Here is a 111,228-nt window from a genome sequence, read left to right on the forward strand (position 1 = left end):
GAAGCTGCACCGGGACCAGACGATGCGCGGTTATTCGCACGAAGCAGTCGTCGATACGATCCTGCGTCGCATGCCGGACTACGTGAACTACATCTGTCCGCAGTTCTCGCGCACGCATGTGAACTTCCAGCGCGTGCCGACCGTGGATACGTCGAACCCCTTCACCGCGCGCGAGATTCCGCAACCGGACGAGAGCTTCGTCGTGATCCGCTTTACGCGGCCGAAGGGCATCGACTTCCCGTATCTCCTCACCATGCTGCACGACTCGTTCATGTCGCGTCCAAACGTGATCGTCGTGCCGGGCGGAAAGATGGGACTCGCGATGCAGCTCATCTTCACGCCGATGATCCTGCAACTGCGCGACCGTTGCGCGCGGGCCTGAACCGATTTCTCAATCGTAGAAAGGAGGCATCCTATGAATGCCGTTGCTGAAACCCTGGAGAGACCGGAGACGCGCGCTGACACGCGCTCGATGGCGAACGCGCTGCGCATGCTCGCCGTCGATGCGGTACAGCAGGCGAACTCCGGCCATCCCGGCATGCCGATGGGCATGGCCGAGATCGCCGTCGCGCTGTGGCGTCGGCATCTGAAGCACAACCCGTGCAATCCCGATTGGGCTGACCGCGACCGCTTCGTGTTGTCGAACGGGCATGGGTCGATGTTGCTGTACGGCCTGCTGCATTTGACCGGCTATGACTTGCCAGTCGATGAACTAAAGCGCTTCCGCCAGTTGCATAGCAAGACACCGGGACATCCCGAAGTGGGCGTGACCCCTGGCGTCGAAACGACGACCGGGCCGCTCGGGCAAGGCTTCGCGAACGCGGTCGGGATGGCGCTTGCGGAAGCGCTGTTGGCGAGCGAGTTCAATCGGCCGGGGCACGATGTGGTCGATCATCGGACGTATGTGTTCGTCGGCGACGGATGTTTGATGGAGGGCATCTCGCACGAGGCGGCATCGCTCGCGGGCACGCTGCGCCTGAACAAACTGACCGTGCTCTACGACGACAACGGCATCTCGATCGACGGCCACGTCGCGAAGTGGTTCGCCGACGATACACCCGCGCGCTTCGCCGCGTACGGCTGGAACGTGCTGCGCGATGTGGACGGCCACGATGTCGATGCCGTCGATCGCGCGTTGCAGGACGCACGCGATTCGCAACGTCCGACGCTCATCTGCTGCAAGACAGTGATCGGCAAGGGCGCGCCGTCGATGGCGGGCACGCACGATGTGCACGGCGCACCGCTCGGCGCGAAGGAAGCGCAAGCGACGCGCGAAGCGCTGGACTGGCCGCACGCACCGTTCGAGATCCCTGCGTCAATCAGGCAGCTTTGGGACGCACGCGATGAAGGCGCATCCGCGGAAGCCGACTGGGCGCAGCGGTTTGCCGCCTATCGAGAAGAGTATACAGCGCAAGCCGCCGAGTTCGAACGCCGCGCGCGCGGCGCATTGCCCGCTCGCTGGCGCGAAGCCGCGCTCGCATTGGTGCGCGATGCCAACGGCGACGCGCAATCGATCGCGACGCGCAAGGCATCGCAGATCGCGATCGAAGGGCTTGCACGCGCGCTGCCTGAACTGCTTGGCGGATCGGCGGATTTGACGGGGTCGAACCTCACGCGCTGGAAGGATGCAAGCACCGTCTCGCCAGGCGAAAGTAGTTTGCATGGCAACTATATTCACTTCGGCGTACGCGAGTTCGGCATGAGCGCAGTGTTGAACGGCATCGCGCTACATCGTGGCTACCTGCCGTTCGGCGGCACGTTCCTCACGTTTTCCGACTATTCGCGCAACGCGCTGCGCATGGCCGCGCTGATGAAGACACGCACCGTGTTCGTCTTCACCCACGATTCGATCGGTCTCGGCGAAGACGGTCCGACACATCAATCCGTCGAACATGCGGCATCGTTGCGGCTGATTCCGGGCCTCGACGTATGGCGTCCGTGCGATACGGTCGAGACTGCGCAAGCATGGGTAAGCGCCATCGATCGCGATCGGCCTTCGTGCCTTTTATTGAGCCGCCAGAACCTGCCGTTCATCGCGCGCAGCGACAAACAGATCGATGCGATCGAGCGCGGCGGCTACGTGCTGCGTGACTGGCCGGATGCGTCAGCTCCGAACGACAAATGCGTCGTGCTGATCGCGACGGGATCGGAAGTCGCGCTCGCGCTGGGTGCTATCGACGCGCTGCGGGAAGAAGGCATCCTGGCGCGCGTCGTCTCGATGCCATCGACCACCGTGTTCGATCGCCAGTCGCATGCGTGGCGTGAAAGGGTACTGCCGCCGGGCGTGCCGCGCGTCGCGGTGGAGGCAGGCGTGACTGGGTTCTGGCGACAATACGTGGGGCTCGAAGGCGGCGTAGTCGGCATGGATACGTTTGGCGAATCGGCGCCCGCTGGCGCGCTCTTCGAGCATTTCGGGGTGACCGTCGGCGCGGTGGTCGATGAAGCCCGCCGCGTCGTTTCAACTTCAGGGAGCGTGTGATGGCCTTTATCGCCTTGCGTCAATTGCTGGACCACGCGGCCGAGCACAGCTACGGCGTGCCCGCGTTCAACGTCAACAACATGGAGCAGATCCAGGCGATCATGCAGGCCGCCGAGGCCACGAAAAGCCCGGTGATCCTGCAGGCGTCGGCGGGCGCGCGGAAGTACGCGGGCGAGCCGTATCTGCGGCATCTCGTACTCGCCGCGCTGGAGGCGCATCCCGACTTGCCTGTCGTGCTGCATCAAGATCACGGCGCGAGCCCGTCGGTATGCCAGCAGGCGATCCGTTCGGGCTTCACGTCGGTGATGATGGACGGCTCGCTCATGCCTGACCAGAAGACGCCCGCCGCCTACGACTACAACGTCGACGTCAGCCGGCGCGTGGTGGAGGCGGCGCATGCGGTCGGGGTATCGGTGGAGGGCGAACTCGGCTGTCTCGGCTCGCTCGAAACGGGTACGGCGGGCGAAGAGGACGGCGTCGGCGCGGAGGGCAAGCTCTCGCGCGAAGAGTTGCTGACTGATCCCGAGCAGGCGCACGCGTTCGTCGAAGCGACCGGCGTCGATGCGCTCGCGATTGCGATCGGCACGTCGCACGGCGCGTACAAGTTCAGCCGCCAGCCGACCGGCGACATTCTCGCGATCGATCGCATCGTCGCGATTCACGAACGCATACCGAATACGCATCTCGTGATGCACGGGTCGTCGTCGGTGCCGCAGGAATGGCTCGCGACGATCCGCGAGTATGGCGGCGAGTTGTCGGAGACGTATGGCGTGCCGGTCGAGGAAATCCGGCGCGGCATTGCGAACGGCGTGCGCAAGGTGAATATCGACACCGACATCCGGCTTGCGATGACGGGCGCGATAAGACGCGCGCTGGCATCGGCGCGCTCGGAGTTCGATCCGCGCCACGCGCTGAAGGCGGCGACGTCGGCGGCGCGCGAGTTGTGCGTGGCGCGCTTCGAGGCGTTCGGCTGCGCGGGTCAGGCCGATCGCATCAAGCCGATGCCACTCGATGCGATGGCGCGGAAGTATCACTGAGCGCGACGGCACAAGAAGGGCGTGAGCACGCTCACCCCTTCTTCTTCGTCGCCCCCGGCGCGTGCCACGCCATCAAATCCTCTTCCACGCGATCCACTTCGCAGCCCCAGTCGAGCGCCTGATCCTGATCGAAGCGCTTGCCCAACTGCCACGCGATTTCCGCGCGCGCGAGCTGCACACCCATATAAAACGCATGCCCGCCGTCGCTCTCCAGTTTAAGCGCAGGATATAACGCAAACGGATCGCCGGCAGTCTGATGACCATCGCGGTTATACACATGGATGCCATCGGCCGCGACCTGCACGCGAAAGTTCGGATCGCGCACGGCTTGTGCGAATTCGTCGATTTCCGCCGCGCTATAGGGAAACGGCCGCTTTGCATGCAACGCCGACAGATCACCCGAGATGCCCTTCGGCAGCACTTGCGCCTCGCGCGCCGCATGCATCACGCGCCGCGCGACGTCCGCCTCGCGCACTGCGCGCCGCGCATGCAAACTCACCGATGTCGTCAGCACCGCCGCGACGCGCAATTCCGCCGCCATGCCGAGCAGCACCGCGTTGATGCCGCTCGTGTCGGCTTCGGTCAGTTCGGTCACGTTGCCGATGCCCATCATGATCGCGGCTTCGGGATAGCGCTCGCGCAGCGACACATAACGCGCTATCGATGCCGCGAGCCCGAACGGTATGGGATCGAGGATCGGATCGGCGAGGAAGGGACGGCCGCGCGCGGTCATCGCGTCAATGGCGGCGTCGAGCGAGGCGTGATCGCCGGGTTCGCGCGCGACGAGAACCGGCGTCGATGCCACCTCGTCCGCGACCCACAACGTATCGACGTTCAGGCTCATCAGGTAATCCGCGCCCGCGTGGCCGCCGCGCACGAGTTCTTCGGTAAGCATCGAATCGACGCTTACGCGATAGCCTTCGCGCTTCAACCGCCGCACCGCGTCTTCGAGATGCGGAAACGGCGTCTCCGGCAGGCAGCCGATATCGATCACGTCCGCGCCTTGCCGCGCATATTCGCGAGCGCGCGCCGCGATGCCATCGAGATCGAGGCGCGGCGCATCGACGATCTCCGCGAAAATTGCCGTCTCATAGCGCGATAAGTCGAAATGCCGCGCCTCCCGTCCGAAGAACTGCGGCAGGTCCTTGACCTCCTCGGGCCCGCGTTCGACACGCACGCCGTAGTGCTCGCTTAACGCATCGAGATCGCCGCGGCATCGGCCGGGCACGATCACTCGGCTCGTTTCAGGCGGCAGCGATTGCGCGACGCGGCGTCGAATCATCTCGGCCGTCATCAATCCGGCGACCTGCAATCCAATCTCGCGCACTTCCCACGTAAAGGGCGTGGGCGCCATGCCTTCGAGCACCTGATGCAGGCTCTTCTCAGCGAGCCTGCCAGTCAGGAAGACGATGTGTTCCATGCGAGCCCGAGGTTCGACAGCCGTTGATCGAGCGCGGCCTTCAGATCGTCGAGCGAACGCGCGACCGTCGTGTGTTCGATGCGCGCGAGCCGCTCGACGTTCTCGAATTCGATCGCGCGCGGCCGCACTTCGACCCACTCGTGCGGACTCTGCGTGATGACGCTCGGTGCCGTATCGCATGCGAAAACGATGCCCGGCACGCACTGTTTGCCGGCTTGCGCGTAGAGATTGGTCGGCAGGGTATCGGAGATGCCGAGCGCGCACTTGGCGACGGTGTTGCTCGTCGCGGGTGCGATCACGACGGTGTGATAGTCGCCCTGATACAGCATGCCGACGGGCACGCTGCTCGCGCTGTTGTCGCGGAACACGCGAAAGTGCTCGCGCAGCTTCGGCACGGGCCAGCCGTAGAGCGGCAGCACTTCCTCCCCCGCCGACGACAGGAACAAGTCGACGCCCGGCAGCCGCAATGCGAGATCGATGGATTCCTCGATCATGTGACCGGAGCCCGTCACACACCACGCGAAACGCGCGTCGGGCTTGAACTCGTCGAGCCGGCGGGCGGGCGTGTGTTCCGTCATGCGTCGGAAGCGGCGGCGGGTCCGTCGTGCGACAGACGGATATGCAGTCTGTGCATCTTCCGGTACAGCGTGTTGCGGCTGATGCCGAGCACCTTCGCCACGTTGCTCACGTTCCAGCGATGCTCGTCGAGCAGCGACAGCACCGTTTCGCGCTCGCGCACCTGAATCGCGTTGAGGGCGGAGGTGTCGGCGTCGTCGGTCAGGTGTGCAACGGGCGCGGCGGGTGCGGCCGGCGGCGGCGCGAGGCGCGCGGCCGTCTGCGTGCTCGTACCGTTCACCACTTCGGCGGGAAGATGCATGCAGCGGATCTCGGGACCGTCGCAGAGCGCAATCGCCATCTGCAGCACGTGCCGCAACTGGCGGATATTGCCCGGCCACGCGTAGTTCAAAAGCGCATGGCGCGCTTCGGCGCTGAGCGTGGGCGGATCGTCGGTTTCGCTTTCGAGGATGTGCGTGATGAGCGCGAGCGCATCGGCGCGTTCGCGCAGCGGCGGCAGATTGATCTCGATGCCGTTCAGCCGGTAATAAAGGTCCTCGCGGAAGATGCCCGTCTGCACCAGTTCGATCAGGTTGCGGTGGCTCGCGCTGATCAACTGGAAATCGACCTTGACCGTAGTCTCCGCGCCGAGCGGCGTGACCTCGTGCTCCTCCAGCACGCGCAAGAGGCGCGCTTGCAGGGCCATCGGCATGTCACCGATTTCGTCGAGGAACAGCGTGCCGCCGTTCGCCTGCACGATCTTGCCGCGCCGTCCTTCGCGCTGCGCGCCGGTGAACGCGCCCGCTCGATAGCCGAACAATTCGCTTTCGATCAGATTCTCAGGCAGCGATGCGCAATTCACCGCGACGAACGTGCCGCCGCTATTCGGGCTGATGCTGTGCAGCGCATTGGCGAACACTTCTTTGCCGGTGCCGGTCTGGCCCCGCAGGATGATCGGGATCTTGCGCTGGATCACGCGCGCCGCGAGCTGGATCTGCGAGGCCATGCGCGGATCGCCGAATTCGAGGTGCGAGAGCTTGTCGAGGCGGCCGGCCGTTTCGCGCGGCGCGTCCTTGCGCGGTGCCCTCGCGCGTGCCGCGGACGACAGCGGATCGTTTAGCAGGATGCGGGTCGAGCCGGTGCCGGCCTCGCGCGGCGTCTGCGCGGTCAGGAAGAAGCGGCTGTTCGCTTTCGCGCTGTACACGGTCACCGGATGGAACGAGCCGCGAATGCTGCGCGCGATCATGTCTTCGAGCTGCGCATTGAACGCTTCGTCGATGCGCTTGCCGCACAGTTCGGCGGGCGAGCGGAAGTCGAGCTGGAAGAGCGCACTGCGGCTCGCGGCGAGCACGACGCCGTCGTCGCTGACGGCGAGCTTGCCCGCGTGCAGCGTGCCGACGAACTCCGGCCGGCTGTGGAAGTGGATCATGTTCGCGTGCCGGTAGCGCGCATCGATCAGGCGGTTCTCGATCATCTGCCGCGACATGCCGACGAGCACCAGCGAATGCTGTTGCAAAAGTTTCGAGCGGCTCGTGACGTCGAGCACGCCGACGATCGTGCCGCGATCGTCGAAGATCGGCGCGGCCGAGCACGTTAGAGACGTATAGCGCGGATAGAAATGCTCGTGCTGGCACACGGCGATGCAGTCGCGTTCGATAAGGCACGTGCCCATGCCGTTGGTGCCGGCTTCGCGTTCGCTCCAGAGGGCGCCGACGCGCAGTCCGTCTGCGGCGACGGCCTCGCCGAACGGCACCGACGACACCTGATGCACGATCACGCCGTCCGCATCGACCAGGACGACCGCGAGTTCCGGGTCCGCGAGCTGCTGGTAGAGCGTGGTCATTTCGAGCTTCGAGCACGCGATCAGGTCGCTCGCGGCCTCGCGGCGATCGGCGAGTTCCTGTTGTGTGAGGACGGGCGGCATGACAAAGCGCGCGGGATCGAGCCTGAATTCGTTCAGGCAGCGTATCCACGACTGGGCAACCGAATCGTTCGCGGCGCGCGCCGCGAGCGGGTTGTTGACGATCTTCAGGACTTCTCGGACATGGGTATCGATGTCAGCGAGCGACGACATGGGGGCTTGTCTCCCTGGCGTCCGTTTGCGCTCCGCGTGTGCGGATTCGCGTTCGGCGCCAACTGTTGTGATTCCCCTGTGCGCTGCGTTGTCTCCGTACGCATGCGCGGCGTTGCGGTGCGGGCTTTCTATGTCGTCAGCAAAGCCGCTCTCCCGCCTGATTACTGCAAAACTCTACATCCGTTGACGTTCTTGTTCAATAAGTAGTCGCAGACGGGAAGGTTTTCTTGCCCGGTTTTTGCTTGGTCGCGGAGCCGGGCCGCATTGAATGCTCGATTTATAGGAAAGTTAGTGAGTTTATGCAAAATCGATAAACTCGCTGACTTCGATCAGATTGACTGAATGACTTGCATGCGCCCGGTTTTTGCTTGATCCCTCGTCTCAGCGAATAAGTCACCTACTCAAAGGCAGGCCACCCCCATGGACCGTTTCGATGCCATTCGCCAGACCGGCTTCCCCAATACCGTCAATGCCGCAGCGCAACAACCCGCGCACGACATGACGCCGATGGACATCGTCTATATCGAAGGATTGACGGGCCGCACGGTGATCGGCATCGACAAGACCGAGTTGCACGAACCGCAGCCGGTGCGCATGAGTCTCGCGATCGGCGTGCCGGCGATTCGCGCGTGCACCACCGACCGCATCGAGGACACCATCAACTACGCCGCCGTGCGCGAGGCGCTGCATGCGCTCCTCGCGTCGCACGGCGTGCAGTTGCTGGAAGCGCTTGCGGAGAAAATCGCGCAGTTGCTGATCGCGGATTTCGGCGCGCACTGGGTGCGGGTATCGCTCGCGAAACCCGCGAAATTCGATGACGTCGAATCGGTTGGCGTGTTGATCGAGCGGCGCCGCGCGCGCAGCATGGCGACCTACGCGTCGCTTGGCGAAGGCCTGATTCCCAACTAGCGCAAACGCCTATTTCGCCACCGTGCCCGGGCGTCCGATGCCGCAGGCGCGGTACGCGTCGGCTTGCAGCGCGCGGAACTTCTTCGTCTGCGCCTTCGCGCGATCGACGCGAAACTCCGCGCCGCCTTCGCCGCCGAGCGTCGCGTATTTGGAAAACGTCGATTGCTCGACGAAATCGTCATAGGGAAGCGACGCCGCGATGCGATCGATCGCGCACGAGCACTTGTAGACGTTGACGAAGTCGTGGCCGTTGTCGTCCATGCAGCCGAGTACGTACTCCACGCGTCCCTGCGTGGGGTAATCGTGAACCTGCGCCGCGGCGCCGGCCGCGAGCGCGAGCGGGGCAGCCGGCAGGAGGCAGGCGAGAACCAGCAGCGCGCGACATCGTGAAGTCATGCAGAAAGCCTCGGATAGATTCAAGCGGAAGCGCGGCCAGGCAGGCCGCGCCGTGCATAAAGCATAATCCTTCAGTTCGGCGCAAACGGATGGGCCGCTGTCGCCTTCTTTGCGACGACCTCCTTCGCGCTCGGCTCGCCCGCCACCGCACGCTGCAGCGCCTCGCGCGTCGCCTTGTAGTTGAACTCCTGAATCTTTTTGTCGTCCTCGGCTTGCCAGTGGATGAAGACGCCCACGCAGATGAATAGATCGTCGGCTTCGTCGGCGGGGATCGTGCCGTCCTCGACGCTGTCCGCCACCGCGAGCGCCACCGCGTGCTGCGCCGGGCCGAACATCTGCACGGCCTGCTTGGCGCCCTTGATCGTCACCTTGTTGAAGAGGATCGTGTTTGGCTTCGTGAGCAGGTTCGGCGCGACGACGGCCAGTAGCGACGTGAAGCCGTCCTTGTTATTGGTGAGCGCGTTGCAGAACGCAGTTTCGGCTGCGGAACCCCGCGGTCCGATGATCAAGTCGATGTGAGCGACCTCGTTGCCGTCGCCGATGAGCGACTCTCCTACCAGGACGCGATTGATCTTGGCCATGCTGTTCCTCCAGTGATTGGGTCTCGGATATTTCGACTTGCGGACTACTCGCGACGCCCGGCTTCCGGTCGCGCAAGACTTAAGGGTGGGCAAACCACGAAGTACCTATCATGATCCGTGCCAATCGCGCGGATTTTGAACCACGCATCCAGCGACGAACAGCGTCGCGACCGTGAGATCGGCGCTCGTGCCCGGATTGATGCCCCGCGCCTTCAGGTCGGCGTCCCATGCGGCGAGGCGCGGCGTCGCGCCAGATGCAGCGGCGGCTTGCCACTCCCCGTGTCTTAGCCGCGCTTCGCGTGTGACACTTTGCGCCATCGTCACACCCTGCTTGCGCACAATGTGCGAATCGGGCCACGTCGCGAGGAAGGTGAGGAACACGTTGAGCGTGGCCGCTGTCGGCGATTTGAAGGACATGGCGGCGGCAAGCCCCGTCTCGAAGATGTCGCGGAAACCGTTCGCGTACTGGCGGGCGATGCTGTCGCGGCCGGCGGCGAGCGTCATCGCGGCGCGCAGGTCGACGCTCGGTTCGTCGCGCACCGATTGCTCGGGCGCATCGCCGAGACCGCCGGGGTTCGCGAGCGCGATCGCGCGATAAGCGGCGCGGGCGTCGTCGATGTCGAGGCGTTCGAGTACGCGCTCCGTCTCGGCCCGCCAGGCGGCGGCATCGACGGGATGTGCTTCCAGCGCCGTCGCGAGCGGCGCGCATAGCAGCACGATCCCGAGATTCGTATTGCAGCCGGCGACTTCGCGGGTGCGCTCCACGGCAGCGAGAATCCGCTCGCCGACGCCTGCGCCTCGCGTAAAAAGTGCCCCAGCCGCCGCCTCAGCGCTCGCGATGAACTGCGCGGCCGTCATGCCGTGGCCCGCGCTATCGACGCTCACGTTGCCTGGCTTCGGCGTTTCGACGTCGAGCCGGCACGCGCGCAGAAAAGCGTCGCGAGCGTCAGCGGCTTGCATCGCCGCTTGCCAGCGCGACCGGCGCACGCGGGAGCGCGAGCTTGCGGTCGAGCAGATCGTCGACAAGCGCGGCGGCGATGTCGAACCGCGTCACCGATTGCAGCCCGCGCCACGCCGCAACGCCGTTCACTTCGAGCACGAGCGGGCGGGCGGCGGCGTCCGCCTCGCCGCTCTCCGGAATCAAATCGACGCCCGCGTAATCGAGGCCGAGCGCCTGCGTCGCGCGAATGGCGGTGTCGGCGAGGGCGTCGGTGATGAGCGCCGGTTCGCACGCCGCGCCCTGCGCGAAGTTGTGAATCCAGCCGCGCCCGCCCACTCGCCGCATCGCCGCGACGGCTTTGCCGCCGATCACGAGCACGCGCCAGTCGAAGCCAGGTTGGCCGCCTTCGACGTAACGCTGTAGATACGCCACGTCGCCGAATGGGCGCAACGAAGGCAGCGACGCGAGTTGCCCGCCCGCGCCCGCGCCGAGCCGCCGCAAGCCCTTGCCCTGCGAGCCGAAGAGCGGTTTCATCACGACCTTGCGGCCCGCCGCAGCCTCCCGCATCAGCACGCGCTGCGCGAACGCCGCCGATTCCCCGGCCCACGTAGGGGGCGTCGGTACGCCGTGGCGGTTGAGGAGAAAGCTCGTCATCGACTTGTCGACGCTACGCTCGATCGCGCGCGCGTCGTTATAGACCGGCACGCCACATTCGCGCAGCGCGTGCAGGATGCCGAGCCGGAGCGTCACCTGCTCGAACGTCCCGCCCGCGATGCCGCGCACGAACACGGTATCCGGCAGCCCGTGGCCGAAGCCGGGGATCGCGAGGCCGTGCGGGGCCCAGGTCGTATCGATGCGGCAATCGGCGAGATCGACGCAGCGCGCGTCCGCCCCGCGCGCGCGGAACGCCTTTTTGAGACGCGACGTGTGCCAGCCGGTTTCGTCGGTCATGATCGCGATGCGCAGCGTTCCGGTCATGGTTTCCCCCACTGCGCGCGCAGCAGGGCGGCATCGATTGCTCCGCCGTGCCACGTCGCGCCGCTTTCGAGGCTGCTCACCCACACTTCGGCGGGCGCGAAGAGCGCGGCATCGATCTGATAGAAGTCGTAGTTGAACGCGGTGAAGATTTCCGCGAACGGCCGCCCATAGTCGCGCGCGTTGCGCGACGGCAACTCGGCGGCGAGACGCTCGGCCACCGCGTCGTGCTTCACCGTCAGATGGACGCGGCCGCCGTAGAGGATGGCGTCGTTGGTGCGGCCCATCGCCTGGATCGCATCGGGCGCGGGCGGCGGCAGCGGCGCCGTGCCGCTCCCCTCGACGACTTCCGCCAGATCGATGCCGAGCACGTGCGTCTTGTGCAGCGCAACCTCGACGACGCGCGCCACCACCTGCACCGTCCCCGCAACCGAGTGTGTCGGCGTGACGACGATCGTGAGCGCTTCGGGCGCGAGCGCGCAGTCGCGCAACACCTTGTCGATGACGACTTGCGGCGGCAGACGGTCCACTTCCATCACGAGCGCGCCGCGCACGTGGCGGTCGCGGTAGCCGAGTTCGTCGAAGAGCGGCTCCTTCACGGCGAGCGCGCGCGCCGGGCCGGAGCCGAGCGAGAAGAATTTCTTGCCGCCGGTTTCCTCCTTGGTCGCGGACAAGCTCCAGCCTGCGTACTGGCTGCCGAGGCAGGCCAGGACCGGCATCGACGTATGGACTTCGATCAGGCTCGGCAAGAACGGCTCCGCCTCAGCACTCATGCGCCGCGCGACGCGCCCGAGCCCGCCCATGCAGATGCGCGCGGTCAGCAGGCCCGCCTCGACGCCGCCCGGTGCAGCGACGCCCGCATCGACGAGCGTCGTGCCGGCGTCCGTGCGTGTGATCGCGACGGCGTAGCGCGCGGCATCGTCGACGAGACGCGCGACGAGCCGCTCGCTCAATGCGTTGACGCTGAGGCGCTGCGAAGGATCAGCGGAAGGTGTTGACGTCATGAAGAGGCTCGCGACAGGTTTCGATGCGTTGCAATAGACGCGCGTGGTGGCGTTCGAGTTCGTGTTGCACTGCGTCGAGCGACGGCGCGGTCACGGCGAGCGTACAGACCGGCTGACCCGCTTCGATGCGCGTGCCGGGCAGCGGGACGTCGTGGCAGGCGGGGTCGCCGTGAAGCGCGTCGCTGAAAGGCTTCGACGCCGTTATCGAGAAAGGCGCGAACGCGACGCGCTGTCCCGCCCGGCGCGTCGGCGCAGGCGGCGGCGAAGGCAGCCGCCCGTGCAGGCACGCGTCGACGTGACAGGCGAAGAGGCTCTGCGGCCAGACGGCTTCGTACAGTGCCATCGTGGAAGAGGGGCGCGCGTTGATTTCGAGCACGCTGAACGCGTCGCCGTCGAGCAGGAAATCCATGCTGTTGATGCCCGTCAGCCCCGTGCGCCAGACGATCGCGCGGATCGCCTCGTGAAGCTTCGCCGCGACCGGCAAAGGCAGATCGACGGGCCCGAGCGAACCTGAATGCACGAAGGGCAGCTTGCCCGCCGCGACGCTCGACTGGTCCGCGAAACCTGTCACGCACGCCTCGCGCCGCGCGCCCACGAAGAGCGCCGACATCGAACGCCCGGCGGCGACGCGCTGATAGTAAGCATGCGGCCCGATCTCGCTTTCCGAAGAAGCCGCTTCGATATGCACGCCACCGCAGCCATCCGCGTGCTTCACGAGCCATCTGCGCGGATCAGCGGGGCGCGTGAAGCTGATCTCCGGATGCGCGATGCCGCACTCGTCGAGCAGCGCGAAAAACCGCTTGGGATCGCGCACGGCGGCGGTCGCCGCAACGTCGTTGCCGATAAAGCGCGGCAGCCGCTCGCCGCTGTACAGCGCGCCCATCAGCGGTTCGACTCCGCTCGTCGCGACGTAACCGAGCATGCGCGGCAAACGCGCGGCGCGCTGCAGTGCATCAAGTAAAAGCTCGCGGTCGATCAAAAGCCCCTCGCCGCCGATGTCGAACCACGCGCTGGCTTCCTCGCGCGTATCGCGATCGCCGAAGATATCGAGCGCGACGGGCTCGAACCCCGCGCGCACCGCCGATTGCGCCAGCATCCGCGCCGACAGCCCCACGACCGCGACGCAAGGTTTCCGCGAAAACGGCGTCCCCGCGTGCATCAGCCGAGGCCGGCGGCGATCGCGCGCGCTTCGTCGAACGCCTCGGGAAAGCCGAGGTAGACGGGCTTGCCGCCCGTGCGCATCCTGACGAAGAGACGATGCTCGACCTGATACTTCACGTTGCCGATCGCAAGCGCGCCGATCCCGACCGCGTCCTGGCGCGCGGCACCCGCGAGCGGCTTGCCGTCGTCCATCACGTTCACGCCCGCGATGCCTTCGGGCGGCACCGCGTTCACGTCGGCGGCGATCAGCAGGTTTTTCGCGTGCGCGAGGTCGGCGGCGCTCATCACCTGCACGCCCGCGACCGCCGTCGCGAACACGACTTCCGCGCGCGCCAGTTCCTTCTGCAACTGCTCGGGCGTGGTCGTCGCGACGCCGGAAGTGGCAACATCGAAGCGCCGGTTGATCTCGTCGCTGACCTGCGTCGCGCGCGAGGCGCTCGAATGGCTCGCGATCGCGACGTCGGCGCCGAGCGACGCCGCCATCGCCGCCGCCACGCGGCCGACCGCGCCCGTGCCGCCCAGGATCAGCACGCGCTTGCCGCCGAAATCGACGCTGTGTTCCTTTTTAAGATGCCGCTCGACGAGCGCGACCAGCGCCGCTGCCGTCGTGTACGAGCCGCTCGGGTCGGCGAACACGGAGACTTCGAACGGCGGGACCATCGCCTGGCGCGCGCGATCGAGCATGTCGGCGGCGAGCATCACGTCGCGCCCGCCGATGAAGATGCCCGTGCGCGACACGCCCTTCGGCCCGCGCGAGAAGATCGCGTCCTGCGTCAACTGGACGACGCTCGCCTCATCGACGTTGCAGTACGGCACGACGATCTGGTAGCCCGCGTCGGCGGCCATGTTGACGTCGAACGGGCTCATCTGCGGCGTGGCCGTGAACATGTGCAGGATGTAGGGCCGTGGAATGCTCTCGGTGGCTTCGGGCATGGGGGACTCGCTGGGGGTTTCGGGACGTCCGGACTGCTTTCGTAACCTCACGCGGCGTCGATGCCGCACTTCTGGACTTCGGCCGCGTGCCAGGTCGCGCCGCGGTTGCGGCCGGTGGCGATCATGCAGGTGATCGACGGGTTCGCGCGGCTTGCCTCGCGCGCGGCCGCGAGCGCGCGCTCGGCGGCGGCGGGGCTGCGCAGGAACGCGAAGCCGGTCGGTCCCCACGAGGTCTGTCCGATGCCGGCCATTTCTTGCGACGCGACAGCCGCGAGCGCGCGCGCGACAGCGGTGCTCGAGAACACGCCGCCCTGCGCGGGCGCGAAATATTCACCGATCGTCTGCTGCACCTCGCCGATGCCTTTCGTGAACGAGTCGAAGTCGCTTTCCGCGACGCCGGGCAGCACGCGCATCAGCACGAGATGGCTCAAATGCGCGGCGAGTGAGCGCGGGAAGGGCGCGAGCGCGGCGAGGCTCCGGCGTTCCTCGTCACCGTGCAGTCCTTCGCGCGAGGTATCGTCGACGAGCAGCACGCGCCAGCCGTCCGGGAACGGCTGGCGGAACAACAACGGCGGCAGGCGCGCGATCCCGACAGCCGCGTTCGAACCATGTCCGCCGTCGACCATCAGCCCGCCGTGATCGAATCCGTGGATGCCGATGCCCGAGCGCGAGCCGCGTCCGAGCAGCCTTGCGACCTGCGCGGTGGTCGCGGTGCGGCCGGCGAGGCGCACGTACGCGGTGCCGAGCGCCAGCGCGAGCTGCGTGCCGGAGCCGAGGCCGGCGTGCGCACGCGGCGTCGCATTTACTTCGACCGCGACCGGCGGGCCGCCGTAGGCCGCCCGCAGCTGCTCCAGATACCGCTCGATGCGCGCGCGCTGCGCATCGCTCGCCGCGCCTTCGACGCGCGTCTCATCCGCTACCCGCGCCGTGATCCGCGTGCCGAGCCCGTCGATCGTGAGGCCGACGCTGCCGAAGCCGCGCCCGAGCGACGCGTTCGGATCGATAAAGCCGAGATGCAAGCGCGCGGGGGCATCGACCGTCACGGCCGGTGGCTGCGAGAGGCGACCGGAAGGCATCTGCATTGCGAATGTCCCTGGTTCGAAGTCGGGTTGAGCGGCGCCGTCCGCGCGGTTCTCCAAAAACCCGGGCGCAGCAAGCCGAGCATTCAAGGCAAGAGACGTACCAGCCGCGCGCGCCTTGACGGGCGGCCCGCAGCGCGAAGGGACGGCGCGCACTGTGTCAGGCGCGCGTCATTGTGTTCAGCGGGGGTTAAGCGAAGTGCTCACGCTTTCGGCGCGTCGTATTTGATATAGCGGAAGCGCTGGTCGTCGGCTGGGGTACCTTCGAGCGCGCCGCCTTCCTTGCCCGGTTGCCACTGGATCACGTCCTCGATCCTGGTCGCGAGGGCGAAGTCCTTGTCGGTGATGCCCTTCGCCGAATGGGTCTTCAGCTTCACGACGACGAACGCATACGACACCGTCAGGTCCGGATGATGCCACGCGGACTCGGCAAGATGCCCGACCGTATTCACGACCATCAGCGTGCCCTTCCAGCTCTCGGTCTTGAACTTGCGCCGGAGCCAGCCGTCTTCCATGTACCAGTGCTGCAACGGACCCGTCAGACGTTGCTGGACTTCTTCATCGGAGTAAACCTTCTCGGCTTGTGTCATGGCGTGGCCTCCGCGTGGGATGTGGATGTGCGAAAAGTCAGTATGCGCCTGAAGACGTGCTGCATCGCGTCATGTCCCGTTCGCGATGATTTGTGTAGCGCGCTAGAGAACCTATCGCGGATTTGACACAGTATGTGTCGCACCGATGACGCAGGCGCCGCCCGCAAAGCCACGCAGGCAAACGCAGCGCTTATGCAGGCCCCCGGCCGCACATTCCGGCATGGAATATGCAATTGCCCTCCGTACGCAACTCGCCCGGCAATGAACCGGGCTTGGGCGTTGCTCGTTACCTGCATTCGAGAAGGCGCGCGGGAATGCACCCGGTAGCGTGGTCATCCCTGGGTCGGACGGCATCACATTCTGGAGGAGACATGAACTTACGCACCCTGGTTCTTGGACTGGCGGTGGTCGCGACGGCGAGTCTGAATTCCTATGTTGCACAAGCAGACCCGCAGCTCGACACACTGATCAAGAACCCATCGAACTGGGCGGCACAGGCGGGCGATTATTCGAATCACCGCTACAGCCCGCTCAAGCAGATCAACGAACAGAACGTCGGCAAGCTACAGGTGGCCTGGACCATGTCGACCGGCGTGTTGCGCGGTCACGAAGGTTCGCCGCTCGTCATCGGCGAGACGATGTACATCCACTCTCCCTTCCCCAACAAGGTCATCGCGATCAACCTCAAGGATCAGACCTTCCTCTGGCAATACGAGCCGAAGCAGGACGCGCAGGTCATCTCGGTGATGTGCTGCGACACGGTGAACCGCGGTCTCGCCTATGGCGACGACAAGATCTTCCTCCAGCAAGCCGATACGAAACTCGTCGCGCTCAATGCAAAGACGGGCGAAGTCGTATGGACGGCGCAGAACGGCAATCCGAAGGCGGGTGAAACCAACACCAACGCGCCGCACGTGTTCGGCGACAAGGTGCTCACCGGCATCTCGGGCGGCGAGTTCGGCGTGCGCGGACGGCTGATCGCGTACGACATCAAGAGCGGCAAGGAAGTCTGGAAGGCGTTCAGCACGGGCCCGGACAACGAAATGCTGATGGACCCGCAGCAGACCATGACCTGGTCCGACGGCAAGATGATCCCGATCGGCGCGGACTCCTCGCTCAAGAGCTGGAAGGGCGATCAGTGGAAGTCCGGAGGCGGGACCACCTGGGGCTGGTACGCATGGGACCCGAAACTCAACCTTGTCTACTACGGCACCGGCAACCCGGGCACATGGAACCCGACGCAACGCCCCGGCGACAACAAATGGTCGATGTCGATCTTCGCGCGTGACCTGAATACCGGCAAGGCGAAGTGGGTCTACCAGATGACGCCGCACGACGAGTGGGACTATGACGGCGTGAACGAGATGATCCTCGCGGACCTGCCGATGGGCGGCAAGAAGGTCCCGGCGATCGTCCACTTCGACCGTAACGGCTTCGGCTACACGCTCAATCGCGAGTCGGGCGAGCTGCTCGTCGCGCAGAAGTACGACCCGGCGGTGAACTGGGCCGACAGCGTGGACGTGAAGAGCGGCCTGCCGGTGCGCAATGCGACCTACTCGACGCAAAAGGCCGGTCCGGACCACAACGTGAAGGGCATCTGCCCGGCGGCGCTCGGGTCGAAGGACCAGCAGCCCGCTTCGTTCGATCCGAACTCGGGGCTCTTCCTTGTGCCGACGAATCACGTCTGCATGGACTATGAGCCGTTCGAAGTCGAGTACGTGTCGGGTCAGCCGTTCGTCGGCGCGACGCTCTCGATGTATCCGGGTCCGAACCAGAACGGCGCGATGGGCAACTTCATCGCGTGGGATGCAAGCAAGGGCAAGATCGCATGGTCCAAGCCGGAGAAGTTCTCGGTGTGGTCCGGCGCACTCGCAACCGCTGGCGGCATCGCGTTCTACGGCACGCTCGAAGGGTATCTGAAGGCAGTGCGCATCAAGGACGGCAAGGAACTGTGGAAGTTCAAGACGCCGTCCGGGATCATCGGCAATGTCTTCACGTATCAGTACCAGGGCAAGCAGTTTGTCGGCGTTTATTCGGGCATCGGCGGCTGGGCCGGCATCGGCATGGCGGCGGGTCTCCAGAAGTCGACGGAAGGCCTCGGCGCGGTCGGCGGCTATCGCGAACTGGCGAAGTACACGGCACTCGGCGGCACGCTCTTCGTGTTCGCCATCCCCGGCGGCTGATTCATCCCTCGTAGTCACGCAACGCAACGCCCGCCAGCCCCGCCTCGAAATCTTGAGGCGGTGGTTGGCGGCGTCCCTGAAGAACGCGTATTGGCATTTGAGTTCAGCCACAGAGCGGCGGAACACCGAAAAAAGGAAAGGAGACAGACGCATGAAAGGCCGATCACTCTTGCCGCTGGCAATCGCATTGTTCGCAATACCGGCTTCCTACGCCCAGACCGACCCGGGACAGGTCAAGCCGGTGGCGTACAAGGTCCAGGACGGCAACAAGGTCGACAGCAACACGCTGCAAGGCTGGAAGACATGGCGCGCGCTCGCCTGCGAGCGCTGTCACGGCGCGAAGCAGGAAGGCATGGTGGGACCGTCGCTGATCGAGGCGTTCAAGACGCTCGACACGAAGGAATTCCATCGTACGGTTTTCGGCGGACGTATCGACAAGGGCATGCCCGACTTCAGTTCGAGCCAGATGATGCAGAAAAACTGGGAAAACCTGTACGCGTACTTGAAAGGCCGCTCCGACGGCAAAATCAACCCCGGCGACTTGCAGGCAATCGATGCAAAATGAGCATGCCCGCAGTCACTACCGGAGGTGTCGATGTCTGAATGCAAGGTAACCCGCATCACTGCCGTGCGGCTTGCCGCCGCGCTGCTCGTCGCTTGCGCGTCCCACGCCGCGCTCGCCGACGATCCCGCGCTGCCCAACAACGATGGCGCCGACGGCGTGCTGCGCGTCTGCGCCGATCCGAACAACATGCCGCTCTCGAACAACAAGGGCGAAGGCTACGAGAACAAGATCGCGAGCCAGATGGCGAGCGACTTCGGCTACAAGCTCGAATACACTTACTTTCCGCAGCGCATGGGCTTCGTTCGGCGCACGCTGCGCGACAAGGTGCCCGACACCGAGCGCTTCAAGTGTGATCTGATCATCGGCGTGCCGAAGGGCTACGACCTGACGGCGACCACGCGCCCGTACCTGCATTCCACCTACGCGATGGTGTTCCCGAACCGCCCTGAGTTTGCGAGCATCCAGACGCCGTCCGACCTGACGAAACTGCCGCCCGAGACGCTCAAGAAATTGCGGCTCGGCATTTTCTCGCGCACACCCGCCGTCGACTGGCTGCTCGGCAACAACCTGATCGAGCAGGCCGTGTCGTACCAGGCGCAAAGCGGCGATCCGGATGCGTTCCCCGGCGAGATGATCGAGAGCGACATGAAGAAGGGCACCGTCGACGTCGTGTTCCTGTGGGGACCGATCGCGGGCTACTTCGTCAAACGCTCGAACGACACCGTCAAGCTCGTGCCCTTCCAGCCGACGCCGGGCATCCGCTTCGACTACGAGATTTCGATGGGCGTGCGCTACGGCGAGAAGGCGTGGAAAGACAAGGTCGATAACTGGATCGGGGCGAATCAGCCGAAGATCGACCAGATACTCACGAGCTATCAGGTGCCGCTGCTGCCCCTGCAGCCGGCGGCGGCGCAATGAGGGGCGTCAAGCTGTTATCGCGCGTCGTGGCGGCGGCGCTCTTCAGCGCAGCGTGTCAGGCCTACGCCGCCGATGCGCCCGCACCTGACATCGCACCCGCCGAGAAGCTGCTCTTCATGGCGCCGCATCTGGACGGCGTCGATCCGCTGACCGAACTCGACTACGCGCTCGACAGCTCCGGCCCGCCCGAAAAGCTGAAGGACACCGTGCGCGTGCTCGTCACGAGCCGCGGCAACACGAACGGCGACGCGCGCGTCTCCGATCACACGGGGCCCGTGTCCTTGCCCGGCGGCTTGCCGTGCAACCCGGTGATCCTCTATTTCCTCGAGCACGACATCACGGAGATGGAGCAGTTGACCGGCGGCAAGCGGCGCTATTTCCAGCAGCGCGTGCGGCTCGCGCTCGCGGCGAATCCTCCGATCGTGCAGGTGACGAGCGAAGCGGGCGGCAAGAAGATCAAGGCGCAGCAGATCGTGATCCAGCCGTATCTCGACGATCCGAACGCCGCGCGCTTTCCACAATACACCGCGAAGCGCTACACGTTCCTCGTCGCCGACGACGTGCCCGGCCACGTAATGTCGATCCGCACCGAAACACCGGGCGCGAACAACGATTTCGCGCACCCGGTGCAAACCGAAACGCTGAGCTTCCAGAGCGCGCAGCGCACGCTCGCGCCCGTGAAGCCCGGCGAGACGGCGCCTGTCAAGCCGGCGAACGCTCCGCGCGCGAGCCGTTGATTGTGGTCGGGGCCGGGCACCTGTCCGGCTTCTCTTCGACGCGTGGCCGCCCATCGTGAACTTCATCCGCTCGCTGACGTTGCGCCAGTTGCAGATCTTCGTGATCGCGTGCCGCTGCCCGAGCTTCGCGCGCGCGGCCGAGGAACTGCATCTGACGCAGCCCGCCGTATCGATGCAGATACGGCAGCTCGAAGAAGCGATCGGGCTGCCGCTCTTCGAGCGCGTCGCGCGCAGGCTCGCGCTGACCGAGGCGGGCGAGCGCCTTTCGCATCACGCGAGCCGAATTCTGGGCGAGATCAAGGACGCCGAGGACGCAATGATGTCGCTGACACAGGCCGATAGCGGCTCGATCGCGGTGAGCATCGTGAGTTCCGCGACGTACTTTGCGCCGAAGCTGCTTGCGCTCTATTCGCAGCAGTTTCCGAAGGTCGACGTGCGTTTTTCGGTGGGCAATCGCGAGACGCTTCTGCGCTGGCTGCAGGACAACGCGACCGATCTCGCGATCATGGGCCGGCCGCCGCCCGAACTCGGCACGACCGCCGAGCCGCTTGCCTATCACCCGCATGTAATCGTCGCGCCGCTTTCGCATCCGCTGCGGCATGCGAGGCGCTTCGACTTGCAGGAGCTCGCCGGCGATACGTTTCTGCTGCGCGAGCCCGGCTCCGGCACGCGCGCGGTGGCCGAACATGTATTCCGGCAGCATCTGTTCGTGCCCGCGCGAAGCGTGACGCTCGGCAGCAATGAGACGATCAAGCAGGCCGTGATGGCCGGCATGGGCGTCAGCCTCATTTCGCTGCATACGCTCGCGCTCGAATTGCGCACCGGCGAGATTGCGCTGCTCGACGTGAACGGGACGCCGATCGAACGGACGTGGCAACTTGTCCATTCGCGTTCGAAACAGTTGTCGCCGACGTGTCTGGCGTTTCGGCGTTTTCTGCTCGAACACGCCGAGCCGTTTCTCGAAAGCGAGTACGCGCAATTCGCGCTGCGGCCGCCGAAACGAGCGCAGGGCGAGCGGATCGGCGGCGTGGTGTGATGCGGCGTTTGATCGTCGTGGCCGGACTGCTGCTCTGCTTTTGCGCGGCCCACGCCGCCGCGCCGCTCGCCGTGACGCAGTTCGCGCCGGGCATCTACGTGCATCGTGGCCACGACGATGTCGCGACACGCGAAAACAAGGGCGATATCGCGAACGTGGGGTTTATCATCGGAAGAAAGTGTGTCGCGGTGATCGATACGGGTGGCACCTTGGAGGAAGGGCGCGAGCTGCGCGCCGCGATCCGCGCCGTGACGCCGCTGCCCGTCTGCTATGTGATCAACACGCACATGCACCCCGATCACATTTTCGGCAACGCCGCGTTCACGGGCGATCGTCCGCAATTCGTCGGCAGCGCGGCGCTCGGCGAGGCGGAGGCGTCACGCGCGGACAACTATCTGCGCGTGCTGCGGCGCGAACTCGGCGCGCTTGCCGACGGCAGCGAAATCGTCCCGCCGACGCTCGCCGTCGATGGCACGAAAAAGCTCGACCTCGGCCGTCGCAAGCTGATTCTGCGCACCTGGAAAACAGCGCATACGAACAACGACCTGACGGTATACGATGAAGAGACGGGCACGCTGTGGCTCGCGGATCTGCTGTTCGTCAAGTGCATTCCTGTGATCGATGGCAGCATCACCGGCTGGCTCGACGATATCGCCACGATTCGCCAGATGAATCCGCGCCGCGTCGTGCCGGGACACGGTCCGATCGATACGCCGTGGCGTACGGCGCTGAATGCTGAAGAAGCGTATTTGAGCCATCTGGCGCAGGATGTGCGTGCATCGATCAGGCGCGGCGAGACGATTCAGCAGGCGGTCGATACGATCGGCGGGAACGAGCGCGGCAAGTGGCTGCTGTTCGATCTCTACCATCGCCGTAACGTGACCGCAGCGTATGCGGAACTCGAGTGGGAACAGTAGAACAGCAGGACGGAGGGACATCATGATCATTGGAAAACGCGACGCGCTGATCGCCGTCATCGCGACGCTCGCGTTCAACGGCGCCTACGCCACCCAGCCCGACGACGACCCGAACAAGAACGCTCGCTGGCTCGATTTCAAGGAAGGCGCGTTCAAGGACCGCCCCGTCGATACACACGGCGACGCCGTCATCAAGTTGCAGGCGCCCGCGCGTGCCGCCGATGCCGCCGTCGTGCCGATCGCGATCACCGCGCAGTTCCCGCAGACGCCCGCGCATTACATCAAGCGCGTCTATCTCTTCATCGACGAGAACCCCGAGCCGTACGCCGGATCGTTCGATTTCACGCCGGACTCGGGGCTCGCGAGCATCGAGACACGCGTGCGCGTGGAGGACTACACGTTCATGCGTGTGATCGCCGAGACGAACGACGGGCATTTGTATAGCGCGGTGCGTTTCGTGAAGGCATCGGGCGGCTGCTCGGCGCCCGCCGGCAAGGACGACGCCACCGCCGAAGTCACGGCCGGCCAGGTGCGCCTGCAAGCGGAAGGGCCAAGCGTCGCGGGGCGTCCGCAGCTCGCGCAACTGATGGTGCGCCATCCGAACCGCACCGGCATGGCGATGAACCAGGTCACGCGCAACTATGCGAGCGCGTATTTCATCCGCAAGGTCGCGGTGACGTACGCCGACAAGCCGGTGATGACCGCGAACGTGAATTTTTCGATCAGCGAGAACCCGAACTTCCGCTTCTATTTCGTGCCGCGCGCGAACGGTGAACTGAAGGCGCATGTCGAGGATACGAAGAACAAGCAGTTCGAAGGGGCAGTCGCGGTCAGCCCGCAACCGGGCGTGCAGCAGACTTCGTCGAACGGCCTTTGATGCGCGCGCGGTTTTTCAGCGCGTTAGTGTTGCTCGCGTGCGCGGCGTTTGCCCATGCCGCAGCGGGCGACATGCCCGCGCCCGTCGCCATCGCGGAGGGTGTCTACGTGATGCTCGGCGATGGCGACGCGGTGGCGCCGGCCAATCGCGGGATCGTCGCGAACAATGGGTTCATAGTCGGAAAGAGCGGCGTGACGGTGGTCGATACCGGTTCGTCATACCGATACGGCCGCGCGATGATCGAAGCGATCCGCAAGGTCACGCCGTTGCCGGTGGAACTCGTCATCATCACGCATCAGGCGCCGGAATTCGTGTTCGGCGCTTCGGCGTTTCGCGATAAGGGCGTGCCGGTTCTCGCGCAACGCCGTGCCGCCGAGCTGATTCGCGAACGATGCGCGATCTGTCTGAAGAACCTGCAGCGCACGCTCGGCGACGAAGAGATGAGCGGCTCGCGCGTGACCGTGCCGGACCGTACCGTCGAAGGCACGACGCAGATCGACAGCGGCGGCCGCGACCTGCAACTGCTGCACTTCGGCCCGGCGAGCACGCCGGGCGATCTTGCCGTTCTCGACACGGCGACGGGCGTCCTTTTCGCAGGCGGGCTGGTCAGCAATGGACGGATTCCCGAGCTTCGCAACGAGCAGATTCCCGGCTGGCTCGCCGCGCTCGACAAGCTGCGTGCGATGGACCCGCGCGTGGTCGTGCCAGGCTTCGGGCTGCTCGTGAAGGGCGACGGCATCATGCAGACCGGCGCGTATTTACGTGAACTCGATGCCGCCGTGCGCCGCGCGTATGCGAGCGGCACGGGTCTGACGGACGCGATGCGCACGGTGCAAGTCCCCGCCTTCAGCCACTACAAGCTCTATACGATCGCGCAGCCGCAGAACGTGCAGCGGCTGTACTTGCAGTTCGAAAAGCAATAACCCAACCGCACCACTAAAAGGAGACAACCTATGGCCAAGCTCGTCGCGCTTTACAAGCATCCGTCGGACCCGTCCGCGTTCGATGCGCATTACGCCTCGACTCACGCGCCGCTCGCGAAAACCTTGCCGGGACTCAAGAGCTACGAGATCAGCAAGGGGCCGGTGGCCGTGGGGCAGGGCGAGTCGCCGTATTACCTCGTCGCGGTGCTGGAGTTCGAATCGCTCGATGCGATCAAGACGGCCCTGGGTTCGCCCGAAGGCGCGGCGACGGCAGGCGATCTGGCGAATTTCGCGCAGGCGGGCGTCGAGTTGCTGATGTTCGATTCGAAGGACGCTTGAGCTTCAGCGCTACGGCCCGCCGCGCAAGTCGTCGGCGGGCTGTTCGCTTTGCTCTTCCTCATCCGGCACGGCGAGGTCCGGCCTGCGATGATTGATCGCGATGAAGACGCCCATCAGCGTGAGGAACGCGATCACGAGCAGCGTCGCGTTGAGCAGCACATGCGGATAGCCGAGTTCGCTTACATTGATGAACGGATACGGATAGAAATCCGACACGCTGCCGCGCCACAGCGTCACGCTCAGATAACCGAGGGGAAAGACGAGCCATAGCAGGCAATGACGCAGGCTCAAATGAAAGCGCGGCACGTAAAGCACCCAGTAAAGCGCCGCCATCACCGGCACGAAGGTATGCAGACACTCGTTGACGAGCGCGCGATAACCAGAAGGCGTCCACAGATAGCGCAGCAGCACGTTGTATGCGATACCGACGAATACCATGTACACCACGACTGCCGTCACGACGGTCGGCTGCCGGAAGAAGCGCGCGACAGGCGCCCGAGCACGCGCCGCCACACAAGTGAAGCAGATGGCGCTCGCGAACACGGTCAGGTTCGTCAGATAGCTGCTCATGCGCTCGACACCGTAGAACACGCTATAGCCGCGCGAGGTCCAGCGGTCGATCGTGATGTCAGTCTGGGCGGCTATGGCGATCCAGGCGATGAGCGCGATCGCCGCCGCCATCGAAAGCGATGCGACGCTCGGCGCGTGCAACGGAAGCTCCGGCTCGTGGCCGCCGGCGGGAAGGGATGAACGGTTCATCCCTTCGATTTTATAGGCGGCGCGGATTCCGCGTTCATCGCACGCTCAGCTTGTAAGTCGTTTTCTGGCGATACCGTTCGCCGGGGCGCAGCACGACATCGGCGGCATCGTCCATGTTGATCTGGTTCGGGAACGCGCCCGTTTCGAGGCACAGCGCCGCGTGCTTGCAATACCGCGCGCCATTGCGGCCGATCACGCCTTCCAGAAAGTTGCCGGTATAGAACTGCATGCCGTGCGCGTTCGTCGCGACGGTCAGTTCGCGGCCGCTCGCGGGATCGTAGAGGACGGCGGCCGTGGCGAGCGCCTGGCCGTCACCGCGCAGCACGTAGCAGTGATCGAAGCCGCCCGCGCGCGCGAGCTGCTCGTCCGGCCAGTCGAGCCGCGCACCGATCGGTGCGCCCGCGCGCAAGTCGAACGCGTTGCCTGCGACACCGGCGCGGGCGATTGGGATCATCGAATCATCGACCGCGAAGTACGCGTCCGCATTGATTGCGATCACATGGTCGCGAATGTCGGGCGCGTCGCCTGAAAGATTGAAGTACGCGTGATTCGTCAGGCTCACGGGCGTCGGGGCATCGGCGAGAGCGTCGTAATCGAGCGTGAGCGTGCCTTCGTCGTCGAGCGAGAAGCGCACGGTCGCCGTGAGCGCGCCGGGAAAGCCGCCTTCGCCTGCGGGCGATTCGTGCGTCATCACGAGCGCGCCGTCCACTTCGCGCGCTTGCCACAACGCGCGATGAAATCCCGCCGCGCCGCCATGCAGATGATTCGGGCCGTCGTTGCGATCGAGTGAATACGTCACGCCATCGAGCGTGAACCGCGCGTCGGCGATGCGGTTCGCCCAGCGCCCGATCGTACCGCCCATGAACGCGCGCGCCGCGAGATAGTCGGCGGGCGTATCGTGGCCGAGCAGCACGTCGGCGATGCGGCCCGCGCGATCGGGCGCGTGCCACGAGACGAGCGTCGCGCCGAGATCGCTGATCGCGACGCGCATGCCGTGCGCGTTGCGCAGTGTGAAGAGCCGCACGGCATCGCCGCCGGGCAGCAGGCCCCAGTGCTCGACGCCGATGCGTGCGTGAGGGGTGCGGTTGCCTTCGGTATCGGGGAGAGTCATGTTTGGCGTCAGGGCGTCGTATCGATAAAAGGCAGTGATGCAACGAACATGTCGATCGCGCTGAACAGCACCGCGCGCGGCACACAATCGTGCGCCTGCATCGACAGGCCGCTCAGCATCGTCATGCACAGCGCCGTCAGCACGCTGATATCGGCCGATGATGGCAACTCGCCTTCTTCCGCCGCTTTCGAGAGCCGCTTCCTGACGAGCGTCGCGATCGCCTGGCGGCGCTTCTTCAACATCACATGCAGTTCCTCGTGCTCGGCGCCGATGTTGAGCGCGCCGAGTATCAGCATGCAGCCCCGCGGCTTGCCCGAGCACGTGAACAACTCCACGTTTCGCCGCAGCATCGTCTTGATGGCCTCGCGTCCGCACACTGGTTCCTGCAACGCGTCCTGCGCGGTCGCGCCCTCGGACTTGCCGTAAAGCGCGAGCGCTTCACGAAAGAGACTTTCCTTGCTGCCGAACGCGGCATAGATGCTCGGCGAGTTGATGCCCATTGCATCGACGAGATCGTTCATCGAGCAATGGTCGTAGCCCTTCGCCCAGAACAATTCCATCGCGCGCCGCAACGCGGCTTCGCGGTCGAACGCGCGCGGCCGGCCGCGCGGCCGACGGACGGTTTCTTCATCGACGGATGACATGCATCGGCTCCTGTTTCATGAACGCCATGTGTGGCGTTTCCCGTATTTATGTATCGATCATAACAAAAATACTGGACAGCGACCAGCCGTATCGCCTAATATCTGTGCCAGTCGTTACATATATCGGAAGCGCGGCTGATGCGGCTTTCGGTCCACGAGCAAATTTGAAGGAGTTTTCGTCATGAAAGCACTGATCCACGCAGCCGTTGCCGCTTCGCTTCTCGCCGGTTCCGCGATGTCGTTCGCGCAGTCGCCGTCGGTTTCCAATGACACGGCCAAGACGTTTGACGTGTTTGTCGACCAGCCCACGGGCTACACGTTCGTCAAGATGCCCACGGGGTGGAAGTTCGTCGGCGCGGTGAGCAAGCAGGAAGCGCAACATTTACCGGCTGCCGTGTTGACGTCGGTTTCGGCCGCGCGCGCTTCGCAGCAGGCCAGCACGAACGCCACCGTCAGCCAGTAAAACGCCGATTTGAGCCGATCGAGCATGTTCGTGAGACTGGCCGGCATTCACGCAGCGATGGGCTGCATCTAAAGTATCTCCATCGACGGGTCGCTTGTAACAGCCGGCTCGCCCGCAGTCCTCAACGGAGATACGAAGATGAACATCGATCGCGGACCGATGCCGGTCGCTTTCTTTGGTATTGCGGTGGGATCGCTCGCGCTGGCGAATGCATGGCGCGTGGCGGCGAGAATCTGGCACGTGAGCGCCGCTGCCGCCGACCTGATCACGCTTGCCGCGCTCGCCATCTGGCTTGTCATCCTGCTCGGCTACGCGCACAAGTGGCTCGTGCATCGTGAAGAGGCGCGCATCGAAATGCAGCATCCGGTGCAATCGTCGTTCGCGGCGCTGGGGCCGGTGTCCAGCCTTCTCGCGGCGCAAGCGCTGCTCCCGTATTCGCAGGCTGTCGCACTCGTGCTGTTCGCCGTGTCGGCGTTCAGTGCGCTCGCGCTCGGCGTGTTCCTGCATGGGCGCTTCTGGCAGGGCGGACGCAAGCCCGAACTCGTCACCGCCGCCATCTATCTCCCTTCCGTCGGCACGAGTTTCGTAGCGGGGACGACCGCCGCCGCCTTCGGCTGGACGCAGCTTGGCGCGCTTTTTTTCGGCGCGGGCCTGCTGTCGTGGATCGCGCTCGAATCGATGATCATGCAGCGCGCGACCGTCCATGAGCCGCTGCCCGATGCGCTGCGTCCGACGCTCGGTATCCAGCTTGCTCCGCCGGTCGTCGGCGGCGTGACGTACTTGAGTCTGACGAGCGGCACACCCGATCTCTTCGCGATGATCCTGCTCGGCTATGGGCTCTATCAGGCGCTCGTGCTTCTGCGCCTGCTGCCGTGGATTCGCAAGCAGGCGTTCGCGCCGTCGTACTGGGCCTTCAGCTTCGGCGTCGCCGCGCTGCCAACGATGGTGATGCGCATGGTCGAGCGTGGCAGTACCGGACCGGTCGAATGGCTCGCGCCGGGGCTTTTCGTGGCGTCGAATGTGATCATCGGCTTGCTCGTGTTGAAGACGATCGCGCTCATGCTGCGTGGCGAACTGCTGCCGGCGAAAGCCGTCGCGATGAACGCGCGCGCCGGCTGATCGGATTCCCTTAGCCCTTCACCCGGCTCTCCGGCATCCAGCCTTCCGCGACACCCACTTCCGCGATCTGCTTGGCGATCGAATCGCCGAGCCGCTTCGCATCCGCCGATACCCCCGCGCGCTTCGTTTCCGTCACGCCGTGCAGCCCGCCGCCCACTGCCGCTGATGCCGCCACGTGACCAGCCGCCGCGCCGATTCCCGCCGTTTCCGCGACGCCCGGCATCTTGCCGCTGTCGGCGTTGGCGTCGAAGCTCTGCACGAGCTGCGCCGCGCCGCCCGCCGGCTTGTAAAGCACCTGCACCGACGTACCGACGTCGCTTTTGCCCGCACCGAGGCCGATCAGCGTGCGGCGGCGGCGATTGCCGGCATCGATCGTATCGAAGTGGCCGGTCACCATCAGCACGTTTTCGTCGGCCGGTGCGGGCGCGTTTGCACGGGTGGCGCGCAGGCCCATCGACTGCAATTTCGCGACGATCTCGTTCGCGACTTCCTCGCGTACTTCCGTGGCATCGGCGGATTGCTCTTCAGCTGCCGACGTGCCTTCGATGCGCGCCTTCATCTTCTGCATCCTGCCGCTGTCGAGCTTGACCTGATCGGCGGAGCTGTCGAACGCGTAGACGTAGATGGTGTCGGGACGCGCGACCTGCGTCGCAGGATATTGCGCAGTGGTTGCGCCGACATCCGCGCTGGCGCATCCCGTGAGGAACATCGAACCGAGAGCCGCCACTGCCACCACGCGCCGCACGCTGAATTTAAACGAAGCAAACATGTTCACCCTTTATCGGCACATCGGTGCCTGAAGCCTGATTAAACGTATCGTCTGATGATCTCGACATCGCGATACACCTGGGCTGGGGCGCGTTCTGCTTGGCGTTTCGTTCGTGCTCCAGCGACAGAGGCAAGTATGGGCAAAGGGCGCTTCGAACTCCATTCAGCAATTATTTCGCCGTATGTCACGCGGCGGCCGGGGCCGCAGCCGGCGCTGTGGCGGCCGCCGGTACCTCGGCATTCGGGTCCTTAAGCGGCCCGATTTTCGACAGCATCTTCGCGTACTCCTCGCCGGCGATCTGGCGGAACTTCGTCTGCACGAGTTCGAGCGGGATGTCCTTGTCGCCGTCGGCCATCAGGCGGGCGCGCGCGGCCTGCGTCGCCACGTCGAACGCCTGGCCGCCGTCCGCGCGCCGCACGAGCTCGACGATAGGGCCGGCATCGGCGAGTCCGAGCGGGATCAGTTCGCGTGCGCGGTCGCCGAGATGCCGGCGCACGATCGCCTGCCCGCCGAGCCGGATCACGAAGCGAAACGGCAGGCCCGTGCGGATCGCGAGCAGCACCGGGTCCGATGCCGCGATCTGTTCTACCGAATACACGCCCTCGGACAGAAAGAGGCCGACGACGGGCGTCGTCACGCCGGTGAGCATGAGCAACTGGTCACCCTGTTCCTCGGGATTGGCCTGCGCGACCGCCGGCGGATAGGCGAGGCGGCGGATCTGCTTGAGCAGGACATCGACGGGCAGCATCGCGACGGCGAACGCGAACACCGGCTTCATCCCTTCGCTGCCGGGTGCCTGCGCGAAGAGCGTGGCGATCGGCAGGGCGAGGAACGCGCGCAGCGCATACCAGTACACGTCCGACACGTTGAGCGACCGGCGCCGGATGCTGATCACGGCATCGCTGACGGCGAACATGTAGGCGCCCGCGATCGCGCTGATCACGAGTTGCGGCCCCGCGCCGAAGAAGACCTGCGTACACTCTGCCGCGCCGCTGCCGCATGCGCGCAGCGGCGCGAGCACGGCGCTTTCCGCATACGTGATGACGACGAGCAGCAGGAACGGCGGCAGGAACGAGCTGAGTCCGAACTGCTCGTGATAGATGGTCTCGAACACCTTGCCGCTCACGCCCGCGTGGCGCGTTTCGAGATCCTTCCACGTCTGTTCGGCGCCGAGCGCCTGTTCGCTGACTGGCCGGCCGCCTCCCGGGCTTTCATCGATCGCGGCGAGCAGGCGCGCCGACCAGAAGCGCCGCAGATACGCGAAGAGCGCGCCGTCCTGCAGGCTGTTGCGGAATTCGTCGAGACGCGCGAACCAGCCGCGCGTCAGGAAACCGATGAACGGCGCGGCGACGAGCGTCGTGGCGATCGCCCCGAGCACGACCGCGACGACGAAGTCATCGGGCGACACGAGCGAGCGCGTCGTGACACCCGGCAACGGCGCGCGGCCGACGAATTCCCACAGCCACACGCGCATGTGAGCGAGCATGCTGCACGGCGTCGCGGCGTTGCAGGAGCCGGGCGGCATCAGGAGCCAGAGGAAGACGCCGCCCGCCACGTTGACGAGCAGCACGAACGCCCACAGGAGCCACGAGCGGCCCGTCGGACCGCTGCGCATGACGGGCGTGCGCTCCGCCTTCCTGAGTTGCGCGGATCGCTGATCCGAGCGTCCGTCGGCAAAGCCGCCCGATGTCGACACCCGTTGCATGACATTGTCCGAAGGCATGGTTTCCTCCCGCCACCGAGGTTGCTGCCTTGCCCGGTGCAAGACAGGTGGCGGTGTTATCCCACGACGACGGCGCGCGCACATCCCCGCTCAAGGATGCCTGCCTATTCACGCTGACAATTGCAGGGAGCGGATTGTGCAGCGCATCAGGCCTCGACGACCACCTCGAAGCCGCCGAAGATCACGCGTTTGCCGTCGAACGGCATCGGGTTGGTTTCGGGGTTCAGGCGTGGATCGGCCATCACGGCTTTCATGCCTTCGTCGCGTACCGCACGCGACGGCCACACAATCCACGAGAACACGACTTGCTCGTCGGCTTCGCGCTTGACCGCCATCGGAAAGGACGTGAGCTTGCCTTCGGGGACATCGTCACCCCAGCATTCGACCACCTGCAACGCACCGAACTCCTTGAAGACGACCGCTGCGGCCTGCGCATGCTTGATAAACGCCTCGCGCTTCGCGACCGGTACCGCCACGACGAATCCATCGACGTAATTCATGAACCACCTCCTGTGTGCTGGACGGGCGCGCAATATGCGCCTCCCATCATGACGACGATCGGCGCGCCGGTAAATCGACATGGCCGCGTTGAAAGAAGCCCATGCACAACCGGGCTAGAATCCGACAAGAACGAGGAGCTGCCGATGGAGCATGCCTACTTCAAATTGCTGCACTTGCTCGCGGGCCATCCCGTGTGGGCGCTCGTGGTCGTCGCGCTCGCTGCGCTGCTCGAATCGGTGGCGTTCATCGGGACTTTCATTCCGGGCAGCACGGCGATGTTCGTCGCGGGCGCGCTGATCGGCACCGGGACGCTCAATCTCGGCTGGGTATTCGTCTGCGCGATACTGGGCGCCGTCGCGGGCGATGCCGCGAGCTACTGGATCGGCGCGCGCTACAAGGACCGGATTCGCCAGGTCTGGCCGTTCCGCACGCATCCGGGCATGTTGGTCGCGGGTGAGAAATACTTCGCGAAGCACGGCGCGAAAAGCGTCGTCTCCGCGCGCTTCGCGCCGCCGCTCCGGGCGATCGTGCCGGTCGTCGCGGGCATGCTCGGCATGACGCCCGGCCGCTTTCTCGTGATCAACATCCTCTCCGCGCTCGTCTGGGCGCCCGTGCATATCCTGCCGGGCGTCGTGTTCGGCGCATCGATCGAACTGGCGGGGGCCGTGTCGTTCCGTCTCGTCGTGATCGCGGCAATCGTCGCGGTGGCCGCCTGGCTGATCTACAACGTGGTGCGCATCGCGGTGTCGCACGCGCGCTCGTGGACCAGCAGTTCGCGCGAGCGGCTGCTGGAGTGGGGCGAGCGGCATCCGGGCCGCGCGGGGCGCATCGTCCTGCGCACGCTGAATCCGGACAGCCCGGCGGCGGGGCTCATCATTACGATTTCGGTGTTTTTGCTGGTATCGGCGGCGGTGTTCTTCTCGACGCTCGAGGACATCGCCCACGGCGATCCGCTCGTGCAGGTCGATATGTCGGCGTACCGCTTTTTGCAATCGTTCCGCTCGACCTGGGCCGACGACGCGCTCTCCGTCCTCTCGACGCTCGGCAGCCTGCCGACGCTCACCGCGCTCGTCGTGCTCGTGATCGCGTGGATGGCGATCGAGCGGCGCTGGCGCACGATTGCCTGGTGGCTCGGCGCGGTCGCGTTCTCGCAACTGCTGATCCTCGCGATCCAGCTCGCGACGCGGCATCTGCCGCTCGGCGCGCTGGCATCGAGTGCGCGCGCCTTTCCGAGCAACCACGTCGCCGCGACGGTGATCATCTACGGCTTCCTCGCGTTTCTCGTGGAGCGGCGGGTCGGCTCGGTGTCGCGCGTGCTGGTCGCGGTGGCGACGGTCGCGGTCGTTACGGCGGTCACGCTCTCCGGCCTCTATTTCGATCGCTTCACCCTCTCCGATGCCCTTGGCGGCGCGGCGCTCGCGGCGATCTGGGTGTTCCTCGTCGCGCTGATGGCCGTCTGGCGGCATCCCGAGAAGCCGCGCGCGCGGCCGCTGATGCCGGTCGCGGTGCTGGCGGTGATCGGCGTTTCGGTCGCGGCGCAGGTCGCGACCGGGCGCGAATTGCCGTCGGCGGAGGTCGCGCAACGGCCCGAAGTGGTCGTCGTGACGCCCGCGCAGTGGACCGACACCATCTGGCGCACGTTTTCGTGCTACCGCGCGAACATGGAAGGCGACCGGCGCGAGCCGATCACCGTGCAATGGACGGCGACCGCCGAGCAGGTGAAGGCGCAACTCGAAAGCCGCGGATGGAGCGTCGGCACGCGGCTGACGGCGAAGAGCGTGCTGTCGCTGGTCGAGCCAAACGTCACCGCGACCGCGCTGCCCGTGTTGCCGCGGCTGAACAACGGCGAGCCGTCGCAACTGGAATTCGTACGATCGCACAAGGGCGCTGACGAGCGTGATGTCCTGCGCTTCTGGCCGACGCACTACGCGGTCGAGCAGCAGAACGGCGCGCCGCCGACGCCGATCTGGCTCGGCTCGCTCGTGCACGAGCGACTGCGGCGGCCGTCGTGGCCGTTCAACGTGCTGCGCCCGACGCGGGTAGTTGAACCGATGATCGCGGAATATGGCGCGGGGTCTCCCTGGCACGATCTCGAAGTAGCGCGCAGCGCGGGTTGCGAGGGCGTGCGGGTGACGCTGATCGCGTCGCGGGCGGAAGCAGCGAGGTGAGCGTGCTGCGCGTGCTGCGGTGCAATGGAGAAACAGCGGGCGCGAGCCTTGCGCTATTCAGGTGCAGACGCTCCGGCCAACCTCCGGGCGCATTCCCACCCCGCGTGCAACAATGAAAACGCGCATCCGACCAACGAGGAGTGCGGCAAGTGATACACGTTTCACCAGCGGCGATCACGGCGTGGGGCGGCGAGGCCGTCTTCGCGAACGTCCTTCTGACGCGGCTCGGCGTGCCGGTCCCGGCCGTGCCGGTGCTCGTGCTGGCGGGCTCGGCGATCGCGCACGGCACGCTCTCGTTCACGCACGTCCTCATCGCGGCGGTGCTCGCGGCCATGATCGGCGACGGCGTGTGGTTCACGGCGGGCCGCGTGTACGGGCGTCCGCTGATCAACCGCCTCGCGCGTTTCTCGCTATCCATCGATACCAGCGTCCAGACGACGCGCGCCCTCTTCGAGCGCTTCGGCGCGCCGATCATGGCGATCTGCAAGTTCGTGCCGGGTCTGGCGCTGATCACGCCGCCGCTGATGGGCACGACGCGCATCCCGACGAAGGTCTTCGTAACCTGGGACTCGATCGGAGTGGTGGCGTGGGCGTCGTTCTGGCTCCTCGGCGGCGCGCTCTTCAGCCGTCAATTGGCGCAGCTCGTGCAGACTGTCGAGGCCCACGGCGCGACCGTCTTCGACGTGCTGGCGGCGCTCGCGCTGCTGTACCTCGCGTATCGATATGTGCGGCGCTGGCGCTTGCGAAAATGGCTGGATGACCGCTGCGTGTCGGTAGATCAACTCGACCGGATGATGCACGCGAAGTCGCCGCCCGTCGTGCTGGATGCGCGGCTCGCGACCGAGGTCGGGCAGGAGCCGTATCGAATCCCGGGTGCGTCGATGTTCGATCCGCACGCGCCCGATGTCGGCACGATCGAACGCGTGGTCGTCGTGTATTGCGCGTGTCCGAACGACGCGGCAGCGAAGATGGTGTGCGCACGGCTCCATCGCGAGGGGTTTCTGCACTCGCATGCGCTCAAAGGCGGGCTCGATGCGTGGATTGCGCGGGGTTATCCGGTCGAGCCCGTGCCGATGCGTGGCGGCGGTGCACTGGAACCATCGCTCGCGCGGCAATGACCGGCTTCGCCCCTTGCTAGAAGGACGAAGCCGGCAAGTCAGGCCGAAAGCCCGAATGCCATCAACACGAACCGCAGCCCGAGCAGGCAGGCGGACGAGCAGAGCGGCAAGCCGATGGTCACAGCGGCACAGCGCAGGCCGACGAGGCGGATCGCAGACCACAGCCAGACCACTGCAAGAAGCGACCCGGCCACCGATTGCCTGATCGTATTCATTTTCGTTCCACCACGACTTCGAGATACTCGCTCGGCAACACGAGCGTCCCGTCGCCGGAACGGTTCCGGCTGTCCATCAGCGCCGTCAGATCCTGGGCGAACGCCGCCTGCCGTTCGCCTTCGAGCGCTGCGAACGCCTTGTTCATTGGCCCGTAGTACGCGCGGAACACTTCGATGAAGTGCGCCGGCGACCGGTAGCGGAACATGAACTCGCGGCTCGTCGCGCGGATATCACGGGCGCTGTCACCGAAGAGTTCCGCGAGCCGTTCCTTCGTGCCCCATAGCGCCGGCGATTTCACGCCCGTCGGCGGCGCAATGTACTTGCCGATCGTCTTGAACACCTGTCCGATGAAGCTGTCGGGCGTCCAGTTGGCAAGTCCGATTTTTCCGCCCGGCCTGCACACGCGCGCCAGTTCACGCGCCGCCTGCTCCTGGTTCGGCGTGAACATGACGCCGAAGGTGGACAGCACGGCGTCGAACGAGGCATCGGGAAAGGGCAGCGCTTCAGCATCGGCTTCCTGGAACTGCACGGGCAGTCCTTCGGCCTCGGCCCGCGCGCGGCCCGCATCGAGCAGCGACGAGACGTAGTCGGTCGAGGTCACCTCGCAATAGCGGCGCGCGGCGGCGAGCGTCGCGTTGCCGTTGCCCGCGGCGACGTCGAGCACGCGGCTGCCCGAGCGCAGGTCGAGCGCTTCGCAGAGGTCCTCGCCGACGATCTGCAGCGTGGTGCCGACGACGGCATAGTTGCCGGTCGACCACGCGACTTGCTGACGGGCCTTGACGGCGGCGAGATCGGCGGCGGGCGAGAAGGAAGATTGGACTGCGGACATGTTTGCTCCTGAGAGAGGCGAAATGGCGGCGATGCGAGCGCGCATCGGGATGCCGCCTGTTATGGTGTCGCCGCGGACTTCGCTTGCCTTTTATGCCCGCGCGGCGGGCGGGCCGGATCACATCAGACCGACTACTCGGCGACCCTGTATCCCGAGCCGCCCATTTCCTTCGGCAGGTCCTTCATTTTCGGCAGGCCGTCACGCATCGGCAGCGTCGTTTCCGAATAGTGGACGTGCACGCATGCTTCATACGGGAAGTCTTCGATGACGGCCGCGTAGACATCGGTGAGGCCGAGCCCGGGATGCTCGGTGAAGAGATGCCCGCCGCAGTTCCTGCACCACTTGCGATAGCTGTGCGGCGTCTTGTTGTAAGTGCCGACATGATCCGCGCCGCGCGTGATCGTCACCGCCTCGGGCTTCCACAACGTAAAGGCGTTGACCGGTCCCGCCGACCAGCTCCGGCACGACTCGCAATGGCAATAGCCCATGCCGGCGGGCGTGCCCGTGACCGTGAACTGCACTTCGCCGCAGAAGCATTGGCCCCGATAACCGTTCTCTGAATTCATGGTGTGCCTCCTCGATGGTTCGCATGGGTCGTTCGCGAGTCCAGCGTATTTGCCTGCGTTGTTGAGGATTCGCGTGAGTGCTAGTATCAGCGCGGCGGTTGTATCGATGAATGACCAGGCGTCCAGATCTCTTGCCACGGACGCCGGAACTGGCGAGCCTTCGTCATGGATGCCTTATCCGACGTTCTTCGCGTCGTGCGCCTCGGCGGCGCGGTCTATCTCAACGGCGACTTCACTGCGCCCTGGTGCCTCTTCGGCCAGGCGGACGCGGCGCTGTGCGCGGCGTTCCTGCCGCGCGCGGAACGGGTCGTCTCCTATCATCTGATCACCGAAGGAAGCTGCTGGGCGAGCCTCGCGGACGATTCGGCCTCGGCGATTCGCGTCGATGCCGGCGAGCTTTTGGTCGTGCCGCAAGGCGAGGCGCATCTGATGGGCAGCGCGCTCGATCTCGCGCCCGCGCCGACGGGCCATCTGCTGTCGAGCCAGCTCGAATCGGCGCCGGGGCAGGTGATGAAGCTGACGTATGGCGGCGGCGGGGCGCGCACGCGGCTCGTCTGCGGCTTTCTCGCCTGCGACGATACGCTCAGCAATCCGGTGCTTTCCGCGCTGCCGCGCCTCTTCAAGATCGACATGCGCAACGATCCGCGCTCGGCGTGGCTCGAATCGTCGCTGCAATTCGCGGCGGCGGAGGCGGCGGACTGGCGCGTCGGCAGCGCGATCGTGCTCGCGCGGCTGTCGGAGCTGCTGTTCGTGGAGGCGGTGCGGCGGTGCATCGATGCGCTGCCCGCCGATCGCAAAGGCTGGCTCGCGGGCGTCGGCGATCGTTTCGTCGGACGCGCGCTCGCGATGCTGCACGCGCAGCCCGCGCACTGCTGGACCGTCGATGAACTCGCGAAGAAGGCGGGGCTCTCGCGCTCGGCGCTCGCGCAGCGCTTCACGCAACTGCTCGGCCAGCCGCCGATGCAATATCTCGCGCGCTGGCGGCTCCAGATCGCGGCGCAAGAACTGCTCGGCGGGCGCAAGTCGCTCGCGGCGGTGGCGGAGCAGGTGGGTTACGAGTCGGAGGCGGCGTTCAATCGCGCGTTCAAGCGAGAGTTCGGCATGCCGCCTGCGGGGTGGCGCAAGAGTCATGGGGCGGCGGATCATGCCGATGCGGGTTCCGAGGTGACTCCAGAGGTAGCGATCGTGCCGGCCGCGGAGTCGGCTGCGGGAGAGACGCGCGTCTAGTGGTGCGCCTCGTGACGCGGCGCAGCGGATCACTGCGATGCGCTTTCCAATGTGCCCCGGGCAGGGGTATCCGTGCCAGTCTCGTGTCGCCGCGCTGCGAATTGCGCTGATGCGCCCTCAACGGTGGCGCTGGTGCCGCTAGCGGCGTCCTTGGTGTTACGGGCAGCGCCTAAGCCGACGTGCGCTCCAAGGCGCCCCAACAGCCTCCGCAGGCGAGCCGCCAGCCTCGTGACATCGCATGAAATAAGTTAGCTAGAGACCCGCCGGGCGCGTTCTTCTATAGTCCATTCCGTCGCCACGCAACGAAGCGAAGTGGCCCGAACCGCGAAGGACATACCGTGAAGCTCTCCTCGTCTGTCATCCCGAACGTCGTTTCCTCCGTCACGCTGCGGCGCTTCGTTCTCGCCGCCACGGCCGCCGTGGTCGCGCTGGCGAGTGCGCCGGCATCGGCGGGATGGGCGCAGCACGGCACGATGTCCACCTCGCGCGGCGTCTACAACGGCGCACACTACGGCGCGTGCGGCGGCGGCAGCTGCTCGCATGCGGGCGGCGTCGAGGGTCCGTGGGGCGGCGTCGCGACCAACACCGGCACCGTGACGCGCAATGCGCCCGGCCAGTTCTCTAACTCGGGCACCGCGACCGGCCGCTACGGCAACTCGGTGCAGCACAACGGCGACACGAGCTGCGCGGGCGGCACCTGTTCGCACAACGGCAACCTGACTGGCCCCGACGGCAAGACCGCCACGACCGACGGCTCCGTCACGCGCAACGCACCCGGCCAGTATTCATCGTCGGGGACGATCTACGGCGCGAACGGCAATACCGTCAGCCATTCGGCATCGACGAATTGTGCGGGCGCTTCATGCTCGCGCTCGGGTTCGGCGACCGGCAACGATGGCGGCACCGTCTACCACTCCGGCACCGCGACGCAAGTCGCGCCGGGCGTCGTGACGACCTCCGGCAGCGTGACCGGCGTGCACGGCAGCACCGTCACCAGCAGCGGCGTGGTGACGACCTCCAGCGTCACCACCGTGGGTGTAAGCACCGCGCCGGTCGTCGTCGTGCCGCCGCCTGCGGTGTATGTCCCGCCGCCGCCGTCGACGGTCGTGGTCGTTCCGCCGCCTGCGGTGTATGTCCCGCCACCCCCGCCGCCGGCCGTCGTGGTCGTGCCGCCGCCGCCCGCGCCGCATGTGGTCTACGTTGCGCCCGCGCCGCGTCCGGTTGTCTGGGTGCCGGCGCACTGGGTCGGCCGGGTGTACATCCCCGCGCACTGGGCGTGAATTTCACGCGCACCTCCTGGCCGGGCGCCACGTTGCGTACCTTCCAGTCCACTGGGTGTGAAGACGTGCCGCGATTATTCGGTTGATTCGACATCTCTGTTCTCTTCGATCGCGTTTTTCTTCAAGCGTGTATGAAGTAGCATCGGGCGATGCCTCACCACTCTTCAGGAGCCGAACGAATGCAGACGCAAAGCAGGGTCGTAAAGATTCCGGGGCCCGACCACCCGATCGATATCGCTCCGACGCAATCGCGTGTCGTGGTCAAGGCGGGTGGCCGCGTGATCGCCGATACGCGCGACGCCCTCACATTGCGCGAAGCAGCGTATCCCGCGGTGCAATACATTCCGCGCAAGGACATCGACATGTCTGCGTTCGAGCGCACGACTCATCAGACGTATTGCCCGTACAAGGGCGAGGCCGCTTACTACAGCGTCGCGGCGGCAGGCGAGCGGGGCGCCAACGCGGCGTGGTCGTACGAATCGCCGTATGGAGCGGTCGCTGAAATCGTCGGGCATCTGGCTTTCTATCCGGACCGCGTCGATTCGATCGAGGTCATCGAGGGCTGAGTTCTCCAAGCGATGCCCCGCTGCGATCAACCGTAAAATAGCGCGACCGCACAGGCTTTCGAAGGCATCCGCTTGACTCAGGCACAACAGGGTTTCCTACTGACCCGACATTGGCGCGACACCCCCGCTGGCACGGAGGTCGAGTTCTGGCTCGCCACTGACAGCGGTCCGCGCCGCATCCGTCTCGCGCCGCAGCCATCGGTCGCGTTTATTCCGGCTGAACAGCGGACGCGCGCGGAATCGATCATCGGCCAGGCGCGTGGCGTCGAACTGCGGCCGCTGCCGCTTTGCGACTTTCAGCATCGGCCGGTGCTCGGGCTTTATTGCCAGCAGTATCGGCAACTGTCGAACCTCGAAAAGTCGCTGAAGGAAGGCGGCGTGCAGGTATACGAAGCCGACGTCCGGCCGCCCGAGCGCTATCTGATGGAGCGCTTCATCACGGCGCCCGTGCGCTTCAGCGGTACGCCGAACGGCGACGGCCCGCTGCTCGACGCTGAACTGCGGCCCGCGCCGGAGTACCGTCCACGGCTCGCGATCGTGTCACTCGATATCGAAACGAGCGAACACGGCGACCTCTATTCGATCGCGCTCGAAGGATGCGGCGAGCGGCAGGTCTACATGCTGGGCGAGCCGAACGGCGATGACCCCGGCCGCGACTTCGACCTCGACTATCTCGCCACGCCCGCGCAACTTATCGAGCGCCTCAACGACTGGGTGAAACGCCACGATCCCGATGCGATCATCGGCTGGAACCTCGTGCAGTTCGACTTGCGCGTGCTGCAGAAGGAAGCGGACCGTTATGGCGTCGCGCTGCGGCTGGGACGCGACGGCAGCCTTGTCGACTGGCGCGAGCACGGGATGAAGCAGAACCACTTCTTCGTGTCTGTGGCGGGGAGGCTCATCATCGACGGCATCGAGGCGTTGAAGTCAGCGACCTGGAGCTTTCCGTCGTTCAGTCTCGAATATGTGGCGCAGGCGCTGCTCGGCGTGGGCAAGTCGATCGAAAGTCCGTATGCGCGTATGGACGAGATCAACCGGCGCTTCGCCGAAGACAAACCGGCGCTTGCGCGCTACAACCTGAACGACTGCGAACTCGTCACGAAGATCTTCGCGAAGACCGAGTTGCTGACCTTCCTGCTCGAACGCGCGACCGTCACGGGGCTCGCGGCGGATCGCAGCGGCGGGTCGGTCGCTGCGTTCACGCATCTGTACATGCCGCGCATGCATCGCGCGGGGTTCGTCGCGCCGAATCTCGGTGACGTGCAACTCGAATCGAGCCCCGGCGGATTCGTGATGGATTCGAAGCCCGGTCTCTACGATTCGGTGCTCGTGCTCGATTACAAGAGTCTCTACCCTTCGATCATCCGCACGTTCCTGATCGACCCCGTCGGACTGGTCGAAGGCCTGCGCCATCCCGGCGATGACGAGTCCGTGCCGGGCTTTCTCGGCGCACGTTTCTCGCGCACGATTCACAGCCTGCCCGCGATCGTCGGCCAGGTGTGGGAAGGGCGCGAGGCCGCGAAGCGCCAGCACAACAAGCCGCTTTCGCAGGCGCTCAAGATCATCATGAATTCGTTCTACGGCGTGCTGGGATCGAGCGGATGCCGCTTCTTCGATCCGCGTCTCGCGTCGTCGATCACGATGCGCGGCCACGAGATCATGCATCGCACGCGCGAGCTGATCGAAGATGCGGGCTACGAAGTCATCTACGGCGACACCGATTCCACCTTCGTGTGGCTCAAGCACGCGCATACGGAGGAAGATGCGCAGCGCATCGGCGGCGCGCTGGTCGAACGCGTGAACGGATGGTGGCGCGAGCACCTTGGTGAAGCGTTCGGCCTTGAAAGCGCGCTCGAACTCGAAGTCGATACGCACTATCAACGCTTCCTGATGCCGACGATCCGCGGCGCCGAGCAGGGCAGCAAGAAGCGCTACGCCGGGCTGACCGTCGATGCGAACGGCAACGACGAGATGGTCTACAAGGGCCTCGAATCGGTGCGCACCGACTGGACGCCGCTCGCGCAGCAGTTCCAGCAGCAGCTTTATCTTCGCGTCTTCAAAGGGCAGCCGTATCAGGACTTCGTGCGCGATTATGCGGACCGCACGCTCGCCGGCGACTTCGATGAACTGCTCGTATATCGCAAGCAGCTTCGCCGGCGCCTCGACGATTATCAGCGCAACGTGCCGCCGCACGTGCGCGCGGCGCGCCTGGCCGATGAGCACAACCGGCGCCAGAACCGTCCGCTGCAGTATCAGAACGGCGGCTGGATCAGCTACGTGATGACGGTCGCGGGACCCGAGCCGGTGGAAGTGCAACGCGCGGCGATCGACTACGATCATTACCTTACGCGTCAACTCCAGCCGGTGGCCGACGCGATTCTCCCGTTCCTGCGCGACGACTTCACGAGCCTCATGTCGGGACAGAAGGAACTCTTCTAATGGCACGCGCAACTCGCGCGACGGAGCGTCCGATGATCGTACTGTATTCATACCCTGATCTCTTTGGCGTCGAAGACAACAATCCGTATGGCCTGAAGATATTCGCGTTCCTGACGCTCTGCGGTCTGCCATTCGAACACCGCCATATCCTCGATACGAAGCTCGCGCCGCGCGGACAGCTTCCCTATATCGACGACGACGGCGCGATTATCGGCGACAGCGATGCAATCATCGCGCACCTCAAGCGCAAGTACGATCCGCCGATCGATAAAGCGCTCACGTCCGCACAAAAGGACCTCGATCTGCTCGTGCGCCGCACGCTCGACGATCTCTACTGGGTCATGTCGTACTCGCGCTGGCGCGATCCGCGCTACTGGCCGACCTTCCGCGATACGTTGCTCACGACGCATCCCGACATCAGCGCCGACGCACTCGAAGGCGCACGCAAATACAACTTCGAGCGCTATCACTATCAGGGCATCGGCCGCTTCGAACCGGACGACGTGTACGCACGCGGCATCGCCGACTTGCAGGCGGCGGCGAACCTGATCGGCGACGCGGGTTATATGTTCGGCGCGCAACCGTCGGGCATCGATGCGACGCTTTACGGCTTCCTTGCCAACATCTATTTCTACGATATCGATACGCCGCTCAAGCAATTCGTGCTTTCACAGCCGAAGCTCGTCGGGCATGTTCAGGCGATGCGTGCGGCTTTAAAGCAGACGCCCTGAGTCGAACGCACGTTCGGCATTTTCGTGCACCGTTGGCATACGCTATATTCTGTCGTATATTACGCGGGTACATGCGAGGCCTTCATGCGCCTCGCTCATCAACGCCCGGACCCGAGATCATGATGGAAGCGCCGCCGTTTCGCCTCGCACGCTCGCTGAACATCGGTCCCGCCGACTCACGCATCGCGCGCGACGCGTGCTGCCAGCCTGCGCCAACGCCAGCGCGCGCGCTGCATCGACGCGTGCGTCTTGCCGAACTGGATTCGCATCTGCATTGCTCGATCATCGGCACGTGTCTCAGCACGAGCGAGTTGAGAAAGCTCGTACCGAAGTACGCCGACATCGACCGCAGGCAAGCCAGCGATCTTGAGATTCATCACACGGCCGTCGAACTCGCGATGGCCGATGGTCCCGCCAGCAAGGCGCTGCATAAGGCGCTTGACGAGCGCTATGCCGGTGCGATTCGCCGGTTCGAACAGGCGCGCGATCCGGAGGCCGTGCTGGCGCTATGGAACGAAGCGCGCGCGAACGGCGACATCTCGCCGGCCTACTGGGCGCTGATGACGCATTCTCAATCGACGATCGAAGTGCGGCAGGCGGCGTTCGGCGAACTGCACATGCTGTCGCATCTGGTCGGTGCGGCGAATCGCGCGGATATCCGGCGGCTCGTCGCACTCGAAAAAGACAACGCGGTGCTCAAGGACAAAGTCGAGCGCCAGCAAAATCGATTGCAGGAAATGGCCGCGGAACGCGACAACGCATTGCGCGACTTGGTGGCCCAAGCGACGCAGAGTGCTCCGCGCGAGCCGCAGTCCGAACTCGAAGCGCAGGTGCTGAGCCTGAGAGAAAAACTGGAAGATTGCGAGCGGCGCCTGGCGCTGCATACGAGCCGCCGTGAAGCGGCCGAGCAACGGACGATCCAGGAGCAGGAGGCCGCGCGCATGCTGCGCGAACGTCTCGACGAAGCACACGCGCTGCACAGGATCATGCAGGCCGAATCGCAGGCGCTGGAAGGCGCGATGTCGATGCAGCCTGACGAAGCCGACACGCGTCGCAGCGCCTACGCGTGGATCGCGGATAGAAGGATTGTCTATGTCGGCGGAAGGCCGGGATCGAACGCTGCGCTCAAAGCGCTGGTGGCATCGGCGGGCGGGGAGTTGGTCGTTCACGATGGCGGCGTCGAGGACCGCAAGGGTCTGCTCGCCGCGACATTGCCAGGCGCCGATCTCGTCGTGTTCCCGGTCGATTGCATCGATCACGATTCGATGTCGATGCTCAAGCGCGTGTGCGAGCGTCATCAGGTGCGCTACTACCCGCTGCGGACCGCGAGCGTGGCGAGCTTCGTCGAATTGATGACACGTCTCGCACCGGATCGCGAGGCCCGCGCGAGCACGCCGCCAGCGTCAGCCTTCTGCCTCCGACACGGCTAAAAGCGTCGCTATCGGATCAACTTCGTCAACGCGGCGATCTGTGCGGCGCACGCCGCCTGCGCTTCCGATTCGACCTCGCGATAAAGCCGGACGATGTTCTCGCCGACCGGCGTGAGCGCGCAGCCGCCGCCGCTTTGTCCGCCTTGCTCGGAGATGGTCGCGGGAGACTTCAGCGAGCGGTTGAGTTCGTCGATGAGCAACCACGCGCGCCGGTACGACATGCCGAGACTGCGAGCGGCAGCCGAGATCGAGCCGTGTTCCTGCACGGCTTCCAGAAGATCCACCTTGCCTGGCCCGAGCGCGACGGTGTCGCCGCTCTTGATGCGCATTCTGAAACGCACTTCGGCGCGGGCTCGGGAGGCGGCCTGTTTGGTCTTGACGGAAGTGATCATGCCCCAAAGGATACACGATGGCGCTCACGCCTCGATTGCGCGCCGACTGTATCGGCGGCGCCACGCATTGGAAGGATCGAGTTTACCGGTCGATTACAAAACGTTATATTCCCGAAAATATAACGACCACTTGCCCCAAGCCTAACTCCAAGCTTCACACAACGAAGAGAACACCAATGAAGAAACAGGTAATGATGGCCGCTGTGCTCGGCAGCGTCGGCGTGAGCGCGCATGCGCAAAGCAGCGTGACGCTGTACGGCATCATCGACGCGGGCCTCACCTACGTGACGAACGCCGCGACACCGACGGGACACGACCATCTGTTCAAATACGGCGACGGCGTCGCGCAAGGCAGCCGCTGGGGCCTGCGTGGCACGGAAGACCTGGGTGGCGGACTGAAGGCGCTCTTTGTGCTCGAAAACGGCTTCAGCTCCGGCGACGGCACGTTGCAGCAAGGCGGCGCGCTGTTCGGACGCCAGGCGTACGTCGGCGTTGCGAAGAACGACGTGGGCTCGATCACACTCGGCCGCCAGTACTCGTTCTCGACCGACTTCCTCGGCGGCAACTACACGATGGGCAGCCAGACGCCGGCCGGCAACTACGCGTACCACATCAACGACCTCGACCAACTGACGGCGAGCCGCATCAACAACTCGATCAAGTTCAGCAGCGCCAACTTCGCGGGCCTGACCTTTGGCGGCATGTACGGCTTCTCGAATCAGGCGGGCTCGTTCGCCGGATCGCCGACAACGACCGTTGCCGGCACGACCACACAAGGCTCGTCGAGCGCGTACAGCTTCGGGCTGAACTACGCGGCCGGAGCGTTCGGCATCGGCGGTGCGTACACGAACATCCGCTTCCCGAACGGCGCGACGCCGCCGTTCAGCGTGAGCATCGCGAACGTGAACACGGGCGGCCTGCGCGATCTCGAAACGTACGGCGTCGGCGCACGCTACTCGATCGGCGCGGGCGTGGTCTGGGGCAACTGGACGCACACCAGGTTCGAGCCGATCACCGCCGCGACGTCGACGCTGAACAACTACGAAATCGGCGGTAAATACTCGTTCACGCCTGCGTTGAGCGCGGGTCTCGGCTACACGTTCTCGAAGCTCGACGACAACTTCTCAGGCAAGTGGCATCAGATCAACAGCGTGGTGGACTACGCGCTGTCCAAGCGCACCGATGTCTACGCGCTCGCGATCTATCAGAAAGCTTCGGGTAGCAACACGGTCGCCGGCCGCGAGGTTCCGGTGCAAGCGGAAATCGGGTCGAGTTCGAGCTTCATCGGCAACTCGGGTGCGGGTGCGAACAACCAGTTCGCGGCGCGCGTCGGATTGCGCCACAAGTTCTGAGCGGCAGCTTCCGAACGCCGGCGTCCGAATGACTAACTGATCTCCTTGGCAACGACGTCCGATTGCCATTTTTAGCGCTGCGGCAGCCATGTCCGCAGCGCTTTTTTTTAAGGCCGCGTGCTATCGGATGGATAGCAATGCGCGAAGTCCTCGCAACCGGGGCAGCCGGGCGCGTGCGTGACGGGCCGTCCATGTGCGAGCGCGACCTCCTGTGCCAGGAATTTCTTCCAGCGCAAATTCTTCACGTTGCGCACGATCAAGTCGGGATAGTGGCGTTGCAGGATAGCCGTCACGTCGTCGCGGCCGCTCAGTCCAAGGTCGCGCCACAGATGATCGGGACGCAGGCACGCGGTCGCGATGATCGTCGCGAGGCAGTGTGCATCGGCGGCGTGTTTTATGGCGGTGACGTCGTATTTCAACAGCAGCGCGCGCAGCTCGCTCACGAACGGCCAATGCGGCGACCACAGCATGGCACTCGGGGTATCGACTCTCGTTTGCCCGTGCGGGAAATGTCGCGAGATCAGGGCGTCGACTTTGGCGCGGTTCAGGCCGAGCAACAAAAGCTCGCCCGCGTCGAGCCGCGCACCGATCAGTCGCGCGAACGCGATGGTATCGGCGGCTGGGGGACAGTTCGCGCCTTCTAACAGTGCGCTCGCGGTGCTCATGGCACCACCGACGCTCCGAGCACGATCGCGTTGACGCCTGCGAGACGCTTGATATGCCGCGGCGCCCGCACGCTATCGGCGCCTGACACGAGCACGGGGAGGTCTTGCGCGTCGATCGGCTGGTCCGCGCAGGAATACGCGATCAGCACGCGATCGCCGATCGGCGAGTTGAACAGCTCGTGCCAGGAGAAAGTGACGGCATAGCCGTCGTGGCCGTACGCGAGGAACACGGTGCGCTTGAAGTCCGCGTTTCCCGGACGACGCACGCCCGCCGCATCGAGCAGCACTCGCAGCTGCACGCCGCGATAACTGCCGACCGTGCGAATGAAGCGGCCGCTCGTGAAGCAGACCAGATCGAACGGTTCGAGCGATACGCTTTCGTACTCGCGCAAGGCGGCGATATCGAAGGAAAGCGGCCGTTCGACGGTCCCGCCGATCGTCAGAACCGGTTCTGCGGAAATAATCGAGACTGAATCGTTCATGGGCAAACTCGCTGGCAACGCCGATCAGGTGAATACGGATTTCGCGATATATGCGAGGATATTACGGACAATACGTCGATACCATGATTTTGCGGGCATGTCCTTCATGTCGCGCCCCGCATAAAGCGGAACAACGAAAAATGGAGACGTGCGATGAAAGGATCGATGCTCGCGTGCGTGGTGTCGCTTTGGCTCGCCGGGTGCGGCGCGCTGGAGCCGCACGGCGCGGCGCAATCGATCACGCTCGATGGCTCGCCCAACGGCTTGGCGGTGCGGTCGGCCGACGGCGCGATTTTCGTCACCGACGACGTGGCCAACGCGATCGTCGTGTCGCGTGATGCGGCACGATTTGCGCCTTATGTCACGATTCCCGATGGTGGTGCGGCGCGCAATAGTTTGAGCCAGATCGCGACTGGGGCGGACGGCAATCTGTTTGTGATGCGCTTCGGCTTCGGGACAGCGAGTGCGATTTTCCGCGTCGATGCGTCTGGCGGCGTTTCGCTTGCCAGTGGAATTCATCCTGAGCGCAGGCGTTTAGGCCTCGTCGTGCTGAATGATGGCAAGGAATTGCTATCGAGCTGGTTCGTAAAGCAGGGCGAAGGCGGTGTGAGTCTCGTCACAGGCGATACCGAGCGCGACCTGGTCACTGGCCTCGGCAAGCCCGTCGGCATAGCGGTATCGGATGACACGCTCTACATCACAGATCAGACGAATAACCGTATCGTGAAAGTCGATTTGCAAGCTGCCCTTAGCGCTTCCGCGCCGGTTGCGGCGACCGACGTCTTCGCAACCGTGCCGGCACCGGACCTCCTGGCCGCATCGCCCGATGGCGCGCTCTACACGAAATGCGGCGAACACGGCCTGTGCCGCATCTCGAAGACAGGCGAAAACAAGACGCTCGCCACGGATTTCGACGAACCGCGCGGCGTCGCCATCGATGCCGCGCGCAAGCGCCTTTTAGCCGTCGATCGCGCGCGAGGCGCGGGCCGGCCGAGCCGTCTGCGGATCATTCCGCTCGACTAAACCGGCCTTAAGCGGCTCAATCGACCGCAACAATCACGCTCGATGCCTTGAACACGGCGCTCGCCGGCGTGCCGACGGCGAGGCCGAGCCGCGTGGCGCTGTCGTTGGTGATGATCGCCGCGATCTGCAGGTTGCCCGCCGAAATCGTCACTTCGGAGTTGACGGCGCCCGTTTTCACGCTCGCGACGGAGCCGCTCAGCACGTTGCGCGCGGAGATCTTGGCGGGATCGCTGTCGACCATGACGAGCACCGACGATGCCTTGATCAGCGCCGACGCCTTCGAGCCGACGGCGAGCCCAAGCGACTTCGTGCTTTCCTGCGTGACGACGGCAACGAGCGTGGAGCCGTCGACGCTCAGAGTGATCTCATCGTTGACGGCGCCGGATTTGATTTCCTTGATTTCGCCGGAAAAATGGTTGCGGGCGCTGGTTTTCATGACGTTGTTCTCCTGGGTAGTGGTTTTGATTGTCCGGCAATTGTTCAACACGCATCTTGCGACACCGGTGCGATACTTTAGCAAAGCGGCAGTTAATGCAATCAAACCCACAGGAACGCCCGATGGATGGTCCCGAAGCCAGGCTGACGAATTCGCTGCAATACCGGCTTTCGCTGTGGCTCGCCGCGGCGATCCTGATCAGCGCGCTCGCCGCTGGCGCGTTCTCGTTCGGCGCGGCTTTTTGGGAGGCCAACCAGATTCAGGACGGTCAGTTGCATGAGGTCGCCGCACTCGTAACGAGCGATAACATCGACGTAATGGCGCGCGGCTCGGCACACTACGTGCCGTCTATAGAGCCCGAAGCCAAGGTGATCGTGCAACGCTTTCCCGACCACGAGCAGATGCATGGCGCGCTCTTCGGCCTTCCGCCCGGGCTTGCGGACGGCATCCACACCGTGCCGATCGGCGGCCTCGAATGGCGCGTCATCCTGAAGACGATCGATGCGCACACGCGCGTTGCGGTCGGCCAGCAGACGGCCGACCGCAATGAGATCGCGCGCAATAGTGCCGTCGCGACGCTGATTCCGTTCGTCGTGCTCGTGCCTGTGCTGCTCGCGATCGTCGCGGTGCTCGTCAGGCGCATGTTCAAGCCGCTCGCGCGGCTCGCAGCCGAGCTGGACAACCGCTCCGAGCACGACCTGGCGCCCGTCGCCAGCCCGCTCGATGCGCGTCTTCCCACCGAGATCACGCCGTTCGTCGTGGCGAACAATCGGCTGCTCGCGCGCGTGGCGCGGGCGGTGGAACTGCAACGGCGCTTCGTCGCCGATGCCGCGCACGAACTGCGCTCGCCGCTCACGGCGCTTTCGCTGTACGCTGAGCGGCTGGAGGCGACCGACATGTCGCCGCAAGCCCGCGAGCGCCTCACGACGATGCGCCAGGGCATCGCCCGCACGCGCGCGCTGCTCGAACAGTTGCTGACGCTCGCGCGCGTGCAGGAAGCCGCGCAGACGAAGCTCGCGCGGGTATCGGTCGAGGGCGTCGTTCGGCGCATCCTCGAAGACCTGATACCGATCGCCCAGGCCCGAAATCTCGACATCGGCGTGGTGGGCAACATGAACGCCGTCGTCGAGACGAGCGAGAGCGATCTCGCGACGATGCTCAAGAACCTCGTCGACAACGCGATTCGCTACACACCGCCCGGCGGCCGCATCGACTTGTCGGTGCAGACCGGGCACGGCGGCACGTCGATCCTGATCGACGATACCGGCCCCGGTATTCCCGTAGCAGAGCGCGAACGCGTTTTCGACCGCTTCTATCGCGTGCTCGGCAGTGGTCAGTCGGGCTCGGGGCTCGGCTTGTCGATCGTCCAGACGATCGCCGCGCGCCTCGGCGTGCGCGTCACGCTCGGCGATGCGCCGTGGGTGCCAGGCAGGACTGGCTTGCGCGTGGTCGTCGTGTTTCCGGAGGCCATAACGCAGCGCGAGTCGAAGGCGGAGTCCGCGACGATCGACTGACACGCGTTTACGTCGAAAGAATCGTCACGAGCGCGACGGCCGAGTCGCCCGCGAGTTGCCCGCCGTTGTTTTCGGCGAGCGCGACCTTCGCGCCCGGACGCTGCCGCGCGCCCGCCGTGCCGCGCAACTGCCGCGTGAGTTCGACGATCTGCGCAACGCCCGTCGCTCCGACCGGATGCCCGCGCGACAAGAGGCCGCCGCTCGGATTCACTGAGATTCGACCGCCGAGGTCGGTGTCGCCCGAGCGAATCAGCTTCGGCGCGTCGCCGGGCGCGCAGAGACCGAGATTCTCGTAATGGATCAACTCGGCAGGCGCGGACGCATCGTGCAACTCTACGACATGCACGTCCGACGGCCCGATCCCTGCTTCTTCATAAGCCGCGTTCGCGGCCCGCACCGCGACGAGTTCGCCCGAGCCATCGGCCTTTGCCGAAACGATCGAACTCGCGCGGATGAACACTGGCCGGATGTCGTGCTTCATCGCGTAGTCCTCGGAGCAGATGAAGACCGCCGCGCCTCCATCGCCGATCGACGAGCACATGAAGAGCGTGAGCGGGTCGCTCACCATGCGGCTTTCGAGCACTTCCTCGACGGTCGTTTCCTTGCGGAACTGCGCATGCGGATTCAGCGATCCCGCACGCCGGCTCTTCACGACTACGCGCGCGAAGTCGCTGGCCTCGGCGCCGGTCTTCTCCATCCACTTGCGGGCCTTCGCCGCGTAGAGGTCCATGAAGAGCGAGCCGGTGCCGGTTTTCACACCTTCGGGCAGCGGCTCTTCCAGATCGACGGCCTTCGCAAATGCGCCGAACGACACCGCCTTGTCCTCGTGCGAGAGCTTCTCGACGCCGACCACGAGCGCCGTTTCCGCCTGTCCCGACGCCACCGAGAGCCACGCAAGGTTGAGCGCCGAACTGCCCGACGCGCACGCGTTCTCGATGTTGAACATGGGCTTGCCGTCGAGCCCGGTATTGCGCAACGACGACTGCGCGCGAATCATTTCCTGGCCCGTGACGACGCCCGCCGCCGCGTTGCCGAAGAAGACGTGTTCGACGTCGTTCACCGTGACGTGCGCGTCCCTCAGTGCGAGCGCGACCGCTTCTTCAGCGAGCGACTTGAGGTTGCGGTCGAGGAACTTGCCAAAGGGCGTCATGCCGACGCCGCCGATAACTACATTGCGCATACTGTCTCCAATCGAGAGTGTAAAAAACGAACTGCTGCGGTGACGCTTCAGCTTTCAGAGTCGTCGCTCCTAGTCGAGAATCTTCCCGCGTGTCTCGGGCATCCGTGCATACACGACGAAACCCACCGAGCACACTACCGCCACGTAGACCCACACGTATTGCGACAGGCCCGAGCTGGTCATCGCGGTCATGATGTAAGGGAGCGTGCCACCGAACACCGCCGCCGATACCGCATACGGCAGCGCCACGCCTGTTGCGCGCACTTCGGCAGGGAACTGCTCGGCCATCACGGTGGCGCACGTCGCGGCGAAGCCCGAAGAGAGCAGCATGCCGATCGTGACAATGGTGGTGGCCGTCCAGAAGTCGTTGGTTAGGAAGTGCAGAGCGGGCCATGCGAAGAGGGCCGAGCCGCCGGCGAACACAAGCAATACGGGCTTGCGCCCGACGCGGTCGGAGAGCATGCCGATCAGCGGAATAGCGACGAGCGAAGCGATGATCGAAATAACACTCGCGCTGAACGCTTCGCGCAGCGGCAAGCCAGTGCGCATGTGTGCGAAGGTGGGAAACAGCACGAGCCAGAGGTAGATGCACAGGTTGCCCGCCATTGCGATACCGATCACCCGCAGCGCCGCGCGCCGATGTTCGCGCACGATCACGAGAAACGGATGTCGCGTGCGCCGATGCGATGCCGCGGTCCGCTTGAACGCATCGGTTTCGGCGACGGTCAGCCGCATCCACAGCGCGACGAAACCCATCAGTCCCGCGATCGTGAACGCGATGCGCCAGCCCCAGGCCGCCATGTCCGGCGGCGCGATGACCGACGTGAGGATGTAGCCGATCAACGCCGCGACGAGCACGCCCGCGTTCACCGCGAAGTGCTGCCACGATCCCGCGAAGCCGCGCCGCGAAGGCGCCGACGATTCGATCAGGAACGTCGATGCAGAGCCGAACTCACCGCCTGCGGCAAACCCCTGGATCAGCCGAGCGAGCACGAGGACGATCGGCGCCGCGATGCCGATCGTCGCGTAACCGGGACACGCCGCGATCACGAGCGAGCTGCCCGCCATCAGCGCGACCGACAGCGCGAGGCCGTTCTTGCGGCCGTGACGATCGGCGTAGGCGCCCAGCAGCGCGCCGCCGATAGGCCGCATCACGAAGCCGACCGCGAACACGGCGAACGCCGAGAGCAGCGCGACGCGATCGTTGTTCGCGGGGAAGAAGTGCCGCGAGAAGAGTGAGGCGAAGGTCGCGTAAATGATCCAGTCGGTGAATTCGACGATGGTGCCGAGTGTCGCCGCGATGATGGCTTTTCTCTGCGCTCGCGTGAGCGGCGTCGCGTCTGCTGCGACAACCTTTGGAAGGGTGGTATCCATCTTTGTCTCCGTGTTTCTTTGTCGTGATTGCGTGCCGTCCGGATGACGCACGCGCCGATTGCCGGACTCCTTGCGCCGTTGCAGCCAGAAGGCACCTCGGCACATGGACGCATCGTAGGTTTGAAGAACGTAGCCGTACAAACGATTTTTTCTCAGAACTGGCATGAGTTTTTTTCGTACCCCCTGATCGCTTGACGCATGGCAGACTTCGATTGATCGCAAGTCAATTGAAGTCGCAGGAAATGTCGTTTGAGCGGGGACGTGGCGAGCCCTAGCATCGAAGCATGCAAGGACTTTCATTCAACGGAGACACGCCATGAACGCAACCACGAACCATCGATCAGATGAAGTCGCCATCGTTACGGGCGGTGCGAAAGGCATCGGCCTCGGCATCGCGACGGCACTCGCGAAGAGCGGCCGTCGCATCGCGCTCTTCGATCGCGACGGCGCGAGCCTCGACGAAGCAGCCAGCGCGCTCGCAGCCGAGGGTGCCGACGCGATCGGCCTCGCGGTCGATGTGACGAAAAGCGAATCGGTGAACGCGGCGGTGGAGACGGTGGCGGAACGCTTCGGCCGCGTGGATGTGCTCGTGAACAACGCGGGCATCGTGCGCGACAAGCGCATCACGAAGATGAGCGACGACGACTGGGACGCCGTCATCGACGTCAATCTGAAATCGCAGTTCCTGTGCTGCCGTGCGGTGCTGGAGTACATGGTCCCCGCGCAGTACGGTCGCATCGTGAATATATCGTCGCGCGCGTGGCTCGGGGGTATCGGGCAATCGAACTATTCCGCTGCGAAGGGCGGCGTTGTGAGCCTCACGCGCAGTCTTGCGCTCGAATGGGCGAGCGCGGGCGTGACCGTCAACGCGATAGCGCCGGGCATCGTCGATACGCCGCTCTTTCGCAAGTTCGACGCCGATCTTCAGGAGCGGCTGAAGAAATCAGTGCCGGTGCAGAGGATCGGCACGCCGGAGGACATCGCGCAGGCCGTGCTGTTTTTCGCGCAGAAAGAGGCGTCGTACATCACCGGGCAGACGCTTTATGTGTGTGGTGGCCGGTCGCTGTCGTCGCCGAGCGTTTGAGGGAACGAACGTGACCATCCACTACACAGTTTCGAATTACGTCGCGACGATCGGCCTCGATCGCCCCGAAGCGCTTAATGCACTCGATCTGGCGAGCCTCAAAGAACTGCGCGCCGCGCTTTCGCGAGCGCGCGACGATGACGACGTGCGCGTGATCGTGCTGACCGGTGCGGGACGCAAGTCGTTTTGCGTCGGCGCGGATCTGAAGAACACGCTGCCGCCGTCGACCAGCTTCAGTTCCTCATTCGTCAAATCGATCGATCGCGCGGGGGCCGAAGGCATCTATGTGCGCCTGATGGACCTGACTTCGTTGCGAATCTTCAAGCCGATCATCGGCGCGATCAACGGATATTGCCTCGGCGGCGGGCTCGAACTGGCGCTGCAATGCGATCTGCGCATCGCGTCGAGCAACGCGGTGTTCGGCTTGCCGGAAGCGGTCGTCGCGAGCATCCCGGCCGTGTGCGGGATTCAGGCGTTGCAGAAGGCGGTGCCATCGGCGATCGCGATGAAGATGCTGCTCACCGGCGCGAAAATCGACGCCGCTTACGCGGAGCGCGTGGGTCTCGTTTCTGACGTGACGGAGCCCGAGGCACTGATGGACAAGGCACACGAACTCGCGGGCGCGATCGCGGCCAATGGTCCGCTTGCCGTGCAGATGATCAAGAAAGTGGCGGAGACGAGCAGCAACGTGCCGCTTACGCAGGCGATCGAATTTACTGAACTGGCGTGGGGCGCGATGCGCGAATCGGAGGATCGGGTGGAAGGGCGCAAGGCGTTCGCGGAGAAGCGCAAGCCTCGTTTCAAAGGGCGCTGAAAAGACGTGTCACACCTGCTCGTCGCATGTAGACAGCAGCCAGGTGCGGAACGCGGCGAACTCGGGGCTCGCGAGATGCTTTGGCGGATAGACGAGATAGTACGTGTACGCGCCGAGATCGAGCACGAACGAAAACGGCATGACGAGCGTGCCGGCGCGAAGCTGGTCGGCAACCAGCACGCGCTGCGCAATCGCGATGCCGTGCCCTTGCGTCGCGGCGAAGTACGCGAGGATCGAGCTCTCGTAGCTGAGGCCGCTTAAGGGATTGACGCCGCGTACGCCGGCCGCGTCGAGCCATTTGGCCCAGTCTTCGCGGCGCGCGAGTGAATGAAGCAACGGAACGTTGCGAAGGCTCGACGCGGTCGCGTCCGTCAGCTCGGGATGCGCGTGCAGGAACTCGGGGCTGCATACCGGGACGAGTTCGTTTGGCACGAGCCGGTCCGAACCTACGTCCGACGACGGCGTGTGCGAAAGCCGGATCGCGGCATCGACGTCTTCGGCGTTGAAGTCCACCGCCTGCAGCGAAGTAGTCAGGCTCACCTCGATGTCGGGATACTCGCGATGAAACGTCGAGAGACGCGGCAGCAGCCAGTTCATCGAGAACGTCGTATAGGCGCGGATCTTCAACGTGCGACGGCGGCGCGCTTCAGTGAGGTTGATGGTCGCGGTGCGCAACGTTTCGAAGCCGCGCACGATGTCCGTCAGATAGCGCTCGCCCATCGGCGTCAGCGTGATCGCGCGATGTCCGCGATCGAAGAGCAGCACGCCGAGCTGGTCTTCCAGCAGCTTGATCTGCCGGCTGACGGCCGCGGGCGTGACGTTCAGTTCGTCGGCGGCGAGCTGAATGCTCAAGAGGCGCCCGCAGACTTCGAAGGCGCGCAGCGCGTTGAGGGACGGAAGGGTTCGCATCAGAAAATGGTAGCACGGGCGTTGTGTGTGGCGGAGCGGGTTATTACCGGCAAAAGCCCTTAGAAAAACTCAACTGAGGTTCGAATAAAAGTCGTTTGTCTGCGAATGCGGGGCAACGTATCGTTTTATCCAAGGTTTAAGCGCAGGTGACGGAAATGGAGACGGCAATGCTGGACGGAGTACGAATTCTTGCGTGGGGCGAACGCAGCGCGGTGAAGCTGAGCGCGACGCTTCTCGAACGCGCAGGTGCCAGGGTCGAAGTCACCGACGCCGACCCTATCGACGCTTTCAGCTACGACGCGATCGTGGTCTCATCGGACGTGAGTTCAGCGGCGCGGCGCGGCGTGATCGCGGAACTGAAGTCGGCGGGCAAGTACATCGTCTGCGATATCACCGCGACCGGTCCGCAAGGCTCGCGAGCGGGCATCCCATGGACCGATGCGCAGATCCAGGCGATGACCGGCCTCATGGATACGACCGGCTTCTCCAACGGCCAGCCCGTTCGCATCGGCGTGCCGTTCACGGAGATCTCGGCGGCGATGTACGCGGCTGCCGCAGTGGCTTCGGCGCTTCGTGTCGCGACGCTGCGCGGCATCAGGCAGAACATCGACGTCACGCTGTTCGGGTGCGCGGCGAGCGCGCTGACCACGTTTCTTCCAGCCGCGTTCGCGAGCGAGACGGTCGGGCGCGTCGGCAACCGGCATCCGGCGTGCGCGCCCTGGAATGCATTCAGAACACGCGATGGCTGGATCCTCATTTGCACGAGCACCGAGGAACAATGGCGCAAGATCAAGCACGCAGCCGGTGTGCCGGAACTCGAGGACGCGCGGTTCGCGACGCTCGCGGATCGCGTGCGCCACGTCGGTGCCCTCGACGCGCTGATCGAAACGTGGACGCGCACGTTGACGACCGATTCCTGTTCGCGCCTCTGCGAACGCATCGGTGTGGCGGCCGGGCCGATCGTATCGGTCGCGGACTTGCCGGGCGAGCCCAACTTTCGGATGCGTCACGCGCATGCAGCAGAACAGGTGGATGCGCAAGGCGTCGATCAGGAGACGTATCGCGACGTATCGGTGTTTCGCACGTCGCCGCTGATCAGGACCAAGGGTGAAGAAACGATACAGATGACCGAGGGTGCCACTGCCGAAAACGATGCCGGCCCGCTCGCCGGCGTGAAGGTGATCGAAATCGGCCAGTACACGACCGCGCCGCTCGTCGGCAAGCATCTCGCGGCACTCGGCGCGGAAGTCGTGAAGATCGAGCCGCCCGAAGGTGAAGTCGCGCGCGCATGGATGCCGGGGCAGAACGGCACGAGCTACTTCTTCGCGCTCAACAACACGGACAAGCAGACGATTTCGCTCGATCTGAAACAGGAAGCGGACCGCGCGCATCTGCGCAAGCTGCTCGCTACCGCCGACGTCCTCGTCGAAAACCTGCGGCCCGGCGCGCTCGCGAAACTCGGTTTCGATCGCGCGGCACTCGGTGGTATCAACCCGAAGCTGATTTATTGCTCAATATCCGGCTTCGGCATCGAGTCCGCGTATCCAACGCGGCCAGCGTTCGACACCGTGATCCAGGCGATGGGCGGACTGATGGATCTCACGCGCAGTGAAGGGATGCCCGTGAAGCTCGGCGCATCGGGCGCGGACATTCTCGGCGGGCAGGCTGCGCTCTTTGCGATCGTCGCGACGCTGGCCGGTCGCGCACGCAACGCGGGCACCTTCGTCGAAGTATCGATGCAGGACGTCGCCGCGTGGTGCGCGTTGTTCGCGACGGGCAATCCGCAGCCAACGGGTGCGGCCGTTCCGTGCAGCGACGGTTACGTGTGGGTCGAAGGCGATTACGCCGGAACGCACGCGAAGTGCGGCGCGATGACGAGACAGCGCGCAGTCGCGAGGCTCGCGGCGTCGGGGTTACGCGCGGTGCCGGTCGCACGCGTGCACGAGTTGATGGAAGACGGCGACTTCCTCGCTGACATGCTGAGCGTCGCGCGCGACACGCGCGGTGCGTTCTGGCCGGTGCTGAAGGTCCCGTACCGGCTTTCGCGCACACCCGCGCGCGTTCGCGCGGTGCCGGGCGCGCCCGAATGCGTGACATTCGCGGACGAAGTTCATACCGATTGAAAGATCCGGCGCTTTGAAAGCCGCCGGCGATGCGCAGTCGTCACGACTGCACGAAACGCCAACTACTTTTGCAAAGGAACTGCAATCATGGCTCAAACCGATACTGGCAAGGTCTGGTTCATCACAGGCGCATCGCGTGGCTTCGGCGCACTCATTGCCCGCGGGGCGCTCGAACGGGGCGACCGCGTGGTCGCGACGGCGCGCAATCCTCAGACGGTCATCGAGCGCTTGGGCGATCATCCGAACCTGCTCGCCGTGAAGCTCGACGTCACGAACGAAGCCGATGCCGTGGAGGCCGCGCGGCAAGCGGTGGCGCGCTTCTCGCGCATCGACGTGCTCGTCAACAACGCGGGCTATGGGCTGCTGGGCGCGGTTGAAGAATCGAGCGACAGCGAAGTCAAGGCCGTATTCAACACGAACGTTTTCGGCCTGCTCGCCGTGACGCGCGCCGTCTTGCCCCAAATGCGCGCGCAACGCAGCGGCCATCTGATCAACATTTCGTCGATCGGTGGCTACTCGGCTTATCAGGGCTGGGGCGTGTACGGCGCGACGAAGTTCGCGGTCGAGGGCTTGAGCGAGGCGCTCTCGCGCGAACTGGCGCCGCTCGGTGTCTATTCGACGGTCGTCGAGCCGGGATTCTTCCGCACGGACTTCCTCAACGACGATTCGCTCGTCTCGACCAAGCTGCATATTGCTGACTACGCCGAGACTGTGGGCGCGATGCGTGACTTCGCGGCTGGCGCGAACCATCAGCAGCCGGGCGATCCGGCGAAGCTCGCGCAGGCGATCCTGACCCTCGCCGACAGCCCCACGCCACCCGTGCGCCTGCCGCTCGGCACGGATACGATCGCGCGGATCGAGGAGAAGAATCGCCATGTCGAGGCCGAACTGAAGGCGTGGCGCGAGCTGGCGATTTCGACAGATCTCGCATAGGGAAAAAGGGCACGCGAACGTCAACCGGTTGCTGCGCGGGTGCGCCATTCGCGCGATGATGGCGAACCGCCCGATCCACGCATCACGCACCGACGGAGTTCGCGATGACCCTGCATCCGACGAATGGACCGAAGCTCATTTGTCTTGCCATTGCGGCGTTCGGCGCCATTTCGCTCGCGGCTTGCGGATCGAGCACGCCGGGCGGCACGCAGCCGATTCCCGCCGAAATAACGAACGTGATGCAGAAGCCTGTCTACAAGAACGCGGTTTGGTCGCTGCATGTGATCGATCTCGAGAGCGGGCGCGTGGTTCATGCGCAGAACGCCACGGCTCCCACGCTGATTGCGTCCGTGCGCAAGCTCTTCTCGGTTGGCATGGCGCTGAACCAGCTCGGGCCGGATCATCGCTTCGTTACGCCCGTCTACCGCCAGGGCGTGGTCGATGCGGGCGGCACGCTCAACGGCAACCTCGTGCTGGTCGCGAGCGGCGACTTGACGATGGGCGGCCGCACGAACCCGGACGGGTCGCTCGCGATCAGCAACTTCGATCACAACGAGGCGAACGCGCTCGGCAACGCGCAGCTCACCACGCCCGATCCGCTCGCGGGGTACGACGTACTCGCGGCGCAGGTGGCGGCGTCGGGCATCCGGCGCGTGGCGGGCGAAGTCGTGATCGACGACCGGTTATTCGAGCCGTTCAACTTTCGCGGCGAGTTTGATGTGCGGCCGATCTTCGTCAACGACGATACCGTCGATGTGATCATTGGCGCCGATGCGTCGGTCGACTGGCGGCCGAAGTCGGCGGCCTTCAGCGTGCTGTCCGGCCTGCAGGCAGGCGGGCAAGGCTCGGCGCTCGATATCGAGCTGGCGCCTGAGCCACCGACCTGCATCGGTACGCCGAATTGCACGGGCAGGGTGATGGGCAACTTGCCGGCCGGCTTCGTGCCGCCGCTGACAAACGCGTACCCGCTGATCCGAACGTTTCGCATCACCGAGCCTTCAAACTATGCGCGCACGGTTTTCATCGAGGCGCTCGCGCGCGCAGGCGTCACGGTGACGGCTGCGAACGTCGAGCCGAATCCCGTGCAGTTGCTTCCGGCACAGAATTCGTACGTGCCGTCGACGCAGGTTGCGCAACTCTTGTCGCAGCCCTACGGCGATTACGCGAAGCTGATCGACAAAGTAAGCTACAACATCGGCGCCGACATGAGCCTGATGCTGTTCGGCCTTGCCGCCGACGGCTCGACGACCGTCGCGGACGCGCTCGCCGCCGAACAGAACGCGCTCTCGACGCAGTTCCAGATTCCTGCGAGCGACCTACATTTCATCGACGGAAGCGGCGGCGGCGAAACCACCGCAACCGGCCAGGCGGTCACGACATTGCTCACCGGCATGACGAAGCGCGCGGCGTTCCCGTCGTACTTCGATTCGCTGCCGGTTCTGGGCGTCGACGGATCGTTATCTTTTGTAACGGACTTCGAAGCCGACCCGACGCTCGCGCCGGCCAAAGGACAGGTACATGCGAAAACGGGAACGTACGTGGGCGGGCCGCCGCTCACGTTGAAAGGGCAGGCGCTCGCTGGCTACCTCGACGCGAAGAGCGGGCGCCGGCTCGTTTTTTTCCTGGCGGTGAATGGCGTGCCGATTACGTCGATCAACGATGTGCTTGCCGTTTTTCAAGACCAGGGGACGATCGCCGCGATGTTGTGGAAGCTGCAATGAAGGGCACGAGAGATGCTACAGGTTGAACGTCGCTTTCTAAACGGCCTCCAATGCGTTCCTTCCTTTCCATGTTGTCGCGCTCCCGTGACGCGCTGATGCTCGGCGCGCTGCTATCCGCGTGCGGCAGCGGCACGCCTGCGCAAAGCCAAAGTCAAAGCCCAAGCGCAAGCCCAAGCCCAAGCCAAAGCCAAAGCCAAAGCGCCGACGCGATCCTGCAAGACACGCGGCCGCCGCTGCATCACGCGCGTCACACGTCTTCTGGCTACGTCAACAACTACGGTGACCTGCCGCACGAGTCGTTTCTCAAATGGCGTTGGGAACGCTGGACGCAGGGTCTGCCGAAGCCGCCCGCGAACGGCTACAAATTCCCGCTGGATAGTCCGGACGTCGCGTGGCTGAAAGCGAACCGCACCGTCGATACGCTCACGTGGATTGGTCACGCGAGCGCGCTCGTGCAGATCGATGGTGTCAACATCCTGACCGATCCGCAGTTCTCGCAGCGCGCATCACCGGTGTCGTTTGCCGGGCCGGAGCGCAAGGTGCCCGCTGCGCTATCGGTCGCGGAGTTGCCGCACATCGACGTCGTGCTCATCTCGCATAATCACTACGATCATCTCGATACCGCGAGCGTGCAGGCGCTCAACGCGCAGCCAGGCGGTCCGCCGCTCTTTCTCGTGCCGCTCGGCATCAAGGCGTGGATGGCGAGCGAGGGCATCGCGAACGTGCGGGAAATGGACTGGGGCGACGAGACGCGCGCCGCTGGCCTCGATGTCTGGTTCGTGCCGAGCCAGCACTGGTCCGCGCGCTCGCTGACCGATCGCGCGGAGACGCTGTGGGGCGGCTGGGTCGTGAAGACGCCCGACGGCGCGGCGCATCCGTATTCGTTCTGTTTCGTCGGCGATACGGGTTATTCGAAGGATTTCGCGGATATCGGCCAGGCCTTCGGCGGTTTCGATCTCGCGCTGATTCCGATCGGCGCGTATGCCCCGCGCTGGTTCATGCACGCGCAGCATGTCGATCCGAAGGAGGCGGTGCAAGTCTTCGGCGACTTGCGCGCGAAGAAGGCGATCGGCGTTCACTGGGGCACGTTCGAACTTGCCGATGATCCGCTCGACGAGGCGCCGCGCTTGCTCTCAGACGCCGTCAAGGAAGCGGGTCTGGCGCCCGGTTCGTTCACCGTGCTGCGTCACGGACAGACGATCAGGCTCGGCGATACGCGTTGATGTCCGTCAACCTCACCGCACCCGGCTCCGATCGATCGCCGCAATACAATCGCGCCCGTTGTCCTTGGCGTTATAGAGCTGCGCATCAACGAGATTGACGAAGCCGGTCGAGTCGAGATCCTCCGACGGCACGATCGTCCCCACACCGAAACTCGCCGTCACCACCTGTCGATACGGCGAGCGCTCATGCGCGATCTGCGCGGCGCCGATCAGGTTGCGGCAACGTTCCGCGACGCGCATCGCGGCATCGGCGCCGGTATCGGGCAGCACGAGCACGAACTCTTCTCCGCCGAAGCGCCCCAGGAAATCGCCGCTCCGCAAGCCTTCACCGAGAATCTCCGCGACGCGCTTAAGACAGGCATCGCCCTGAACGTGCCCGTAATAATCGTTGTACGACTTGAAGAAATCGATGTCGATCATCACGAGCGACAGCGCCGAGCGCGTCTTCAACGCCGCGTCCCACTCGCGCGCAAGTGCAATGTCGAACATTCGACGGTTCCCCACGCTCGTAAGCCCATCCTTGAACGACAGCTCTTCGAGTTCCCGCTGGAGCCGCGCCACCTGCTCTTCGGTCTTCTTGCGCTCGCTGATGTCAAACATGAAGCCGACGAGCGCCTGCACTTCGCCCGCTTCGTCGCGCACGACGTGCACCACGTCGCGCAGCCACACGTAGCCGCCGTCGCTCGTCAGCGCGCGATAGTCAGCCTCATGGTCCGCGCCCGCCTTCGATTGCGCGACGCAGAAGTCCACCACCTGCGCGCGGTCGTCGGGATGCATGCGTTCGGCCCAGTCCTGCACCGTCTTCCAGCTCGAAGGCGGCCAGCCGAGCAGCGCCTCGATCTGCGGGCCGATGTACGCGAACTCCATCGTGTGCCAGTCGATCTTCCAGGGAATCGCGCGCGTCGATTCGAGCAGCGTCCGGTAGACGGCGCCGTCGTGTTGGAGGTCGGAAGAAATCGCGTCGAGCGGCGCGTCGTGGCGGAGAAATTGTGCGGCGAGCGCGGTGTTGTCTTCGTTGATCATTGAACAGCCTTTGCTGTGAGTTCTCCCCCGAGGTTTACGGCGGCGGGGGAAGAATCTTAAGCGAAGGCTGGCAAGTGCGCTTTTCAGTTCGACGTCGCGGCGACCAACACCGCCTTGTCGCGGTATAGATCGGGGAACATCTGTTTCAGGTAATCGATCTTCGGCAGGTCGTTGATCGCGATATAGCCGCTGTCGGGATGCAGCGTCAGGTAGTTCTGGTGATAGGCCTCGGCGGGATAGAAGCCCTTGAAGTCCTCGACTTTCGTGACGATGCGCTCATGAAACGCATGCGTTGCGTCGAGTTGCGCGATATACGCTGTCGCGATTGTGCGCTGCTCTGCGTTCTGCGGAAATATCGCCGATCGATACTGTGTGCCGTGGTCCGGCCCCTGGTAATTCAGTTGCGTCGGATTGTGCGCGACCGAGAAGAACACTTGCAGCAGGCGCCCGTAAGTGATCTGCGCTGGATCGAAGGTGACCTGCACTGATTCGGCGTGACCGCTCTTGCCTTCGCTGACGACGTCGTAGTGGGCGGTGCCCGCCGCGCCGCCCGCGTAGCCCGAGACGACCTGCTTTACGCCGCGCACGTGCTGGAACACGCCCTGCACGCCCCAGAAGCAGCCGCCGGCGAAAACAGCCGTTTCCGCGTGTGTCGCGCCGGGTTGCTCGTCGCGCGTGGGCGGCGGGATTTTCGTCGGGGTTTCGGTGGATTGCGCGGTGCGCAGCAGGCCGAACGCGCCGACGATCAAAAGCGCCGCGCCCGCCGCTCGTATTGACCGAGAGTAGTTGAACATGTCCGCTCCTTCAAACGCGACGACCGGTACGGTGCGAGTCGTTTCATTCTCGCACCGTCCGGCTGCTCGCGCTTCGAGAGCACGATTTCGCACTTAACCGGCCGTCTTTCCGCCATCGACCGTGAGGATCTGGCCGGTCACGAACGAAGCCGCTTCCGATGCGAGAAACACGATCGCGCGCGCCACTTCCTCCGTCTTGCCGATGCGCCCGAGCGGCACTCTCGCAGCCAGCGCCGCCTTGTTTTCCGAGGTGCCGGTGAAGCGGTCGAGCATGCCGGTATCGGTCGGACCGGGCGCGACGGCGTTCACGCGCACGCCGGCAGCCGCGCCTTCGAGCGCGGCGGACTTCGTCATGCCCTCGACCGCGTGCTTGCTGCCCGCATACACCGACGCGAACGCGGCGCCTTCGTGCCCATACGTCGACGATACGTTCACGATGCTTCCGCTTTTTTGCGGCTGCATCACGCGCAGTTCGTGCTTCATGCTGAGCAACGTGCCGAGGACGTTGGTGTCGAAGGTGGCGGCGTAGGTTTCCTCGCTTTGATCGACGATTGCGCCCGGCTGGCCTTCCGTGCCCGCGTTGTTCACGGCGGCGTCGATCCGGCCGAAGCGCGCGACGGTTTCGTCGACGAGGCGGCGGACGTCGTCGTCGCGGCGCACGTCGGCCTGGATGAAGACGGCGTCGGCGCCGAGTTCGCGCAGTTCGGCGGCGAGCGCGTTGCCTTCGGCTTCGCGGCGCCCGGAGACGGCGAGCCGCGCACCGCTTTCGGCGAACGCGAGGGCGGTGGCGCGGCCGATGCCGGTGAGTGCGCCCGTGACGAGAATGACTGGCTTGGACATGATCGATTCCTATAAGGTATGGGTTGCAGCGCTCCGACAAACTTCGCGAAAGCATTTTGCCGTTGCTGTGAAGCCAATTTAGGCGTTTATTGGATCGCGGAAAAATACTTAATAAGCGGGTGGTCATGCCTGGGAGGCATGGGAATGGAACTTCGGCATCTGAGGTATTTCGTTGCTGTCGCGGAGACGGGCAGCCTGACGGTCGCCGCCGAGAAGCGGCTGCACACGTCGCAGCCGTCGCTGAGCCGGCAGATTCGCGATCTCGAAGACGAAGTCGGCGCCGAGTTGCTGAGCCGCAGCGCGCGCGGCGTCGAACTGACGGCGGCGGGGCGCGCGTTTCTGGACCACGCACGGCTCGCGCTCGCCCAGGTCGATGCCGCGACCGAGGCGGCGCGCCGCGCGTCGAAGCCGGCGAAGGAAGTTTTCGCGCTGGGCTTTCTGACTGGCGAAGAGATGACCTGGCTGCCGCGCGCGATGCGCCTCCTGCGCGACGAACTGCCGAACATCGACGTCACGGTGTCGAGCCACTATTCGCCCGATCTCGCCGATGCCCTCGCGCGCGGCAAGCTCGATCTCGCATTCCTGCGCGCGGAGCCAGGCTACGACCTCGACTATCGCGTGGTCGATCGCGAGCCGCTCGTCGTGCTGATGCCGAGCGATCATCCGCTTGCGTCAAGAGAAAGCATTCGTCCGGACGATTTCGCGGGCGAGCCGTTCGTCGCCGCATCGAACAAGGCGAAGGTGCTGCGCGGCGTGATCGACCGCTACGTCGAGGAGAGCGGGATTGGCGTCACGCCGAAGCACGGCGTCGACAACCTCGCGATGGCGATGTCGCTCGTGGCATCGACGCGCGGCCTGTCGCTGATGCCCGCGTATGCGCAGAACCTGCTGCCGTCGTCGGTGGTCAGCAGGCCGCTCGCGGGCGTGACGCCTTCGATCGAACTCGTGATCGGCTACAGCCGGTCGAATGCGTCGGCGGCGCTGAAGCTGTTTTTGTCGCGCGCGGATGAGCTCGTCGTGACGGACGCCGGCCTCAGCGCAGCGTAATCGTCAGCGGCGCGAATGGCGCGTCGCGTTCCGAGCGCCATGTCTGGCCCGGCTCGATCGGCCAGGCGTCGGTCCACGTGCCGGTCGTCACGACGTCGCCTGCCTTGAGAGCCGGCGCTCCCGAACAGCGCTGCATCTCGCGCACGAAATGCAGCAGCGCGTGCAGCGGGCCGTCGAGCACGTTTGCGCCGACGCCTTCGTCGATCAGCGCGTCGCCGTGATAGAGGCGCACATGCGCGGCGGCGAGCGCGGCATCGAGCGCGCTGCCGCTCGTCGCAATCTGCCGCACCGGCATGCGCGGCCCGACGAGCAGCCGCGCATGCAGCGCGCCATCGACGACGGTCTCGGCCGCCGTGAACTTCCAGTCCGCGCAATGCGTCTGCACGACCTCGAAACCGGGCGCGAGCCAGTCGACACCCGCGAACACATCTTCGAGCGACGGGTCCGCTGGCGGCGTCGCGGCGATGCCGAACACGATCTCGGGTTCGAGGCGCGGCTGCGAGGTGCCCGCGAGATCCACGACGCCGCTGCCGTGACACAGCGTGAGCGTCGAGTCCCAGACCGGGCCCCAGATCGGCGCGAACACGCCGTATCGCTCCCAGATCGTGCGATTCGTGAAGCCGATCTTGTAGCCGACCGCGCGCTCGCCGCGCGCTTCGCGCAGCGCGCGCACGGCCAGCGCGTCCTGATAGGCCGATGCGACGTCCGTCGTGCTGCTGCCCTGACGGTCGGCGGCGGGCCAGAGTGCGGCGGTGTCGTGGTGGGCGAGTACGGTTTCAGGTGTCATTCATGCTCCGGTTGTGGACGTCGTGGCGGGCGAGTCACTCCGCTCGGCCGCCCGCGCCGAGCGCGACAGCCGCTCGCGCACGACGCCCACGTGTTCGCGCAGCACGTAGAACGCGTCGGCGTAGGCGAGCGGCATGCGCAGCGTATCGAGCGACTCTTCGATGTGATCGAGTTCCGCGATCAGCGTGCGGCGTTCCTCGTCGGTGGAATGGTCGAGCGCGCCGCGTTCGATCGCGATCAGTGACCCGTAGTAGCGATAGATCCGCGAGCGCACGCGCCATCGATACAGCGCGGGAATCACCTGCACTGCGGGCAGGAGCAGCACGGCGATGGGCACGAGCAGAAACAGCAGCCGGTCGACGATACTCGCGACCCAGAACGGCAGCGTGCGGAACAAGAGGCTCTTGCCGGAACGGTAATAGCGCTTGGCGTCGTCGCTGATCGGGAATTCGTGCGCGGCCTGGCTCGGGAACTGGCCGGCGCTCTGCATGATGCCCGGCTTGCCGTGCGTCTCCTGCGCGGCCTCGATGATGAGGTCCGAGATCGCGGGATGCAGGCTCGGACGCGCGACGATCTCGACCGTCGGACTGATCAGGTGGATGGTGTCCGGTGGAACCTTGCGGCCGAGATCGAGCACGCCGGGCGGCAGGTCGATCTCGTCGAGATAGGGGAAGAGGCGCGTGTAGGCCTGCGCTTCCGTAAAGTCCATTACCGAAACGCCGGGCACTTTCAGGAGCCGCAGCATCAGCGCGCGGGTCGCGGAGTCGCCATTGAGGATCGCAGCGTCCGCTTCGCCCGCGACGAGCTGCGTCGCGGCTTGCAGGCCGTCGGAGGGCAGGAGCGTGGTGGCGTCGCCGGGGACGATGCCGTTGGCTGCGAGCAGCTTGAGCGAAAGCAGGCGCGTGCCGCTGCCTTCGCGGCCGATGGCGATGCGCCGGCCTTCGAGTTGCGACAGTCGCGTCACGCCCTTACCGCGATAGAACACGACGACCGGCACGTAGAACACGCTGCCGAGCGAGATCAGCGACGACGTGGCGATGCCGTCCGACGAGCCGCCCTGCACGAGCGCGAGGTCGACGTGCTGCTTCGGGTCGAGGAGACGTTGCAGGTTCTGCACCGAGCCATCGGATTCGAGCACGTCGAGCCTGATGCCGTTGCGCGCGAGGATCGTGCGGTACTGCTCGGCGATGACGAAGAACGAACTGTCGCGCGGGCCCGCGCTCATCGTGATGCTGCGCGGCGGCGCGGGATCGACGAGCCAGATGACGAGCGCCATCGCGATCACGAAGAGCACCGCGACCGGCGCGAACGTGATCGCCAGATCGCGCCAGGCGATCTTCGCGTGATCGTTCGGAAGATGCGGCCATGGCGGGCGACGATGCTTCATGAGAGCCTCATCGGAGAACCGGCGGATGGTCGGAAGCGGCGTGTCCGTTCTTGGTGGCGCCGCGCGTGAATGATCTTAACCCGCTCGCCGCCGTTCCTGTTCTAAGATGTCGGGCCTCCCTGTCAAATCCCTCAAGTCATGATCGACAACGACGCCTTGTCCATGCAGCCGGTTCTCATCGGCAGGACCATCGAACTCCGTCCGCTTCAACGCGAACACGCGTCCGACCTGCTGCACGCGGCCGCCGACGGCGAGCTATGGAACATGAAGCTGACGGTCGTGCCCGGACCCGACACGATCGAGCAGTACATCGGCAAAGCACTCGACGGCCGTGACGCAGGAACGGTGATGCCGTTCGTGATCGTGATGCGGGATTCGGGATGCGCAGTCGGCAGCACGCGTTTCTAGAAGATCGATCGCGTCAACCGGAAGCTCGAGATCGGGCATACGTGGCTCGGCGAATCGGTGCAGCGCTCGGGGGTCAACACCGAAGCGAAGTTTTTACTGCTCGCGCATGCGTTCGAGGCGATGCGCTCAGTTCGCGTGCAATTCACGACCGATGAACTCAACGAGAAGTCGCGCGCCGCGATTCTGCGCATCGGCGCGAAGCAGGAAGGCATCGTGCGCAACGAACGCATCATGCCCGATGGCCGCGTGCGCAACTCCGTGCGCTTTTCCATCATCGATTCGGAATGGCCTGACGTGAAGGCGATGCTGCTCGCGAAAATGGCGCGTTAGGCGCCGCTCGACGGCTTTTGCGCGAGTCGCGTGCGGGCTTCGGTAGTGGTGAGGAAGGCGCCGTCGGCTTCATCGAAGACCGAGACGCTGCCGTGCCCGATGTCGTACACCCAGCCCTGAATCTGCAGCGTGCCGAGCGCGAGTCGCCCGGCCACGGCGGGATGCGTGCGCAGATGATTCAGTTGCAGGCGGATGTTTTCCTCGACCATCGCCTGCACGACGCACTCGGGCTCGAGTTTGCGCGCCGTCACGACGCTGCGCGCGGCTTCCGCGTTGCGCAGCCACGCGTGGACGGTCGGCATGTCGTCCGCAAGCGTTGCGCCTAACGCCAGGCCCTTCATTGCGCCGCAGTCCGAGTGGCCGCAAATGACGATCTGCTTCACGTTCAGCATGAGCACCGCATACTCGACGACTGCCGACACGCCGCCAAGCATCTCGCCGTAACCCGGCACGATATTGCCGATGTTGCGGCACACGAAGAGCTCGCCGGGACGCGTCTGCGTGATCAGCTCCGGCGACACGCGCGAGTCGGCGCAGGCGATGAAGAGCGTATGCGGCGACTGGTGCGCGGCGAGGCTTTTGAACAGTTCGGCGCTGTCGGGGAAGACGTCGCGGCTGAACTCGTCGGCGCCCTGCAGGAGGTAGAGCAGGTCGTGGTTTTCGCTGCGCGGCTGGGTGTCGGACATGGGTGGGGCCTTGTCGTGGGGTTCGGCTCAGAAACGGCCGTGGCGATCAAGTGTATTTCAACACGACGATAAGGAACGTGCTTGCAACTTGCAAGTTTTGGCCTGACAAAGGCCGGGGTGCCCGGCCTTCGTGATGATCACCCTACACGAATCAGCCTAAGCTGCTGCAGTGCGGTAACGCCGTCGTCCAGACCGATCTCCTCGACGATCCTGCCTTCCTTCAGCCGCAGCACCGTCGTGCCGGTGAAGTGCATCTTGCGCCCGGTCGCCGCTGGCAGCGACCCGGCTTTGAAGTCGCCGAACGCCGGCCCTGTGTGCGTTCCGCCGCCTTCCCACCGGCCGACGACGTAATCCCCCTCCGCGATGAGTTCGGCCGCGCCCTGGAATTCCAGATCGGGAAAGGCTTGGCGAAACCCGCGCATGAACGCCTTGATGTCATCGTGACCGCGGCGCGGTTCGTGCAGCGAGTATTGGAGGAGCATGTCGGGCACGGCGAGTTCGTCGACGATGTCGAGATTGCAGGTCTTGCCCCAAAAATCAGTGAACCAGCGGCCTACGATTGCCTTGTTGTCGTCTTCCTTGGACATGGTGATTTCCTCGAATGGCTGTGTCGAAAGAGAAGCCGGTTGCTTCTCTCAGCGTCGAATGTATCGACGCGACGTGCTGCCGACGCCCCGATTCTTGCGGGGAAATACATATTGATCAGGCAGCAAGAAACGGAGTGTTCGAGGCGCTGTGGAACGGTAAGCTGTTTCTTTGCCTTCGCCATAGGGTTGATAGCCATGCGTGTAGTGCTCTGCGCTGTGTTGGTCGCCATGACGGGATCATCGATGGCGCTTGCGACGCAGCAGGAAAGCGCCGCATCGGATGCCGAATCGCAGGCGCCGAAGACGCTCAAGGAGCGCCTGGGCGACAAGGCAAGTGACGACCAGCGCGTCGACAATTGCAAGGTGCCGGCGGAGCGTCGCGGTTCCAAATCGCGTCCGGAAGGGTGCACGCGTTAGCTAGTGGCCCGTCCTCGCGCGCCTGAACCGTACATGGTTCGGCCAAAGCGTTTCATCGACAATCGATCACTGCGCACGCGAGCCGCGTTTCAAGGCTCGTCATCGAACCGATTGGACACTTCCATGACCGCGTTCTTCACCGCGAACCTTCTGTTCGCCTGGTCGGCTTATTTCGTCGGTACAGCCAGCCCTGGTCCGAGCAATCTCGCGATCATGTCGATCGCGGCGACCTCCGGCCGCAAGGCTGCGCTGACGTTCGCCGCCGGCGTCGTCTCGGGATCGTTTTTCTGGGCGACGCTCGCGACGTTAGGGTTATCGGCGACGCTGCTCGCGTGGTCCGGGTTTCTCGTCGTGGTGAAGGTTTTCGGGGGCGTCTATTTGTTGTGGCTCGCGTTCAGGTCCGGAAAGTCGGCGCTGATGGCGAGGCCTGTCGCCGGTGCATCACCCGCGAACAAGCAGTCTTTGCGACGGCTCTACACCCGTGGGGCCCTTTTGCATCTGACGAATCCGAAAGCTATCCTCGTGTGGATATCGGTCGTGGCGCTGGCGTCGCCGGCTCAGGCGAGTCATTCACATATGGCGGCCGTCGTCGGCGGGTGCTTGTGTATCGGCGTGACGGTGTTTGGGAGTTACGCGGCGCTCTTTTCGACAGCGGCGGCGCGGCGCGGGTATGTGGCGGCTCGCAGGTGGCTGGATGGGTGTCTGGCGATCGTGTTCGGGGTGGCGGGGATTCGGTTGTTGGGGTCGCAGGTTCAGGATGTAACGTAATAAATAAATTACATTAAAACGAAGATTAAAGTTTGTGTATCGAATACCCGACGTAAAAATCCGCCCCTCAATGTTGTATATATGTTACTTTAAGTAGATCAAACGACTTAAAGCTGCATATACGTAACATGACCCTTTCCCAACTTGGCGAGTCTTTTCGCCAGCGCCGTCTGATTGCGAACCTGACTCAAGGCGAAGTCGCCGAGCGTAGCGGCGTGCCGCGCGTGCGCATCAGCCAGTTCGAAACCGGTGCATTGCCGGAACTGGGCGCGGTGAAACTGTTGAGCCTTTTCGAGGCAATCGGACTCGAACTCATCGTGCGTCCAGCTGGGCACCAGCGCACGCTCGACGATGTCATCGACGAAACCGAAACGGATGCCGGCATGAATGCCGAGCCAGCGAGCACGCGCTTACGCGTGCGCCATCCTCGCAAGCAAGCGTCCGAGGTGCTCAAGAGCGTCGCGAAGCCGCGCAACGCCGAGGCATGAAATGAGTAAGTCGCCGCTACTCGATGTCTACGCCGACTCGACGCTCGTCGGAACCTTGACGCAGGAAGCGCACGCGGGCGTTTTCACGTACCTTCCCGACGTCGCCGCGCGCCATCTCGTCTCGTTGCTCATGCCGGTGCGCGCGCAGTCGTACACGTGGCCGAAGGGCCTGCATCCGTTCTTCCAGATGAATCTTCCGGAAGGATATAAAAAGGACCTGATTCGGCGCTGGCTCGGCGCGCACGCCGACGTAAGCGACATGGGACTGCTGGCGCTTACAGGTGCCAACGCCATCGGTCGCGTCCAGGTGGTTCCGCACGATACTCGTCTAGAAACGGCGCAATCGCCCGCTGATATGGCGACGCTGCTCGCTTCAACCGATTCGCGCGACAATCTTCTGCGGCTTCTTGAAGGCGACATGACGCAGGGTGTCTCCGGCGTGATGCCGAAGGCGCTCGTCAAGCCGGACGAAAAGGCGACCGTCTGGACCGACGAATTTATCTTGAAGACGGGCTTCGACGACATCCCCTGGCTATCGGTAAATGAATACCTGTGCCTGGAAGTTGCGCGCCATGCTGGCCTGCGGGCTCCGGAAACCCTGCTGTCGAACGACGGACAGGTGCTGGCCGTTCGCCGGTTCGATCGCGACCGCGACGGGCGTCGGCTCGCATTCGAGGACTTCTGCTCGCTAAAGGGCATCGATCCGCTGGACAAATATCGCAAGGGAAGTCTCGAAGATCTGGCGAAGCTGACGAGGACGTATGTCAGCGCGGATTTCCTCCAGGACGCCGTGCGGGATTTGTTCACGCTGCATCTGGTCAACTACGCGCTGCGCAACGCGGACGCGCACATGAAGAACTTCGCGCTCGTCTACGCGAGCCCTGACGACGTTCGCTTCGCGCCGGCATTCGACATCGTGACCGTCACGATCTATCCGCGATTCCGGCACGACATTCCCGCCCTGCCGTTGAAGGGAAAACGCGTGTGGGCGTCCGGCAAACTGCTTTATCAGCACGGTGGCGCGTGGCTCGGACTGTCGAGATCGGTCATGTCGGAGTGTGCGGCGCGCGTCGAGGCCGCCGTCCAGAAGGTGCTGCCGCAAGTGGCCGAATACGCCGAGCGCTTCCCCGGCTTTCGCGACATCGCCAAGCTCATGCTCGATGCATGGGCGCAGGGCCTCGAAGACATCAAGCCCGATGCGAAGCCAGGGACGGGCGTGCCGGCGCCGTTGCGCGAGCAGGCAGGGCTTTCCGGCTCCGACGGTGTACGGCGCAAGAAGGAGCTGAATCCGTACGCGAACCCGGACGGGCCGTTCGGACATAAAGCGAGATAAAGGACAACAGAGCGCGGCGGCCCCCAATTTACCTTCCACCACCCCCTCCCCGCCGCCCATCCCCAAATTCAGGCAAAATTCAGGGTTTAGCGCCGGACTTCGGTCCTGCCGCCGCCCGCGGCCCCATCCCGCCTTCAACCCTGAGACCTGCGATGAGTACCCAGCAACCGACCATCATCTACACCCTCACCGACGAAGCCCCGCTGCTCGCGACCAGCGCCTTCCTGCCGATCATCCGCACGTTCACCGCGCCGGCCGGGATCAACGTCGAGACGAGCGACATCTCGGTGGCAGGCCGCATTCTCGGCGAATTCCCTGAGTTCCTGACCGAAGCGCAGCGCGTGCCCGACAACCTCAAGGAACTCGGCCGCCTGACGCTCCTGCCCGACACCAACATCATCAAGCTGCCCAACATCAGCGCTTCCGTGCACCAGTTGATCGGCGCGATCAAGGAATTGCAGAACAAAGGCTACAAAATCCCGGATTTCCCTGAAGAGCCGAAAACCGACGCCGAAAAGGCCATCCGTCAGCGCTATTCGAAGTGCCTCGGCAGCGCGGTGAACCCGGTGCTGCGCGAAGGCAATTCGGACCGCCGCGCGCCCGGCGCAGTCAAGAACTACGCGCGCAAGAACCCGCACAGCATGGGCGAGTGGAGCATGGCGTCGCGCACGCACGTCGCGCACATGAAGCATGGCGACTTCTATCACGGCGAAAAGTCGATGACGCTCGACCGCGCCCGCGACGTCAAAATGGAACTCGTCACGAAGAGCGGCAAGACGATCGTGCTGAAGCCGAAGGTCGCGCTGCAGGAAGGCGAGATCATCGACAGCATGTTCATGAGCAAGCAAGCCCTCTGCGACTTCTACGAAGAGCAGATGGAAGACGCGCGCAAGACCGACGTGATGCTCTCGCTGCACGTCAAGGCGACGATGATGAAGGTTTCGCACCCGATCGTCTTCGGCCACGCCGTCAAGATCTTCTACAAGGACGCGTTCGACAAGCACGGCAAGCTCTTCGAAGAACTCGGCGTGAACGTGAACAACGGTCTCGTCAATCTGTACGACAAGCTCGAAACGCTGCCGAGTTCGAAGCGCGAGGAAATCATCCGCGACCTGCACGCGTGCCATGAGCATCGTCCGGAACTCGCGATGGTCGATTCGGCGAAGGGCATCTCGAACCTGCACGCGCCGAACGACGTGATCGTCGATGCATCGATGCCGGCGATGATCCGCATCGGCGGCAAGATGTGGGGCGCCGACGGCCGGCCGAAGGACACGAAGGCCGTGATTCCGGAGAGCACGTTCGCGCGCATCTATCAGGAAGTGATCAACTTCTGCAAGACCAACGGCAACTTTGATCCCGCCACGATGGGCACGGTGCCGAACGTCGGCCTGATGGCGCAGCAAGCCGAGGAATACGGCTCGCACGACAAGACCTTTGAAGTGGCGGAAACGGGCGAGGCGCGCATCGTCGATCTCGCCACCGGTGAAGTGCTGCTCGTGCAGAACGTCGAAGAAGGCGACATCTGGCGCATGTGTCAGGTGAAGGACGCGCCGATCCGCGACTGGGTGAAGCTCGCCGTCGCGCGCGCGCGCAACTCGGGCATGCCGGCGCTGTTCTGGCTCGACCCGTATCGTCCGCACGAAGCCGAACTGATCAAGAAGGTCGAAACGTACCTCAAGGATCACGACACTAACGGCCTCGACATCCAGATCATGTCGCAGGTGCGCGCGATGCGTTACACGCTCGAACGCGTGATTCGCGGCCTCGACACGATTTCGGTGACCGGCAATATCCTGCGCGACTACCTCACAGACCTTTTCCCGATCATGGAACTCGGCACGAGCGCGAAGATGCTCTCCATCGTTCCGCTGATGGCGGGCGGCGGCATGTACGAAACCGGTGCGGGCGGCTCGGCGCCGAAGCATGTGAAGCAACTGGTCGAGGAAAACCATCTGCGCTGGGATTCGCTCGGCGAGTTCCTGGCGCTGGCGGTGTCGCTGGAAGACCTCGGCATCAAGACCGGCAACGCGAAGGCCAAGGTTCTCGCGAAAACACTGGATGCCGCGACTGGCAAGCTGCTTGAGAACAACAAGAATCCGTCGCCGAAGACCGGCCAGCTCGATAACCGCGGCAGCCAGTTCTACCTCGCGATGTACTGGGCGCAGGAACTCGCCGCGCAAACCGACGACGCCGAACTCGCCAGGCAATTCGCGCCGCTCGCGAAGCAGTTGACTGCGAACGAGCAGGCAATCGTCGCGGAACTGGCGGAAGTGCAGGGCAAGGAAGCCGATATCGGCGGCTATTACAAGCCGGACTTCGACAAGCTCGCCACTGTAATGCGTCCGAGCAAGACGCTGAACGAGGCGCTCGCTTCGGTCCAGCATTAAGCTTTCTTCAAGCTAAAGACGCGCTGTGCAACGCAGCGCGTCCGTTATTTTTTATAACGCAGCCACACCGCGTCATGCCCGGCCTTCTCGACCGATTCGAGCTTGAGATAGGCCGGCGCTTTCCACTTCTCCATCGGAACCTCGAACGACGACGGATGTTCGTCGCGTGAATCGACGAGCGGCAGAATCAGCACGCTCACTTCATCGACGAGTCCCGCGTTGACGAACGCGCCGCTCACGTGCGAGCCGCCTTCGACGATCAGCTTCTTCACGCCCAACTCACGCGCAAGCGTATCGACGACCACCGCCAGATCGATATCCTTCTTGCCGCCGAACACATACGACACGCCGATCGATTGCAGATACGCGAGGAAATCGTCGGGGACTTCTTCGGCCAGCACTTCGATCACATGCGATTTCAGCGCCGTGTTGCTCTTCCACGCGACACGTCCTTGCGGATCGATCGAGATCGCATACTGCGAGGCGTCGCGTTCGACGAAGTAATCCGTGCGCGGGACCGGCGATTTCGCGAGACCCTTCGGATAATCCTTGCCGTGCGAGATTTCCTGCATCGTCACCCGGCCGCAAATCCAGCCATCGGCTTCGAAGGTGGCGGCGGTGCTTTCGTAGAGATCGCTGGCGTAGTCGAGATTCCAGCCGTCGGTGAGACTGCGGCCGTCGATCGACGACATCATGTGCGCGACGATGTAAGGCTTCATCATGGTGTGCTCCCTGCTGAAAAAACCAATCCAGCAGCAAGACGCGTACCCCGCGTCAGCACCAGACGACGCGGTCATACCCCACGGTGCGTCGAAAAACGTGACGCTCGCCCCACGTCGTGTACTCCATGTACGCACACTCCAGCACTACGATCCAATTACGCAGCATCATCGACGTTCTCCTCGTGCGTGCCGGATTTCGACACAAACCCAGTCTACGAAACCAGCAAGGCAGACCATCGGGCGAACAAGCGCCTCAGTCGGGCTCAGTTCGACGCACGAGAGGGGACGGGCGGCACGTTGACCGCCTCAAGAGGAGCAATTACGGGAGTTCCGACCGAAGCCGGAGGACCGTCACACGGACGGTCCCTTGAAGTCGCTGCTTTCGAGTTCGACGGACTGTCCGCCGTTGTGTTCCAGCACGCGCTTGGCCGCTTCCTCGATGCGCATGCGGCTGCCTTCGAATGTGCTCAGGAGCGAGTGAGAGGACGTGCCTTCGTTGCCGAAGTGATCGTTGAGCGCATCGAGCGACACGCTGCACCAGACCTCGCGACCTTCAACGTTGGCCTCGAAAGCAACGCGCGAAGCGGCTACGACGTGGCGTCGGCCGCTGAATTCAATGGTCATGTTTGCTCTCCTTGGTTGAGTCGCAAGGGGTCCGACAGCATGGGACGTGCCAGCGTCGGCACGCTTGCGGCTCTCAGGTACAGGCACGGACGCGAAGGGCGTCTTTACCGATTATAGGAGTCGGAGAGGATTTGCACCGAAAGGGACGTATCGCGGGCGCTTCTACGCAATGACTGCGCGGCGGGCGCTGGCAATAGTGAAACGATGGCGGAGGCGTGTGAGCCTCCGCCGCGGGACCTCAGGAAAGGCTGGTCGCAAACGCATGCGGCAACGACGCCCGCCTCGTCAGCGTCGATACCCCCGCATCGTGACTCTCGCCACGCACGTACGTCTGCAACTGATCGATCGCGAATTGCTGTTCGTCGATGAGGTTCTTCACCAGATCCCCGATCGATACCATCCCGGCCAGTTGCCCGCCGTCGATCACCGGCAGATGCCGGATGCGATGCGCGTTCATCAGCGCCATGCAATCATCGGTGCTCTGACCGGGGCGCACATAACGCAGCGCGCGCGACATGATGTCGGCCACCGCCGTGTTCCGCGACGACCTTTCCAGCAGCACCACTTTCCTCGCATAGTCACGCTCGGTCACGATGCCGCGAACCGCCGCGCCCTCGGTCACCACCAGCGCGCCGATACCGTGCCGCGACATGACTTCGATCGCCTCGTAGACGCTCGCCGCCACGTCGATCGTATGAACCGATACATCGGTCTTCGCATTCAACAGTTGCCTGACAGTTGCCATCTTCTGAGCTCCGTATTAAAGATCAACTTCAAAATTTCGCTTCGCTGTTTACCCTTAGCCGAAGTCGAACAGTTCATTGAGCAGCGATTTTTTCTTCCTGTACGGCTGATGCCGCTGGTCGCGATGGCCCTTGTAGCCGTCATCGCGCGAGCCCCAGTCGGCGCGGCGTTCGCGCTCGCCGTATTGCGTATGTTCGAAGCGTTCGCGTGGCACTTGCTTGTTGCTTTGTGCAACAGCGTTTTCCTCGATGCGCGCGAGCAGCTTGTCGAGTTCCCCGCGATCAAGCCAGATTCCGCGGCACGTCCCGCAGTAGTCGATTTCGATGCCTTCCCGCTCGCTCATCAGGAGATCCGGGGTCTTGCAGACAGGACATTTCATCTCGGTCATTTCCTTCAATTGGCTTACGACAGTCACCAATGTATCGAAATCGCCTGTGATATAAAACTCGTATTTACGCTCTATTTCATTCGAGAAAACCGATGAATGGTGCGGACGCACGGAGGCTGCCTTGAACTTCAAGCATCTGTATTACTTCTGGGTTTCGGCGCGGGCGGGGAGCCTGGCGCGCGCCGGATCGCAACTGCACATCACGCCGCAGACGCTGAGCGGGCAGATCAAGCTGCTGGAAGACGCGCTCGATAAAAAGCTGTTCCGCAAGAGCGGCCGCAATCTCGAAGTAACGGACGCGGGCCGGCTCGTGCTCGACTACGCCGATGAAATCTTCGCGCTCGGCGCGGAACTGGAAAGCGCCGTGAAGCGCGATCAGGCGCTCACGCAGACGCAATTGCGCGTAGGCCTCGCCGATTCCGTGCCGAAAGCCGTCGCGTATCGGCTGCTCGAACCGGCGCTGAACCGCTCGGAATCGCTACGGCTGATCTGTCACGAAGGCAATTTGCACGCGCTCCTTGCGCAACTGGCGGTGCATCGGCTGGACATGATCATCGCAGACGCGCCGATTCCATCCGGTGTCAACGTGAAGGCGTTCAATCATCTGCTCGGCCGTTCGACGCTCAGTTGTTACGCGCCCAAGTCGCTCGTGAAGCGTGCCGAGCGCGACTTTCCTGCATCGCTCGAAGACATGCCGGTTCTGTTGCCCGGCACCGAATCGGCCGTGCGGCGCAAGCTCGATTACTGGCTGAAGTCGCAGGGGGTGGCGCCGCGCATCGTCGGCGAATTTGACGATGCGGCGCTCGCGATCGCGTTCGGCCGCGAAGGCCGTGGCGTGCTGTTTGCGCCGACGGTGCTCGCGGCGCAGTTGAAAAACGAACATGCGTTGAGCGCGGTCGGCCATATCGACACGATTGTCGAGGAGTTCTTCTCCATTTCGATCGAGCGGCGCGTCAGCCATCCGGCGATCGCGTCGATACTGAGCGCGGCGCGCAGCGAACTCTTCGGCGCCTGACTACGCCTTCGGCACGCGGCCCATCAGGAAGAACTCGTCGTTGGGCCGCATCGAAATGACGTTCGCCATGCGGTTCGACAATCCGAAGAACGCGGTGATCGCGGCGATGTCCCACGCGTCTTCATCGGAGAAACCGTGCTCGCGCAAGGCCGCGAAATCGGTGTCGTCGACGCTGCCCGAAGCGCGGCACACCTTCAGCGCGAAATCGAGCATGGCTTTCTGGCGCGGCGTGATGTCGGCCTTGCGATGATTGACGGCGACCTGATCGGCGACGAGCGGATTCTTTTCGTAAATGCGCAGGATCGCCCCATGAGCGACGACGCAATACAGGCAATCGTTCACCGCGCTCGTCGTAACGACGATCATCTCTCGCTCGCCTTTTGTCAGGCCGCCTTCCTTCAACATCAGCGCGTCGTGATACGCGAAGAACGCGCGGAATTCGTCGGGGCGATGCGCGAGCGTGAGAAACACGTTAGGCACGAAACCGGCCTTTTCCTGCACTTCGACGATGCGTGCACGAATGTCGTCCGGCCATGCATCGGGATCGGGCACGGGGTAGCGGCTGATCTTCATCGGGTATGTCCCTCTTCAAAGGCATGCATGAGTCGCGAGACGATTGTAGCGGCTGGCTGTGCAGCTATCGTCCAGTGTTCTCGCGCCTCACGTTTTCCCTTAGAGGGGCCGTCGCGGTACGACGGTTGCTGTACTGCAGCATTCCTACTTCACGAACGACGATCAAAACGCGCATGGAACCGAACGAACGCACTCCTCGGGAAACAATCTGGCGCATTCCGCCGATGCCGGCACCAGTGGAAGAACGGCGCGTTCTCATCGCCGATGACGATATCGACGCCACGCGCGCGACCGTGCTTTTACTGGAGGATGCGGGGTTTGTCGTACGGACTGCGCATACCGGGCTGGATGCGGTCGGCGTGGCGCGCAAGTGGCGGCCGTTCACGCTGCTGCTCGACCTGACGATGCCGCTCGGCGACGGCTGGGAGGCTGCCGAGGTGATTCGCGCGGCGCATCCGTCGATGATGCTGATGGCGCACACGAGTTCGACCGATTACGCCGACTGGAAGCGCTCGCAGGTCACCGGTTTTGACGCGTACTTTGTAAAACCGGCTGAGCCTGCGCGCATCATCGAGGTGCTGGATCAATACTTCCTGCAACAGTCGCAGGAATGATCAGCGTCCCAGTTCTTTCAGGTACGCCTGACGCGCCGCCGTGCCCGTGTTCGCGAAATCCGTGAACACGCCGTCGACGCCGAGGCGGAAGAACTTGAGGTATTCCGCGTTCGGATCGCCGTTGTAGTCCGCCGCCAGATACTTTTTCTCGTTGCGGAACGTGAAGACGTGCACGAAGAGACCCGCCTTGTGCGCATCGGCGATGACGCTCGTCGCGGGCTGCGTCGTCGCGGCCGAGGTCGAGACGCCAGCGCTCGATGCGGGATACGGCGTGATCGTCAGCGGCACGATCTGCGGCTTCCACGGACCGATGCCGTCCGCGTACGTCTTGATCTCGGCGAGGCCGGTGGGCGTCAGCATCGCGTCGAACCAGCGCGGATCGCCGGCGACGGTCCAGTCGAACGGACGGCTGTCGGTGATCTCGTTGTAGATCACGCTGCCCGTGTGGTAATCGACGTCGTAGCCATCGATCAGTTGCACCACCTTCGTCTTGAGGCCGTGGCTGCGCAGGTACTTGAGGCTGCCCGGCTCGAAGCTCTGCACGTAGACGGCGGAATCGTGCGTGTTCAGGCCGTTGCTGTCGAGGATGCGGATCAGCGCATCTTCCAGCGGATGACCGCCCGCCGCGCCGCAGCCGTTCGCGATCGCCTGCGCGTTGTTCCAGGTCGGATTCTTCGTCTCCGGATACACGGCGACCGCGCGTCCGCTCGACTGGCTCTTCGATTTCGCGATATCGATGATCTGCTGGAACGTCATTACCGGCGATTTGCCGTTGAACTCGGTCGGACGTTCGTTCGCGGCATCGTAGGTCGTGCCGCCGATCAGCGTCGTGAGTTCCTGCGCGGTGAAATCGGTGATCGACCAGTCGTTCGTGTGATCCTCGCCATCGACGATCAACGACTTCAGCACGGACTTCGGATTCGACGGATCGGTCAGGTCGGTGAGGTATTGCGACGGACCGCTCGTCGGCGTCGTCGGCCAGGTCACGTTGACCATCACGCCGGGGACGGTGCGCTTTCTCGCGGCCACCGATGAGTTCGTCTTCGCGACATCCGCGATATTCGTGTTGTCCGACAGCCACGGATTGTGGCGCGCGACGAGCACGCAATCCTTCGAGAGATGCAGGTCTTCTTCGAGCGCGTCGGCGCCGTTGTCCGCGGCGAGTTCATAGGATGGCTGGGTTTCCTCGGGACGCAGCCCCGGCAAACCGCGATGGCCGATCACGAGCGGCGCGTTGCCGTCGAGCGTGGAAAAAGCGGTGGGTGCCGGCGCGGCCGCCGGCGTGCTGTTGTCGTTGTTGCCGTTGCAGGCAGTGAGTGCCGCGAACGCGGCAAGTGCGACGGCGGTTCTGGCAGGGATCATCGCGTTTCCATTGGCTCGTTTTTAGCGTCGCCGATTATGGCGCGCCGACGATGACCGCCGTATGACTCGCCGCTTCAACGCTTGGACGACGACCTTGCCTTCGACGTCGCAGTCTCGGCGATATCGGTCATCTGTTCGCCTGTTTCGGCTGCCTTGTTCGCCAGTTCGCCGCTTGCATCGAGGATCACGCCTGCGCTGCTGGCAGTCGATTCGGCCATCTGGTTCGTCACGGTCCTTGTCGCGTCGGAGAGAATCGCACCTTGTTCCTCCGTCGCCGATTGCACGTCTTCAGCCGCTTGCTGGACCGCGCCCTCGACCTCAATGCCGTTGCGTTCGTACTGGCTGCGCGCTTCCTTGATGATGTCGGCTTCCGTCGATGTGATGATCGAAATAAAGTGCTTGCTGTACGACGCCGCCTTCTCGGGGAGCTGCGCGAGCATGATCGATTGCCAGCCGAGCACGTCACCGGCGCTCGCCTGTTCGCCCGCACGCAGCAGCGAATTGCTTTCCTCGATGACGGTTTTCACCGTCTGGATATTCAGCTCCGTCAGTTGCTGGATGCCGCTGGCGAAGCGGCCGGAGACATTTAGAAACGCCGCGAAGTTGGCCCGGGCAATCGATGAGAAAGGTTGAGTGGAGTAAGGAAACATTGACCGCTCCTGTGGATGTCGAGCTTGACGCTCGGTAATGACGGAATCAAAAACTCTTCGATGCCGCCGCCCGTTCAGACGGCGGCATCGCGTCCGAGTTCCGGACGATCGCTTGTTATGGGGCGAACCCGATCAAGCCTGTCCCGACCCCAGATCAGCGCCGGTCTTCGGGTCCGAAGTGGCGTCGGATGCCGTGCGCGCGGCCATCGCCTTCAGCACGTCGATGTCTTCCGCCGATACGCCGACCGTCGCGAGGCCATCGCCGCCATCGACCGCCGGCTGCGGGTCCTCGATGAACTTCCAGTCGGAGCCGTCATTCCACGGCCCTCGCGCATCGTTGCCCGACGACATGTTGTAGTACACGTTCGTGAACTCGGGCACGCCCGGCAGCTTGCCTTGCGGAAAGTTCGGCTGTATCGAATGCAGCGCCTTCTCGAACGACTTCTGGTGCGCGATTTCACGCGTCATCAGGAACCCCAGCGCTTCCTTGATGCCGGGATCGTCGGTCACGTTGATGAGCCGCTCGTAAACGATCTTCGCGCGCGCTTCGGCTGCGATGTTCGAACGCAGGTCGGCGGTCGGCTCACCGATGGTGTCGATGTAGGCGGCCGTCCACGGCACACCGGCCGAGTTCGTGAGCGCCGGGCCACCGCCGTAAAGCAGCGCGGTGGTGTGCGAATCGTTGCCGCCGCCGGTCAGTGAGCGATACAACTCGGCTTCGCTCTCGACCGCTTCCGCGAGTTGCCCCTTTGCGCCCTTGTTCAGCATCGCGACGATCGAGCCGATGATTTCCAGGTGGCTCAATTCTTCGGTGGCGATATCGAACAGCAGGTCCTTGCGGCCCGGATCGTCTTCACCGACAGCCTGTGTGAAGTACCGGCACGCCGCGGCCAGTTCGCCTTGCGGGCCGCCGAATTGTTCGAGCAAAAGATTCGCGAGGCCGGGGTTCGGCGCGGCGACGCGGACGGTGTATTGCAAACGCTTATTATGGACAAACATGTTGTGGCTCCAGAGTCATGCGGCGCGTCCTGCCGAATTGCCGGGGACGGTCGCGGATTTCGTCACGATAGTGGGGACGTAATCCCGAATCGGGGCGGATAGCGCATAAGCGCCGATCGCCGCGTTCCATGTCGGGCCTCAGAGTGGTGCTTCTCTCTGGCTGGCGCGCGGCTCGAGTCAACCGCGCAGAAATAAAACTCGCGAGGCTGCTTCAGCATGTGGCGTTCCCGACGTAGCGCGGTTTTTAGTGGTGAACTCTTTGCCGATGATAGCGACGGCGGAGAAAGATCGTCCGATAGTTGCGGTGCTAACTATCGTGCGTGGAGGCTGCCGTCGTGCAGTGCCGATGCGATGAGCCAGGCATCGGCGCCTGCATCGGCGGCGGCGTTGAGGTCGTCGACATTGCGCGCGCCGCCTGCTCCTACGATCGTTCGATCGTTTCCCGCACGTCGGCGGATCTCGGCGACGGTCGCAAGATCGGGGCCGCCCAACGATCCGACGCGATCCAGCGACATGACGATCACGCGCGATGGCCAGTGCGTGGCGTCGCGCCAGAGTGTGGCGTCGCCGAGCGGCATGGCGTGTCGTTGGTCGAGCGAGAGTATGGCGTCGTGAGGTAAATCGCTGGCTGTGTCCGCGCGCAACGTCTCGCTGCCGAACACAGGCGTGACGTTGCCGGGCAGTTGCGTGATCAGCGCGAGCGCGCTGGCGGGGTCGGTGAATCCGGCATCGAGCCACAGTTCGACGCCAGGCAAGGCGCGGGCAAGAAGCGCGAGTGCCTCCGTCTGCGGCGTGCCGCGCATGATGCCATCGAGATCGGCAATATAGACAACCGACGCCGCGCAACACTCGACGAGCGCCCGCGCGACGACAACCGGATCGCTTCCGCTGCAAAGTTGCGACTCGACAGGCTGGTAGCGACTACGCTCGCCGCGCACGGCGTGCACGGCGACGCCATCGAGCAGGTCGACGACCGGGATGACGCGCACGTGCACGTCAGCCGCGCACGACCGCCGCGCCCCGCTCGACGAACGCGCGCAGCAGATGATGCGCGATCGCGAACGGCTTCGGCGCCGAGAGGCCGTCGGGGTGCGTGCCGTCCAGCATCGACGCGACTTCAACGCGCGAGAACCAGCGCGCGTCTTCGAGTTCGGTCGTATCGATGACGATGTCGGTATCGTTGGCGCGCGCGAAGCAGCCGATCATCAGTGACGACGGGAACGGCCACGGCTGCGTTGCGAAGTAGGTGACGGCCGAGCAGTGCACGCCGGCTTCCTCCAGCACTTCGCGGCTCACGGCGTCCTCGGCGGTTTCGCCCGGTTCGACGAAGCCCGCGAGCGCCGAGTACATGCCGGGCGCAAACTGACGCTGGCGGCCGAGGAGGCACCGCTCGCCATCGACGGCGACCATGATCACGACCGGATCGACACGCGGAAAGTGCTGCGCGCCGCATGCGTCGCACAGGCGGCGCCAGCCGGCGGTCGCGACGCGACTCTTTTCGCCGCAGTTCGCGCAGAAGCGATGGCGGCGATGCCAGTCGAGCATCGCTTTCGCCTGGCCGAGCGCGCCGAGCAGCGCGGGCCCGACGAGGCCGCGCAATGCGATCGAACGCAAGTCGGTGGGTTCCAATGGCGTGGTGAGCGTTTCGGCCGAGCCTTTTTCAAAACCGTGAGCGAAGAGCGCGCGGCCGTCGGTATCGCCGAGGAAAATTGATTGGATCGGCTCGCCGAATTGCGCGGCATCGCCGGCGGTGAAGAGCACGTCGCCCGACTGCAGCACGGGCACGTCGCCGGTGAAGACGAGAAAACGCGTCGATGGATCGTGACGCAGACGGTCGATGAAAGTGTCGTCGTCGCGCTGTTGCGAACGGCGATCGAGCGGATTGAAAGCAAAGCCGAGGGCGGTGGACGGATCAGGCAGGGACATGGGAGTATTTTTCGGTACGATCGCGCAGGTTGCAACTTACCATGACATGTCCGATGACGCGGACATCAAAACAGAACGCAACTTCGTTGCGTGGGACCGGAGTAAGGCGCTGAAGCGCCAACTCCGGTCGACCGCGACTTTGCTGCATGGGACCGGAGTAAGGCGCTAAAGCGCCAACTCCGGTCGACAGGAGCCAGACAATGAAGGTATGCATTTACGGCGCAGGCGCCATCGGCGGATGGATCGGCGTGAAGCTCGCGCAGGCAGGCCACGACGTGAGCGTGGTCGCTCGCGGTGCGACGCTTGCGGCGCTCGAAAAGAACGGACTGCGCCTCGTCGAGGACGGCGCGACGCACACCGCCAACGTGCGCGCCAGCGCAAACCCCGCCGACCTCGGCGCACAGGACCTCGTCGTAATCGCAGTGAAAGCACCCGCGATGCCATCGGTGGCCGCGCACATCGCGCCGCTATTGAATGCCGATACCCTCGTCCTCACCGCGATGAACGGCGTGCCGTGGTGGTTCTGCGACGGCCTCGCGGGCGAGTTCGCGGGCCAGCGGCTCGCATCGGTCGATCCGGACGGCGCCATCGCCTCGGCGATCCCCGGCGCGCAGACGCTCGGGTGCGTCGTGCACGCAGCCTGCCTGACGGACGCGCCGGGCGTCATCCATCACAAGCAGGGGCGCGGGCTGATCGTCGGCGAGGCGAAGGGACAGTCGAGCGAACGCGTCGATACACTGTGCACTCTTCTCAACGACGCTGGCTTCGAGGCGAAAGCATCCGCGCAAATCCAGCGCGAAGTGTGGTTCAAGCTGTGGGGCAACATGACGATGAACCCGATCAGCGCGATCACCGGCGCTACGACGGACCGTATTCTCGGCGACGATCTCGTGCGCGAGTTCGTCACGAGCATCATGCTGGAGGCGAAGGAGATCGGCGCGCGCTTCGGTATTCCAATCGACCAGGACCCCGCCGATCGCCACGAGGTCACGCTGAAACTCGGCGCAATCAAGACGTCGATGCTGCAGGACGTCGAAGGGAAGAAGTCCGTCGAACTGGATGCGCTGGTGGCGGCCGTCAGCGAACTCGGCCGGATGACCGGCGTCGCGACACCGTTCACGAATGCGCTCTTCGGACTGGCGCGATTGCACGCGCGCACGCTCGGACTCTACCCGGCGGCCTGACAGAGGAGGTTCGACATGGAACAGCAGCCGACACGCGGCGAATTCGACGAACTGCGCGAAATCGTGCGCGAGTTCGTCCGCGAGCGCGAGTGGGAGCGCTTCCACACGCCGAAAAATCTCGCGATCGCGATCAGCGTGGAAGCGAGCGAGCTGCTCGAACCGTTCCAGTGGCTCGCATCGGGCGAGAAGAACGAACTCGATACCGCGAAGCTCGGCGCGATCCGCCACGAAATGGCCGACGTGCTCACGTACCTCGTCATGCTCGCGGACAAGCTCGACGTTGATCTGTACCGCGCGCTGCTGGAGAAGATGGAACTGAATCGCGCGAAATACCCGGCCGATCAGGTTCGCGGCGATTCGCGCAAATACAGCGAATACAAGGACAAAGCCTAGGCACCGTCCGGGAAATACGCGATGGCGCGTTCATCGCGCGAGCCGCTAAAGTGCGCGATCTGCGCCAACCACAAGGAATCGCCGATGGACTTCACGCTTTCCCCCGAACTGAGCGACTTGCAGTCGCGCGTGCGCGCTTTCATCGCGGAAGAAATCGTTCCGCTCGAGCGCGATCCGCGCTGCACGCCGCATGGGCCGAGCGAGGCGTTGCGTGCCGAACTCATCGCGAAAGGACGCCGCGCGGGGCTTTTGTCGAGCCATGTATCGGCGGAATTCGGCGGGCTGGGACTCGGGCACGTCGCGAAGGCGATCTTCTTCGAGGAAGCGGGCTATTCGCCGCTCGGCCCGGTCGCGCTCAACATCGCCGCGCCCGACGAGGGCAACATGCATCTGCTCGAAGCCATCGCGACGCCCGCGCAGAAGGAGCGCTGGCTGCGCCCGCTCGCGGCTGGCAAGATTCGGTCATGCTTTTGCATGACGGAGCCGCCGCCGGGCGCCGGCGCGGACCCGGGCATGCTGCAAACGGTCGCCACGCGCGATGGCGACGACTATGTGATTGACGGCCGCAAGTGGTTCATCACGGGCGCCGAGGGCGCGGGCGTCGCGATCATCATGGCGAAGCTCGCCGACGGCCCCGCGACGATGTTCCTCGCCGATATGAATAGCCCCGGCATCGTGATCGAGCGGCTGATGGATTCGCTCGACACCTGCTTTCCCGGCGGGCACGCGGTCGTGCGTTTCGACGGCCTGCGCGTGCCTGCGGAGAACGTGCTGGGCGAAGCAGGCGAGGGCTTTCGATACGCGCAGGTGCGTCTCTCGCCCGCGCGCCTTACGCACTGCATGCGCTGGCTGGGCGCGGCGCGGCGGGCGCACGACGTGGCATCGGCGTATGCGCGCGAGCGCCAGGCGTTCGGCAAGGCGTTAGGCGAACACGAAGGCGTCGGCTTCATGCTCGCCGACAACGAAATGGACCTGCACGTAACGCGCCTCGCGATCTGGCATTGCGCCTGGGTGCTCGATCAGGGCGTGCTAGGCAAGCACGAATCGAGCGTCGCGAAGGTGATCTCGTCGGAGGCGCTGTGGCGGATCGTCGACCGGTCGGTGCAGGTGCTGGGCGGGCAGGGCGTGACGCACGAAACCATTGTCGCGCGGATCTTCGCGGACATGCGCGCGTTTCGCATCTACGACGGCCCGTCGGAAGTGCACCGCTGGAGCATCGCGCGGCGCATCCTGCGCGGGAATAAGCCGCGCGCAGAGAAAGGCTGACGTCGGGCGTCTATTGCGGCTGAACGCCCTGCGCCCGCTGCGCAGCGACAATGCGTCCGGCGCGCTGCGCGTTCATCGGATATTCCCACCAGTTGTTCGGGTCGTATCCGGCCGCAAGCCAGGCTTTCAGGTCGGCCTTGACCTCGGCGCGCGTCTTCGGTGTCGATGGGTCGCCGTTGCGCGCAGGCTGCTGCGCGAGGGCTGATACGCTGAAAATCGCAGCGACTAGCGTGACAAGTAGGGTTTTCATGGGGAGCCTCTCAAACCGTAATCAAACGGCCTTTCCATTCTAGGAGACGTCCGCCCGAAGCGCCTCCGCGAGCGAGCCTCCATTTCTACCGACCATAGACAAAACCGGACAAAAAGCCCGACCGTACGATTAGTACCACGCCTCGGGATTACTTTGTTGCGACGCAACAATCGGCCGCGTATGCTGTGTCGGCTGGGTGGGTTCGCGTGGCTTTTCAATGTGCGCCGCTTGTCCGCCCACGCAATGCAGACAACGGCGCACTGGCACGCCGCGCAGTACTTGCCGCAAGGAGTCGAACATGGACGCTGTCAAGTCGTCGGACCCCACGCTGCACGTCTTCGAACAGGATGGCGAGTGGCATTGGGGAATTACCATCGATAGGCCATCGGGCATCGGAGTGAAGGTCGTTGCATTCAGCGACGACGGATTCGGCTCCGAGGAAGAAGCACGCGAGGACGGCGAGCGCGCCATGCGCGAAGGCGAATGGAAATCGCAGGCTTCGCGTCGCGCGGAACCGAGCCGCAGCAGCGTCTAGGCCATCTACTCAGTTGCCGCCGCGGCATCAATCGCGCGACACTTCATGCACCGCAGAACAACCCGCCGAGGTGCACGGCATGAATCCCTCCTCCGCTAACGCGACCGGCTACACGGTGCGCCGCATGGCGCGCGGCGAAGTCGATCTGGCGCTCGAATGGGCAGCCGCCGAAGGGTGGAACCCCGGCCTGCACGACGCGCAGTGTTTCCACGCCGCCGATCCCGACGGCTTTTTCATCGGCGAATACGATGGCGAACCCGCCGGATGCATGTCGGCCGTCGCTTACGGCGAGGCGCTCGGCTTCATCGGACTTTATATCGTGGCGCCCGCCTTTCGCGGACGCGGCTTCGGCCTGCGTCTGTGGCAAGCGGGCATCGCGTATCTCGGCGATCGCAATATCGGGCTCGATGGTGTCGTCAGCCAGCAGGCCAACTACCGGCGCTCGGGATTTCAGCTCGCGTATCGCAACGTGCGGTTTCAGGGCGTCGGGAAGGCGCATGAGGCGGCGGGTGTGGTCGAGGCATCGGCGGTGCCGTTTCAGCACCTGGCCGATTACGACGCGCAGTTGTTTTCCGCCGCCCGGCCGCAATTCCTGACGCAATGGTTCGATCAGCCCGAAGGCGCCGCCCTCGTCGCGCTCAAAGGCGGCTGCGTGCGCGGCTACGGAGTGCTGCGGGCATGCCGCAGCGGCTACAAGATCGGCCCGCTCTTCGCCGACGACGCCAACATCGCCGACGATCTCTATCGCGCGCTCGCCGCGTGCGCGCCCGGCGAAACGGTGTTCCTCGACGTCCCCGAACCCAACGACCACGCGATGGCGCTGGCCGCGCGCCACGGCATGACGAGCGTCTTCGAGACGGCGCGCATGTACACGAAGGCGCCGCCCGCGATCCCCGTCGATCGCGTGTTCGGCGTGACGTCGTTCGAACTGGGATGATGTCGCCGATATCAGCCGCGTTCGACAGGCGGCGTTCCGTCGTGGAAAAAGCTTTTCAGTTGCGAGCGCAGTTCCGGCGAATCGGCATGCTGATGGACCGAAACCGCGTGCTGAACCGCCGCTTCGAGCAATTCGTCTTCGGAATCTGCCGACAGTGCGACCGAGCAGTTCTTGTCGCTCGGCACCTCGCGGCAATCGATGTACTTGCGAGTCATGACGTTGCTCCCCATTTGAATCAAGCGTCGGCTCGCATGCATCGCTGTGCGGGCCCGGAAATATGCGGAAAAGCCATGCGATGCCAGTGCGTTTCGCTCGAAACGCAATGAAAGTATAGGTGGCGAAATGAACCACGAGACCCTTGCGGCGTACATGGCGACGCTCTACCGCATCCACACGCAACCCGCGATCGACGTGCGCATCGGCGAGACGAACGCGGCCGTGGCCGCGCTGCTGGCGTTGCATCGCGTGGAATCGGCGGTATTCGTCACAGCGTTCAATCCGTTCAGCCGCCGCCTGGGCGACGAGCAGAACGCCGCGCGTCAGCACAGGCTCGCGGAGTATCTTGACGGTTTGACGCTGGCGGCCATCGCAGGCGCCGGCATCGATCCAACGGGCGCATGGCCCGCTGAAACGAGCCTGCTCGCCCTCGGTGCAACTTCGGCCACGGCCGACGACCTGATGCGAGAATTCGAGCAGAACGCGGTGGTTGTCATCGACCGTAAAGGCAGCGTGAGGCTGCTCCTTCATCCGCAACTGCGTGATGCGCCCAGCCTGGGCTAATGAAACGCGCGGCGATCGGTGTATGCTCGACAGAGTCCGAAGCGTCTACAAAAATACAACATCCATGAATCGACCGACTTCCGCCGCCAGCGACGACGCCCCCGACAGCCCTGATCCGGCCGGCTCCATCACGCCACGTAGCACTGACGTGGAGGTGTCGCTGTATCGCACGCTCGTTCAGGAAATCGAGGACTGCGCGATCTTCCTGCTCAGTCCGGAAGGGCGGGTGCGCACGTGGAACGCTGGTGCCCGCAGGATCAAAGGCTACGCGGCGGACGAGATCATCGGCGAGCATTTCTCGCGTTTCTACCCGCAGGAGGCGCTAGCGCGCGGCTGGCCGGACCACGAACTGCGCGAGGCGCTCGCCCACGGCCGCTTCGAGGACGAAGGCTGGCGGGTGCGCAAGGACGGCACGCTCTTCTGGGCGAATGTGGTGATCACGGCGTTGCGCGATCCGTCGGGCGTGCCGATCGGCTTCGCGAAGCTCACGCGCGATCTGACCGTGCGCCGCCAGGAAGAAGAGCGCCTGCGCCAGAGCGAGGAGCGCTTTCGTCTGCTGGTCGAATCGGTGAAGGATTACGCGATCTTCATGCTGGACCCCGACGGCCGCGTCGCGAGCTGGAACACGGGCGCGATCGAAATCAAGGGTTACCTGCCGGCCGAGATCATCGGGCAGCACTTCTCGGTGTTCTATCGACCCGAGGACAACGCCGCCGGCAAGCCCGCCTACGAGCTCGCGATGGCGCAGCGCTTCGGGCGCGTCGAGGACGAAGGCTGGCGCGTGCGCAAGGACGGCTCGATGTTCTGGGCCAACGTCGTCATCAACGCCGTGCACGATTCGACCGGTCTCTTGCGCGGATACGCGAAAGTCACGCGCGACCTGAGCGAGCGCAAGCGCCTGGAAGAACTGGAGCGTTCGAGCCAGCACGTCAGCGAATTCCTCGCGACGCTCGCGCACGAACTGCGCAATCCGCTCGCCCCGCTGCGTAACGCGGTCGGCGTGATGCAGCTCGAAACGGTGTCGCCGAAGCTCGCCTCGTGCCGCGACATGATCGACCGGCAGACAGGCCAACTGTCGCGCCTGGTCGACGATCTGCTCGACATGGGCCGCATCACCACCGGCAAGATCGAACTGCGTACCGCGCCGATCGACATGGCCGCCGTTGTCGCGCACAGCGTCGAGGCGGTGCGGCCGCTCGCGGACCAGCGCGAGCAGGACATCGATATCGACATGCCCGAGCAGCCGGTGATTGTCGAGGGTGATTTCGTCCGGCTCGTGCAGGTGCTGCAGAATCTGCTGAATAATGCGTCGAAGTTTTCGCCGATGGGCTCGCGCATCGCGGTGCGGATCGAAAGCGAGGTGCGCAACGTCGTGATGCGCGTGAGCGACCACGGCCGTGGCATTTCGCCCGACGCGCTCGAATCCGTCTTCACGCTCTTCGCTCAGGAAGACCGGCTGCTGGATTCAACGCACAACGGCCTCGGCATCGGCCTGACGTTGTGCCGGTCGCTCGTCGAATTGCACGGCGGCGTGATCACGGCGGCAAGCGAAGGGCGCGGCAAGGGCAGCATCTTCAGCGTGCGCCTGCCGCGCGCGCGGCATCGTGCGGGCAACGGCGGCCCGAAGCCTTTGCGGCGCGCGATGGACATCTCGGCGGGCGCGCTGCGCATCCTCGTGATCGACGACAACCGCGATTCCGCCGACAGTCTCGCGATGCTGATCGGCATGATGGGACACGAGGCGCGGGCCGCGCACGGCGGTGCGCAAGGCGTCGCGATCGCGCGCGAGTTCGTGCCGCATCTCGTGCTCGTTGATCTCGCGATGCCGGATATGGACGGCTTCGCCGTGCTGCACGCTCTGCGTGAGTACGCGCCGCTCGCCAGCACGATGACTGCGGCGATGACGGGCTTCGGGCAGAATCAGGATCGCGAGCGTTCCATGCTGGCGGGCTTCGATGCGCATCTCGTGAAGCCGGTCGAGATGGCGCTGCTCGACGACCTGCTCGCACGCGCGAAACGCCGTCAGCATGCGGGCGATGCCTCCTGGCCGGTGGCCTGACCTTCTTCGAGAGGTGCCTGTGTCCGTCTACGTGATCGCGTTGCTGATGGGCGTCGTCGCGGGCCTGAGGGCGATGACCGCGCCCGCCGCCGTGAGCTGGGCCGCGCATCTCGGCTGGCTGCCGCTGCAGGGCACGCCGCTCGCCTTCCTCGGCTACGCCGCGACGCCGTGGATCATCACGGTGCTCGCGCTTCTCGAACTCGTCACGGATCAATTGCCCAGCACGCCGAGCCGCAAGGTGCCCGTGCAGTTCGGCACGCGCATCGTGGTCGGCGCGTTGTGCGGCGCGGCGCTTGGGACGCCTTCAGGCGTGTGGATCGGCGGGCTCGTGGCGGGCGTCGTGGGCGCGCTCATCGGCACGCTCGGCGGCGCGAAGGCGCGCGCGGCGCTCGCGCAGTCGTTCGGACGGGACTTGCCGGCTGCGCTGATCGAAGATGTCGTCGCGATCGGCGGAGCGGTGTTGCTGGTGCTTTCTATCGCGCGATAGCGGTTTTCAGGCCGCCTTGATGCGGCTCAAATCCCGGTGCGTCAGATAAAGCCGCAGGTCGAATTCGATCTGATGGTAACCCGGCTGCATGAATTCGCAGAGGCGATAGAACGCCTTGTTGTGATCGCCTTCCTTCAGATGCGCGAGTTCATGTACGACGATCATCTTCAGAAACTCCGGCGCCGTTTCCTTGAAGAGCGACGCGATCCGGATCTCCTTCTTCGCCTTGAGCTTGCCGCCCTGCACGCGCGAGATCGCCGTATGGAGGCCGAGCGCGTGCCGCAGCACGTCGAGCTTGCTGTCGTAGACGACCTTGTCGATGGCGGGCGCGACGCGCAGGAATTCCTGCTTCAGCTCGCAGCAATACAGATAGAGCGCCCGGTCCGACTGCAAGGCGTGCCGATTCGGGTAGCGCGCGTCGAGGTACTCGCCGAGCCGCCCTTCGGCGATCAGGCGATGAACCTTGGCCTGCAGCGTGGCCGAGTAAGCGCTCAAGTATTTCAGTTGTTGTTGCATGACGGTTGCGGTTGCATGGTTGAGTCGATTGTAACGACTGCGCGCGTTCGCGTAAGTTTGTGTGTGCGGCATGTGCACGGCGCGCCGCTTGTGCCAAGATGCGCGACCGATCTCATCGTCCTTCCTGCGGCATCGACATCATGGCTTCGAACAAAGCGCATCACGCCACCGGCTGGGCCGCCGGTGTCATCGCGGCGGCGCTCGTCAGCAAGACGGGCGGCGCCGGCCCGTACCAGCTTTTCAGCGCGCTCAGTCTCGCCGCCGGCGTGCTCGGCGGCACCGCGCCCGATTGGCTCGAAGTCGCGTGGTGGTCGCGCGCCCGACGGCTCTGGATCACCCATCGTACCGTGACGCACTGGGGCGTCGCCTGGATCGCGCTCCTCGTCGCGTCGTATCGTTTCCTCGGCGTGCATCCGCTTGCCGCGCTCTCGTTCGGCTTCGCGTGCGGCGGCCTGATGCATTTGCTCGCCGACTGGCCGAATCCGCTCGGCGTGCCGTGGATCGCCCGGCGCCATTCGCTCAACTGGTGGACGAGCGGTCACTGCGATCTGCTGGTCGTCGGTGCGGCGTGGACCGGCGCGTTCTTCATGGTCGATCACGTCTGGCTGCATGGCGCGTTCGGCGCGCGGCTGTTCGACGCGATCCGGCTGCGCCCTCATTAGTACAATAGCCCGCTCAATTCATTTCGGGGTCCACTGGCCATGCAATCACTTACCGCGGCGCGTTTTCTCAGGCTCTTCGTTCTCGCGATAACTGCGCTGTTCGCGCTCGGCGGCTGCGCGGGTATGTTCAATCGCGAGGAGATGCGGGTGAACGTGGTAGGCATCGAACCGCTCGAAGGCCAGGGGCTCGAGATGCGCTTCGCCGTGAAGCTGCGCGTGCAGAACCCCAACGATGCGCCGATCGTCTACGACGGCGTCTCGCTCGACCTCGACCTCAATGGCCGGCCGTTCGCCTCCGGCGTAAGCGACCAGAAAGGCACTGTGCCGCGCTTCGGCGAAGCGGTGCTGAGCGTTCCGGTGACGGTGTCGGCGTTCACGGCGGCGCGCCAGGCGCTGGGGTTCGCCGGCAGCTCGCAGCTCGACAACCTCCCGTACGCGTTGCGTGGCCGGCTTGCGGGCGGTCCGTTCGGCGGCACACGCTTTACCGACAAGGGCACGCTCACGCTGCCGACCGCAGGCGGCCTCGACGAATAAACCCGTTCACGGGTCGACGGCCGGATCGTACGGCTCGACGCGTTCCTGCTCGTTCGCGTCGTTGCGCGCGACGATCGCCCGCGCGGGTTCCGTATCGCTGAGATTGAACGGCTGATGCGGAACGCCCGGCGGGATGAACAGAAAATCGCCCGCCTCGTTGATGACCGACTCGCGCAAGCCGGGTCCATAGCGCGTCTCGACTCTTCCCTCCAGCACGTAGATTCCCGTCTCGTATCCGCGATGCACGTGCGGCTCGGCATGTCCGCCGGGCGGCACGACGACCAGATGCATCGACAGCCCCTGTGCGCCCGCGCTCGCCTCGGAGATGCCGACGAAATAGGGCAGGCGCTGGCGCGTCGCGATTTCGCGATCCGGCCTCACGGTGACGAGCAAGGGCTTCTCAGCCTCGTCTGCGATGGTGTGCATGGGCGCTCCTGAAAGAAGGCGTCAGGGAAAATTCTACGCCGCATGTTCCGCGCGATGTCACAAACGCTGGCGCATAATCCCCAAAGTGGGGCGAGCGCGCCATGATGGCGAGCCGGAGGACACCATGCTGGTCAAGAACGAAGAGCGCGTCGAGCATCTGCTCAACGAAGTCGTCGAGTTTGCACGCGGGCGTCTGCCTGAGCCCACGTTCAACGTCATCGAGCCATTCCTGCGCGGCTACTACGAACAGGTGGATGTCGAGGACATTCAAAGCCGCGATCCCGCCGATCTGTACGGCGCCGCCATGGCGCACTGGCAGACCGCGCAGAAATTCGTGACGGGACGCGAAGTCCTGCGCGTCTATAACCCGAATCTGGAGCAGCACGGCTGGCACTCGGACCACACGGTCGTCGAGATCGTCAACGACGATATGCCGTTCCTCGTCGATTCCGTGACGATGGAGCTCAACCGCCTCGGCCTCGCGCTGCATTCCGCGATTCATCCGGTGTTTCGCGTCTGGCGCACGAAGCCCGGCGCGATCGAGCGCATCGGGCTCGGCCATGCCGATGCGGGCGATACGCAATCGTCATCGCTGGAATCCTTCATACATTTCGAGGTGGACCGCTGCGGCGAGGCGGCGAAGCTCGACGAACTGCGCGTGAACATCGGGCGCGTGCTCGGCGACGTGCGCGCGGCGGTGGAAGACTGGCCGAAGATCATCGACGTGGCGCGCGCGACGATCGCCGACCTGAAGGCGCGCGACACGACGCCCGATGGCATCGAATCGCGCGCGTTCCTCGAATGGATGGTCGCGGACCACTTCACGTTCCTTGGCCATCGTGACTACGAACTCGTGACGCAGGACGGCGGCTTCGCGCTGCGCGGCGTGCCGGGCTCGGGCGCGGGCATCCTGCGCGAGACGCTGCGCCCGCCCACCGCCGACGACATCACGCTGCTGCCACCGGCCGCGGCGTCGATCATCGAGGGCGCGGACCCGATCTTCCTGACGAAGGCGAATTCGCGCGCGACGGTGCATCGGCCGGGGTATCTGGATTACGTCGGCGTGAAGCGCGTGGGCGCGGACGGCAAGGTCGTCGGCGAGCGGCGCTTTCTCGGCCTCTATACGTCGACCGCGTATCTCGTGCCCACTTCCGAGATTCCGATCGTGCGGCGCAAGTGCGCGAACATCGTGCGGCGCGCGGGCTTTCTCGCGAAGGGGCATCTGCACAAGTCGCTGATCTCGGTGCTCGAACAGTATCCGCGCGACGAACTCTTCCAGGCCGACGAGAACGCGCTCTTCGACATCGCGCTCGGCGTGCTGCGTCTGCAGGAGCATCAGCGCACGCGGCTTTTCGTGCGGCGCGACCGCTTCGACCGCTTCGTGTCGTGCCTCGTGTTCGTCCCGCGCGACAAGTTCAACACGGACCTGCGGCGGCGCATTTCGAAGGTGCTAATGGAGGCGTTCAACGGCAAGAGCATCGAGTTCACGCCGCTCTTGTCCGAGTCGCCGCTTGCGCGCATCCACATCACGGTGCGCGCCGCGAAGGGCACGATGTCCGAGGTCGATACGCGCGAGCTTGAAGCGCGCATCGTGCAGGTCGCGCGCCGCTGGCAGGACGATCTCGCCGATGCGCTGATCGACAGCTACGGCGAGGAAGTCGGCAACCGGCTGCTGCAACGCTATGCCGATTCGTTCCCCGCCGGTTATCGCGAGGACTATCCGGCGCGTACCGCCGTGCGCGATATCGAACTGATCGAGGAGACGCAGCAGAAGGCGAGCGGCCTCGCAATGAGCCTCTATCGTCCGATCGAAGCGGGGCGCCGCGCGTTTCGCTTCAAGGTGTATCGCGTGGGCGAGCCGATCGCGCTGTCGCACAGCTTGCCGATGCTGGAGCATCTGGGCGTGCGTGTCGATGAAGAGCGGCCGTATCGTATCGAGCCGACCGGTGCGCCACACGCGTGGATTCATGACTTCGGCCTCGAACTGGCTGACGACGTCGAGTTCGAGATCGATCGCGTGAAGGCGCTCTTCGAGAACGCGTTCGCGTGCGTGTGGACGGGCGAAGTCGAGAACGACGACTTCAACCGCCTCGTGCTGCGCGCGCAACTCGGCGCGCGCGACGTCACGATCATGCGCGCGTACGCGAAGTATCTGCGGCAGGTCGGCTCCACGTTCAGCGATGCATATATCGAACGCGCGCTGACGGGCAACCCGGCGATCGCGCGCAAGCTGCTCGAACTCTTCCTCGTGCGCTTCGACCCCGCGCGCAACGGCGAGACGCGCGACAAGCAGGCCGAACGCGTACTCGGCGAGATCGAAGCGGCGCTCGACAAGGTGCCCAATCTCGACGAAGACCGCATCCTGCGGCAGTTTCTCGGCGTGATCAACGCGACGGTGCGCACGAACCACTTCCGCAAGGAGGCCGACGGCAAGCCGCGCGCGTATCTGTCGTTCAAGTTCGATCCGTCGAAGGTGCCGGGGCTGCCCGAGCCCAAGCCGATGTTCGAGATCTGGGTCTACGCGCCGCGTGTCGAAGGCGTGCATCTGCGCGGCGGACGCGTCGCGCGCGGCGGGCTGCGCTGGTCGGACCGTCGCGAGGACTTCCGCACCGAAGTGCTAGGCCTGATGAAGGCGCAGATGGTGAAGAACGTGGTGATCGTGCCGGTCGGATCGAAGGGCGGCTTCGTCGTGAAGAATCCGCCTCCCGCGAGCGATCGCGAGGCGTTCATGGCGGAAGGCATCGCGTGCTATCAGATGTTTCTGCGCGGCCTGCTCGACGTGACCGACAACCGCGTGTCGGACCATATCGAGCCGCCGGCCGACGTCGTGCGCCACGATGACGACGACCCGTATCTCGTCGTCGCGGCCGATAAGGGCACGGCTACGTTCTCCGACTATGCGAACGCAATCGCGCGGGAGTACGGCTTCTGGCTCGACGATGCGTTCGCGTCAGGCGGCTCGGTCGGCTACGACCACAAGAAGATGGGCATCACCGCCCGCGGCGCGTGGGAATCGGTCAAGCGGCACTTCCGCGAGATGGGCGTCGATACGCAGACGACCGACTTCACCGTAGTCGGTGTCGGCGACATGTCGGGCGACGTATTCGGCAACGGCATGCTCCTGTCGCGACACATTCGCCTGATCGCCGCGTTCGATCACCGGCACATCTTTCTCGATCCGCATCCCGATACCGAAGCGAGTTTCCGCGAACGCGAACGCCTCTTCGCGCTGCCGCGTTCGAGCTGGGCCGATTACGACGCGTCGCTGATCTCCAAAGGCGGCGGCGTGTTTCCACGCACGGCGAAAACCATCGCGATTTCGGCGGACGTGCAGCACGCGCTCGGCATCACGGCGGCCACGCTCGCCCCGACGGAGCTGATCCGCGCGATTCTCGTCGCCGATGTCGATCTGCTCTATAACGGCGGCGTCGGAACGTACGTGAAGTCGGCGCACGAAACGCACGCGCAGGTCGGCGACCGCACCAACGACGGCGTGCGCGTGAACGGCGCGGAACTGCATTGCAAGGTCGTGGCCGAAGGCGGCAACCTCGGCTTCACGCAACTGGGACGCATCGAGTTCGCGCAGAGCGGCGGGCGCATCAACACAGATGCGATCGACAACTCGGCGGGCGTCGATTGTTCGGATCACGAGGTCAACATCAAGATCCTGCTCGGGCTCGTCGTGGCCGATGGCGAGATGACCGAGAAGCAGCGCAACAAGCTGCTCGCCGAGATGACCGACGAGGTCGGCCTGCTCGTACTGAAGGACAACTACTACCAGACGCAGGCGCTCTCGATCGCGAAGCGCTACGTCGCCGAGATGCTTGATCCCGAGGCGCGGCTGATGCGCGCGCTCGAACGCGCCGGGCGGCTTAAGCGCAAGATCGAATTCCTGCCGTCGGACGACGACATCACCGAGCGGCAGGCGGCGAAGCAGGGGCTTACGTCGCCGGAGCGGGCGGTGCTGCTCGCGTACAGCAAGATGTGGCTCTACGACGAACTGCTCGACTCGGACGTGCCGGAAGATCCGCTCGTCGCCGGCATGCTGCTCGAATACTTCCCGACGCCGCTGCAACGCCGCTACAGCGAACCGATGCAGCGACATCCGCTCAAGCGCGAAATCCTCGCGACGCATCTGACGAATGTGTTCGTGAATCGCGTCGGCTGCACGTTCGTGAATCGGCTCGTGGAGGAGACCGATGCGCGCCCGAGCGAGATCGTGCGCGCGGCGCTGATGGCGCGTGATGTCTTCAATCTCGACGATTTGTGGAAGCACGTCGACGGTCTCGACAATCTCGTTGCCGATGAAGTGCAGGCGCGCATGTTCGTCGAAGTCGTGCGGCTGCTGGAAGGCGCGACGCTGTGGTTCTTGCGTCATCTCAAGCAACGCACGAACGGAGCGTCGGCGCTGCTCACGCGCTGCCGCGAGGCGGCGCAGCGGCTTGCGCCGCAGTTGCCGGCGCTGTTGCCAGCCGCCGATCTGGAGTCGTGGTACGAGCGTCGGCGCGAACTGGAGGATGCAGGCGTCGAAGGCTCGCTTGCGGCGCGCGTCGCGAGCGGCGAGATATCGACGGCCGTGCTCGACAGCGCCGAAGTCGCGGCGAATTGCGACCGGCCGCTGGAAGTCGTCGCGAGCGTGTACTTCGCGATCGGGACGCTGCTCAACTACGGCTGGATCGCCGAGCGCGCGATGTCGCTACCTGCTGCGAATCACTGGGACTTGCTTGCGCGCGCGGCGGCTCTCGAAGAACTTGCACGGCTGAAGCGCGCGCTGACCGTCAGCGCGCTCGAAGAGTCACGCGGGATCGAATCGGCGGAGGTGATAGTGGAAAGCTGGCGCGCCAAGCGGGTTGACGCGCTGGAACGCTATGCGCGGCTCGTCACCGAACTGCGCGCAACGGGCGGCGCGAGCCTTTCGATGCTGCTTGTCGTCGTGCGCGAGATGGCGGTTCTGGAGCGGTCTTAACGGCGCTTCTTGCGTTTCGTCGCTTTCGGCGGCGTGAGCGCGCTGGTCCAGAAATCGACGACTTGTTTGTTGCCTTTGCGCACCGCCGTCGCGCTTTCGCGTTTCACGGCGGCGGTCGCATGCCCGCGCACCGATCCCGCGACGGCGTTCGCGCCGCTCAGCCACATGCTCATAAACGGGTTCTTCTTGGTCCACGGGTTTTTCATGACTTCGCTCTCGCTCGTGTGATGAAAGGAAGTCGATTGAGACGCACAGTGCGTGCCCGGACAACACAAAGAGCTTTTTAGCGAGCATTTACTGCGCGGACGCCCCATGAAACGCTTCATTCGCGTTCCCGCACATAGACGAAACGATTGTCCGATCGATGCTATATCCGAGGCGCAACGTGCTTGACGGAATCTTTACATCCGCTTGCAGCGAGACTTAAATGAATCAAGGCAAACGATTGCCCCTTTTCTGTCCGCCCATCGCACGATCGCATCGATCGCCATTGCTTCCTTCTGCATAGCCTTGACGCGGGACAGGTGACTCGCACCGGCGGGCATCCGGTTCTCTCAACATCCGCGAAAGTCCGCCATCGCAAACTCGCATGAAGCATGTAACGAGGTAACTCATGGTCAGCATGACAAGCGAAGTAATCGACACTCTGAAATCGAAAGTGAGAGGCGCCGTGCTGGCGCCATCCGACCCCGGCTACGACGAAGCGCGAACCGTCTGGAACGCGACCATCGACAAGCGCCCGGCCGTGATCGTGCGTTGCGCGGGCGCGGCGGACGTCATCGCCACGGTGAATTTCGCGCGCGACAACGGCCTTGTGCTCTCGGTTCGCGGCGGCGCGCACAACATCGCGGGCAGCGCCGTCTGCGACGACGGCGTAATGCTCGATCTCTCGACGATGAAGTCGGTACGCGTCGATCCTGTGGCGCAACGTGCGTACGTCGGACCGGGCGCCACGCTCGCCGACCTCGACGGCGAAACACAGGCGTTCGGCCTGGCGACACCGCTCGGCATCAACTCGACGACGGGCGTCGCGGGCCTCACGCTCGGCGGCGGTTTCGGCTGGCTCAGCCGCAAGTTCGGCGTGACGGTCGACAACCTCGTTGCGGCGGAAATGGTGACAGCCGATGGCAAGTGGCATCGCGTGGATGCGGAGAACGACGCCGATCTCTTCTGGGCGATTCGCGGCGGCGGAGGCAACTTCGGCGTCGTCACCCAGTTCGAGTACAAGCTGCATCCGGTGGGACCGCAGATCTATGGCGGGCTCGTCGTGTATCCGCTTGAACAGGCCGACGACGTTCTGCCGAAGTATCGCGATTTTGTTGCCGCGATGTCCGATGACCTCACGGTCTGGGTCGTGATGCGGCTTGCACCTCCGCTGCCCTTCCTCCCCGCCGAGGTGCATGGAAAGCCGGTGATCGTGCTGGCGTCGTGCTATGTCGGGCCGCTCGAAAACGGTGCACAGGCGGTCGAACCGTTGCGGCACTTCGGCACGCCGTATGGCGAGCACCTCGGCGAGATGCCGTTCAGCGCGTGGCAAAAAGGCTTCGATCCGCTGATGACGCCGGGCGTGCGCAACTACTGGAAGTCGCACAACTTCAGCGACATGGAAAGCGACGTGCTGAAGGCGCTGACGAAGCACACGGCGGAGCTGCCGTCGCCGCATTGCGAGATTTTCATCGGCGCGATGGGCGGTCAGACGAATCGCGTGCCCGTCGATGCGACCGCTTACGCGAATCGCGATTCGCTCTATACAGTGAATATTCACGGACGCTGGACCGAAGCCGCCGACGACGAGAAATGCATCACGTGGGCGCGTGACGTGTTCAATGCGCTTGCGCCGCATGCGATAGGCAGCGTGTACGTGAACTTCATGACTGGCGACGAAGGCGATCGCGTGAAGTCGGCGTATGGGCCGAACTACGAACGGCTCGCGGCCGTGAAGGCCCAGTACGATCCGGCGAACCTGTTCTCCACCAACCAGAACATCAAGCCATCGGCTTGATGCTGAAAGCGGGCTGACGCTTACGGCGCTGGCCCGCTTTCCTCGCTCTTTGCGGGAGCGAAGCGATTCTGCACCGCGATCAGTTGATCGTCCGTCGTCGCGACGAGCCAGCGCCGCGCCGCATCGACCATATGACGATTGTGATCCTTCAGCGGCCCTAACGCAGCCGCACTCTTCCAGACGAGCGGCACGGCACGGCTTGTCCTGCCCGACGCCCCACCCACCAGCAACGCATAAGGCCCGAGCGGTATCGATACAAAGGGCAGCGGCGAGTGCGCGCGCGTGCGCCAGTCGATGAAAGGCGCGTCGCTGAAAAGGAGCGGTGCGGGCAGGCCGTGCAGCACGGTGAAGTCGTAGAGCGCCAGTTGTTCGCGCATGCCCGCATAGAGACGCCGGATCTCCGTGACGACTTCCGCGCGGATCTCGTCGTCGAACATCGGCTCTTGTGAGTAGCGTTCGTGCGCGGCCTGCGCGTCACGCTGATACGCGCTGAACACGCCCAGTTCGACCGCGTCGTGCACCGCGCGCTGCACTTCCGCCGCGGACCCCGCTTCCTCCGGCTTGCCGAGTTGCGCGGCCCGCAGAAAGCGCGCAAGGCCGGCTTCCTGGATCACCGGCCCTGTCACGTTCGGATCGTCGCTGGCGTTGCTGTCGAGCGGTACGTAGATGTACGGCTCGGCCGCGAAACGCGCCTTCTTGCCTTCGTCGAACTTCACCTGGCCATCGGTGCAGTCGAGATAGCGGGTGCCGATCCGGCCATGCTCCCAGACATAGTTCTTGAGGAACGGACGCAGCGGATGCAGCGTTTCGTGGATCGGTGGCGTCGTCGCTTGCGTCATCGGTCAGGGACGCTCCAGATGCCGCTGGATGCCGCGCGAATCGAGCTTGGAGATGTCATGGTTCACCTCTTCGTAAATGAGCTTGCGGGTTTCGCCGCTCAAATGTTCGCGCAAGAGTCCGAGAAACCTGGGTTCGACGGCGAGACGCAGTCGATGGAAACGATTGTGCAGCCGGGCCTGCTCGATGTGCTGCGCGACCGTCCTCGCAAACTTCTCGCGATCCTTCGGGTCGAGTTCGGTCGAGCGGGGTGCGGGGTTGGTGAGGTCTTCGATTTCCTGAAGGTCGAGCTTGAGGCCGTGCGTTTCGAAGATCCGGGCGCGGCAGCCATCGGCGGCGAGAACCCAGGTGATTGTAGTCATGGCGTTTCCTCCTGTTGCCCGAGCCCAGAGCGCAGGCACCCGACATTTTCACTCAAATCGCAGCGCATGAGGCTCTGATCGCATGGACATTTATATGCGCTTTCAATTAAGCCGATACCGAGTTTTGCTCGTATTCCCGATGCAATCAAATGACGGTTTAAAGCCGCGAAAAAAGCTTGCATTTTTCGCGGGAAAAACTACCTTTGATTTTACAAAAGCATCGCAAGCCAGGCAAAGGAGACCCATGCCGGCCACACGGATGATGATCGCGCGGCGGGCCGGCGTCAGTGTCGCGACGGTCGATCGCGTGCTGCGCGACGATCAGGCCGTGCGGCCCGAAACCGCGCAGCGCGTGCACGTGGCGCTCGCGGGCCTGCGCGACGAACGCGCGAGCCGCGGACGGCCCGCCAAGCCGAGCACGTTTCGCGTCGCCTTCGTGCTGCCTCAGGTCAACTCACGCTTTCTCGATCACGTCGAACGCGATATCGCGCTGTCCGCGAGCTTCTTTCGCGAGCATCGCATCACGCCTTCGTTCTACCGCTGCGACTTCGCGAGCCAGCGCGACACCGCCGTCTTCACTGAAGAAGCGCTCGACTACGACGCGCTCGTGCTCGCGCCGCTCGATTACCCGTGGGTCGAGCGGCTCATCGCGAGCCTGAGCGAAGCGGACGTGCCGGTCGTTACCGTCTTTTCCGATCTGCCGGGCAGCAGCCGCGCCGCGTATGTCGGCGTCGATAACCGCATTGCCGGGCGCACTGCGGGTCTTTTGATGGGCCGCTTTCTCGGAAGCCGCATCGGGACGGTTGCAGTCGTGTCGGGGTCATCGCGGTTGCACGATCAGCTCGAACGGCGCACCGGTTTTTCGCAAGTGCTCGAAGAAGACTTCCGCAATCTACGCTGGATCGCCGAGCCGGACTTCGCAGAAGACAGTGACGGCGCTGGCCTGGCGATACAGGGCCTCCTCGCGCGCCACGTCGATCTCGCGGGCGTCTATGCGACGGGCGGCGGCATTCCGGGCATCGCGTCGGCGCTCATCGAATCGGGCGACAAGGCGCGCGTCGTCGTGATCGGCCACGGACTGTCGCCGGAGACGCGCGCGCAACTGGGCGAGCGCGCGATCGACGTGATCCTCGATCAGGACGTGCGCGGCATCGTCCATTGGGCGGGGCTCGCGGCCGTCAACTTTCTGAACGACGTGCGCGGCGCGCTAGCGATCCCGACGCCGGAAACCCGTATTTATCTTCGTGAGAATGCGCATGCCTAATGATCGCGAAATGGCCCGCGTCATGCGGACCGGCGGCTAGCCCGCGAGAGCCGAAGCACGGTGCCCGGCGCATGGGTGTCGACCGTCATCAGGATGGAGACCGGATGCAACAAGGAGAAGACACATGTTACGGCTTACACCACGCAGGATGGCCGCGGCGCTGGCGTTGTCGCTAGGGCTTTGCATGGCGACGGGCGCACACGCGCAGGGCAAGCAGTTGACGCTCTGCTGGGCGGCATGGGACCCGGCCAACGCGCTCGTCGAATTATCGAAGGACTTTACGGCGAAGAGCGGCATACAAATGAAGTTCGAGTTCGTGCCGTGGACGAGTTACGCGGACCGCTTTCTCAACGAACTAAATTCGAAGGGCAAGCTGTGTGACCTGATCATCGGCGACAGCCAGTGGATCGGCGGGGCGGCGGTCAACGGCCACTACGTCAAGCTCAACGACTTCTTCGCAAAGAACAAGATATCGATGAACGACTTCATGCCGGCGACCGTCGTCGGCTATGCGGAGTGGCCGAAGAACACACCGAACTACTGGGCCTTGCCTGCAATGGCCGATGCGGTCGGCTGGACTTATCGCAAGGACTGGTTCGCGCGGCCTGAACTGCGCGCCGAGTTCAAGCAGAAGTACAAGCGCGAACTCGAACCGCCGCAAACATGGGACGAACTCAAGCAGACCGCCGAGTTCTTCCAGGGCCGCAAGATCGACGGCAAGACGGTGTATGGCGCGTATATCTTCACCGAGCGCGGCTCCGAAGGCATCACGATGGGCGTGACCAACGCGCTCTACAGCTTCGGCTTCGAGTACCAGGACCCGAAGAAGCCGTATCACCTGGAAGGCTTCGTCAACTCGCCCGATGCGATCCGCGGGCTTGAGTTTTACAAGTCGCTCTACAAGTGCTGCACGGCGCCGGGCATGACCAACGCATACATGCAGGAAGGGCTCGATGCGTTCAAGTCCGGCCAGGTCGCGATGCAGATGAACTGGTTCGCGTTTTTCCCTGGGCTGTACAAGGACCCGAACGTCGGCGGCGACAAGATTGGCTTCTTCGTCAATCCGCGTGAAAAGAAGCAGTTCACGCAGCTGGGCGGGCAGGGGATCTCGGTCGTGTCGTACTCGGATCACAAGGACGATGCGCTCGAATACATTAAGTGGTTCGCGCAGGCGGACGTTCAGAAGAAATGGTGGCAACTGGGCGGGTATTCGGCGGCGAAGTCGGTGGTGCAAGACCCGAGCTTCCCGGGTAGCGCGCCGTTTGCGCCGGCTTTCCTGAAGTCGATGGAGATCGTGAAGGACTTCTGGGCCGAGCCTACTTATGCCGAGTTGCTGCTGGATATGCAGAAGCGGGTGCATGACTACGTCGTCGCGGATAAGGGGACGGCCAAGGAAGCACTCGATCTGCTGGTGAAGGACTGGAACAAGGTGTTCAAGAGCGCAGGGAAGAACTGAGGTTCGATGATGAGGTGGCCGCGCTTGTCGGGCGGCCTCCTCGTCGATGGAGACACCCAATGCAAGCAGACAGGCCATTCGCATCGCAAGAGCAAAAGGAAGTGCAGTCAGCGCAGGCATTACGCGCAGCCAGCAAACTGCGCGGCCTGTCCGACCGCACGATCGCATGGCTCTTCATTCTTCCGACGATCCTCCTGCTCCTCGCGATCAACATCTTTCCGCTGATCTGGGCGCTGCGGCTGTCGTTCACGAACTTCAAGTCGAATATGCCGAGCGTGGCGGCGCGCTTCGTCGGCATCGACAATTACGTCGATATTCTCACCGACGAGGACGTCTGGTACGCGATGCAGGTCACCGCGCGCTTCGTATTCTGGTCGGTGGGGCTCGAAGTGCTGCTCGGCTTCGGGCTCGCGCTTTTGATCAACCGGCAGTTTCGCGGCCATAGTTTCTGGACGACGCTGATTCTCCTGCCGATGATGCTGTCGCCTGCGGTGGTCGGCAACTTCTGGACATTTCTCCTTCAGCCGCAGACAGGCCTCTTCAACGACATCGTCAGCTTCTTCACCGGCATCGCGCCCGGCTCGTTCCAGATGATCGGCGACGTGAAGCTCGCGCCGTGGACCATCGTGATGGTCGACGTATGGATGTGGACGCCCTACGTGATGCTGATTTGCCTCGCGGGCCTGCGCTCGATTCCCGACTATATCTACGAAGCCGCCGAAGTGGATCGCGCGAGCCCGTGGCGCCAGTTCTGGTCGATCACGCTGCCGATGACGCTGCCGTTCCTCATGCTCGCGGTCCTCTTTCGCGGCATCGAAAACTTCAAGATGTTCGACATGGTGAATCTGCTGACTTCGGGCGGGCCCGGCTCGGTGACGGAGACGGTATCGATCACGCTCAAGCGCGCTGCGTTCGAAAAGTGGCAGACGGGTTATTCGTCCGCGCTCGCGATCATACTTTTCGTGACCGTGTTCGGCGCGGCGAATATCTATATCAAGGCCCTCAACCGGATCAAACAGCGATGAGACCGTCAGGCACCGCACATTCAGTCGTCGCGGCATCGGCGGCCGGCAAGCGCTTCGCGGCGTTCGTCGTGATCGCGTATGCGCTGGTCACGACGCTGCCTATCGCGTGGATTTTCATGACGAGCTTCAAGTCGCAGGAGGACGCGATCGCGTATCCGCCGGTCGTCGTGTTTCATCCGACGCTCGAAGGGTACGTGAGCCTCTTCACGATCCGCTCGCGGCAGACGCCCGAGTTCATCGCGAGCCTGCCGCCCGCCACGACGTGGTACGAGCGCGACGTGCGCAAGCGCAACATGGTGATCGCGGGGCCGTCGAAGGTGTTGCCGCGCTTCATGAACTCGCTCGTGATCGGCTTTGGCTCGACGTTTCTCGCCGTGTTCCTCGGCACGCTCGCCGCGTATGCGTTCTCGCGCTTCAGGGTGCCGCTCGCGGACGACTTGCTGTTCTTCATCCTCGCGACGCGCATGATGCCGCCGATCGCCGTCGCGATCCCGATCTACCTCATGTATCGCGCGCTGGGCCTGAGCGATAGTTACGTCGGCATGATTGTGCTTTATACGGCGGTGAACGTGTCGCTTGCGGTGTGGTTGCTCAAGGGATTCATGGACGAGATACCGCGCGAGTACGAAGAAGCCGCGCTCGTCGACGGCTATACACGCCTGCATGCATTCGTGAAAGTGGTGCTGCCGCAGGCGGTCACCGGCATCGCCGCGACGGCGATCTTCTGCCTGATCTTCGCCTGGAACGAATATGCGTTCGCGTCGCTGCTCACGAGCGGCGACGCGCAGACGATGCCGCCGTTCATCCCTTTCATCATCGGCGAAGGCGGGCAGGACTGGCCGGCGGTCGCGGCCGCGACGACGCTCTTCGTGCTGCCGATCCTCTTTTTCACCGTCGTGCTGCGCAAGCATCTTCTGCGCGGCATCACTTTTGGAGCGGTGCGCAAATGAGACATATGCTAAGTCGCGGGCCGGGTGAAGCGGTATCGACGGTCATCATCGGCGCGGGGATCGCGATGCTCGTGCAACCGTTTTCGCTCACGCTCTATACGTGGTCGTTCCCGGTGATTCTTGCGGGCGCCTTCGCGTTTCTCGTCACCAGCCATTTTCCGGACTGACCATGTCGACGATCGTTCTCGTCAACCTTCAGAAACGCTTCGGCGATTTCACCGCGGTGCGCGGCACGGATCTCACGGTCGGCGCGGGGCGTTTCGTCGTGCTGCTCGGACCGTCGGGCTGCGGCAAGACCACGACGCTGCGCATGATCGCCGGGCTCGAACTGCCGACCTCGGGCCAGATCCTGATCGATGGCGAGGACGTCACCGCATTGCGCGCGCGTCAACGCGACATCGCATTCGTTTTCCAGATGTTCGCGCTCTATCCTCACATGACGGTGCGCAACAACATCGCGTTCCCCCTTAAGAACGAGCACGTGCCGCGCCACGAGATCGCGTCGCGCGTGGATGCGGCCGCGCGCATGCTGCGCATCGAAGAGTTGCTCGATCGCAAAACGGGTGGCCTTTCCGGCGGCGATCGCCAGCGCGTGGCGCTCGGCCGCGCGATCGTGCGCCAGCCGAAGGCGTTCCTGATGGACGAACCGCTCGGCACGCTCGATGCCGATTTCCGCGAACTGATGTGCCTCGAATTGCGCAAGCTGCACAACGCGCTCTCCGCGACGACGGTCTATGTGACGCACGATCAGAGCGAAGCAATGGCGATGGCGGACGACCTCGTCGTGATGAACCAGGGCGAGGTGCTGCAATCAGGCCCGCCGCACGAGATCTATCACTATCCGGCGACGGTGTTCGTCGGCAACTTCATCGGCAGTCCGCCGATGAACTTCCTGCCGGTCGAGGGCGCTGTGCACGCGGGCGATGAAACCGTGCGCCTGCATGACGCAGCGGTATCGATACCGCGATGCGATGCCACGGCCGAGCGCGTGCTGCTCGGCATCCGGCCGGAGCATGTCGTGATCGACGAACACGGCCCGCTGCGCGGCAAGGTGATCGCTGATGAGTATCTCGGTTCGCATCAGGTGCTCATCATCGAGACGGCCGTGGGCACGCTCAGGGCGCGCACGAGCAAGGATGCGCGGCTTGCGGCGGGGTCACCGGTGGGACTGTCGTTTCGCCGCGATCGCACGCTGCTCTACGATGCCGCGAGCGGGCGCCTTCTTCCAGGAGCCGCGCATGGCTGAGATCCAGTTGCGCAACGTGACGAAGCGCTTCGGCTCGATCGTCGCCGTCGACGATCTCTCGCTCGACGTGCAGGACGGTGAGTTCGTCGTCATCCTGGGCCCAAGCGGCGCAGGCAAGACGACGACGCTGCGCCTCATCGCCGGCCTCGAAGGCCCCGACGCCGGCGACGTGCTGATCGACGGCGAACTCGCGACGCACGTGCATCCGTCGGAGCGCGACGTCGCGTTCATCTTCCAGCAGTATTCGCTGTATCCGCACCTGAGCGTCTTCGACAATCTCGCATTTCCGTTGCGCTCGCCGCGCCGGCGCAGCAGCGAGAACGAGGTGCGCGCGCGCGTCGAAAAAGTCGCCGCGATGCTGCACATGGAAACGAAGCTCGCGAACATGGCGACGCATCTTTCGGGCGGCGAGATGCAGCGCGTCGCGATCGGCCGCGCGCTCGTGCGCGAGCCGCGCGTGTTCCTGATGGACGAGCCGCTCTCATCGCTCGATGCGAAGCTCCGCGAGGAACTGCGCATCGAACTGAAGCGCCTGCACCGGACGATCGGCGCGACCATCGTCTACGTCACGCACGATCAGGTGGAAGCGACCACGCTCGCAGACCGCATCGGTATCCTCGAACATGGGCGCCTCGTGCAGATCGGCACGCCGCGCGAAGTCTATGGCGACCCGTCGTGTCTCTCGGCGGCGCGGCGCCTCGGCTCGCCTCCGATCAACCTGCTGCCGCGCGCGTTCTTCGAGACGGCCGCCATTCCCGACGATACGTCGGTCGTCGCGATCCGTCCGGAAGACATCGTGCTCGACGCGCCCGATATGAAGAGCGCGCTGGAACTGAAGGTGCTCGAATACTCGCCGCTGCGCCATCTGCTGATCCTCGATCGCAACGGAACGCCCGTTGTCGCGACGACGTCGATTGAGCGCAACTTCAGCCCGGGGCAGACGGTCGGCGTGTCACTGCCCGCTCGCAGCCTTTTATATTTCCGCGCGGACGGAAGGAGGATCCGGACATGAACGGCAAGACGGTCATGGCGTGCATCGATGCCGCGCACGCGGCGCTGGTGGCGCACACGGACGAGATCGCGCTGCTCGATCAGCAGATCGGCGACGGCGATCACATCTTCAACCTGCTGCGCGGCATGGAGGCGCTCGTCGCTCTGCGCGCGCAGATCGAATCCGCCGCGTTCGGGCCTGCCCTTGACCTCGGCGCGATGAAAATACTCTCAACGGTGGGCGGATCGTCTGGGCCGTTGTTCTTTTCGCTGCTCAACGGCATGGCGAAGGCGGCGGCCAGCAACACGATGGACGTCGCGGGGTTCGCGGCCATCTTCGCGGCCGGTGTCGATGCGGTCGGACAGCGCGGCAAAACAGGCCGCGGCAGCAAGACGATGATGGATGTGCTGATCCCTGTCGCGCAACGCTTCGCGGAGATGGCGGCGGCGGGCGCATCGGCGGCGGAAGTGCGTGATGCGTTGCCGCAGATCGCGGAGGCTTCGATGCTCGCCACGCGCGACATGCTCGCGACCAAGGGCCGCGCATCGTTTCTCGGCGAGCGCTCGCGCGGTCACATCGACCCCGGCGCGCGTTCGAGCCAGCTCATGATCGCCGCGTCGTGCGCGCGGCTCGGTCAAACCCTCTGAAGCAAGGAGCCAGGACCATGAAGAAGTTCATCAACCACGTCGACGACTTTCTGTCGGAAAGCCTAGCCGGTTTCGCCGCCGCGCATGCCGATCTCGTCGTGCTCAACGACGAGCCGGTGTACGTGCGGCGCCGTGAGTTGAAGCCAGCCAAGGTCGCGCTGATCTCGGGCGGTGGCTCGGGGCACGAGCCTTTGCATAGCGGCTTCGTCGGTTACGGCATGCTCGATGCCGCGTGTCCCGGCCAGGTTTTCACGTCGCCGACGCCCGACCAGATGATGGCGGCGGCGAAGGCCGTGGATACGGGCGCGGGCGTGCTCTTCATCGTGAAGAACTATTCCGGCGACGTGATGAACTTCGAGATGGCCTCCGAGATGTGCGAGGTCGAGAACGCGATGGTGCTCATCAACGACGACGTCGCCGTCGAGAATTCGAGCTATACGACGGGACGGCGCGGCGTCGCGGGGACGGTGATCGTGGAGAAGCTGGTCGGCAGCATGGCCGAGAGCGGCGCTACGCTTGCGCAATGCAAGACGTTCGGCGATCGCATCAACAAGCGCACGGCGTCGATGGGCGTGGCGTTCACGAGTTGCACGGTGCCTGCGGCGGGAACGCGCACGTTCAAGATCGGTGATGATGAAATCGAGGTGGGCGTCGGCATTCATGGCGAGCCGGGACGCAGGCGCGCGCCGATGGCTTCCGCCGATGCGATCGCGGGCGAGTTGCTGACGGCGATCGTCGATGATCTGAAGCCGGCGGAAGGTGCCCAGTTGCTCGTGCTCGTGAATGGGTTGGGCGGCACGCCGTTAGGCGAGCTTTACCTGCTGTTCAATTCGACGCGGCTTTGGCTGCAGCAACGCGATTTGCATATCGCGCGGGCGCAGGTCGGGTCGTTGACGACGTCGCTCGAAATGGCGGGGGCTTCGATCACGCTCTGCGTTCTCGATGACGAGATGACGACGCATTGGGATAGCCCCGTGCATACGCCGGGGATGCGCTGGGGAATGTAGCGGCTTACGTATCGCTCCAGATACGCAAGAGGT

The 111,228-nt window shown here is 64.4% G+C and carries 114 protein-coding genes and 1 pseudogene (2 of these 115 running past the window's edge); 62 read left to right on the top strand and 53 right to left on the bottom strand.

Features of this window, described 5'->3' with window-relative positions:
• The 3 genes in view from AWB65_RS03125 to fba are tightly spaced (at most 33 nt apart) and all read left to right on the top strand, a layout consistent with a single transcriptional unit that may run on beyond the window.
• Positions 1-382 carry the 3' end of a phosphoribulokinase gene (locus tag AWB65_RS03125; protein ID WP_087665755.1) on the top strand. It extends 491 nt beyond the left edge of the window, so only the last 382 of its 873 coding nucleotides appear in the window; its start codon lies off the left edge, out of view; its stop codon occupies positions 380-382.
• A gap of 33 nt (positions 383-415) precedes the next feature.
• On the top strand, positions 416-2,479 hold the full coding sequence (gene tkt, locus AWB65_RS03130) for a transketolase (RefSeq protein WP_087665756.1): 2,064 nt from the start codon (positions 416-418) through the stop codon (positions 2,477-2,479).
• Complete coding sequence (gene fba / locus AWB65_RS03135; RefSeq protein WP_087665757.1) at positions 2,479-3,516, top strand: class II fructose-bisphosphate aldolase; 1,038 nt, start codon at positions 2,479-2,481, stop codon at positions 3,514-3,516. Before tkt ends, fba begins: the two co-directional genes overlap by 1 nt.
• Before the next feature lie 31 nt (positions 3,517-3,547).
• On the opposite strand, the gene AWB65_RS03140 is transcribed toward fba, so the two are convergent.
• From AWB65_RS03140 to AWB65_RS03150, 3 genes are read right to left on the bottom strand one after another with little or no spacing between them, the layout of a single operon-like run.
• Entirely contained in the window at positions 3,548-4,936 is a 1,389-nt protein-coding gene (locus tag AWB65_RS03140) for a DUF6513 domain-containing protein (protein ID WP_087665758.1), read from the bottom strand.
• Complete coding sequence (locus AWB65_RS03145) at positions 4,915-5,514, bottom strand: flavoprotein (protein ID WP_087665759.1); 600 nt, start codon at positions 5,512-5,514, stop codon at positions 4,915-4,917. The genes AWB65_RS03140 and AWB65_RS03145 overlap by 22 nt, the downstream gene beginning before the upstream one ends.
• Entirely contained in the window at positions 5,511-7,565 is a 2,055-nt protein-coding gene (locus AWB65_RS03150) for a sigma-54-dependent Fis family transcriptional regulator (RefSeq protein ID WP_087665760.1), read from the bottom strand. The genes AWB65_RS03145 and AWB65_RS03150 overlap by 4 nt, the downstream gene beginning before the upstream one ends.
• Positions 7,566-7,985: 420 nt before the next feature.
• Between AWB65_RS03150 and AWB65_RS03155 the strand changes: the two genes are divergently transcribed.
• On the top strand, positions 7,986-8,474 hold the full coding sequence (locus AWB65_RS03155; protein WP_087665761.1) for a dihydroneopterin aldolase: 489 nt from the start codon (positions 7,986-7,988) through the stop codon (positions 8,472-8,474).
• 9 nt (positions 8,475-8,483) lie between these two features.
• Here AWB65_RS03155 and AWB65_RS03160 read toward each other — a convergent pair whose 3' ends face one another.
• The 9 genes from AWB65_RS03160 to AWB65_RS03200 all read right to left on the bottom strand — a co-directional run bounded on the left by AWB65_RS03160 (position 8,484) and on the right by AWB65_RS03200 (position 16,133).
• On the bottom strand, positions 8,484-8,870 hold the full coding sequence (locus AWB65_RS03160; protein WP_087654446.1) for a hypothetical protein: 387 nt from the start codon (positions 8,868-8,870) through the stop codon (positions 8,484-8,486).
• Positions 8,871-8,941: 71 nt separating this feature from the next.
• Positions 8,942-9,451, bottom strand: coding sequence for a formaldehyde-activating enzyme (gene fae / locus AWB65_RS03165; protein WP_087665762.1), 510 nt, complete (start codon positions 9,449-9,451; stop codon positions 8,942-8,944).
• Positions 9,452-9,559: 108 nt separating this feature from the next.
• Positions 9,560-10,411 (bottom strand): triphosphoribosyl-dephospho-CoA synthase, encoded by an 852-nt coding sequence (locus tag AWB65_RS03170; protein WP_087666022.1) that lies wholly within the window; start codon positions 10,409-10,411, stop codon positions 9,560-9,562.
• A complete protein-coding gene (locus tag AWB65_RS03175) occupies positions 10,398-11,369 on the bottom strand; it encodes an ATP-grasp domain-containing protein (protein WP_087665763.1) in 972 nt (323 codons plus the stop codon). The genes AWB65_RS03170 and AWB65_RS03175 overlap by 14 nt, the downstream gene beginning before the upstream one ends.
• Positions 11,366-12,370, bottom strand: coding sequence for a methenyltetrahydromethanopterin cyclohydrolase (gene mch, locus AWB65_RS03180; RefSeq protein ID WP_087665764.1), 1,005 nt, complete (start codon positions 12,368-12,370; stop codon positions 11,366-11,368). The genes AWB65_RS03175 and mch overlap by 4 nt, the downstream gene beginning before the upstream one ends.
• Positions 12,348-13,529 carry an ATP-grasp domain-containing protein gene (locus AWB65_RS03185; RefSeq protein WP_087665765.1) on the bottom strand — a complete coding sequence of 394 codons (1,182 nt, stop codon included), beginning with the start codon at positions 13,527-13,529 and terminating at the stop codon, positions 12,348-12,350. Before AWB65_RS03185 ends, mch begins: the two co-directional genes overlap by 23 nt.
• Entirely contained in the window at positions 13,529-14,464 is a 936-nt protein-coding gene (locus tag AWB65_RS03190) for an NAD(P)-dependent methylenetetrahydromethanopterin dehydrogenase (RefSeq protein ID WP_087665766.1), read from the bottom strand. The genes AWB65_RS03185 and AWB65_RS03190 overlap by 1 nt, the downstream gene beginning before the upstream one ends.
• 47 nt (positions 14,465-14,511) lie before the next feature.
• On the bottom strand, positions 14,512-15,546 hold the full coding sequence (locus AWB65_RS03195) for a beta-ribofuranosylaminobenzene 5'-phosphate synthase family protein (RefSeq protein ID WP_087665767.1): 1,035 nt from the start codon (positions 15,544-15,546) through the stop codon (positions 14,512-14,514).
• Between the two features lie 200 nt (positions 15,547-15,746).
• Positions 15,747-16,133: a 4a-hydroxytetrahydrobiopterin dehydratase gene (locus tag AWB65_RS03200; RefSeq protein ID WP_087665768.1), complete on the bottom strand. Its 387-nt coding sequence runs from the start codon at positions 16,131-16,133 to the stop codon at positions 15,747-15,749.
• A gap of 371 nt (positions 16,134-16,504) precedes the next feature.
• On the opposite strand from AWB65_RS03200, the gene AWB65_RS03205 reads away from it, so the two are divergent.
• The 9 genes from AWB65_RS03205 to AWB65_RS03245 all read left to right on the top strand — a co-directional run bounded on the left by AWB65_RS03205 (position 16,505) and on the right by AWB65_RS03245 (position 24,628).
• Positions 16,505-18,316: a methanol/ethanol family PQQ-dependent dehydrogenase gene (locus AWB65_RS03205; protein WP_087654438.1), complete on the top strand. Its 1,812-nt coding sequence runs from the start codon at positions 16,505-16,507 to the stop codon at positions 18,314-18,316.
• A 151-nt stretch (positions 18,317-18,467) separates the two neighbouring features.
• A complete protein-coding gene (locus AWB65_RS03210) occupies positions 18,468-18,881 on the top strand; it encodes a c-type cytochrome (protein WP_087654437.1) in 414 nt (137 codons plus the stop codon).
• A gap of 30 nt (positions 18,882-18,911) precedes the next feature.
• A complete protein-coding gene (locus tag AWB65_RS03215) occupies positions 18,912-19,799 on the top strand; it encodes a substrate-binding domain-containing protein (RefSeq protein ID WP_087665769.1) in 888 nt (295 codons plus the stop codon).
• Entirely contained in the window at positions 19,796-20,536 is a 741-nt protein-coding gene (locus tag AWB65_RS03220) for a hypothetical protein (protein ID WP_087665770.1), read from the top strand. The genes AWB65_RS03215 and AWB65_RS03220 overlap by 4 nt, the downstream gene beginning before the upstream one ends.
• Positions 20,537-20,591: 55 nt before the next feature.
• Positions 20,592-21,572: a LysR family transcriptional regulator gene (locus AWB65_RS03225; protein ID WP_087654434.1), complete on the top strand. Its 981-nt coding sequence runs from the start codon at positions 20,592-20,594 to the stop codon at positions 21,570-21,572.
• Entirely contained in the window at positions 21,572-22,489 is a 918-nt protein-coding gene (locus tag AWB65_RS03230) for a quinoprotein relay system zinc metallohydrolase 2 (protein ID WP_087665771.1), read from the top strand. The genes AWB65_RS03225 and AWB65_RS03230 overlap by 1 nt, the downstream gene beginning before the upstream one ends.
• 22 nt (positions 22,490-22,511) lie before the next feature.
• Positions 22,512-23,366, top strand: coding sequence for a quinoprotein dehydrogenase-associated SoxYZ-like carrier (locus tag AWB65_RS03235; protein ID WP_087665772.1), 855 nt, complete (start codon positions 22,512-22,514; stop codon positions 23,364-23,366).
• 71 nt (positions 23,367-23,437) lie between these two features.
• The gene (locus AWB65_RS03240; RefSeq protein ID WP_235007487.1) at positions 23,438-24,289 is read left to right on the top strand and encodes an MBL fold metallo-hydrolase; all 852 of its coding nucleotides are present in this window, start codon (positions 23,438-23,440) and stop codon (positions 24,287-24,289) included.
• A gap of 30 nt (positions 24,290-24,319) precedes the next feature.
• Positions 24,320-24,628, top strand: coding sequence for an EthD family reductase (locus AWB65_RS03245; RefSeq protein WP_087665774.1), 309 nt, complete (start codon positions 24,320-24,322; stop codon positions 24,626-24,628).
• Positions 24,629-24,637: 9 nt separating this feature from the next.
• On the opposite strand, the gene AWB65_RS03250 is transcribed toward AWB65_RS03245, so the two are convergent.
• From AWB65_RS03250 to AWB65_RS03260, 3 genes are read right to left on the bottom strand one after another with little or no spacing between them, the layout of a single operon-like run.
• On the bottom strand, positions 24,638-25,387 hold the full coding sequence (locus tag AWB65_RS03250) for a Pr6Pr family membrane protein (RefSeq protein WP_087665775.1): 750 nt from the start codon (positions 25,385-25,387) through the stop codon (positions 24,638-24,640).
• A 34-nt stretch (positions 25,388-25,421) separates the two neighbouring features.
• The gene (locus AWB65_RS03255) at positions 25,422-26,498 is read right to left on the bottom strand and encodes an aldose epimerase family protein (protein ID WP_087665776.1); all 1,077 of its coding nucleotides are present in this window, start codon (positions 26,496-26,498) and stop codon (positions 25,422-25,424) included.
• Between the two features lie 8 nt (positions 26,499-26,506).
• Positions 26,507-27,142 (bottom strand): TetR/AcrR family transcriptional regulator, encoded by a 636-nt coding sequence (locus AWB65_RS03260; protein ID WP_087665777.1) that lies wholly within the window; start codon positions 27,140-27,142, stop codon positions 26,507-26,509.
• A 181-nt stretch (positions 27,143-27,323) separates the two neighbouring features.
• Between AWB65_RS03260 and AWB65_RS03265 the strand changes: the two genes are divergently transcribed.
• A complete protein-coding gene (locus AWB65_RS03265) occupies positions 27,324-27,605 on the top strand; it encodes a hypothetical protein (RefSeq protein ID WP_087665778.1) in 282 nt (93 codons plus the stop codon).
• Between the two features lie 138 nt (positions 27,606-27,743).
• Entirely contained in the window at positions 27,744-28,724 is a 981-nt protein-coding gene (tehA, locus tag AWB65_RS03270) for a dicarboxylate transporter/tellurite-resistance protein TehA (protein WP_087665779.1), read from the top strand.
• A gap of 10 nt (positions 28,725-28,734) precedes the next feature.
• On the opposite strand, the gene AWB65_RS03275 is transcribed toward tehA, so the two are convergent.
• The 3 genes from AWB65_RS03275 to AWB65_RS03285 all read right to left on the bottom strand — a co-directional run bounded on the left by AWB65_RS03275 (position 28,735) and on the right by AWB65_RS03285 (position 31,716).
• Positions 28,735-29,493: a DUF4410 domain-containing protein gene (locus tag AWB65_RS03275; protein ID WP_087665780.1), complete on the bottom strand. Its 759-nt coding sequence runs from the start codon at positions 29,491-29,493 to the stop codon at positions 28,735-28,737.
• A 184-nt stretch (positions 29,494-29,677) separates the two neighbouring features.
• Complete coding sequence (locus tag AWB65_RS03280; RefSeq protein ID WP_087665781.1) at positions 29,678-31,216, bottom strand: hypothetical protein; 1,539 nt, start codon at positions 31,214-31,216, stop codon at positions 29,678-29,680.
• A gap of 146 nt (positions 31,217-31,362) precedes the next feature.
• On the bottom strand, positions 31,363-31,716 hold the full coding sequence (locus AWB65_RS03285; protein ID WP_087665782.1) for a DUF1428 domain-containing protein: 354 nt from the start codon (positions 31,714-31,716) through the stop codon (positions 31,363-31,365).
• Positions 31,717-31,860: 144 nt separating this feature from the next.
• Here AWB65_RS03285 and AWB65_RS03290 point away from each other — a divergent pair, with 144 nt between their 5' ends.
• Both AWB65_RS03290 and AWB65_RS03295 read left to right on the top strand, forming a co-directional pair.
• Positions 31,861-33,885, top strand: a complete 2,025-nt coding sequence (locus tag AWB65_RS03290; RefSeq protein ID WP_087665783.1) for a VTT domain-containing protein — start codon at positions 31,861-31,863, stop codon at positions 33,883-33,885.
• 149 nt (positions 33,886-34,034) lie between these two features.
• Entirely contained in the window at positions 34,035-35,003 is a 969-nt protein-coding gene (locus AWB65_RS03295) for a VTT domain-containing protein (protein WP_159907514.1), read from the top strand.
• Positions 35,004-35,041: 38 nt separating this feature from the next.
• Here the strand turns inward: AWB65_RS03295 and AWB65_RS36245 are convergent, their stop codons facing one another.
• From AWB65_RS36245 to AWB65_RS03305, 3 genes are all read right to left on the bottom strand, one after another.
• Complete coding sequence (locus AWB65_RS36245) at positions 35,042-35,218, bottom strand: hypothetical protein (RefSeq protein ID WP_159907517.1); 177 nt, start codon at positions 35,216-35,218, stop codon at positions 35,042-35,044.
• Positions 35,215-36,048 (bottom strand): class I SAM-dependent methyltransferase, encoded by an 834-nt coding sequence (locus tag AWB65_RS03300; RefSeq protein ID WP_087665785.1) that lies wholly within the window; start codon positions 36,046-36,048, stop codon positions 35,215-35,217. The genes AWB65_RS36245 and AWB65_RS03300 overlap by 4 nt, the downstream gene beginning before the upstream one ends.
• Before the next feature lie 131 nt (positions 36,049-36,179).
• Positions 36,180-36,614 (bottom strand): GFA family protein, encoded by a 435-nt coding sequence (locus tag AWB65_RS03305; protein ID WP_087665786.1) that lies wholly within the window; start codon positions 36,612-36,614, stop codon positions 36,180-36,182.
• Positions 36,615-36,779: 165 nt separating this feature from the next.
• Between AWB65_RS03305 and AWB65_RS03310 the strand changes: the two genes are divergently transcribed.
• The 6 genes from AWB65_RS03310 (at position 36,780) to AWB65_RS03335 (ending at position 44,287) form a co-directional block, all read left to right on the top strand.
• Positions 36,780-37,841: an AraC family transcriptional regulator gene (locus AWB65_RS03310; protein WP_087665787.1), complete on the top strand. Its 1,062-nt coding sequence runs from the start codon at positions 36,780-36,782 to the stop codon at positions 37,839-37,841.
• Positions 37,842-38,179: 338 nt separating this feature from the next.
• Entirely contained in the window at positions 38,180-39,121 is a 942-nt protein-coding gene (locus AWB65_RS03315; RefSeq protein WP_235007488.1) for a hypothetical protein, read from the top strand.
• 179 nt (positions 39,122-39,300) lie between these two features.
• Positions 39,301-39,687 carry a DUF427 domain-containing protein gene (locus AWB65_RS03320; protein ID WP_087665788.1) on the top strand — a complete coding sequence of 129 codons (387 nt, stop codon included), beginning with the start codon at positions 39,301-39,303 and terminating at the stop codon, positions 39,685-39,687.
• 72 nt (positions 39,688-39,759) lie between these two features.
• A complete protein-coding gene (locus AWB65_RS03325) occupies positions 39,760-42,126 on the top strand; it encodes a DNA polymerase II (RefSeq protein ID WP_087665789.1) in 2,367 nt (788 codons plus the stop codon).
• Positions 42,127-42,158: 32 nt separating this feature from the next.
• Positions 42,159-42,857, top strand: a complete 699-nt coding sequence (locus AWB65_RS03330) for a glutathione S-transferase family protein (RefSeq protein WP_087666024.1) — start codon at positions 42,159-42,161, stop codon at positions 42,855-42,857.
• Positions 42,858-42,979: 122 nt separating this feature from the next.
• Positions 42,980-44,287: a DUF2325 domain-containing protein gene (locus AWB65_RS03335; protein ID WP_087665790.1), complete on the top strand. Its 1,308-nt coding sequence runs from the start codon at positions 42,980-42,982 to the stop codon at positions 44,285-44,287.
• An 8-nt stretch (positions 44,288-44,295) separates the two neighbouring features.
• Here the strand turns inward: AWB65_RS03335 and AWB65_RS03340 are convergent, their stop codons facing one another.
• Positions 44,296-44,679 carry a winged helix-turn-helix domain-containing protein gene (locus AWB65_RS03340; protein ID WP_200821654.1) on the bottom strand — a complete coding sequence of 128 codons (384 nt, stop codon included), beginning with the start codon at positions 44,677-44,679 and terminating at the stop codon, positions 44,296-44,298.
• 176 nt (positions 44,680-44,855) lie between these two features.
• On the opposite strand from AWB65_RS03340, the gene AWB65_RS03345 reads away from it, so the two are divergent.
• Positions 44,856-46,031 carry a porin gene (locus tag AWB65_RS03345; RefSeq protein ID WP_087665791.1) on the top strand — a complete coding sequence of 392 codons (1,176 nt, stop codon included), beginning with the start codon at positions 44,856-44,858 and terminating at the stop codon, positions 46,029-46,031.
• Positions 46,032-46,138: 107 nt separating this feature from the next.
• On the opposite strand, the gene AWB65_RS03350 is transcribed toward AWB65_RS03345, so the two are convergent.
• Both AWB65_RS03350 and AWB65_RS03355 read right to left on the bottom strand, forming a co-directional pair.
• Positions 46,139-46,696, bottom strand: coding sequence for a nitrogen fixation protein NifQ (locus AWB65_RS03350; protein ID WP_087665792.1), 558 nt, complete (start codon positions 46,694-46,696; stop codon positions 46,139-46,141).
• The gene (locus AWB65_RS03355; protein WP_087665793.1) at positions 46,693-47,178 is read right to left on the bottom strand and encodes a molybdopterin-dependent oxidoreductase; all 486 of its coding nucleotides are present in this window, start codon (positions 47,176-47,178) and stop codon (positions 46,693-46,695) included. Before AWB65_RS03355 ends, AWB65_RS03350 begins: the two co-directional genes overlap by 4 nt.
• Positions 47,179-47,331: 153 nt before the next feature.
• Between AWB65_RS03355 and AWB65_RS03360 the strand changes: the two genes are divergently transcribed.
• Positions 47,332-48,201, top strand: coding sequence for an NHL repeat-containing protein (locus tag AWB65_RS03360; RefSeq protein WP_087665794.1), 870 nt, complete (start codon positions 47,332-47,334; stop codon positions 48,199-48,201).
• Between the two features lie 16 nt (positions 48,202-48,217).
• Here the strand turns inward: AWB65_RS03360 and AWB65_RS03365 are convergent, their stop codons facing one another.
• Positions 48,218-48,637, bottom strand: a complete 420-nt coding sequence (locus tag AWB65_RS03365; RefSeq protein ID WP_087665795.1) for a TOBE domain-containing protein — start codon at positions 48,635-48,637, stop codon at positions 48,218-48,220.
• A 122-nt stretch (positions 48,638-48,759) separates the two neighbouring features.
• Between AWB65_RS03365 and AWB65_RS03370 the strand changes: the two genes are divergently transcribed.
• The gene (locus tag AWB65_RS03370) at positions 48,760-50,151 is read left to right on the top strand and encodes an ATP-binding protein (RefSeq protein WP_087665796.1); all 1,392 of its coding nucleotides are present in this window, start codon (positions 48,760-48,762) and stop codon (positions 50,149-50,151) included.
• Positions 50,152-50,158: 7 nt separating this feature from the next.
• Here the strand turns inward: AWB65_RS03370 and AWB65_RS03375 are convergent, their stop codons facing one another.
• Both AWB65_RS03375 and AWB65_RS03380 read right to left on the bottom strand, forming a co-directional pair.
• Complete coding sequence (locus AWB65_RS03375) at positions 50,159-51,331, bottom strand: thiolase family protein (protein ID WP_087665797.1); 1,173 nt, start codon at positions 51,329-51,331, stop codon at positions 50,159-50,161.
• A 69-nt stretch (positions 51,332-51,400) separates the two neighbouring features.
• Positions 51,401-52,705 carry an MFS transporter gene (locus AWB65_RS03380; protein WP_087665798.1) on the bottom strand — a complete coding sequence of 435 codons (1,305 nt, stop codon included), beginning with the start codon at positions 52,703-52,705 and terminating at the stop codon, positions 51,401-51,403.
• Positions 52,706-53,021: 316 nt separating this feature from the next.
• On the opposite strand from AWB65_RS03380, the gene AWB65_RS03385 reads away from it, so the two are divergent.
• Positions 53,022-53,789, top strand: a complete 768-nt coding sequence (locus AWB65_RS03385) for an SDR family NAD(P)-dependent oxidoreductase (RefSeq protein WP_087665799.1) — start codon at positions 53,022-53,024, stop codon at positions 53,787-53,789.
• Positions 53,790-53,799: 10 nt separating this feature from the next.
• Entirely contained in the window at positions 53,800-54,603 is an 804-nt protein-coding gene (locus AWB65_RS03390; RefSeq protein WP_087665800.1) for an enoyl-CoA hydratase/isomerase family protein, read from the top strand.
• Positions 54,604-54,612: 9 nt separating this feature from the next.
• Here the strand turns inward: AWB65_RS03390 and gcvA are convergent, their stop codons facing one another.
• Positions 54,613-55,512, bottom strand: coding sequence for a transcriptional regulator GcvA (gene gcvA / locus AWB65_RS03395; RefSeq protein ID WP_087665801.1), 900 nt, complete (start codon positions 55,510-55,512; stop codon positions 54,613-54,615).
• Positions 55,513-55,679: 167 nt separating this feature from the next.
• On the opposite strand from gcvA, the gene AWB65_RS03400 reads away from it, so the two are divergent.
• The 4 genes from AWB65_RS03400 (at position 55,680) to AWB65_RS03415 (ending at position 61,512) form a co-directional block, all read left to right on the top strand.
• Positions 55,680-57,635, top strand: coding sequence for a CaiB/BaiF CoA-transferase family protein (locus AWB65_RS03400; protein ID WP_087665802.1), 1,956 nt, complete (start codon positions 55,680-55,682; stop codon positions 57,633-57,635).
• An 87-nt stretch (positions 57,636-57,722) separates the two neighbouring features.
• Positions 57,723-58,568, top strand: a complete 846-nt coding sequence (locus AWB65_RS03405) for an oxidoreductase (RefSeq protein WP_087665803.1) — start codon at positions 57,723-57,725, stop codon at positions 58,566-58,568.
• A gap of 104 nt (positions 58,569-58,672) precedes the next feature.
• Positions 58,673-60,289, top strand: coding sequence for a D-alanyl-D-alanine carboxypeptidase/D-alanyl-D-alanine-endopeptidase (locus AWB65_RS03410; RefSeq protein ID WP_087665804.1), 1,617 nt, complete (start codon positions 58,673-58,675; stop codon positions 60,287-60,289).
• Positions 60,290-60,357: 68 nt separating this feature from the next.
• Positions 60,358-61,512, top strand: coding sequence for an MBL fold metallo-hydrolase (locus tag AWB65_RS03415; protein ID WP_235007489.1), 1,155 nt, complete (start codon positions 60,358-60,360; stop codon positions 61,510-61,512).
• A gap of 12 nt (positions 61,513-61,524) precedes the next feature.
• Here AWB65_RS03415 and AWB65_RS03420 read toward each other — a convergent pair whose 3' ends face one another.
• The 3 genes from AWB65_RS03420 to AWB65_RS03430 form a co-directional block, all read right to left on the bottom strand.
• Positions 61,525-62,535, bottom strand: coding sequence for a sensor domain-containing diguanylate cyclase (locus AWB65_RS03420; RefSeq protein WP_087665806.1), 1,011 nt, complete (start codon positions 62,533-62,535; stop codon positions 61,525-61,527).
• 83 nt (positions 62,536-62,618) lie between these two features.
• Positions 62,619-63,329 carry a peptide-methionine (S)-S-oxide reductase MsrA gene (msrA, locus tag AWB65_RS03425; RefSeq protein ID WP_087665807.1) on the bottom strand — a complete coding sequence of 237 codons (711 nt, stop codon included), beginning with the start codon at positions 63,327-63,329 and terminating at the stop codon, positions 62,619-62,621.
• A gap of 93 nt (positions 63,330-63,422) precedes the next feature.
• A complete protein-coding gene (locus tag AWB65_RS03430; protein WP_087665808.1) occupies positions 63,423-64,169 on the bottom strand; it encodes an SDR family NAD(P)-dependent oxidoreductase in 747 nt (248 codons plus the stop codon).
• Positions 64,170-64,313: 144 nt separating this feature from the next.
• Between AWB65_RS03430 and AWB65_RS03435 the strand changes: the two genes are divergently transcribed.
• On the top strand, positions 64,314-65,216 hold the full coding sequence (locus tag AWB65_RS03435; RefSeq protein WP_087665809.1) for a LysR substrate-binding domain-containing protein: 903 nt from the start codon (positions 64,314-64,316) through the stop codon (positions 65,214-65,216).
• Here the strand turns inward: AWB65_RS03435 and AWB65_RS03440 are convergent.
• Together AWB65_RS03440 and AWB65_RS03445 are read right to left on the bottom strand one after the other, a co-directional pair.
• Complete coding sequence (locus AWB65_RS03440) at positions 65,203-66,003, bottom strand: 2-keto-4-pentenoate hydratase (RefSeq protein ID WP_087665810.1); 801 nt, start codon at positions 66,001-66,003, stop codon at positions 65,203-65,205. The genes AWB65_RS03435 and AWB65_RS03440 overlap by 14 nt on opposite strands.
• A complete protein-coding gene (locus AWB65_RS03445) occupies positions 66,004-67,389 on the bottom strand; it encodes a TAXI family TRAP transporter solute-binding subunit (RefSeq protein WP_087665811.1) in 1,386 nt (461 codons plus the stop codon).
• Between the two features lie 138 nt (positions 67,390-67,527).
• On the opposite strand from AWB65_RS03445, the pseudogene AWB65_RS03450 reads away from it, so the two are divergent.
• Positions 67,528-68,127 (top strand): annotated as a pseudogene (locus AWB65_RS03450) (GNAT family N-acetyltransferase).
• Here AWB65_RS03450 and AWB65_RS03455 read toward each other — a convergent pair.
• Positions 68,124-68,813 carry a carbonic anhydrase gene (locus AWB65_RS03455; RefSeq protein WP_087665812.1) on the bottom strand — a complete coding sequence of 230 codons (690 nt, stop codon included), beginning with the start codon at positions 68,811-68,813 and terminating at the stop codon, positions 68,124-68,126. The pseudogene AWB65_RS03450 and the gene AWB65_RS03455 sit on opposite strands and share 4 nt — an antisense overlap.
• Positions 68,814-68,950: 137 nt before the next feature.
• Positions 68,951-69,400 carry an ester cyclase gene (locus tag AWB65_RS03460; RefSeq protein WP_087665813.1) on the bottom strand — a complete coding sequence of 150 codons (450 nt, stop codon included), beginning with the start codon at positions 69,398-69,400 and terminating at the stop codon, positions 68,951-68,953.
• Between the two features lie 243 nt (positions 69,401-69,643).
• Here AWB65_RS03460 and AWB65_RS03465 point away from each other — a divergent pair, with 243 nt between their 5' ends.
• From AWB65_RS03465 to AWB65_RS03485, 5 genes are all read left to right on the top strand, one after another.
• Complete coding sequence (locus tag AWB65_RS03465) at positions 69,644-69,817, top strand: hypothetical protein (protein WP_235007490.1); 174 nt, start codon at positions 69,644-69,646, stop codon at positions 69,815-69,817.
• Positions 69,818-69,940: 123 nt separating this feature from the next.
• Positions 69,941-70,585, top strand: a complete 645-nt coding sequence (locus tag AWB65_RS03470; protein WP_087665815.1) for a LysE family translocator — start codon at positions 69,941-69,943, stop codon at positions 70,583-70,585.
• A 128-nt stretch (positions 70,586-70,713) separates the two neighbouring features.
• A complete protein-coding gene (locus tag AWB65_RS03475) occupies positions 70,714-71,073 on the top strand; it encodes a helix-turn-helix domain-containing protein (RefSeq protein ID WP_087665816.1) in 360 nt (119 codons plus the stop codon).
• Position 71,074: 1 nt separating this feature from the next.
• Positions 71,075-72,406: a type II toxin-antitoxin system HipA family toxin gene (locus tag AWB65_RS03480; RefSeq protein WP_087665817.1), complete on the top strand. Its 1,332-nt coding sequence runs from the start codon at positions 71,075-71,077 to the stop codon at positions 72,404-72,406.
• A gap of 152 nt (positions 72,407-72,558) precedes the next feature.
• Entirely contained in the window at positions 72,559-74,796 is a 2,238-nt protein-coding gene (locus AWB65_RS03485; RefSeq protein ID WP_087665818.1) for an NADP-dependent isocitrate dehydrogenase, read from the top strand.
• Positions 74,797-74,840: 44 nt separating this feature from the next.
• On the opposite strand, the gene AWB65_RS03490 is transcribed toward AWB65_RS03485, so the two are convergent.
• The 4 genes from AWB65_RS03490 to AWB65_RS03505 form a co-directional block, all read right to left on the bottom strand.
• A complete protein-coding gene (locus AWB65_RS03490) occupies positions 74,841-75,515 on the bottom strand; it encodes a dihydrofolate reductase family protein (protein WP_087666026.1) in 675 nt (224 codons plus the stop codon).
• 354 nt (positions 75,516-75,869) lie between these two features.
• On the bottom strand, positions 75,870-76,142 hold the full coding sequence (locus tag AWB65_RS03495; RefSeq protein WP_087665819.1) for a DUF1488 family protein: 273 nt from the start codon (positions 76,140-76,142) through the stop codon (positions 75,870-75,872).
• A gap of 238 nt (positions 76,143-76,380) precedes the next feature.
• Positions 76,381-76,887 (bottom strand): CBS domain-containing protein, encoded by a 507-nt coding sequence (locus AWB65_RS03500; protein ID WP_087665820.1) that lies wholly within the window; start codon positions 76,885-76,887, stop codon positions 76,381-76,383.
• 54 nt (positions 76,888-76,941) lie between these two features.
• Positions 76,942-77,265, bottom strand: a complete 324-nt coding sequence (locus AWB65_RS03505; protein ID WP_087666027.1) for a TFIIB-type zinc ribbon-containing protein — start codon at positions 77,263-77,265, stop codon at positions 76,942-76,944.
• A gap of 130 nt (positions 77,266-77,395) precedes the next feature.
• On the opposite strand from AWB65_RS03505, the gene nhaR reads away from it, so the two are divergent.
• Positions 77,396-78,289 carry a transcriptional activator NhaR gene (gene nhaR / locus AWB65_RS03510; protein WP_087654386.1) on the top strand — a complete coding sequence of 298 codons (894 nt, stop codon included), beginning with the start codon at positions 77,396-77,398 and terminating at the stop codon, positions 78,287-78,289.
• Here nhaR and AWB65_RS03515 read toward each other — a convergent pair whose 3' ends face one another.
• On the bottom strand, positions 78,290-78,862 hold the full coding sequence (locus AWB65_RS03515) for a peroxidase-related enzyme (protein ID WP_087665821.1): 573 nt from the start codon (positions 78,860-78,862) through the stop codon (positions 78,290-78,292).
• 173 nt (positions 78,863-79,035) lie between these two features.
• Here AWB65_RS03515 and AWB65_RS03520 point away from each other — a divergent pair, with 173 nt between their 5' ends.
• Positions 79,036-79,476, top strand: coding sequence for a response regulator (locus AWB65_RS03520; protein ID WP_087654530.1), 441 nt, complete (start codon positions 79,036-79,038; stop codon positions 79,474-79,476).
• Here AWB65_RS03520 and AWB65_RS03525 read toward each other — a convergent pair whose 3' ends face one another.
• The 5 genes from AWB65_RS03525 to nudC all read right to left on the bottom strand — a co-directional run bounded on the left by AWB65_RS03525 (position 79,477) and on the right by nudC (position 84,413).
• Positions 79,477-80,838: a glycerophosphodiester phosphodiesterase family protein gene (locus AWB65_RS03525; protein ID WP_087665822.1), complete on the bottom strand. Its 1,362-nt coding sequence runs from the start codon at positions 80,836-80,838 to the stop codon at positions 79,477-79,479.
• A gap of 74 nt (positions 80,839-80,912) precedes the next feature.
• Entirely contained in the window at positions 80,913-81,488 is a 576-nt protein-coding gene (locus AWB65_RS03530; RefSeq protein ID WP_087665823.1) for a phasin family protein, read from the bottom strand.
• A gap of 132 nt (positions 81,489-81,620) precedes the next feature.
• Positions 81,621-82,487 (bottom strand): manganese catalase family protein, encoded by an 867-nt coding sequence (locus AWB65_RS03535; protein ID WP_087665824.1) that lies wholly within the window; start codon positions 82,485-82,487, stop codon positions 81,621-81,623.
• A 311-nt stretch (positions 82,488-82,798) separates the two neighbouring features.
• Complete coding sequence (locus AWB65_RS03540) at positions 82,799-83,476, bottom strand: HisA/HisF-related TIM barrel protein (protein ID WP_087666028.1); 678 nt, start codon at positions 83,474-83,476, stop codon at positions 82,799-82,801.
• Between the two features lie 7 nt (positions 83,477-83,483).
• Positions 83,484-84,413, bottom strand: coding sequence for an NAD(+) diphosphatase (gene nudC, locus AWB65_RS03545; protein WP_327357174.1), 930 nt, complete (start codon positions 84,411-84,413; stop codon positions 83,484-83,486).
• A gap of 200 nt (positions 84,414-84,613) precedes the next feature.
• On the opposite strand from nudC, the gene AWB65_RS03550 reads away from it, so the two are divergent.
• From AWB65_RS03550 to AWB65_RS03560, 3 genes are all read left to right on the top strand, one after another.
• Entirely contained in the window at positions 84,614-85,597 is a 984-nt protein-coding gene (locus AWB65_RS03550) for a 2-dehydropantoate 2-reductase (protein ID WP_087665825.1), read from the top strand.
• A 15-nt stretch (positions 85,598-85,612) separates the two neighbouring features.
• Entirely contained in the window at positions 85,613-85,990 is a 378-nt protein-coding gene (locus tag AWB65_RS03555) for a nucleotide pyrophosphohydrolase (RefSeq protein ID WP_087665826.1), read from the top strand.
• An 84-nt stretch (positions 85,991-86,074) separates the two neighbouring features.
• Positions 86,075-87,256: an acyl-CoA dehydrogenase family protein gene (locus tag AWB65_RS03560; RefSeq protein ID WP_087666030.1), complete on the top strand. Its 1,182-nt coding sequence runs from the start codon at positions 86,075-86,077 to the stop codon at positions 87,254-87,256.
• Between the two features lie 10 nt (positions 87,257-87,266).
• Here the strand turns inward: AWB65_RS03560 and AWB65_RS03565 are convergent, their stop codons facing one another.
• Complete coding sequence (locus AWB65_RS03565; RefSeq protein ID WP_087665827.1) at positions 87,267-87,506, bottom strand: DUF4148 domain-containing protein; 240 nt, start codon at positions 87,504-87,506, stop codon at positions 87,267-87,269.
• A gap of 298 nt (positions 87,507-87,804) precedes the next feature.
• On the opposite strand from AWB65_RS03565, the gene AWB65_RS03570 reads away from it, so the two are divergent.
• Complete coding sequence (locus AWB65_RS03570; RefSeq protein WP_087665828.1) at positions 87,805-88,041, top strand: hypothetical protein; 237 nt, start codon at positions 87,805-87,807, stop codon at positions 88,039-88,041.
• 79 nt (positions 88,042-88,120) lie between these two features.
• Positions 88,121-88,978, top strand: a complete 858-nt coding sequence (locus AWB65_RS03575) for a GNAT family N-acetyltransferase (RefSeq protein ID WP_235007491.1) — start codon at positions 88,121-88,123, stop codon at positions 88,976-88,978.
• A gap of 11 nt (positions 88,979-88,989) precedes the next feature.
• Here the strand turns inward: AWB65_RS03575 and AWB65_RS03580 are convergent, their stop codons facing one another.
• Positions 88,990-89,193 carry a DUF1059 domain-containing protein gene (locus AWB65_RS03580; RefSeq protein WP_087666032.1) on the bottom strand — a complete coding sequence of 68 codons (204 nt, stop codon included), beginning with the start codon at positions 89,191-89,193 and terminating at the stop codon, positions 88,990-88,992.
• A gap of 127 nt (positions 89,194-89,320) precedes the next feature.
• Between AWB65_RS03580 and AWB65_RS03585 the strand changes: the two genes are divergently transcribed.
• The 3 genes from AWB65_RS03585 to AWB65_RS03595 all read left to right on the top strand — a co-directional run bounded on the left by AWB65_RS03585 (position 89,321) and on the right by AWB65_RS03595 (position 92,304).
• Positions 89,321-89,758 (top strand): DUF3293 domain-containing protein, encoded by a 438-nt coding sequence (locus AWB65_RS03585; RefSeq protein WP_087665829.1) that lies wholly within the window; start codon positions 89,321-89,323, stop codon positions 89,756-89,758.
• A 64-nt stretch (positions 89,759-89,822) separates the two neighbouring features.
• On the top strand, positions 89,823-91,817 hold the full coding sequence (locus AWB65_RS03590; protein ID WP_087665830.1) for a PAS domain-containing hybrid sensor histidine kinase/response regulator: 1,995 nt from the start codon (positions 89,823-89,825) through the stop codon (positions 91,815-91,817).
• Positions 91,818-91,836: 19 nt separating this feature from the next.
• Positions 91,837-92,304, top strand: coding sequence for a DUF4126 family protein (locus AWB65_RS03595; RefSeq protein WP_087665831.1), 468 nt, complete (start codon positions 91,837-91,839; stop codon positions 92,302-92,304).
• A 6-nt stretch (positions 92,305-92,310) separates the two neighbouring features.
• On the opposite strand, the gene AWB65_RS03600 is transcribed toward AWB65_RS03595, so the two are convergent.
• Positions 92,311-92,820: a M48 metallopeptidase family protein gene (locus tag AWB65_RS03600; RefSeq protein ID WP_087665832.1), complete on the bottom strand. Its 510-nt coding sequence runs from the start codon at positions 92,818-92,820 to the stop codon at positions 92,311-92,313.
• A 140-nt stretch (positions 92,821-92,960) separates the two neighbouring features.
• On the opposite strand from AWB65_RS03600, the gene AWB65_RS03605 reads away from it, so the two are divergent.
• Together AWB65_RS03605 and AWB65_RS03610 are read left to right on the top strand one after the other, a co-directional pair.
• Complete coding sequence (locus AWB65_RS03605; protein WP_087665833.1) at positions 92,961-93,482, top strand: metal-dependent hydrolase; 522 nt, start codon at positions 92,961-92,963, stop codon at positions 93,480-93,482.
• Positions 93,483-93,521: 39 nt separating this feature from the next.
• Positions 93,522-94,016, top strand: coding sequence for an LEA/WHy family protein (locus tag AWB65_RS03610; RefSeq protein ID WP_087654373.1), 495 nt, complete (start codon positions 93,522-93,524; stop codon positions 94,014-94,016).
• Positions 94,017-94,022: 6 nt separating this feature from the next.
• Here the strand turns inward: AWB65_RS03610 and AWB65_RS03615 are convergent, their stop codons facing one another.
• Positions 94,023-94,442, bottom strand: coding sequence for a cupin domain-containing protein (locus AWB65_RS03615; protein ID WP_087665834.1), 420 nt, complete (start codon positions 94,440-94,442; stop codon positions 94,023-94,025).
• Between the two features lie 124 nt (positions 94,443-94,566).
• Between AWB65_RS03615 and AWB65_RS03620 the strand changes: the two genes are divergently transcribed.
• The gene (locus AWB65_RS03620; RefSeq protein WP_087665835.1) at positions 94,567-99,408 is read left to right on the top strand and encodes an NAD-glutamate dehydrogenase; all 4,842 of its coding nucleotides are present in this window, start codon (positions 94,567-94,569) and stop codon (positions 99,406-99,408) included.
• Here AWB65_RS03620 and AWB65_RS03625 read toward each other — a convergent pair.
• Complete coding sequence (locus AWB65_RS03625) at positions 99,405-99,614, bottom strand: hypothetical protein (RefSeq protein ID WP_087665836.1); 210 nt, start codon at positions 99,612-99,614, stop codon at positions 99,405-99,407. The genes AWB65_RS03620 and AWB65_RS03625 overlap by 4 nt on opposite strands.
• 407 nt (positions 99,615-100,021) lie before the next feature.
• Here AWB65_RS03625 and AWB65_RS03630 point away from each other — a divergent pair, with 407 nt between their 5' ends.
• Positions 100,022-101,410 carry an FAD-binding oxidoreductase gene (locus AWB65_RS03630; protein ID WP_087665837.1) on the top strand — a complete coding sequence of 463 codons (1,389 nt, stop codon included), beginning with the start codon at positions 100,022-100,024 and terminating at the stop codon, positions 101,408-101,410.
• A gap of 20 nt (positions 101,411-101,430) precedes the next feature.
• On the opposite strand, the gene AWB65_RS03635 is transcribed toward AWB65_RS03630, so the two are convergent.
• Together AWB65_RS03635 and AWB65_RS03640 are read right to left on the bottom strand one after the other, a co-directional pair.
• Positions 101,431-102,249, bottom strand: a complete 819-nt coding sequence (locus AWB65_RS03635) for a hypothetical protein (RefSeq protein ID WP_087665838.1) — start codon at positions 102,247-102,249, stop codon at positions 101,431-101,433.
• A gap of 3 nt (positions 102,250-102,252) precedes the next feature.
• Positions 102,253-102,609, bottom strand: a complete 357-nt coding sequence (locus AWB65_RS03640; protein ID WP_087654367.1) for a host attachment protein — start codon at positions 102,607-102,609, stop codon at positions 102,253-102,255.
• Positions 102,610-102,853: 244 nt separating this feature from the next.
• Between AWB65_RS03640 and AWB65_RS03645 the strand changes: the two genes are divergently transcribed.
• The 9 genes from AWB65_RS03645 to dhaK all read left to right on the top strand — a co-directional run bounded on the left by AWB65_RS03645 (position 102,854) and on the right by dhaK (position 111,195).
• Positions 102,854-103,873, top strand: coding sequence for a LacI family DNA-binding transcriptional regulator (locus AWB65_RS03645; protein ID WP_200821655.1), 1,020 nt, complete (start codon positions 102,854-102,856; stop codon positions 103,871-103,873).
• Between the two features lie 124 nt (positions 103,874-103,997).
• A complete protein-coding gene (locus AWB65_RS03650) occupies positions 103,998-105,329 on the top strand; it encodes an ABC transporter substrate-binding protein (protein ID WP_125474062.1) in 1,332 nt (443 codons plus the stop codon).
• Positions 105,330-105,388: 59 nt separating this feature from the next.
• On the top strand, positions 105,389-106,354 hold the full coding sequence (locus AWB65_RS03655) for a carbohydrate ABC transporter permease (RefSeq protein WP_087654365.1): 966 nt from the start codon (positions 105,389-105,391) through the stop codon (positions 106,352-106,354).
• Positions 106,351-107,304 (top strand): carbohydrate ABC transporter permease, encoded by a 954-nt coding sequence (locus tag AWB65_RS03660; protein ID WP_087665841.1) that lies wholly within the window; start codon positions 106,351-106,353, stop codon positions 107,302-107,304. Before AWB65_RS03655 ends, AWB65_RS03660 begins: the two co-directional genes overlap by 4 nt.
• On the top strand, positions 107,301-107,471 hold the full coding sequence (locus tag AWB65_RS36620) for a hypothetical protein (protein ID WP_200821656.1): 171 nt from the start codon (positions 107,301-107,303) through the stop codon (positions 107,469-107,471). The genes AWB65_RS03660 and AWB65_RS36620 overlap by 4 nt, the downstream gene beginning before the upstream one ends.
• Positions 107,472-107,473: 2 nt before the next feature.
• Positions 107,474-108,550 carry an ABC transporter ATP-binding protein gene (locus AWB65_RS03665; protein ID WP_087665842.1) on the top strand — a complete coding sequence of 359 codons (1,077 nt, stop codon included), beginning with the start codon at positions 107,474-107,476 and terminating at the stop codon, positions 108,548-108,550.
• A complete protein-coding gene (locus AWB65_RS03670) occupies positions 108,543-109,562 on the top strand; it encodes an ABC transporter ATP-binding protein (RefSeq protein WP_087665843.1) in 1,020 nt (339 codons plus the stop codon). The genes AWB65_RS03665 and AWB65_RS03670 overlap by 8 nt, the downstream gene beginning before the upstream one ends.
• Complete coding sequence (dhaL, locus tag AWB65_RS03675) at positions 109,559-110,188, top strand: dihydroxyacetone kinase subunit DhaL (RefSeq protein ID WP_087665844.1); 630 nt, start codon at positions 109,559-109,561, stop codon at positions 110,186-110,188. The genes AWB65_RS03670 and dhaL overlap by 4 nt, the downstream gene beginning before the upstream one ends.
• Before the next feature lie 17 nt (positions 110,189-110,205).
• Positions 110,206-111,195, top strand: coding sequence for a dihydroxyacetone kinase subunit DhaK (dhaK, locus tag AWB65_RS03680; protein ID WP_087665845.1), 990 nt, complete (start codon positions 110,206-110,208; stop codon positions 111,193-111,195).
• 4 nt (positions 111,196-111,199) lie between these two features.
• Here dhaK and AWB65_RS03685 read toward each other — a convergent pair whose 3' ends face one another.
• Positions 111,200-111,228, bottom strand: the 3' end of a protein-coding gene (locus AWB65_RS03685; protein ID WP_087665846.1) for a Fe2+-dependent dioxygenase. The gene runs 658 nt beyond the window's last position; only the last 29 of its 687 coding nucleotides appear in the window; its start codon lies off the right edge, out of view; the stop codon is at positions 111,200-111,202.

The organism is Caballeronia humi (assembly GCF_001544475.1).
Lineage (GTDB): Bacteria > Pseudomonadota > Gammaproteobacteria > Burkholderiales > Burkholderiaceae > Caballeronia > Caballeronia humi.

Coding starts and splice junctions, on each gene's coding strand:
- AWB65_RS03145 (WP_087665759.1), bottom strand. CDS start 5,514: ATGACGGAACACACGCCCGCCCGCCGGCTCGACGAGTTCAAGCCCGAC.
- AWB65_RS03140 (WP_087665758.1), bottom strand. CDS start 4,936: ATGGAACACATCGTCTTCCTGACTGGCAGGCTCGCTGAGAAGAGCCTG.
- AWB65_RS03370 (WP_087665796.1), top strand. CDS start 48,760: ATGGATGGTCCCGAAGCCAGGCTGACGAATTCGCTGCAATACCGGCTT.
- AWB65_RS03335 (WP_087665790.1), top strand. CDS start 42,980: ATGGAAGCGCCGCCGTTTCGCCTCGCACGCTCGCTGAACATCGGTCCC.
- AWB65_RS03465 (WP_235007490.1), top strand. CDS start 69,644: ATGGCGCTTGCGACGCAGCAGGAAAGCGCCGCATCGGATGCCGAATCG.
- AWB65_RS03420 (WP_087665806.1), bottom strand. CDS start 62,535: ATGATCAACGAAGACAACACCGCGCTCGCCGCACAATTTCTCCGCCAC.
- AWB65_RS03185 (WP_087665765.1), bottom strand. CDS start 13,529: ATGCACGCGGGGACGCCGTTTTCGCGGAAACCTTGCGTCGCGGTCGTG.
- AWB65_RS03460 (WP_087665813.1), bottom strand. CDS start 69,400: ATGTCCAAGGAAGACGACAACAAGGCAATCGTAGGCCGCTGGTTCACT.
- AWB65_RS03230 (WP_087665771.1), top strand. CDS start 21,572: ATGCGGCGTTTGATCGTCGTGGCCGGACTGCTGCTCTGCTTTTGCGCG.
- AWB65_RS03400 (WP_087665802.1), top strand. CDS start 55,680: ATGCTGGACGGAGTACGAATTCTTGCGTGGGGCGAACGCAGCGCGGTG.
- AWB65_RS03635 (WP_087665838.1), bottom strand. CDS start 102,249: ATGACGCAAGCGACGACGCCACCGATCCACGAAACGCTGCATCCGCTG.
- AWB65_RS03645 (WP_200821655.1), top strand. CDS start 102,854: ATGCCGGCCACACGGATGATGATCGCGCGGCGGGCCGGCGTCAGTGTC.
- mch (WP_087665764.1), bottom strand. CDS start 12,370: ATGACGTCAACACCTTCCGCTGATCCTTCGCAGCGCCTCAGCGTCAAC.
- AWB65_RS03600 (WP_087665832.1), bottom strand. CDS start 92,820: ATGCAACAACAACTGAAATACTTGAGCGCTTACTCGGCCACGCTGCAG.
- AWB65_RS03285 (WP_087665782.1), bottom strand. CDS start 31,716: ATGAATTACGTCGATGGATTCGTCGTGGCGGTACCGGTCGCGAAGCGC.
- tkt (WP_087665756.1), top strand. CDS start 416: ATGAATGCCGTTGCTGAAACCCTGGAGAGACCGGAGACGCGCGCTGAC.
- AWB65_RS03305 (WP_087665786.1), bottom strand. CDS start 36,614: ATGAATTCAGAGAACGGTTATCGGGGCCAATGCTTCTGCGGCGAAGTG.
- AWB65_RS03300 (WP_087665785.1), bottom strand. CDS start 36,048: ATGTCCGCAGTCCAATCTTCCTTCTCGCCCGCCGCCGATCTCGCCGCC.
- AWB65_RS03500 (WP_087665820.1), bottom strand. CDS start 76,887: ATGGCAACTGTCAGGCAACTGTTGAATGCGAAGACCGATGTATCGGTT.
- AWB65_RS03355 (WP_087665793.1), bottom strand. CDS start 47,178: ATGAACGATTCAGTCTCGATTATTTCCGCAGAACCGGTTCTGACGATC.
- AWB65_RS03520 (WP_087654530.1), top strand. CDS start 79,036: ATGGAACCGAACGAACGCACTCCTCGGGAAACAATCTGGCGCATTCCG.
- AWB65_RS03525 (WP_087665822.1), bottom strand. CDS start 80,838: ATGATCCCTGCCAGAACCGCCGTCGCACTTGCCGCGTTCGCGGCACTC.
- AWB65_RS03575 (WP_235007491.1), top strand. CDS start 88,121: ATGAATCCCTCCTCCGCTAACGCGACCGGCTACACGGTGCGCCGCATG.
- AWB65_RS03150 (WP_087665760.1), bottom strand. CDS start 7,565: ATGTCGTCGCTCGCTGACATCGATACCCATGTCCGAGAAGTCCTGAAG.
- AWB65_RS03555 (WP_087665826.1), top strand. CDS start 85,613: ATGGAACAGCAGCCGACACGCGGCGAATTCGACGAACTGCGCGAAATC.
- AWB65_RS03365 (WP_087665795.1), bottom strand. CDS start 48,637: ATGAAAACCAGCGCCCGCAACCATTTTTCCGGCGAAATCAAGGAAATC.
- AWB65_RS03535 (WP_087665824.1), bottom strand. CDS start 82,487: ATGTTTGTCCATAATAAGCGTTTGCAATACACCGTCCGCGTCGCCGCG.
- AWB65_RS03445 (WP_087665811.1), bottom strand. CDS start 67,389: ATGAAGCATCGTCGCCCGCCATGGCCGCATCTTCCGAACGATCACGCG.
- AWB65_RS03630 (WP_087665837.1), top strand. CDS start 100,022: ATGGTCAGCATGACAAGCGAAGTAATCGACACTCTGAAATCGAAAGTG.
- AWB65_RS03440 (WP_087665810.1), bottom strand. CDS start 66,003: ATGACACCTGAAACCGTACTCGCCCACCACGACACCGCCGCACTCTGG.
- AWB65_RS03495 (WP_087665819.1), bottom strand. CDS start 76,142: ATGACCATTGAATTCAGCGGCCGACGCCACGTCGTAGCCGCTTCGCGC.
- AWB65_RS03380 (WP_087665798.1), bottom strand. CDS start 52,705: ATGGATACCACCCTTCCAAAGGTTGTCGCAGCAGACGCGACGCCGCTC.
- AWB65_RS03650 (WP_125474062.1), top strand. CDS start 103,998: ATGTTACGGCTTACACCACGCAGGATGGCCGCGGCGCTGGCGTTGTCG.
- fba (WP_087665757.1), top strand. CDS start 2,479: ATGGCCTTTATCGCCTTGCGTCAATTGCTGGACCACGCGGCCGAGCAC.
- AWB65_RS03170 (WP_087666022.1), bottom strand. CDS start 10,411: ATGCAAGCCGCTGACGCTCGCGACGCTTTTCTGCGCGCGTGCCGGCTC.
- AWB65_RS03660 (WP_087665841.1), top strand. CDS start 106,351: ATGAGACCGTCAGGCACCGCACATTCAGTCGTCGCGGCATCGGCGGCC.
- AWB65_RS03560 (WP_087666030.1), top strand. CDS start 86,075: ATGGACTTCACGCTTTCCCCCGAACTGAGCGACTTGCAGTCGCGCGTG.
- AWB65_RS03405 (WP_087665803.1), top strand. CDS start 57,723: ATGGCTCAAACCGATACTGGCAAGGTCTGGTTCATCACAGGCGCATCG.
- AWB65_RS03485 (WP_087665818.1), top strand. CDS start 72,559: ATGAGTACCCAGCAACCGACCATCATCTACACCCTCACCGACGAAGCC.
- AWB65_RS03610 (WP_087654373.1), top strand. CDS start 93,522: ATGCAATCACTTACCGCGGCGCGTTTTCTCAGGCTCTTCGTTCTCGCG.
- AWB65_RS03430 (WP_087665808.1), bottom strand. CDS start 64,169: ATGTCCAAGCCAGTCATTCTCGTCACGGGCGCACTCACCGGCATCGGC.
- dhaL (WP_087665844.1), top strand. CDS start 109,559: ATGAACGGCAAGACGGTCATGGCGTGCATCGATGCCGCGCACGCGGCG.
- AWB65_RS03215 (WP_087665769.1), top strand. CDS start 18,912: ATGTCTGAATGCAAGGTAACCCGCATCACTGCCGTGCGGCTTGCCGCC.
- AWB65_RS03515 (WP_087665821.1), bottom strand. CDS start 78,862: ATGAAGATCAGCCGCTACCCCGTGCCCGATCCCGATGCATGGCCGGAC.
- AWB65_RS03590 (WP_087665830.1), top strand. CDS start 89,823: ATGAATCGACCGACTTCCGCCGCCAGCGACGACGCCCCCGACAGCCCT.
- AWB65_RS03260 (WP_087665777.1), bottom strand. CDS start 27,142: ATGTCATCCGTCGATGAAGAAACCGTCCGTCGGCCGCGCGGCCGGCCG.
- AWB65_RS03205 (WP_087654438.1), top strand. CDS start 16,505: ATGAACTTACGCACCCTGGTTCTTGGACTGGCGGTGGTCGCGACGGCG.
- AWB65_RS03585 (WP_087665829.1), top strand. CDS start 89,321: ATGAACCACGAGACCCTTGCGGCGTACATGGCGACGCTCTACCGCATC.
- AWB65_RS03220 (WP_087665770.1), top strand. CDS start 19,796: ATGAGGGGCGTCAAGCTGTTATCGCGCGTCGTGGCGGCGGCGCTCTTC.
- AWB65_RS03155 (WP_087665761.1), top strand. CDS start 7,986: ATGGACCGTTTCGATGCCATTCGCCAGACCGGCTTCCCCAATACCGTC.
- AWB65_RS03175 (WP_087665763.1), bottom strand. CDS start 11,369: ATGACCGGAACGCTGCGCATCGCGATCATGACCGACGAAACCGGCTGG.
- AWB65_RS03340 (WP_200821654.1), bottom strand. CDS start 44,679: ATGATCACTTCCGTCAAGACCAAACAGGCCGCCTCCCGAGCCCGCGCC.
- AWB65_RS03320 (WP_087665788.1), top strand. CDS start 39,301: ATGCAGACGCAAAGCAGGGTCGTAAAGATTCCGGGGCCCGACCACCCG.
- AWB65_RS36620 (WP_200821656.1), top strand. CDS start 107,301: ATGAGACATATGCTAAGTCGCGGGCCGGGTGAAGCGGTATCGACGGTC.
- AWB65_RS03570 (WP_087665828.1), top strand. CDS start 87,805: ATGGACGCTGTCAAGTCGTCGGACCCCACGCTGCACGTCTTCGAACAG.
- AWB65_RS03670 (WP_087665843.1), top strand. CDS start 108,543: ATGGCTGAGATCCAGTTGCGCAACGTGACGAAGCGCTTCGGCTCGATC.
- AWB65_RS03605 (WP_087665833.1), top strand. CDS start 92,961: ATGGCTTCGAACAAAGCGCATCACGCCACCGGCTGGGCCGCCGGTGTC.
- AWB65_RS03505 (WP_087666027.1), bottom strand. CDS start 77,265: ATGAAATGTCCTGTCTGCAAGACCCCGGATCTCCTGATGAGCGAGCGG.
- AWB65_RS03620 (WP_087665835.1), top strand. CDS start 94,567: ATGCTGGTCAAGAACGAAGAGCGCGTCGAGCATCTGCTCAACGAAGTC.
- gcvA (WP_087665801.1), bottom strand. CDS start 55,512: ATGCGAACCCTTCCGTCCCTCAACGCGCTGCGCGCCTTCGAAGTCTGC.
- AWB65_RS03245 (WP_087665774.1), top strand. CDS start 24,320: ATGGCCAAGCTCGTCGCGCTTTACAAGCATCCGTCGGACCCGTCCGCG.
- AWB65_RS03200 (WP_087665768.1), bottom strand. CDS start 16,133: ATGACACAAGCCGAGAAGGTTTACTCCGATGAAGAAGTCCAGCAACGT.
- AWB65_RS03160 (WP_087654446.1), bottom strand. CDS start 8,870: ATGACTTCACGATGTCGCGCGCTGCTGGTTCTCGCCTGCCTCCTGCCG.
- fae (WP_087665762.1), bottom strand. CDS start 9,451: ATGGCCAAGATCAATCGCGTCCTGGTAGGAGAGTCGCTCATCGGCGAC.
- AWB65_RS03250 (WP_087665775.1), bottom strand. CDS start 25,387: ATGAACCGTTCATCCCTTCCCGCCGGCGGCCACGAGCCGGAGCTTCCG.
- AWB65_RS03550 (WP_087665825.1), top strand. CDS start 84,614: ATGAAGGTATGCATTTACGGCGCAGGCGCCATCGGCGGATGGATCGGC.
- AWB65_RS03375 (WP_087665797.1), bottom strand. CDS start 51,331: ATGCGCAATGTAGTTATCGGCGGCGTCGGCATGACGCCCTTTGGCAAG.
- AWB65_RS03235 (WP_087665772.1), top strand. CDS start 22,512: ATGATCATTGGAAAACGCGACGCGCTGATCGCCGTCATCGCGACGCTC.
- AWB65_RS03210 (WP_087654437.1), top strand. CDS start 18,468: ATGAAAGGCCGATCACTCTTGCCGCTGGCAATCGCATTGTTCGCAATA.
- AWB65_RS03190 (WP_087665766.1), bottom strand. CDS start 14,464: ATGCCCGAAGCCACCGAGAGCATTCCACGGCCCTACATCCTGCACATG.
- msrA (WP_087665807.1), bottom strand. CDS start 63,329: ATGTTCAACTACTCTCGGTCAATACGAGCGGCGGGCGCGGCGCTTTTG.
- AWB65_RS03280 (WP_087665781.1), bottom strand. CDS start 31,216: ATGCCTTCGGACAATGTCATGCAACGGGTGTCGACATCGGGCGGCTTT.
- AWB65_RS03455 (WP_087665812.1), bottom strand. CDS start 68,813: ATGTCCGACACCCAGCCGCGCAGCGAAAACCACGACCTGCTCTACCTC.
- AWB65_RS03255 (WP_087665776.1), bottom strand. CDS start 26,498: ATGACTCTCCCCGATACCGAAGGCAACCGCACCCCTCACGCACGCATC.
- AWB65_RS03475 (WP_087665816.1), top strand. CDS start 70,714: ATGACCCTTTCCCAACTTGGCGAGTCTTTTCGCCAGCGCCGTCTGATT.
- nudC (WP_327357174.1), bottom strand. CDS start 84,413: ATGTCCCTGCCTGATCCGTCCACCGCCCTCGGCTTTGCTTTCAATCCG.
- AWB65_RS03310 (WP_087665787.1), top strand. CDS start 36,780: ATGGATGCCTTATCCGACGTTCTTCGCGTCGTGCGCCTCGGCGGCGCG.
- AWB65_RS03490 (WP_087666026.1), bottom strand. CDS start 75,515: ATGAAGCCTTACATCGTCGCGCACATGATGTCGTCGATCGACGGCCGC.
- dhaK (WP_087665845.1), top strand. CDS start 110,206: ATGAAGAAGTTCATCAACCACGTCGACGACTTTCTGTCGGAAAGCCTA.
- AWB65_RS03665 (WP_087665842.1), top strand. CDS start 107,474: ATGTCGACGATCGTTCTCGTCAACCTTCAGAAACGCTTCGGCGATTTC.
- AWB65_RS03615 (WP_087665834.1), bottom strand. CDS start 94,442: ATGCACACCATCGCAGACGAGGCTGAGAAGCCCTTGCTCGTCACCGTG.
- AWB65_RS03530 (WP_087665823.1), bottom strand. CDS start 81,488: ATGTTTCCTTACTCCACTCAACCTTTCTCATCGATTGCCCGGGCCAAC.
- AWB65_RS03290 (WP_087665783.1), top strand. CDS start 31,861: ATGGAGCATGCCTACTTCAAATTGCTGCACTTGCTCGCGGGCCATCCC.
- AWB65_RS03195 (WP_087665767.1), bottom strand. CDS start 15,546: ATGCAGATGCCTTCCGGTCGCCTCTCGCAGCCACCGGCCGTGACGGTC.
- AWB65_RS03435 (WP_087665809.1), top strand. CDS start 64,314: ATGGAACTTCGGCATCTGAGGTATTTCGTTGCTGTCGCGGAGACGGGC.
- AWB65_RS03240 (WP_235007487.1), top strand. CDS start 23,438: ATGCCCGCGCCCGTCGCCATCGCGGAGGGTGTCTACGTGATGCTCGGC.
- AWB65_RS03350 (WP_087665792.1), bottom strand. CDS start 46,696: ATGAGCACCGCGAGCGCACTGTTAGAAGGCGCGAACTGTCCCCCAGCC.
- AWB65_RS03410 (WP_087665804.1), top strand. CDS start 58,673: ATGACCCTGCATCCGACGAATGGACCGAAGCTCATTTGTCTTGCCATT.
- AWB65_RS03565 (WP_087665827.1), bottom strand. CDS start 87,506: ATGAAAACCCTACTTGTCACGCTAGTCGCTGCGATTTTCAGCGTATCA.
- AWB65_RS03275 (WP_087665780.1), bottom strand. CDS start 29,493: ATGTTTGCTTCGTTTAAATTCAGCGTGCGGCGCGTGGTGGCAGTGGCG.
- tehA (WP_087665779.1), top strand. CDS start 27,744: ATGAACATCGATCGCGGACCGATGCCGGTCGCTTTCTTTGGTATTGCG.
- AWB65_RS03480 (WP_087665817.1), top strand. CDS start 71,075: ATGAGTAAGTCGCCGCTACTCGATGTCTACGCCGACTCGACGCTCGTC.
- AWB65_RS03470 (WP_087665815.1), top strand. CDS start 69,941: ATGACCGCGTTCTTCACCGCGAACCTTCTGTTCGCCTGGTCGGCTTAT.
- AWB65_RS03580 (WP_087666032.1), bottom strand. CDS start 89,193: ATGACTCGCAAGTACATCGATTGCCGCGAGGTGCCGAGCGACAAGAAC.
- AWB65_RS03360 (WP_087665794.1), top strand. CDS start 47,332: ATGAAAGGATCGATGCTCGCGTGCGTGGTGTCGCTTTGGCTCGCCGGG.
- AWB65_RS36245 (WP_159907517.1), bottom strand. CDS start 35,218: ATGAATACGATCAGGCAATCGGTGGCCGGGTCGCTTCTTGCAGTGGTC.
- AWB65_RS03345 (WP_087665791.1), top strand. CDS start 44,856: ATGAAGAAACAGGTAATGATGGCCGCTGTGCTCGGCAGCGTCGGCGTG.
- AWB65_RS03625 (WP_087665836.1), bottom strand. CDS start 99,614: ATGAAAAACCCGTGGACCAAGAAGAACCCGTTTATGAGCATGTGGCTG.
- AWB65_RS03265 (WP_087665778.1), top strand. CDS start 27,324: ATGAAAGCACTGATCCACGCAGCCGTTGCCGCTTCGCTTCTCGCCGGT.
- AWB65_RS03385 (WP_087665799.1), top strand. CDS start 53,022: ATGAACGCAACCACGAACCATCGATCAGATGAAGTCGCCATCGTTACG.
- AWB65_RS03640 (WP_087654367.1), bottom strand. CDS start 102,609: ATGACTACAATCACCTGGGTTCTCGCCGCCGATGGCTGCCGCGCCCGG.
- AWB65_RS03330 (WP_087666024.1), top strand. CDS start 42,159: ATGATCGTACTGTATTCATACCCTGATCTCTTTGGCGTCGAAGACAAC.
- AWB65_RS03415 (WP_235007489.1), top strand. CDS start 60,358: ATGTTGTCGCGCTCCCGTGACGCGCTGATGCTCGGCGCGCTGCTATCC.
- AWB65_RS03655 (WP_087654365.1), top strand. CDS start 105,389: ATGCAAGCAGACAGGCCATTCGCATCGCAAGAGCAAAAGGAAGTGCAG.